At 71.8% G+C, this 112,100-nt stretch carries 108 protein-coding genes and 2 pseudogenes (2 of these 110 only partly in view); 57 read left to right on the top strand and 53 right to left on the bottom strand.

From position 1 onward, the window contains the following. On the top strand, positions 1-189 hold the 3' portion of the coding sequence (locus tag AB0G17_RS12210) for a PRC-barrel domain-containing protein (RefSeq protein ID WP_361379690.1). It extends 168 nt beyond the left edge of the window; the window shows 189 of its 357 coding nt (coding positions 169-357); the start codon falls outside the window, past its left edge; the stop codon is at positions 187-189. 185 nt (positions 190-374) lie between these two features. Here AB0G17_RS12210 and AB0G17_RS12205 read toward each other — a convergent pair whose 3' ends face one another. Beyond that, a complete protein-coding gene (locus AB0G17_RS12205) occupies positions 375-1,193 on the bottom strand; it encodes a SigB/SigF/SigG family RNA polymerase sigma factor (RefSeq protein WP_361379687.1) in 819 nt (272 codons plus the stop codon). A gap of 320 nt (positions 1,194-1,513) precedes the next feature. Here AB0G17_RS12205 and AB0G17_RS12200 point away from each other — a divergent pair, with 320 nt between their 5' ends. Further along, complete coding sequence (locus AB0G17_RS12200; RefSeq protein ID WP_361379684.1) at positions 1,514-3,910, top strand: excinuclease ABC subunit UvrA; 2,397 nt, start codon at positions 1,514-1,516, stop codon at positions 3,908-3,910. On the opposite strand, the gene AB0G17_RS12195 is transcribed toward AB0G17_RS12200, so the two are convergent. Next, positions 3,895-5,001: a glutamate--cysteine ligase gene (locus AB0G17_RS12195; RefSeq protein ID WP_361379681.1), complete on the bottom strand. Its 1,107-nt coding sequence runs from the start codon at positions 4,999-5,001 to the stop codon at positions 3,895-3,897. The genes AB0G17_RS12200 and AB0G17_RS12195 overlap by 16 nt on opposite strands. Positions 5,002-5,281: 280 nt before the next feature. Here AB0G17_RS12195 and AB0G17_RS12190 point away from each other — a divergent pair, with 280 nt between their 5' ends. The 3 genes from AB0G17_RS12190 to AB0G17_RS12180 are packed head-to-tail and all read left to right on the top strand — an operon-like array spanning position 5,282 to position 8,914. Beyond that, positions 5,282-5,824, top strand: coding sequence for a 2Fe-2S iron-sulfur cluster-binding protein (locus AB0G17_RS12190; RefSeq protein ID WP_361379836.1), 543 nt, complete (start codon positions 5,282-5,284; stop codon positions 5,822-5,824). Continuing rightward, positions 5,821-6,807, top strand: a complete 987-nt coding sequence (locus AB0G17_RS12185; RefSeq protein WP_361379678.1) for a xanthine dehydrogenase family protein subunit M — start codon at positions 5,821-5,823, stop codon at positions 6,805-6,807. The genes AB0G17_RS12190 and AB0G17_RS12185 overlap by 4 nt, the downstream gene beginning before the upstream one ends. Positions 6,808-6,826: 19 nt before the next feature. After that, positions 6,827-8,914, top strand: a complete 2,088-nt coding sequence (locus tag AB0G17_RS12180; protein ID WP_361379675.1) for a xanthine dehydrogenase family protein molybdopterin-binding subunit — start codon at positions 6,827-6,829, stop codon at positions 8,912-8,914. A gap of 18 nt (positions 8,915-8,932) precedes the next feature. On the opposite strand, the gene AB0G17_RS12175 is transcribed toward AB0G17_RS12180, so the two are convergent. The 3 genes from AB0G17_RS12175 to AB0G17_RS12165 are packed head-to-tail and all read right to left on the bottom strand — an operon-like array spanning position 8,933 to position 10,883. Then, complete coding sequence (locus AB0G17_RS12175) at positions 8,933-9,130, bottom strand: CDGSH iron-sulfur domain-containing protein (RefSeq protein WP_361379672.1); 198 nt, start codon at positions 9,128-9,130, stop codon at positions 8,933-8,935. Next, positions 9,111-9,764 (bottom strand): HemK2/MTQ2 family protein methyltransferase, encoded by a 654-nt coding sequence (locus AB0G17_RS12170; protein WP_361379669.1) that lies wholly within the window; start codon positions 9,762-9,764, stop codon positions 9,111-9,113. The genes AB0G17_RS12175 and AB0G17_RS12170 overlap by 20 nt, the downstream gene beginning before the upstream one ends. Before the next feature lie 48 nt (positions 9,765-9,812). Next, a complete protein-coding gene (locus AB0G17_RS12165) occupies positions 9,813-10,883 on the bottom strand; it encodes an iron-containing redox enzyme family protein (protein ID WP_361379666.1) in 1,071 nt (356 codons plus the stop codon). A 167-nt stretch (positions 10,884-11,050) separates the two neighbouring features. Between AB0G17_RS12165 and AB0G17_RS12160 the strand changes: the two genes are divergently transcribed. Together AB0G17_RS12160 and AB0G17_RS12155 are read left to right on the top strand one after the other, a co-directional pair. Then, positions 11,051-11,578 (top strand): DUF6328 family protein, encoded by a 528-nt coding sequence (locus tag AB0G17_RS12160; protein WP_361379663.1) that lies wholly within the window; start codon positions 11,051-11,053, stop codon positions 11,576-11,578. A 113-nt stretch (positions 11,579-11,691) separates the two neighbouring features. Beyond that, entirely contained in the window at positions 11,692-13,947 is a 2,256-nt protein-coding gene (locus AB0G17_RS12155) for a SpoIIE family protein phosphatase (protein WP_361379660.1), read from the top strand. A gap of 57 nt (positions 13,948-14,004) precedes the next feature. Here AB0G17_RS12155 and AB0G17_RS12150 read toward each other — a convergent pair whose 3' ends face one another. Together AB0G17_RS12150 and AB0G17_RS12145 are read right to left on the bottom strand one after the other, a co-directional pair. Continuing rightward, positions 14,005-16,941, bottom strand: a complete 2,937-nt coding sequence (locus AB0G17_RS12150) for a HAMP domain-containing protein (RefSeq protein ID WP_361379657.1) — start codon at positions 16,939-16,941, stop codon at positions 14,005-14,007. Positions 16,942-17,099: 158 nt separating this feature from the next. Then, positions 17,100-17,516 (bottom strand): ATP-binding protein, encoded by a 417-nt coding sequence (locus tag AB0G17_RS12145; protein WP_361379654.1) that lies wholly within the window; start codon positions 17,514-17,516, stop codon positions 17,100-17,102. A gap of 293 nt (positions 17,517-17,809) precedes the next feature. On the opposite strand from AB0G17_RS12145, the gene AB0G17_RS12140 reads away from it, so the two are divergent. Further along, on the top strand, positions 17,810-18,610 hold the full coding sequence (locus tag AB0G17_RS12140) for a SigB/SigF/SigG family RNA polymerase sigma factor (protein ID WP_361379833.1): 801 nt from the start codon (positions 17,810-17,812) through the stop codon (positions 18,608-18,610). A 149-nt stretch (positions 18,611-18,759) separates the two neighbouring features. Here AB0G17_RS12140 and AB0G17_RS12135 read toward each other — a convergent pair whose 3' ends face one another. Both AB0G17_RS12135 and AB0G17_RS12130 read right to left on the bottom strand, forming a co-directional pair. Continuing rightward, positions 18,760-19,194: an ATP-binding protein gene (locus AB0G17_RS12135; RefSeq protein WP_361379651.1), complete on the bottom strand. Its 435-nt coding sequence runs from the start codon at positions 19,192-19,194 to the stop codon at positions 18,760-18,762. Between the two features lie 11 nt (positions 19,195-19,205). Then, positions 19,206-19,607, bottom strand: coding sequence for an STAS domain-containing protein (locus AB0G17_RS12130; RefSeq protein WP_361379648.1), 402 nt, complete (start codon positions 19,605-19,607; stop codon positions 19,206-19,208). Between the two features lie 251 nt (positions 19,608-19,858). Here AB0G17_RS12130 and AB0G17_RS12125 point away from each other — a divergent pair, with 251 nt between their 5' ends. Both AB0G17_RS12125 and AB0G17_RS12120 read left to right on the top strand, forming a co-directional pair. Beyond that, complete coding sequence (locus AB0G17_RS12125) at positions 19,859-20,137, top strand: hypothetical protein (RefSeq protein WP_361379645.1); 279 nt, start codon at positions 19,859-19,861, stop codon at positions 20,135-20,137. Positions 20,138-20,342: 205 nt separating this feature from the next. After that, the gene (locus AB0G17_RS12120; protein ID WP_361379642.1) at positions 20,343-22,424 is read left to right on the top strand and encodes a SpoIIE family protein phosphatase; all 2,082 of its coding nucleotides are present in this window, start codon (positions 20,343-20,345) and stop codon (positions 22,422-22,424) included. Between the two features lie 15 nt (positions 22,425-22,439). Here AB0G17_RS12120 and AB0G17_RS12115 read toward each other — a convergent pair whose 3' ends face one another. After that, on the bottom strand, positions 22,440-24,137 hold the full coding sequence (locus AB0G17_RS12115) for a sigma-70 family RNA polymerase sigma factor (RefSeq protein WP_361379639.1): 1,698 nt from the start codon (positions 24,135-24,137) through the stop codon (positions 22,440-22,442). Positions 24,138-24,304: 167 nt separating this feature from the next. Beyond that, complete coding sequence (locus AB0G17_RS12110; protein WP_361379636.1) at positions 24,305-25,171, bottom strand: helix-turn-helix domain-containing protein; 867 nt, start codon at positions 25,169-25,171, stop codon at positions 24,305-24,307. A gap of 86 nt (positions 25,172-25,257) precedes the next feature. Between AB0G17_RS12110 and AB0G17_RS12105 the strand changes: the two genes are divergently transcribed. Next, positions 25,258-26,643, top strand: a complete 1,386-nt coding sequence (locus AB0G17_RS12105; protein WP_361379633.1) for an MFS transporter — start codon at positions 25,258-25,260, stop codon at positions 26,641-26,643. Between the two features lie 140 nt (positions 26,644-26,783). Here the strand turns inward: AB0G17_RS12105 and AB0G17_RS12100 are convergent, their stop codons facing one another. After that, on the bottom strand, positions 26,784-27,506 hold the full coding sequence (locus AB0G17_RS12100) for a hypothetical protein (protein WP_361379630.1): 723 nt from the start codon (positions 27,504-27,506) through the stop codon (positions 26,784-26,786). A gap of 313 nt (positions 27,507-27,819) precedes the next feature. Between AB0G17_RS12100 and AB0G17_RS12095 the strand changes: the two genes are divergently transcribed. Beyond that, complete coding sequence (locus AB0G17_RS12095; protein WP_361379627.1) at positions 27,820-28,203, top strand: peptidoglycan-binding domain-containing protein; 384 nt, start codon at positions 27,820-27,822, stop codon at positions 28,201-28,203. 328 nt (positions 28,204-28,531) lie between these two features. Then, on the top strand, positions 28,532-28,894 hold the full coding sequence (locus tag AB0G17_RS12090; protein ID WP_361379624.1) for an ATP-binding protein: 363 nt from the start codon (positions 28,532-28,534) through the stop codon (positions 28,892-28,894). A 39-nt stretch (positions 28,895-28,933) separates the two neighbouring features. Here the strand turns inward: AB0G17_RS12090 and AB0G17_RS12085 are convergent, their stop codons facing one another. Further along, a complete protein-coding gene (locus tag AB0G17_RS12085; protein WP_361379621.1) occupies positions 28,934-30,184 on the bottom strand; it encodes an MFS transporter in 1,251 nt (416 codons plus the stop codon). Between the two features lie 159 nt (positions 30,185-30,343). Then, positions 30,344-31,213 carry a SigB/SigF/SigG family RNA polymerase sigma factor gene (locus tag AB0G17_RS12080; protein ID WP_361379618.1) on the bottom strand — a complete coding sequence of 290 codons (870 nt, stop codon included), beginning with the start codon at positions 31,211-31,213 and terminating at the stop codon, positions 30,344-30,346. Between the two features lie 147 nt (positions 31,214-31,360). On the opposite strand from AB0G17_RS12080, the gene AB0G17_RS12075 reads away from it, so the two are divergent. Next, positions 31,361-32,680 carry a hypothetical protein gene (locus tag AB0G17_RS12075; protein WP_361379615.1) on the top strand — a complete coding sequence of 440 codons (1,320 nt, stop codon included), beginning with the start codon at positions 31,361-31,363 and terminating at the stop codon, positions 32,678-32,680. Between the two features lie 74 nt (positions 32,681-32,754). Here the strand turns inward: AB0G17_RS12075 and AB0G17_RS12070 are convergent, their stop codons facing one another. Beyond that, a complete protein-coding gene (locus AB0G17_RS12070) occupies positions 32,755-33,729 on the bottom strand; it encodes a DUF1206 domain-containing protein (RefSeq protein WP_361379612.1) in 975 nt (324 codons plus the stop codon). A gap of 43 nt (positions 33,730-33,772) precedes the next feature. On the opposite strand from AB0G17_RS12070, the gene AB0G17_RS12065 reads away from it, so the two are divergent. From AB0G17_RS12065 to AB0G17_RS12040, 6 genes are all read left to right on the top strand, one after another. Next, positions 33,773-33,979 (top strand): DUF1918 domain-containing protein, encoded by a 207-nt coding sequence (locus AB0G17_RS12065; RefSeq protein ID WP_361379609.1) that lies wholly within the window; start codon positions 33,773-33,775, stop codon positions 33,977-33,979. Positions 33,980-34,393: 414 nt separating this feature from the next. Beyond that, positions 34,394-34,921: a hypothetical protein gene (locus AB0G17_RS12060; protein WP_361379606.1), complete on the top strand. Its 528-nt coding sequence runs from the start codon at positions 34,394-34,396 to the stop codon at positions 34,919-34,921. Between the two features lie 66 nt (positions 34,922-34,987). Then, on the top strand, positions 34,988-35,572 hold the full coding sequence (locus AB0G17_RS12055; RefSeq protein ID WP_361379603.1) for a helix-turn-helix domain-containing protein: 585 nt from the start codon (positions 34,988-34,990) through the stop codon (positions 35,570-35,572). Positions 35,573-35,667: 95 nt separating this feature from the next. Next, positions 35,668-36,648: a zinc-binding dehydrogenase gene (locus tag AB0G17_RS12050; protein ID WP_361379600.1), complete on the top strand. Its 981-nt coding sequence runs from the start codon at positions 35,668-35,670 to the stop codon at positions 36,646-36,648. Between the two features lie 114 nt (positions 36,649-36,762). Then, positions 36,763-38,100 carry an MFS transporter gene (locus AB0G17_RS12045; protein WP_361379597.1) on the top strand — a complete coding sequence of 446 codons (1,338 nt, stop codon included), beginning with the start codon at positions 36,763-36,765 and terminating at the stop codon, positions 38,098-38,100. Beyond that, a complete protein-coding gene (locus AB0G17_RS12040; RefSeq protein WP_361379594.1) occupies positions 38,093-38,626 on the top strand; it encodes a GNAT family N-acetyltransferase in 534 nt (177 codons plus the stop codon). The genes AB0G17_RS12045 and AB0G17_RS12040 overlap by 8 nt, the downstream gene beginning before the upstream one ends. Before the next feature lie 38 nt (positions 38,627-38,664). Here the strand turns inward: AB0G17_RS12040 and AB0G17_RS12035 are convergent, their stop codons facing one another. The 4 genes from AB0G17_RS12035 to AB0G17_RS12020 all read right to left on the bottom strand — a co-directional run bounded on the left by AB0G17_RS12035 (position 38,665) and on the right by AB0G17_RS12020 (position 42,836). Beyond that, positions 38,665-39,444 carry a VOC family protein gene (locus AB0G17_RS12035; RefSeq protein ID WP_361379591.1) on the bottom strand — a complete coding sequence of 260 codons (780 nt, stop codon included), beginning with the start codon at positions 39,442-39,444 and terminating at the stop codon, positions 38,665-38,667. 219 nt (positions 39,445-39,663) lie between these two features. Beyond that, a complete protein-coding gene (locus AB0G17_RS12030; RefSeq protein WP_361379588.1) occupies positions 39,664-40,227 on the bottom strand; it encodes a VanZ family protein in 564 nt (187 codons plus the stop codon). 64 nt (positions 40,228-40,291) lie between these two features. After that, complete coding sequence (locus tag AB0G17_RS12025) at positions 40,292-41,173, bottom strand: YegS/Rv2252/BmrU family lipid kinase (RefSeq protein WP_361379585.1); 882 nt, start codon at positions 41,171-41,173, stop codon at positions 40,292-40,294. Positions 41,174-41,237: 64 nt separating this feature from the next. After that, complete coding sequence (locus AB0G17_RS12020; RefSeq protein ID WP_361379583.1) at positions 41,238-42,836, bottom strand: FAD-binding oxidoreductase; 1,599 nt, start codon at positions 42,834-42,836, stop codon at positions 41,238-41,240. Between the two features lie 98 nt (positions 42,837-42,934). Here AB0G17_RS12020 and AB0G17_RS12015 point away from each other — a divergent pair, with 98 nt between their 5' ends. The 5 genes from AB0G17_RS12015 (at position 42,935) to AB0G17_RS11995 (ending at position 47,263) form a co-directional block, all read left to right on the top strand. After that, positions 42,935-43,534, top strand: coding sequence for a TetR/AcrR family transcriptional regulator (locus AB0G17_RS12015; RefSeq protein WP_361379581.1), 600 nt, complete (start codon positions 42,935-42,937; stop codon positions 43,532-43,534). Then, positions 43,531-45,114, top strand: coding sequence for a glycerol-3-phosphate dehydrogenase/oxidase (locus tag AB0G17_RS12010; RefSeq protein WP_361379579.1), 1,584 nt, complete (start codon positions 43,531-43,533; stop codon positions 45,112-45,114). The genes AB0G17_RS12015 and AB0G17_RS12010 overlap by 4 nt, the downstream gene beginning before the upstream one ends. 162 nt (positions 45,115-45,276) lie before the next feature. After that, positions 45,277-46,458, top strand: a complete 1,182-nt coding sequence (locus AB0G17_RS12005; protein ID WP_361379576.1) for a serine hydrolase domain-containing protein — start codon at positions 45,277-45,279, stop codon at positions 46,456-46,458. Between the two features lie 145 nt (positions 46,459-46,603). After that, positions 46,604-46,795 carry a hypothetical protein gene (locus AB0G17_RS12000; protein ID WP_361379573.1) on the top strand — a complete coding sequence of 64 codons (192 nt, stop codon included), beginning with the start codon at positions 46,604-46,606 and terminating at the stop codon, positions 46,793-46,795. Positions 46,796-46,804: 9 nt separating this feature from the next. After that, positions 46,805-47,263 (top strand): cytidine deaminase, encoded by a 459-nt coding sequence (locus AB0G17_RS11995; protein ID WP_361379570.1) that lies wholly within the window; start codon positions 46,805-46,807, stop codon positions 47,261-47,263. A 633-nt stretch (positions 47,264-47,896) separates the two neighbouring features. Here the strand turns inward: AB0G17_RS11995 and AB0G17_RS11990 are convergent. Beyond that, positions 47,897-50,509: a WD40 repeat domain-containing protein gene (locus AB0G17_RS11990; RefSeq protein WP_361379567.1), complete on the bottom strand. Its 2,613-nt coding sequence runs from the start codon at positions 50,507-50,509 to the stop codon at positions 47,897-47,899. Positions 50,510-50,646: 137 nt separating this feature from the next. Here AB0G17_RS11990 and AB0G17_RS11985 point away from each other — a divergent pair, with 137 nt between their 5' ends. After that, positions 50,647-51,189, top strand: coding sequence for a hypothetical protein (locus AB0G17_RS11985; protein WP_361379564.1), 543 nt, complete (start codon positions 50,647-50,649; stop codon positions 51,187-51,189). Positions 51,190-51,250: 61 nt separating this feature from the next. On the opposite strand, the gene AB0G17_RS11980 is transcribed toward AB0G17_RS11985, so the two are convergent. Beyond that, on the bottom strand, positions 51,251-51,706 hold the full coding sequence (locus AB0G17_RS11980) for a hypothetical protein (RefSeq protein ID WP_361379561.1): 456 nt from the start codon (positions 51,704-51,706) through the stop codon (positions 51,251-51,253). 381 nt (positions 51,707-52,087) lie between these two features. Between AB0G17_RS11980 and AB0G17_RS11975 the strand changes: the two genes are divergently transcribed. Continuing rightward, positions 52,088-53,947, top strand: a complete 1,860-nt coding sequence (locus AB0G17_RS11975; RefSeq protein WP_361379558.1) for a M1 family aminopeptidase — start codon at positions 52,088-52,090, stop codon at positions 53,945-53,947. 28 nt (positions 53,948-53,975) lie between these two features. On the opposite strand, the gene AB0G17_RS11970 is transcribed toward AB0G17_RS11975, so the two are convergent. Beyond that, a complete protein-coding gene (locus tag AB0G17_RS11970; protein WP_361379555.1) occupies positions 53,976-55,199 on the bottom strand; it encodes a citrate synthase in 1,224 nt (407 codons plus the stop codon). 102 nt (positions 55,200-55,301) lie between these two features. Between AB0G17_RS11970 and AB0G17_RS11965 the strand changes: the two genes are divergently transcribed. Then, positions 55,302-56,450: a citrate synthase/methylcitrate synthase gene (locus AB0G17_RS11965; RefSeq protein ID WP_361379552.1), complete on the top strand. Its 1,149-nt coding sequence runs from the start codon at positions 55,302-55,304 to the stop codon at positions 56,448-56,450. 148 nt (positions 56,451-56,598) lie between these two features. Here AB0G17_RS11965 and AB0G17_RS11960 read toward each other — a convergent pair whose 3' ends face one another. The 7 genes and pseudogenes from AB0G17_RS11960 to AB0G17_RS11930 all read right to left on the bottom strand — a co-directional run. Beyond that, entirely contained in the window at positions 56,599-57,048 is a 450-nt protein-coding gene (locus AB0G17_RS11960; RefSeq protein ID WP_361379549.1) for a hypothetical protein, read from the bottom strand. Between the two features lie 66 nt (positions 57,049-57,114). Further along, a complete protein-coding gene (locus AB0G17_RS11955; RefSeq protein ID WP_361379546.1) occupies positions 57,115-58,383 on the bottom strand; it encodes a hypothetical protein in 1,269 nt (422 codons plus the stop codon). A 168-nt stretch (positions 58,384-58,551) separates the two neighbouring features. Further along, entirely contained in the window at positions 58,552-59,751 is a 1,200-nt protein-coding gene (locus tag AB0G17_RS11950; RefSeq protein ID WP_361379543.1) for a phospholipase D-like domain-containing protein, read from the bottom strand. 212 nt (positions 59,752-59,963) lie between these two features. Continuing rightward, on the bottom strand, positions 59,964-60,542 hold the full coding sequence (locus tag AB0G17_RS11945; protein ID WP_361379540.1) for a dienelactone hydrolase family protein: 579 nt from the start codon (positions 60,540-60,542) through the stop codon (positions 59,964-59,966). Positions 60,543-60,625: 83 nt separating this feature from the next. Next, positions 60,626-61,456, bottom strand: a complete 831-nt coding sequence (locus AB0G17_RS11940; protein ID WP_361379537.1) for an ATP nucleotide 3'-pyrophosphokinase — start codon at positions 61,454-61,456, stop codon at positions 60,626-60,628. 195 nt (positions 61,457-61,651) lie between these two features. Continuing rightward, the gene (locus AB0G17_RS11935; RefSeq protein WP_361379534.1) at positions 61,652-62,590 is read right to left on the bottom strand and encodes a GDSL-type esterase/lipase family protein; all 939 of its coding nucleotides are present in this window, start codon (positions 62,588-62,590) and stop codon (positions 61,652-61,654) included. A gap of 106 nt (positions 62,591-62,696) precedes the next feature. Then, a pseudogene (locus tag AB0G17_RS11930) lies at positions 62,697-62,879 on the bottom strand (HAD-IA family hydrolase); the annotation flags it as partial. 215 nt (positions 62,880-63,094) lie between these two features. Between AB0G17_RS11930 and AB0G17_RS11925 the strand changes: the two are divergent. Beyond that, positions 63,095-63,220: a hypothetical protein gene (locus AB0G17_RS11925; protein WP_361379531.1), complete on the top strand. Its 126-nt coding sequence runs from the start codon at positions 63,095-63,097 to the stop codon at positions 63,218-63,220. Between the two features lie 105 nt (positions 63,221-63,325). Next, positions 63,326-64,237, top strand: coding sequence for an aminoglycoside phosphotransferase family protein (locus tag AB0G17_RS11920; RefSeq protein WP_361379528.1), 912 nt, complete (start codon positions 63,326-63,328; stop codon positions 64,235-64,237). Between the two features lie 268 nt (positions 64,238-64,505). Here the strand turns inward: AB0G17_RS11920 and AB0G17_RS11915 are convergent, their stop codons facing one another. The 3 genes from AB0G17_RS11915 to AB0G17_RS11905 form a co-directional block, all read right to left on the bottom strand. After that, positions 64,506-64,904 carry a hypothetical protein gene (locus tag AB0G17_RS11915; protein ID WP_361379525.1) on the bottom strand — a complete coding sequence of 133 codons (399 nt, stop codon included), beginning with the start codon at positions 64,902-64,904 and terminating at the stop codon, positions 64,506-64,508. Between the two features lie 121 nt (positions 64,905-65,025). Continuing rightward, entirely contained in the window at positions 65,026-66,282 is a 1,257-nt protein-coding gene (locus AB0G17_RS11910) for a hypothetical protein (RefSeq protein ID WP_361379522.1), read from the bottom strand. A 372-nt stretch (positions 66,283-66,654) separates the two neighbouring features. Continuing rightward, the gene (locus AB0G17_RS11905; protein ID WP_361379519.1) at positions 66,655-67,059 is read right to left on the bottom strand and encodes a DUF4440 domain-containing protein; all 405 of its coding nucleotides are present in this window, start codon (positions 67,057-67,059) and stop codon (positions 66,655-66,657) included. Positions 67,060-67,278: 219 nt separating this feature from the next. Here AB0G17_RS11905 and AB0G17_RS11900 point away from each other — a divergent pair, with 219 nt between their 5' ends. Next, positions 67,279-68,601: a serine hydrolase domain-containing protein gene (locus AB0G17_RS11900; RefSeq protein WP_361379516.1), complete on the top strand. Its 1,323-nt coding sequence runs from the start codon at positions 67,279-67,281 to the stop codon at positions 68,599-68,601. Positions 68,602-68,667: 66 nt separating this feature from the next. Here the strand turns inward: AB0G17_RS11900 and AB0G17_RS11895 are convergent, their stop codons facing one another. From AB0G17_RS11895 to AB0G17_RS11885, 3 genes and pseudogenes are all read right to left on the bottom strand, one after another. Further along, positions 68,668-69,483: a hypothetical protein gene (locus AB0G17_RS11895; RefSeq protein WP_361379513.1), complete on the bottom strand. Its 816-nt coding sequence runs from the start codon at positions 69,481-69,483 to the stop codon at positions 68,668-68,670. Between the two features lie 164 nt (positions 69,484-69,647). After that, positions 69,648-70,096 (bottom strand): annotated as a pseudogene (locus tag AB0G17_RS11890) (hypothetical protein). A gap of 85 nt (positions 70,097-70,181) precedes the next feature. Beyond that, the gene (locus AB0G17_RS11885; RefSeq protein WP_361379510.1) at positions 70,182-70,763 is read right to left on the bottom strand and encodes a WHG domain-containing protein; all 582 of its coding nucleotides are present in this window, start codon (positions 70,761-70,763) and stop codon (positions 70,182-70,184) included. 81 nt (positions 70,764-70,844) lie between these two features. Between AB0G17_RS11885 and AB0G17_RS11880 the strand changes: the two genes are divergently transcribed. From AB0G17_RS11880 to AB0G17_RS11850, 7 genes are all read left to right on the top strand, one after another. Beyond that, positions 70,845-71,339, top strand: coding sequence for an FBP domain-containing protein (locus AB0G17_RS11880; protein WP_361379507.1), 495 nt, complete (start codon positions 70,845-70,847; stop codon positions 71,337-71,339). 365 nt (positions 71,340-71,704) lie between these two features. After that, entirely contained in the window at positions 71,705-72,286 is a 582-nt protein-coding gene (locus AB0G17_RS11875) for a bacilysin biosynthesis protein BacA (RefSeq protein ID WP_361379504.1), read from the top strand. Continuing rightward, entirely contained in the window at positions 72,283-73,551 is a 1,269-nt protein-coding gene (locus AB0G17_RS11870) for a DUF6421 family protein (RefSeq protein WP_361379501.1), read from the top strand. The genes AB0G17_RS11875 and AB0G17_RS11870 overlap by 4 nt, the downstream gene beginning before the upstream one ends. 32 nt (positions 73,552-73,583) lie before the next feature. Then, complete coding sequence (locus AB0G17_RS11865) at positions 73,584-74,057, top strand: nuclear transport factor 2 family protein (protein WP_361379498.1); 474 nt, start codon at positions 73,584-73,586, stop codon at positions 74,055-74,057. After that, positions 74,054-75,016 carry a branched-chain amino acid transaminase gene (locus AB0G17_RS11860; protein ID WP_361379494.1) on the top strand — a complete coding sequence of 321 codons (963 nt, stop codon included), beginning with the start codon at positions 74,054-74,056 and terminating at the stop codon, positions 75,014-75,016. The genes AB0G17_RS11865 and AB0G17_RS11860 overlap by 4 nt, the downstream gene beginning before the upstream one ends. Then, entirely contained in the window at positions 75,013-75,741 is a 729-nt protein-coding gene (locus AB0G17_RS11855) for an AzlC family ABC transporter permease (protein WP_361379491.1), read from the top strand. Before AB0G17_RS11860 ends, AB0G17_RS11855 begins: the two co-directional genes overlap by 4 nt. After that, on the top strand, positions 75,738-76,055 hold the full coding sequence (locus AB0G17_RS11850) for an AzlD domain-containing protein (RefSeq protein ID WP_361379488.1): 318 nt from the start codon (positions 75,738-75,740) through the stop codon (positions 76,053-76,055). Before AB0G17_RS11855 ends, AB0G17_RS11850 begins: the two co-directional genes overlap by 4 nt. Here the strand turns inward: AB0G17_RS11850 and AB0G17_RS11845 are convergent. From AB0G17_RS11845 to AB0G17_RS11825, 5 genes are all read right to left on the bottom strand, one after another. Continuing rightward, a complete protein-coding gene (locus AB0G17_RS11845) occupies positions 76,027-79,320 on the bottom strand; it encodes a BTAD domain-containing putative transcriptional regulator (RefSeq protein WP_361379485.1) in 3,294 nt (1,097 codons plus the stop codon). The genes AB0G17_RS11850 and AB0G17_RS11845 overlap by 29 nt on opposite strands. A 64-nt stretch (positions 79,321-79,384) precedes the next feature. Beyond that, complete coding sequence (locus tag AB0G17_RS11840; protein ID WP_361379482.1) at positions 79,385-79,705, bottom strand: nuclear transport factor 2 family protein; 321 nt, start codon at positions 79,703-79,705, stop codon at positions 79,385-79,387. A 42-nt stretch (positions 79,706-79,747) separates the two neighbouring features. After that, complete coding sequence (locus AB0G17_RS11835; protein ID WP_361379479.1) at positions 79,748-80,173, bottom strand: nuclear transport factor 2 family protein; 426 nt, start codon at positions 80,171-80,173, stop codon at positions 79,748-79,750. 317 nt (positions 80,174-80,490) lie between these two features. Next, a complete protein-coding gene (locus AB0G17_RS11830; protein ID WP_361379476.1) occupies positions 80,491-82,260 on the bottom strand; it encodes a glycoside hydrolase family 6 protein in 1,770 nt (589 codons plus the stop codon). A 73-nt stretch (positions 82,261-82,333) separates the two neighbouring features. Further along, a complete protein-coding gene (locus AB0G17_RS11825) occupies positions 82,334-83,818 on the bottom strand; it encodes a cellulose binding domain-containing protein (protein WP_361379473.1) in 1,485 nt (494 codons plus the stop codon). A 1,118-nt stretch (positions 83,819-84,936) separates the two neighbouring features. Here AB0G17_RS11825 and AB0G17_RS11820 point away from each other — a divergent pair. The 5 genes from AB0G17_RS11820 to AB0G17_RS11800 all read left to right on the top strand — a co-directional run bounded on the left by AB0G17_RS11820 (position 84,937) and on the right by AB0G17_RS11800 (position 88,062). Further along, the gene (locus tag AB0G17_RS11820) at positions 84,937-85,164 is read left to right on the top strand and encodes a DUF5133 domain-containing protein (RefSeq protein WP_067156565.1); all 228 of its coding nucleotides are present in this window, start codon (positions 84,937-84,939) and stop codon (positions 85,162-85,164) included. Beyond that, positions 85,161-86,033, top strand: a complete 873-nt coding sequence (locus tag AB0G17_RS11815; protein WP_361379469.1) for an ANTAR domain-containing protein — start codon at positions 85,161-85,163, stop codon at positions 86,031-86,033. The genes AB0G17_RS11820 and AB0G17_RS11815 overlap by 4 nt, the downstream gene beginning before the upstream one ends. 43 nt (positions 86,034-86,076) lie before the next feature. Further along, entirely contained in the window at positions 86,077-86,727 is a 651-nt protein-coding gene (locus tag AB0G17_RS11810; RefSeq protein WP_361379466.1) for an HAD family hydrolase, read from the top strand. Positions 86,728-86,886: 159 nt separating this feature from the next. Then, positions 86,887-87,306: a response regulator gene (locus tag AB0G17_RS11805; RefSeq protein ID WP_361379463.1), complete on the top strand. Its 420-nt coding sequence runs from the start codon at positions 86,887-86,889 to the stop codon at positions 87,304-87,306. Positions 87,307-87,471: 165 nt separating this feature from the next. Beyond that, on the top strand, positions 87,472-88,062 hold the full coding sequence (locus tag AB0G17_RS11800) for a hypothetical protein (protein ID WP_361379460.1): 591 nt from the start codon (positions 87,472-87,474) through the stop codon (positions 88,060-88,062). A gap of 41 nt (positions 88,063-88,103) precedes the next feature. Here AB0G17_RS11800 and AB0G17_RS11795 read toward each other — a convergent pair whose 3' ends face one another. Further along, entirely contained in the window at positions 88,104-88,460 is a 357-nt protein-coding gene (locus AB0G17_RS11795; RefSeq protein WP_361379457.1) for a helix-turn-helix domain-containing protein, read from the bottom strand. 139 nt (positions 88,461-88,599) lie between these two features. On the opposite strand from AB0G17_RS11795, the gene AB0G17_RS11790 reads away from it, so the two are divergent. Further along, positions 88,600-89,400, top strand: a complete 801-nt coding sequence (locus AB0G17_RS11790) for an ANTAR domain-containing protein (protein ID WP_361379454.1) — start codon at positions 88,600-88,602, stop codon at positions 89,398-89,400. 148 nt (positions 89,401-89,548) lie between these two features. Continuing rightward, entirely contained in the window at positions 89,549-89,764 is a 216-nt protein-coding gene (locus AB0G17_RS11785) for a hypothetical protein (protein ID WP_361379451.1), read from the top strand. A 73-nt stretch (positions 89,765-89,837) separates the two neighbouring features. On the opposite strand, the gene AB0G17_RS11780 is transcribed toward AB0G17_RS11785, so the two are convergent. Next, on the bottom strand, positions 89,838-90,362 hold the full coding sequence (locus AB0G17_RS11780) for a hypothetical protein (protein ID WP_361379830.1): 525 nt from the start codon (positions 90,360-90,362) through the stop codon (positions 89,838-89,840). A 293-nt stretch (positions 90,363-90,655) separates the two neighbouring features. Here AB0G17_RS11780 and AB0G17_RS11775 point away from each other — a divergent pair, with 293 nt between their 5' ends. Continuing rightward, complete coding sequence (locus AB0G17_RS11775; RefSeq protein WP_361379448.1) at positions 90,656-90,889, top strand: WhiB family transcriptional regulator; 234 nt, start codon at positions 90,656-90,658, stop codon at positions 90,887-90,889. 63 nt (positions 90,890-90,952) lie between these two features. On the opposite strand, the gene AB0G17_RS11770 is transcribed toward AB0G17_RS11775, so the two are convergent. The 3 genes from AB0G17_RS11770 to AB0G17_RS11760 all read right to left on the bottom strand — a co-directional run bounded on the left by AB0G17_RS11770 (position 90,953) and on the right by AB0G17_RS11760 (position 92,414). Continuing rightward, positions 90,953-91,327: a VOC family protein gene (locus tag AB0G17_RS11770; protein ID WP_361379445.1), complete on the bottom strand. Its 375-nt coding sequence runs from the start codon at positions 91,325-91,327 to the stop codon at positions 90,953-90,955. A gap of 161 nt (positions 91,328-91,488) precedes the next feature. Continuing rightward, the gene (locus AB0G17_RS11765) at positions 91,489-91,695 is read right to left on the bottom strand and encodes a hypothetical protein (RefSeq protein WP_361379442.1); all 207 of its coding nucleotides are present in this window, start codon (positions 91,693-91,695) and stop codon (positions 91,489-91,491) included. 134 nt (positions 91,696-91,829) lie between these two features. Continuing rightward, entirely contained in the window at positions 91,830-92,414 is a 585-nt protein-coding gene (locus AB0G17_RS11760; RefSeq protein ID WP_361379439.1) for a TetR/AcrR family transcriptional regulator, read from the bottom strand. A 138-nt stretch (positions 92,415-92,552) separates the two neighbouring features. On the opposite strand from AB0G17_RS11760, the gene AB0G17_RS11755 reads away from it, so the two are divergent. From AB0G17_RS11755 to AB0G17_RS11735, 5 genes are all read left to right on the top strand, one after another. Then, positions 92,553-93,401 (top strand): methyltransferase domain-containing protein, encoded by an 849-nt coding sequence (locus tag AB0G17_RS11755; protein ID WP_361379436.1) that lies wholly within the window; start codon positions 92,553-92,555, stop codon positions 93,399-93,401. A gap of 164 nt (positions 93,402-93,565) precedes the next feature. Further along, positions 93,566-94,225 carry a diguanylate cyclase gene (locus AB0G17_RS11750; RefSeq protein WP_361379433.1) on the top strand — a complete coding sequence of 220 codons (660 nt, stop codon included), beginning with the start codon at positions 93,566-93,568 and terminating at the stop codon, positions 94,223-94,225. After that, the gene (locus AB0G17_RS11745) at positions 94,222-95,247 is read left to right on the top strand and encodes an SMP-30/gluconolactonase/LRE family protein (RefSeq protein ID WP_361379430.1); all 1,026 of its coding nucleotides are present in this window, start codon (positions 94,222-94,224) and stop codon (positions 95,245-95,247) included. The genes AB0G17_RS11750 and AB0G17_RS11745 overlap by 4 nt, the downstream gene beginning before the upstream one ends. A gap of 146 nt (positions 95,248-95,393) precedes the next feature. Next, positions 95,394-96,260 (top strand): SDR family NAD(P)-dependent oxidoreductase, encoded by an 867-nt coding sequence (locus AB0G17_RS11740; protein WP_361379427.1) that lies wholly within the window; start codon positions 95,394-95,396, stop codon positions 96,258-96,260. A gap of 59 nt (positions 96,261-96,319) precedes the next feature. Beyond that, positions 96,320-96,688, top strand: coding sequence for a VOC family protein (locus AB0G17_RS11735; RefSeq protein WP_361379424.1), 369 nt, complete (start codon positions 96,320-96,322; stop codon positions 96,686-96,688). Here AB0G17_RS11735 and AB0G17_RS11730 read toward each other — a convergent pair. Then, positions 96,678-97,583, bottom strand: a complete 906-nt coding sequence (locus AB0G17_RS11730; RefSeq protein ID WP_361379421.1) for a LysR family transcriptional regulator — start codon at positions 97,581-97,583, stop codon at positions 96,678-96,680. The two genes, AB0G17_RS11735 and AB0G17_RS11730, sit on opposite strands and share 11 nt — an antisense overlap. A gap of 189 nt (positions 97,584-97,772) precedes the next feature. Here AB0G17_RS11730 and AB0G17_RS11725 point away from each other — a divergent pair, with 189 nt between their 5' ends. The 5 genes from AB0G17_RS11725 (at position 97,773) to AB0G17_RS11705 (ending at position 102,175) form a co-directional block, all read left to right on the top strand. Next, positions 97,773-98,783: a YncE family protein gene (locus AB0G17_RS11725; RefSeq protein WP_361379418.1), complete on the top strand. Its 1,011-nt coding sequence runs from the start codon at positions 97,773-97,775 to the stop codon at positions 98,781-98,783. 186 nt (positions 98,784-98,969) lie between these two features. After that, positions 98,970-99,758, top strand: coding sequence for a class I SAM-dependent methyltransferase (locus AB0G17_RS11720; RefSeq protein WP_361379415.1), 789 nt, complete (start codon positions 98,970-98,972; stop codon positions 99,756-99,758). 94 nt (positions 99,759-99,852) lie between these two features. Beyond that, on the top strand, positions 99,853-100,488 hold the full coding sequence (locus tag AB0G17_RS11715; protein ID WP_361379412.1) for a carbonic anhydrase: 636 nt from the start codon (positions 99,853-99,855) through the stop codon (positions 100,486-100,488). Positions 100,489-100,565: 77 nt separating this feature from the next. Beyond that, positions 100,566-101,336 (top strand): IclR family transcriptional regulator, encoded by a 771-nt coding sequence (locus tag AB0G17_RS11710; RefSeq protein WP_361379409.1) that lies wholly within the window; start codon positions 100,566-100,568, stop codon positions 101,334-101,336. Continuing rightward, positions 101,333-102,175, top strand: coding sequence for an SMP-30/gluconolactonase/LRE family protein (locus AB0G17_RS11705; protein WP_361379406.1), 843 nt, complete (start codon positions 101,333-101,335; stop codon positions 102,173-102,175). The genes AB0G17_RS11710 and AB0G17_RS11705 overlap by 4 nt, the downstream gene beginning before the upstream one ends. 27 nt (positions 102,176-102,202) lie before the next feature. On the opposite strand, the gene AB0G17_RS11700 is transcribed toward AB0G17_RS11705, so the two are convergent. The 7 genes from AB0G17_RS11700 to AB0G17_RS11670 all read right to left on the bottom strand — a co-directional run bounded on the left by AB0G17_RS11700 (position 102,203) and on the right by AB0G17_RS11670 (position 110,663). Next, positions 102,203-103,366, bottom strand: coding sequence for an aldose epimerase family protein (locus tag AB0G17_RS11700; protein ID WP_361379403.1), 1,164 nt, complete (start codon positions 103,364-103,366; stop codon positions 102,203-102,205). A gap of 32 nt (positions 103,367-103,398) precedes the next feature. Continuing rightward, on the bottom strand, positions 103,399-104,634 hold the full coding sequence (gene mmsB / locus AB0G17_RS11695) for a multiple monosaccharide ABC transporter permease (RefSeq protein ID WP_361379400.1): 1,236 nt from the start codon (positions 104,632-104,634) through the stop codon (positions 103,399-103,401). A gap of 6 nt (positions 104,635-104,640) precedes the next feature. Then, positions 104,641-106,176, bottom strand: coding sequence for a multiple monosaccharide ABC transporter ATP-binding protein (mmsA, locus tag AB0G17_RS11690; protein WP_361379827.1), 1,536 nt, complete (start codon positions 106,174-106,176; stop codon positions 104,641-104,643). 32 nt (positions 106,177-106,208) lie between these two features. After that, positions 106,209-107,321 carry a multiple monosaccharide ABC transporter substrate-binding protein gene (gene chvE, locus AB0G17_RS11685; protein WP_361379397.1) on the bottom strand — a complete coding sequence of 371 codons (1,113 nt, stop codon included), beginning with the start codon at positions 107,319-107,321 and terminating at the stop codon, positions 106,209-106,211. Further along, a complete protein-coding gene (locus AB0G17_RS11680; protein ID WP_361379394.1) occupies positions 107,321-108,316 on the bottom strand; it encodes a hypothetical protein in 996 nt (331 codons plus the stop codon). The genes chvE and AB0G17_RS11680 overlap by 1 nt, the downstream gene beginning before the upstream one ends. A gap of 107 nt (positions 108,317-108,423) precedes the next feature. Further along, positions 108,424-109,500, bottom strand: a complete 1,077-nt coding sequence (locus AB0G17_RS11675) for an alcohol dehydrogenase catalytic domain-containing protein (protein ID WP_361379391.1) — start codon at positions 109,498-109,500, stop codon at positions 108,424-108,426. Then, positions 109,497-110,663 carry a mandelate racemase/muconate lactonizing enzyme family protein gene (locus AB0G17_RS11670; protein ID WP_361379388.1) on the bottom strand — a complete coding sequence of 389 codons (1,167 nt, stop codon included), beginning with the start codon at positions 110,661-110,663 and terminating at the stop codon, positions 109,497-109,499. Before AB0G17_RS11670 ends, AB0G17_RS11675 begins: the two co-directional genes overlap by 4 nt. Positions 110,664-110,941: 278 nt before the next feature. Here AB0G17_RS11670 and AB0G17_RS11665 point away from each other — a divergent pair, with 278 nt between their 5' ends. Continuing rightward, on the top strand, positions 110,942-112,100 hold the start of the coding sequence (locus AB0G17_RS11665) for an alpha-L-arabinofuranosidase C-terminal domain-containing protein (protein ID WP_361379385.1). Its footprint extends 1,490 nt past the window's final position; only the first 1,159 of its 2,649 coding nucleotides appear in the window; its start codon is at positions 110,942-110,944; the stop codon falls past the right edge of the window.

Below are 112,100 nucleotides of genomic sequence, written 5' to 3'. Positions count from 1 at the left end.
GGCAAGCACGTGCTGCTGCCCGCCGGTACCGTGACGCAGCTCGACGCGGCCGAGAAGAAGGTCTACGTGAACCGCACGAAGGCCCAGATCAAGGACGCCCCCGAGTTCGACCGGGAGAAGCACCTCGGTGACCCCGGCTACCACGACCAGGTCGGTGGCTACTACAGCGGTCGCCCGCCGGTCGTCTGACGTCCGGTCGTCTGACGTTCGGTCGTCCGAACTCGGCAGCAGGACCACCAGCAGCACCATCGAGCCACCAGTACCACCATCGAGCAAGAGCAGGACATGCCTCAGCGGGGCCGCCCGGGCCACGAAGACCCGGGCGGCCCCGCTGCCTGTGCGCTCACGCGGCGCCTGTGCCGCTCACGTGCCGCTCACGCGGCCTCGCCCCGCGCCGGGCACATCGCCTCCTCGCGGCACATCGCCTCCTCGCGCAGACGCGTGCAGCACTCACGCAGCAGCCGGCACACATGCATCTGGGAGATGCCCAGCTCACGGCCGATGTTCTTCTGCGTCATGCCCTGGAAGTAGCGCAGATAGAGGATCTTCCGCTCCCGGGCCGGGAGTTCGCGCAGGCCCGGCTTGACGGACTCGCGGTCGATCAGCGTGTCGAGCGCCGGGTCCTCGGAGCCGAGGGTGTCGGCCAGCGTGTGGGGGTTCTGAGGGCCGGCCTGTTCGGCGTCCAGGGACATCGCGCGGAAGCTGTCGAGGGCCTCAAGGCCGTCCCGTACGTCCGTCTCGCTCAGGCCGGTGTGATCCGCCAGTTCCCGGACCGACGGTTCGTCGATTCCCGCGCACTGCAGTTCGTGGCGGGCCGTGCGGACGCGGTTGCGGAGTTCCTGGACGCGGCGCGGTACGTGGAGGGTCCACATATGGTCACGGAAGTGACGCTTGATCTCACCGGTGATGGTGGGAACGGCATAGCCGGCGAACGGCGTGCCGACGGAGGGGTCGAAGCCGTCGACGGCTTTGAGCAGGCCGACGGCGGCGACCTGGCGCAGATCCTCCGCGGATTCGCCGCGGTCGTGGAAACGTCCGGCGAGCCGTTCCGACAGGGGAAGCCAGGAATTCACCAACTCTTCGCGCAGTGCTGCCCGTTCGGGCCCGTCCGGCAGTGCGGCGAGCCGTACGAACGCTTCGTCGGTATCCGGTGTGTCGTCATAGGTATGGCGATTGGCGCAGCGAGTGGACATGACTTGCGCTCCTTGGACGGCAAAGGGTTCACCGTCGAAAGGAAAGGGCGCAGGGCCGGGGCGCGGGCCCCCGCCGCCGCCCATTCCGAGGCAGCGTATTTCCACTGGAACGCGCCGTATGCATGCGCCGGAGTGGAATTCGGAGAACTTCGCGCGGTGTGCGGGGGATGACTTTGGGTGCGTGGCCGGGTGAATGCCGGGCCCGTCCGCGCCCGCCGCCGTCACAGGGGGCGACGCGACGCGCCCGAAGCTGGTTGGATCGAGCCTGTACGGTCCCGGCGTAGATCGCTAGGCGGCCCCGTACGGCAGAGGGAGACACGATGAGCACGGCCAAGAACACGGGCGAGCGGTCGTCCGCGCCGCAGGGGGGCGAGAACCATGATCTGCTCCGCGTGTATGGCGCGCGCGTGAACAACCTCAAGGACGTGAGCGTCGAGATCCCCAAGCGCCGGCTGACGGTGTTCACCGGCGTCTCCGGCTCGGGAAAGAGCTCGCTGGTCTTCGACACGATCGCCGCGGAGTCGCAGCGGCTGATCAACGAAACGTACAGCGCCTTCGTGCAGGGCTTCATGCCCACGCTGGCGCGGCCCGAGGTCGACGTCCTCGAAGGGCTGACCACCGCGATCGTGGTCGACCAGCAGCGGATGGGCGCCGACCCCCGCTCCACGGTCGGCACCGCCACCGACGCCAACGCGATGCTGCGCATCCTCTTCAGCAGGCTCGGGCAGCCGCACATCGGCTCGCCCAACGCGTTCGCCTTCAATGTTCCCTCGGTCCGGGCGAGCGGCGCGATCACGGTCGAGCGCGGGGCCGGCAGGACCGAGTCCGTGAAGGCGACCTACAACCGCACCGGCGGTATGTGTACGGGCTGCGAAGGCCGGGGCTCGGTCTCCGACATCGACCTCACCCAGCTCTACGACGACTCCAAGTCGATCGCCGAGGGCGCGTTCACCATCCCCGGCTGGACGTTGGACAGCTTCTGGACCGTGCGGGTGTACGCGGAGTCGGGCATCCTCGACCCGAACAAGCCGATCCGTAAATTCACCAAGAAGGAGATGCGGGACTTCCTCCACGGGAAGCCGACCAAGGTGAAGGTCGAGGGCGTCAACCTCACCTATGAGGGGCTGATCCCGAAGATCCAGAAGTCGATGCTCTCCAAGGACCGGGAGGCGCTGCAACCGCACATCCGGGAGTTCGTGGACCGGGCGGTCACCTTCACCGACTGCCCCGAGTGCGACGGCACCCGGCTGAGCGAGGCGGCCCGGTCGTCGAAGATCGGGGGAGTCGGCATCGCCGACGCCTGCGCGATGCAGATCAGCGACCTGGCCGCATGGGTCCGGGGCCTGGGCGAACCGTCGGTGGCGCCGCTGCTCGCGAACCTGGGCCGGACGCTCGACTCATTTGTGGAGATCGGCCTCGGCTACCTCGCGCTGGAGCGGCCGTCGGGCACCCTGTCGGGCGGCGAGGCGCAGCGCGTCAAGATGATCCGCCACCTCGGCTCGGCCCTCACCGATGTCACGTATGTCTTCGACGAGCCCACCGCCGGGCTGCACCCGCACGACATCCAGCGGATGAACGAGCTGCTGCTGCGGCTGCGCGACAAGGGCAACACGGTGCTCGTGGTGGAGCACAAGCCGCAGACGATCGCGATCGCCGACCACGTCGTGGACCTCGGCCCCGGCGCCGGTACGCACGGCGGCACCGTCTGCTTCGAGGGCACCGTCGAGGGGCTGCGGGCGGGCGACACCGTCACCGGCCGCCACCTCGACGACCGGGCCGCCGTCAAGGAGAAGGTGCGCACACCCAGCGGCACGCTGGAGATCCGGGGCGCGACCGCGCACAACCTGCGCGAGGTCGACGTCGACCTTCCGCTGGGCGTGCTCTGCGTGGTCACCGGCGTGGCGGGCTCCGGCAAGAGCTCCCTCGTCCACGGTTCGATCCCGCGCGGCGCGGGCGTGGTCTCGGTCGACCAGGGAGCGATCAAGGGTTCCCGGCGCAGCAACCCGGCCACGTACACCGGGCTGCTCGACCCGATCCGCAAGGCCTTCGCCAAGGCCAACGGTGTGAAGCCGGCGCTGTTCAGCGCCAACTCCGAGGGCGCGTGCCCCAGTTGCAACGGCGCCGGAGTCATCTACACCGACCTGGCGATGATGGCCGGTGTGGCCACCACCTGTGAGGAGTGCGAGGGGAAGCGGTTCGAGGCGTCGGTCCTCGACCACCACCTCGGCGGCCGCGACATCAGCGAGGTGCTGGCGATGTCGGTGAGCGAGGCCGAGGAGTTCTTCGCGGAGGGCGAGGCGCGCACACCCGCCGCGCACAAGGTCCTCACCCGGCTCTCCGACGTCGGGCTCGGCTATCTCACCCTGGGCCAGCCGCTCACCACGCTGTCCGGCGGCGAGCGGCAGCGGCTCAAGCTGGCCACCCACATGGCCGAGAAGGGCGGCCTCTACGTCCTCGACGAGCCGACCAACGGCCTCCATCTGGCCGATGTGGAGCAGTTGCTCGGCCTGCTCGACCGGCTGGTCGACTCCGGCAAGTCGGTGATCGTCGTCGAGCACCATCCGGCGGTCATGGCGCACGCCGACTGGATCGTCGACCTCGGCCCCGGCGCGGGCCACGACGGCGGCCGGATCGTCTTCGAGGGCACCCCGGCCGACCTCGTCGCCGCCCGCTCCACCCTCACGGGTGAACACCTCGCGGACTACGTGGGGGGCTGAGCGCGGACGCTCTGGCTCGTGACCAGGTCGATCACCGCCGGAATGCCGCCTTCGGTGAAGGCCCGGTGCTGTCGGTCGGCGCCCGTTCCCCGGCGCAGATGGCGCTGCAGCAGGGTGTTCACCTCCAGCCCGTCGCCCGACGCCTCCAGTGCCGGGCCGATGTGCCGGGTGAGCTGGCACAGCACGTCGCCGCAGCTGCGCCGCTGCCCGGCCGGGTCGAGGAGCACCCCGTTCAGCCCTTCCCGGGCCGCGCGCCAGGTCGCGGCCTGGAGCAGTTCGAGCGGGCACTCCGGTACGGGGTCGCCGTCCTTGTGCTCCCGGATGGCGGTGGCAACCAGGGCGCGGATGATCCCGGCGAGCATCACCGCCTCGTCGACCCGCACCTGCACGTCGAGGCAGCGCACCTCGATGGTGGGGTAGCGCTCGGAGAGGCGCGCGTGCCAGTAGAGCTGCCCGCTGTCGCTGACCGCCCCGGCGGCGATGAGGGCTTCCGACCGGCTCTCGTAGTCGTCGAGGTCGGCGAAGCGCGGCGGGGGACCGCTGACGGGCCAGCGGCTGAAGACGAGGGTGCGCCAGCTGGCGAATCCCGTGTCGCGCCCGTGCCACAGCGGTGAGTTGGCCGACATGGCGAGCAGCGTGGGCAGCCAGACGCGGATCCGGTTGAGCACGGCGACGCCGACCTCGCGGTCGGGCACTCCGACGTGCACGTGCATGCCGTTGATCAACTGCTCGTCGACCAGCTGCCCCGCGTTCGTCTGTATGGCCAGATAGCGGGGCCGGGGCGTCACGGGGACGGGGCCCGCGCCGTTGACGGGGGCGGCCCCCACGGCGGCGACCCTGCACCCCACCTGCTCCGCCGCGGTCCCCACCGTGTGCCGAAGGCGCACCAGATGGCCGCCCAGCTCCGCCAGGGTCAGGCAGACCGGGGTCGCGACCTCCACCTGAGCCTGGAGCAGCTCGAGCTGCACCTCCAGCTCCTCGACCGTCGTTTCCGGTCCGGCCAGTGCCCGTACCTCTTCCGAACGGGGCAGGGGCCGGCCGGTCACGGGGTCCACCAGCAAATACTCTTCTTCGACCCCAAAGGTGAGCATGACAGGTGGTTACCCGCCCGCGGCCCGCGCGAATCAGTGTGGGTTTGCGCCAGTCGGCCGGTACGGGACCGGGGTGGCGGTATATGACCGGCGGCCGGAGCAGGGGGACGGGCCGCCGAGATGCCGGAGGGCGTCGGCTGTACGAGGGTGGAGATTCCGCCGATCGTCGGACCGAGGAGCCGTGAGGATGGAAGCAAGCGACGACCCGCGTGAGCACGGCCCCGAGCCCCGCCCCGATCCGGCCGAACGGGGCGGCGCGCTCCCGCCGACGCACTCGCGCATGAGCCTGCGGGTGAACGACGAGGTCCACGTCATCGAGCTCGACCACCGCACCACCCTCCTCGACCTGCTGCGCGAGCACCTCGCCCTCACCGGGTCGAAGAAGGGCTGTGACCAGGGCCAGTGCGGGGCGTGCACGGTGCTCGTCGACGGCAGACGGGTCAACAGCTGTCTGATGCTGGCCGTCGCGCTGGAGGGCTGCGACGTCGTCACTGTGGAGGGCCTGGCCGCGGCGGCGGGCGCGGACGGCGATCTGCACCCCCTGCAACAGGCGTTCCTGGACCGCGACGCGCTCCAGTGCGGATACTGCACGCCGGGGCAGCTCTGCTCGGCCGTCGGCATGCTGCAGGAGGCCGGATCCGGCCAGCCGTCGGTGGTCACCGAGACCGACCGGCCGAGCGACGCCCCGGTGCGGCTGACCGTCGAGGAGATCCGGGAGCGGCTGAGCGGCAACCTGTGCCGCTGCGGCGCGTATCCGCACATCGTGGAGGCGGTCCAGGAAGTGGTCGTACGGGACGTGGCGGCGCGGCAGGTGAGCGCGTGAAGCCCATGGCCTACGTGCGGGCCCACAGCGTCGAGGAGGCCGCCACCGCCCACGCGGGCCGCCCCGAGGCCAGGTACCTGGGCGGCGGCACCAACCTCGTCGATCTGATGAAGCTGGGCGTGGAACGGCCCGATGTGCTCATCGACATCACACGGCTGCCCCTGGACCAGGTGGAGGAGCTGCCCGACGGCGCGCTGCGGATCGGCGCGACCGTGCGCAACAGCGATCTCGCCGCGCATCCGCTGGTCCTCGAACGGTATCCGGTGCTTTCGCAGGCGGTGCTCAGCGGCGCCTCGGGCCAGTTGCGCAATGTGGCCACCACCGCGGGAAACCTCCTTCAGCGCACCCGCTGCGCCTACTTCCAGGACGTGGGGAAGCCGTGCAACAAGCGGGTACCGGGCAGCGGCTGCGGCGCCCTGAACGGCGTCAACCGCGACCATGCGGTGCTCGGCCACTCGGAGCACTGCGTCGCCACCCACCCCTCCGACCTGGCCGTGGCGCTGGCGGCCCTGGACGCCGTGGTCGAGACGGCGAGGCCGAGCGGAGGCCGGACGGTCGAGCTGACCGAATTTTACCGGCTGCCGCAGGACACCCCCGAGCAGGACACCGTCATCCGCCCGGGCGAGCTCATCACCGGTGTGCTGCTGCCGCCCCTGCCCGGCGGCTCGGTCTCGCGCTACCGCAAGGCGCGGGACCGGGCGTCGTATGCCTTCGCGCTCGCCTCCGTCGCCGCCGTGGTCCACCTGGACGGCGGAGTGGTCCGGCACATCGGGCTGGCGTTCGGCGGCCTGGCCCACCGCCCGTGGCGCGCCCGGCGTACGGAGGCCGCGCTGCTGGGCAGCCGGCCCACCCCCGAGGCGCTCGCCCAGGCCGTGGACGCCGAGCTCGCCGCCGCCGTCCCGCTGCGGGACAACGCGTACAAGGTGGCGCTCGCCCGCGACCTCGCCCGCGAGGTGCTCGGCTCGCTGACCGCCCGCACCTGAACACCCGAGAGGAGACCCCGTGGGAGCGACCCCGAGCGCCCTGGGCGCGTCGGTCGAGCGCAGGGAAGGCCGTGCGAAGGTGACCGGCGCCGCGACATACGCGACGGAGTACGCGCCGCCCGGCCGGGTGCACGCCTGGCCGGTGCCCGCCACCGTCGCACGCGGCAAGGTCGTCTCCCTCGACACCTCGGCCGCACTCGCGCTGCCCGGCGTGCTGGCCGTCCTCACCCCGGACTCCGCCGGCCCTCTCGCCGACGCCGACGATCCGACGCTGGCCGTGCTCCAGGACTCCCGGGTGCCGCACCACGGCTGGCCGGTCGCCCTGGCCGTCGCCGAGACCCTGGAGACGGCACGGGCCGCCGCCGGGGCCGTACGCGTGCAGTACGCGAGCGAGCCGCACGACATCACCCTCACCCCGGACCACCCGGAGGCCTACTGCCCCGACGAGGTCAACGGGGGCCACCCCGGGGAGCGCCGGCAGGGGGACCCCGAGGGCGCGTTCGCCGACGCGGCGGTGCGGGTGGACGTGTCGTACGCGGTGCCGCCGCTGCACAACCACCCCATGGAGCCGCACGGGGCGACCGCGATGTGGCAGGACGGTGTGCTGACCGTGTTCGACTCCAGCCAGGGAGGCGACACCGTGCGCGCTGTCCTGGCCAAGCTCTTCTCGCTGCCCGAGGAGCGGGTGAACGTCGTCTGCGAGCACGTCGGCGGCGGCTTCGGCTCCAAAGGCACCCCCCGCCCCCATGTCGTCCTCGCCGCGCTGGCCGCCCGGCACGTCGACCGGCCCGTCCAACTGAGCCTGCCCAGGCGGGAGTTGACGGAACTGGTCGGCCACCGCGCCCCGACCCTGCACCGCGTCCGGCTCGGCGCCCGCCCCGACGGCACCCTCACCTCACTGATCCACGAGGTCACCACGCACACCTCGCGGATCAAGGAGTTCGTCGAGCAGGCGGCGGTTCCCGCCCGCGTCATGTACGCGAGTGGGAGCAGCCGCACGAGCCACCGGGTGGTGGCCCTGGACGTGCCCACCCCGTCCTGGATGCGCGCACCGGGCGAGACACCCGGCATGTACGCCCTGGAGTCCGCGGTCGACGAGCTCGCCTGCACCCTCGGCATGGACCCCATCGACCTGCGGGTGTGCAACGAACCCCCGGTCGAGCCGGACAGCGGGCGCGCGTTCAGCAGCCGCCACCTGGTGGAGTGCCTGCGCGAGGGCGCGGCGCGCTTCGGCTGGGAGGAGCGCGATCCCCGGCCGGGCGTGCGGCGTTCGGGGCCGTGGCTGACCGGCACCGGTGTCGCGGCCGCCACCTATCCGGTGCTGATCTCGCCCAGCCGCGCGACGGTCACCGCCCACCCCGACGGGCTGTACGTCGTACGGATCAACGCCACCGACATCGGCACCGGCGCCCGTACGGTCCTCGCCCAGGTCGCGGCCGGGGCGCTGGGCGTCGGGGTGGAGTCGGTCCGTACGGAGATCGGCAGCACCGGGCTGCCCAGGGCCGCGCTCGCCGGCGGGTCCGCCGGCACGGCGTCCTGGGGCTGGGCCGTGGACGAGGCGTGCCGGTCCCTGGTCCGCCAACTCGCCGAGCTGCGCGGGCCGTTGCCGCCCGGAGGGCTGACGGTGTCCGCCGACACCGAAGGCACGGCCGACGCGGAATCCCCGTACGCGCGGCACGCGTTCGGCGCCCACTTCGCCGAAGCCGCCGTCGACACCGACACGGGCGAGGTGCGGGTGCGCCGACTGCTCGGGGTGTACGCGGCGGGGCGGATCCTCAACGCGCGCACCGCCCGCTCCCAGTTCATCGGCGGCATGGTCATGGGCCTCGGCATGGCCCTCACCGAGGGCGGCGCCGTTGACCCCGCCTCCGGTGCCTTCATCGGCAGCGATCTCGCGGGTTACCACGTGCCCACCCACGCCGACGTGCCCGCGATCGAGGCGCACTGGATCGACGAGGAGGACCCCCACCTCAACCCGATGGGCAGCAAGGGCATCGGGGAGATCGGCATCGTGGGGACGGCGGCCGCGATCGGCAACGCGGTGTACCACGCCACGGGCGTCCGTTTCCGGGAGCTGCCGCTCACCCCGGACCGCGTACACGTATGACGCTCATACGCGTGGCGCTCATACGCGGCGGCGGTGGCTGGTGTCGCACCACGGGTAGGTGCGGCTGCGCCGGCAGGTGCACAGCGCGACCACGCAGCGGTCGGAGATCGCGCTGGTGCCGTCCTCCAGGACGACCTCCACCGGCCCCTCGACGAGGAAGGGCCCCTCGCGCCTCACGCGGATGCGGCGCGGCTTGTCAGACGGGTCGTTCGGCACGGATGACCACCAGTTCTTCCGTCGTCTCGTCGTCCTCGATGAGTCCCCGCGCGTCCAGCCACTCGCGCCGGGCGCGCAGGACGGGTCCGAAGGGGATGAAGCGGCGTGCGACCACCGCCGCCTTCAGCCCCGCGCCGCGCAGCTCCCACAGGCTCGCGTCCGGCCGGCTGAACGCGGAGTGGACCAGCAGCAGCACACCGCCGGGGCGCAGCAGGCGGGGTGCCTCGCGGCAGATGCGGCGCACGTGCAGCCTGCCGTCGTGCCCGGCGTCCCAGGCCCGGGCGGCGCCGTGCCGGGGCGCGGTGTCGGTGAGCGCGGGCACGTAGGGCGGATTGCTCAGGATGAGGTCGTACGTGCGCCCCTCGACCGGCGCCAGCAGGTTTCCGCGCACCACCTCGACCGGCAGGCCGGCGAGCCGCGCGTTGAGGCGTGCGGTGACCACGGCACGCCAGGAGATGTCGACGGCGGTCACCCTGGCTCCGCGCCGGGCGGCGGCGATGGCCAGCGCGCCGGTGCCGGTGCCCACGTCGAGCACCTCGGCGCCCGGCGGCACCGGTTCGTCGTGCAGCGCCTCGGCCAGCAGCGCGGTGTCTGCCTGTGGGGTGTACACGCCAGGTGGGGCCAGAAGAGTCATGTGCGGCGAGTGCCCGGCAATCCGCAAAAAATGCTGCTAAAACCGTGTTTATCGGTCAGAACCCCGGCGCTGCGGGGCGGAGCCGGTGATCTCGGCGGTTTCGTCGTGCGCGGCGCTCTCGCCGTCGTCGAGAGGGGTTCGCAAGGAGGTGCGCCCCACCCGCCAGTGCCCCAGCAGGTCGTCGCCGAAGCGGTCCTCCAAGAACACGGTGGCGTCGACGCCGAACACCACATCGGGCACCAGCTGCGGCTCCTGCTCCAGCAGGCCGCCGATCACCTCGTGCCGTACCACCTGCTCGTGCACCGCGTCGGCCTCCACGTGCTCGGTGTAGAAGAGCTCGGCGGCGGGGCCCGCGCCCGCGCGCTTCATCGCGAGCGCCAGGCGCCGCGAAGCGGGCGACGAGGTGACCTCCAGCGTGGCGAAGTGGCCCACGAGCGCGCCCCGCAGGCTCCGGCGCAGCCCGAGCAGCGACATCAGGTTCACGGTGGCGAGCATCGGCGCCGACGCGGCGTCCAGATAGCGGCCGTACGTGGTGTCGAGGCCGAGGTCGGTCATGAGCTCGGCGAAGAGCCGGGCGTGCACCCGCTCGGCGCGGCCGCCGCCGTACTCGTCGAACTCCACCGCCGCCATCCCCGCCTTGGCCCGGCCCCACAGCCGGGGGAGGACCCAGGCGTGCGGGTCGGCTTCCTTGAGGTGGTAGAGCGAGCGCTGGGCGGCGTACTCGCGCAGCTGCCACAGGTGGCCCTCCTCCTGGAGGTAGTGCGAGACACCGGTGCCGTGGACGGGCTCCACGAGCAGCTCGCCCAAGGCGTCGTCCAGGTCGTGCTCGCGTGCCGCGTCGCGGCGCAGGGCGGCCAGGAAGTGAGCCTCCAGCGCGGCGCGCGCGGTGAGCAGCGCGGGATCCCACTCCACGGCGTCGTCCACCCCGGCGAAGCCCCGGTAGTGCGGCTCGTAGCAGACGTACAGGGCGAGCTGGAGGTCGTCGCCGTAGGGGTCGGCGCCGGCGGCGGCCTCGGTGTCCGGGAGGGCGGTGGCCTCGCCGCGCAGGCGGGCGATCACCGCCGCGGAGAGCTCACCGCGGCCGTCCGGCAGGGCGGGGCCTCGTTGATCGATGGTCATGGCCAGTGGGTACCCGCTGAACGGCGTCCGCAACGGGCGCCCCGGCCGCTCCTCCGGGGCGTGCCCGGCTGATTGCGATCCGTGAGAGCGGGTACCGATGCGTGACCGTTCGCGCACCGCGGGAGCGGACGGCCGCGCCGGGGCGCGGAGAGTGGCTGGAGGGTGTGATGGACAGCGACGACAGCAGGCGGCGTTCCGAGGAGGGGCGTGACCAGTCCCACGACGGGCGCGACGAGACCCCCGAGGCCCGCGCCGACCGCAAGTGGGGCGACCTCATCCAGGAGGTCCGGGTGGCCCAGACGGGCGTGCAGATCCTCTTCGGGTTCCTCCTCACCGTCGCCTTCACCCCGCTCTTCCACCAACTGGGCCACGCGGACAAGGCGATCTACGTCTGTACGGTCGTGCTCGGCTCGGCGACCACTGGCGCCCTGGTGGCTCCGGTCTCCTTCCACCGGCTGCTGGCCGGCCGCCACATCAAACCGACGGCCGTGGCCTGGGCGTCCCGGCTCACCGTCGTCGGGCTCGTGCTGCTCCTGGCCACCATGACGTCCTCGCTCATCCTGGTCCTGCGGGTGGCCTCGCACGCCGGGTACTGGCCGTGGCTGGTCGCGCTGGTGGTGGCCTGGTACCTGGTGTGCTGGTTCGTGCTGCCGCTGTGGGTGCGGCACTGGCACACGGACAAGCAGCGGCGATGAGCGAATGACCGGCCCCGCGCCGGGCACTCGCCCGAGAGCGAAAGGGGCCGCGCGGGTAAAATCCGCAGGAGACACGTTGGCCCGCTCTCCGGCCGTTCGGGACGGGAGTTGCCGTGATCAAGCCGGTGCCGGAAACCTCGGGGACGGCGGGCGCCCAGTCGGCCGCGACCATCGCCGCGCTGTCCGCCGAGGCCGAGCGGCTCCGCGCCGAGCGCGGCCGTCGGCACCTCCTCGACCTGGCCACCGGGGTCCTCGCCGCGCAGCTGGAGGTCGGGCCCGCCCAGGCGCGCGAGCACCTGGAGAAGCTCTCCCAGGTCACCGGCGTGGACCCGGAGGACCTCGCCGCGGACGTGGTGAACGGCGTCGCCGGCGACCCCGAGGCGGTCGACGGGGCGCTGCCCCGGGCCGAGACCCGCAGGGCCCGCCGTGCGGTCGCGGCCGCCGAGACGTACGAGAGCGTCGACGAATCCGCCGCGGCTCTGCTGGACGGCGGCCTCGCGCCGCTGGGCGCCCAGAGCCTGTGGCTGTGGCGCCGTACGGAAACGGGCTGTCTGCGGCTCGCCGGGCATGCGGGAGTCGGCGCCGCCGAGGCGGTGGTGTGGCAGTGGATCCCGCCGGGCGCCCCTGCCATGTTCCATTCGGTCGTGGTGGACGGCAGCCCCTGCTGGCTCGGCTCCGGCGCGCCGCACGGCGAGGAGCTGCCGGGCCCGGGGCACGGGGCGGGCCGGGCCCTGCTGCCGCTCGGCGCCCAGGGGGCGGTCGTCGGGCTGGCCCTCGTCGCCTGGCCCGGGCAGGTGGACTTCGACGAGCGGCTGCGCCGTTCCGTCACCGGACTGATCGAGGTCGCCGGGACGGTGCTCGCCGGGGCCGAGAGCGAGCCGTCCGAGGTGCCCGCGCTGATGGACGTGCTCGACGCCCTCGGCCATCCCGCGATGGTGCTGCGGGGAGCGCCCGAGTCGCCGGCACTCTCGGTCGAGTACACCAACGGGCCAGCCATCCGCAGCCTGGGCGGGTCCGCGCCGCCCGTCGGCCAACCGCTCGCCCTCGCCTTCCCGTTCGTCCACGCCGAGCTGGCCCGGCTGGCCCGGGGTGCCCACGGTTCGGCCCGGCGGCAGAGCGTGCCCCGGCTGCCCCGGATCGCGGGGGAGGTGCCGGCCGCTCCGCTCCTCGACGTACGCGTCCTGCCCGCGGGCACCGGCCGGACCGTGGTGCTCTGGCACGCCAGCAGCGACCCCGAGATGTCCGAGAGCCGGGCCGTCGGCCACCTCGAAGGCGTGGCGCTGTTCCGGGACAGCGTGGTGGGCGACGGCTCGGTGTGGTCGGCGCCCGCCTACCGCATCTTCGGCATCGACCGGGACGCGGCGCCCGTCCCGCTGCTCGCCCTGCGCTCATGGCTGCACCCGGACGACGGCGACGTCCTGACCCAGCTCCTCACCACCCTCACCGAACGCCAGCGGGGCGCGCTCGCCGTGCTGCGGATCATCCGCGGCGACGGCACGCTGCGGCACGTCCGCGTCGCCGCGGAACCACTCGTCGACGACGGGGTGGTCACCGGCATCACGGGCGTCTACCAGGACGTGTCCGCGAGCCGGCGCACCGAGGCCGCGCTGACCGCCACGTTCGACCAGCTCACGGCCGTGCAGAAACAGGCCGCCATCCGCGACGAGGTGGCCCTGCGCCTCCAGCAGGCCATCGTCCCCGAGACACCGGGACTCCAGGAGCTGCCCGGCCTCACGGTCGCGGCCCGCTACCGGCCGGCCGCGCAGGAGTACCGGGTCGGCGGCGACTGGTACGACGCGCTGCCGCTGCCCAGCGGCCGGGTCCTGCTGGCGGTCGGCGACATCGCCGGGCACGGCATCGACGCCGCCACGGGCATGGTCGCCCTGCGCAACGCGCTGCGCGGGCTCGCTTTCAGCGGCCACGCCCCGGGGCGGCTGATGGAGTGGCTGAACGAGGTGACGCTCCGTACGAGCGGCGGCCCCACCGCCACCGCCGTGTGCGCCCTCTACGATCCGGCCGACCGGTCGCTGCGCTGGTCCAGCGCGGGGCACCTGCCGCTGCTGTTGCTGCGCGACGGCCGGGCGCGGCTGCTGGAGGGGCCGCACGACCTGCTGCTCGGCGCGACGCCTGCCGTGACGTATCGGGAGATGCGCACACCCCTGCGCCGGGACGACACCCTGCTGCTCTACACGGACGGTCTGATCGAGCGGCGCCACGACGCACTCGACCAGGGGCTGGACACGCTGGTGGAGCTGGCCGAGCAGCTGAGCGCGTGCGAGGTCGACGAACAGGTGGAGCGGCTGCTCGAAGCGGCGACCGGGGACACGGACGACGACACGAGTGTCGTCGCGATACGGGTGCGGAGCTGAACTGACCCTGTGAGTAAGTTGAGTTGGCGGAACAACCGGGGGTTCCCGCTGTGAGGGTCACTCTCCCTTGAGGTGGGCGCGGATGACCGCCAGCAGGTGGGCCGCGTCGACGGGTTTGGCGACGTACTCGTCGACCCCCGCCGCGAGTGCCTTGGCGCGCTCGCCGGGCATCGCCTTCGCCGTCACCGCGATGATCGGGAGGTTGGCGAAGCGGGGTTGTCGCCGGATCGCCGCGGTGGCCGCGTAGCCGTCCATCCCGGCCATCATCACGTCCATCACCACCAGGTCGACGTCCTCGCGGGCGGTCAGCAGATCGATCCCGGCCTGGCCTCCGGCCGCCGTCAGCACCCGCATGCCGGCGTGTTCGAGGATCTGGGTGAGCGCGAAGACGTTGCGGGCGTCGTCGTCGACCACCAGGACGGTGTGTCCGGACGGTGTGGGCGGTGCCCCCGCCTCCGCCCGTGGTACGGGCCGCTCCCGGGCGTCCCCGTCCGCGCGCCCCCCGGGGTGGTCGTGGAGCGGAAGGTAGAGCGTGAAGGTGCTGCCCCGGCCCACGGCGCTCTCCGCGACGATGACCCCGCCGAGCAGCCGGGCCACCTCGCGGCTGATGGACAGGCCGAGGCCGGTACCCCCGTAGCGCCGGGCGGCGGTGCCGTCGCCCTGCTGGAAGGCGCCGAAGACGCTCTCCAGCCGGTCCTCGGGGATGCCCACCCCGGTGTCGGCGACCCGGAAGGCGAGCGCGGGGCCCGAGGACCGCAGGGTGTGCGGGAGTTCGCCCGTGGTGGCGGTGTGGATGTCGAGCCGGACGCGGCCGGTGTCGGTGAACTTCAGGGCGTTGGAGAGCAGGTTGCGCAGGATCTGGCGCAGCCGGGCCTCATCGGTGGTGAGCTGCTCGGGGAGGCCGGGGGCGGCCACGATCTCGAAGTCCAGGGAGCGTTCGGCGGCCACCGGCCGGAACGTCGCCTCCAGGTAGTCGAGCAGTTGCCGCATCGAGAACGGCTCGGGGCGGATGTCCATCTTCCCGGCCTCGACCTTGGAGAGGTCGAGGATGTCGTTGATGAGCTGGAGCAGGTCCGAGCCCGCGGAGTGGATGACCTCGGCGTAGTCGACCTGCTTGTCCGTCAGGTTCCCCTCCGGGTTCTGCGCGAGCAGCCGGGCCAGGATGAGCAGACTGTTGAGCGGGGTACGCAGCTCGTGGCTCATGTTGGCCAGGAACTGCGACTTGTACATCGACGTCCGGGAGAGCTGCTGGGCACGCACCTCCAGCTCCTGGCGGGCCTGCTCGATCTCCAGGTTCTTGCCCTCGATGTCCCGGTTGCGGTCGGCGAGCAGCGCGGCCTTCTCCTGGAGTTCGGCGTTGGAGCGCTGGAGCTCCTGCTGCTGCTCCTGCAACTCCTGGGAGCGGGTGCGCAGTTCGGCGGTGAGCCGCTGCGACTGCCCGAGCAGCTGGTCGGTGCGTACGCTGGCGATGAGCGAGCTGACGTTGACGCCGACCGTCTCGATGAACTGGTCCAGGAAGTCCCGGTGCAGCTCACTGAAGGGGCGCAGTGCGGCCAGTTCCACGGCGCCGAGCACCTGTTCCTCGACCACCACCGGCAGGATGACCAGCTGGCCGGGGTCGCCGGCACCGGCGCCGGAGGCGATCCTGGCGTAACCGTGCGGGACCCGGTCCACCACGATCGTGCGCCGGCTGCGAGCGGCCTCGCCCACCAGGGACTGGCCGAGGCGGAAGCGGCGCGGCCCGGCGGCGGGGTCGTCGGGGGAGCCGTAGGCGGCGGTCATCACGAGCTCCGTGCCCTGCTCGTCCTCGTGGGTCAGGAAGAAGGCGCCGTACTGCGCCGACACCAGCGGGGGCACCTCGCTCATGATCAGCTCGGCGAGTTCGGGCAGGTTGGCGGTGCCCTGCATCAGCCCGGAGACCCGGGCGAGGTTGGTCTTGAGCCAGTCCTGGGCCTCGTTGGCCCGGGTGGTGGCGCGCAGGGACTCCACCATCGCGTTGATGTTGTCCTTGAGGTCGCCCACCTCGCCCGGCGCGTCGACCGTGATCGAGCGCGTGAGGTCGCCCTCGGCGACCGCGCTGGTCACCTCGGCGATGGCGCGCACCTGCCGGGTGAGGTTCCCGGCCAGCTCGTTGACGTTCTCGGTGAGCCTCTTCCAGGTGCCGGAGACGCCCTCCACCTCCGCCTGGCCGCCGAGCCGCCCCTCGCTGCCCACCTCGCGGGCCACCCGGGTCACCTCGGCGGCGAACGACGACAGCTGGTCGACCATCGTGTTGATGGTCGTCTTGAGCTCCAGGATCTCCCCGCGCGCGTCCACGTCGATCTTGCGGGTGAGGTCGCCGCCCGCCACGGCCGTGGTCACCTGGGCGATGTTGCGCACCTGGCTGGTGAGGTTGTTCGCCATGAAGTTGACGTTGTCGGTGAGGTCCTTCCAGGTGCCCGACACCCCTCGTACGGTGGCCTGGCCGCCGAGTTTGCCCTCGGTGCCCACCTCGCGGGCCACCCGGGTGACCTCCTCGGCGAAGGAGGAGAGCCGGTCGACCATCGTGTTGATGGTTTCCTTCAGCTCCAGGATCTCGCCGCGCGCGTCCACCCGGATCTTCTGGGTGAGGTCGCCGCGCGCCACCGCCGTGGCCACCTGGGCGATCGAGCGCACCTGCGAGGTGAGGTTGTCGGCCATGGTGTTCACACCGGAGGTCAGCTCCAGCCACACCCCCCGCACCCGTGGCTCCCTGGCGTGGCCGCCGAGCAGGCCCTGGCCGCCGACCTCCCGGGCCACCCGGGTGACTTCGGAGGTGACCAGGGACAGCTGCTCCACCATCCCGTTGTAGATGGTGGCGATCTCGCCGAGGAGGCCGCCCGCGTCGTCGGGCAGGCGGGCCGACAGATCCCCGTCCCGTACGGCGGTGAGTCCCGCGAGCAGCCTGCGCAGCGCGTCCTCGGCAGGCTCCGCCGGGGTGTCCGAGGAGCCGTGGCCGGGGGTGCGACCAGACACGTCCATCGCAACCTCGCATCGAGCCGTCGTGGCGCACGGCCCGTGAACGGCTCGCGTGTACGGCGAGCTGGACGGGCCCCTCCACTCTGGCACGGTCGGCCTGCGCCGACATCCCGGGGCGCGGGCCCCTTCACGCGAGGTGCGCGGGTGCAGGCCCGTCAGAGGGCCAGGTCGCCGGGACGGCCCACGGCCATCTCGAACCACACGGTCTTGCCCGCCCCGCGCGGCAGCCAGCCCCAGGCCGAGGAGAGCCGCTGGAGCAGATACAGGCCGTGTCCGGACGACTGGGCGGGGCGGTGTCTGCCGTGCGGGCGTGGACGCAGGGGGCTGTTGTCGCTCACCTGCACCCACAGCTTGCCGTCGATCCGGTCGAGACGGAGCTCGTACGGGGCGTCACCGTGCCGGCACGCGTTGGTGACGACCTCGGAGACCAGCAGCAGCACGTCCTCCAGGGCGGCGCGCCCCTCCGCGCCGCGCGGCCCGAACCACTCGTCGAGGACCTGCCGGGTGAGGTCACGGCACTCCGCAACCACACCCGGCCCGCTCTGGAGGCTGAACCGGCGACTCTCCGTCACGTGTTCCGTGGCATGTCCGCGATTCATACCGGGCGGGTGCCCGGACCACGACGGATGAACCACAATCTGCATCAAACCCCAGACAAACGGGCATGACCTTCTCAGGACGCTCGGACGACGGACCCGCCGCCACCCGGCGGTGCCGGCCCCCGCCCCGTCGAAGGAGCCCCAGCGCCATGTCCACCGCCCGCCAAGACACCATCGGCCAAGGCACCCCCTGCCCCGGCACCACCGGCCCGGAGGCGGTCCGCACGGAACCGCCGCCCCCGGTGCGCCGCCGCGCGCTGGACGGGATGCCCGAGGTGGCCCGGCCCCAGGACCTGAGCACCGACGACGCCCAGTCCCTCTCGGAGGCCATGTTCCGGCGCCTGGCCGAGCTGGACGAGGGCACACCCGAGCACGCGTACGTACGGAACACGCTGGTCGAGCTCAACCTCAGCCTGGTCAAGTTCGCGGCCCGGCGGTTCCGCAACCGCGCCGAGCCGATGGAGGACATCGTCCAGGTCGGTACCATCGGGCTGATCAAGGCGATCAACCGCTTCGACGTGGAGCGGGAGGTGGAGTTCTCCTCCTTCGCGCTGCCCACGATCACCGGTGAGATGAAGCGGTTCTTCCGCGACACCAGCTGGGCGGTCCAGGTGCCCCGCAGGCTCCAGGAGCTGCGCCTGCGGCTGGCCAGGGCCCTGGAGGCACTCGGCCAGGAGCTGGGCCGCCCGCCGACGACGGCGGAGCTGGCCGCCCGCCTCGGGATGAGCGAGGCGGAGGTCGTCGAGGGCGAGCAGGCGGCCAACGCGTACATGGCGCGTTCGCTCGACATCCCGGACGACGACACCGGGAGCGCCGCGGGTCTCATGCGGAGGCTGGGCGAGGAGGAGGGCGCGTTCGACGTCATCGACTCGCTGGAATCCCTCAAACCGCTCATCGCGGGCCTCACGGACCGCGAGCGCACGTTGCTCTCCCTGCGCTTCGGCGAGGAGCTGACACAGGCCGAGATCGGCGCCCGGGTGGGGCTCTCGCAGATGCACGTCTCACGGCTGCTGGCGCAGATCCTGGAACGCCTGCGGACGGGGCTGCTCGAAGACGCCGCCGAATAGGTCGTCCCGAGCCGCCGGACAGGTCGTCCCGAAGAGGTGGTTCCGAGTAGGCCGTTCCCGAACCGGTCGCCGCCGGGCCGTCCCAAGCCGAGTCGGCCAGAAAGGCCTTCAGCGGCTCCGGGTGAGTGACCGTACCCCTACGAGTGGGTTCACCGCGCCCGTGACGGCAGCGCGACCTCCAGCCACACCACCTTGCCCGTCCCCAGCTGCGTCGAGCCCCAGTCCCCGGCGAGCCGGTCGAGCACCATCAGGCCGTGGCCGCCGGGCAGTGAGGGGGCCCGGGGGCTGCGCGCGGGGGCGGTGGGACTGCCGTCGGCCACCTCCACCCGTAGATGGCCGTCGGCATGGCGCAGCACCAGCTCCCGCGGCCCACCCGCGTGCAGACAGGCGTTGGTGACGACCTCGGAGACCAGCAGGAGCACATCGTCCACGCGTTCGCGGTCCTCCTTGTCGGTGGCCGTGGTCCATCCCCAGTCGGCCAGTGCGAGCGCGGTGAAGTCCCGGCAGCGGGTCACCACGCCCTTCGTGCCGAAGAGCTCAAGGCGGCGGATCTGGCTCCGCCCGGCCCCGCTCGTGTCGCACATCGCCTTCTCCGCTACTCGGGCGGGCGCCCCGCGAGTGCCTCGTCCAGGTCGGCATGGATACGGAACACCGCGTCCGCACCCGTGATCTCGAACATCCGGGCGACGGGCGCCTGGAGGGCCGCGAGCTCGATGCCCGCGCCCGCCGTCTGCGAAGCCGCCGCCCGCGCCCGCAACAGCGCGTTCAGCCCGGTCGAGTCGCAGAACCGCAGCCCGGCGCAGTCGACCACGATCCGTTCCGGGGCCGCGGCGATCTGCTCCGTCAGCGCGACGCGCAGCGGCTCCACCGTGTCGTGGTCCAGCTCGCCGGTGAGCGAGAGCACCGCCGCCCCGGCGACCTGCCTCGCCGTCACGGCGAACCGTCTGTCCCCGGCGGTGCCCTCGTCGTGCGAGCCGTCGGTCGTCTGCGGTGCCATGGGTTCACCCGCCTCCTTCGCCACTGCTCGGTGGTGCTCCGCACCGGGCGCCTGCGGGCGCCCGTAAGGAAGAGTGCCCAATGATCGGCGATCTAGTGCGTGGGCGGGGCGTGGACCCGGCCCACCCATCGTGCCCGCCCCGGCCGCCATCCGCGATCGCGCCCGCGGTTTGAGCTGCTGATACGGGGTGACCCGGCAGACAGCGAGAGAAACCGGAGAACGAGAGACCGGAGAACGAGAGAGGGGAACCGATGGGCATCACCGACAGCGCGGCCAGGCTCGCGGCCGAGGCGGACCTGAAGGAACGCGCGACGCACACCACGCACCGGACGACCGAGGCGGCGGCCGGGGTCCAGACGGCCGTCGGCCAGGCGGCCCGCACGGTCCGGGACCACACCCCGGCGCCCGTACGCCGGGCGACGGCCGTGGCGGCGACGGCCGGGCGCGCCCACCCCCGCCGGCTCCTGCTGGCCGGGGCGGCCGTGATGGCGGCCCTGTTCGTCCTGCGGAGCCGACGCGACAAGAAGTGACGGCCGCCGCCGAGCGGCCCGGCACACCGCCTCACACACCGTTCGGCACCCACCGTTCGGCCCAGTCGTCCAGGGCCACGGCCCCCGCCCGGTCGCACGTGCGCCCGTCCGGGCGCAGCATGGAAGGCGGAAAGTCGTGCCGATCGGCCTGGGCCTGGCCAGCGGGCGTGTCCCGCCCAGGGGCGTACGGGTGAGGAGGCCGGTGATGGCTGATGCGCAGTCCTTCCCGGCCCGTAACGGGGCGAGAGATCCCTCGCTGGTGGCCGGTGGTCTGCTGGACGTGCTCGGGGTGGCCGCGGTCGTGCTGGACGCCGAGGGCCGCATCCGGCTGTGGAGTCCGCAGGCCAAGCGGGTGTACGGATACACCGCCGAGGAGGCCCTCGGGCAGCACGCCGCGAAGCTCCTGGTGGAGAAGAAGCACCGCGACGTGGTGCTGGAGCTGTTCGCCCAGGTGATGTCCGGCGAGGGCACCTGGGCGGGGGTGTTTCCCGTCCGGCACAAGGACGGCAGCACGCTGCTGGTGGAGTTCCGCAACGTACGCCTCGAAGCCGACAACGGCCGGATGTTCGCGCTGGGGCTGGCCTCCGAGCAGGCAACGCTGCGCCGGGTGGAGCGCGATCTGGCGCTGTCGCTGCGGCTCGTGGACCAGTCGCCCATCGGCCTGGCGGTCCTCAACACCGACCTGCGGTACGTCCTGGTGAACCCGGCGCTGGAGCGCATCAACGGCGTCCCGGCCGAGGAGCATCTGGGGCGCAGGATCGTCGACGTACTGCCGTTTCTGGACGGGACGACCGTCGAGACGCGGATGCGGGAGGTGATGGCGAGCGGGCAACCGGTGCTCGACGAGTTCACCACCGGCCGCACCGCCGCCGACCCCGAGCGCGATCACGCCTGGCTGGTGTCGGTGTACCGGCTCGACGACCAGGCGGGCCACGTCCTCGGCATCGCGGTGTCCGTCGTCGATGTGACCGAGCAGCACGAGGCGGCCGTCTCCGCCGCCCAGGCCCGGCGCCGGCTGTCGCTGATCGCGGACGCGTCGGTCCGCATCGGTACCACCCTCGACCTGGGGGTCACGGCCCGCGAGCTGGCCGACGTCGCCGTCCCGGAGGTGGCCGACATCGCGGCCGTCGACGTCCTCGACACCGTCCTGGCCGGCCCCCGGCCGGGGGAGGCGGACGGCGGCGCCGTGCGCTTCCGCGCGCTCGCCCTCAACGCCGCCTACCCGACCCCGGCCACCAAGGCCGCCGACCCGGTCGGCGACGTCACCATGTACGGCCCCACCCGGCTGGTCACCCAGTGCGCGCGCACCGGCCGCCCCGTCCTCGTCCCGAAGGTGCGCCCCGAAGACCTGCCGCGCATCGCCCGCAACGAGGACGCCGTCCACCTCCTCGCCGCCGCCGGAGTCCACTCCTACCTGGCCGTCCCCCTCATCGCCCGGGGCCAGGTGCTCGGGGCGCTCGACCTCAAACGGGCCCGCAACCCCGCCCCGTTCAGCAAGGACGACGTCCTGCTCGCCACCGAACTCGCCGCCCGCGCGGCGGTGTCCATCGACAACGCCCGCTGGTACCAGCGCCAGCGCGAGACCGCCCTCACGCTCCAACGCCACCTGTTGCCCCAACGCCCCGTCGCCCCGCCCGGACTCGACATCGCCTACCGCTACCAGCCGGCCGCCGCCGACGACGAGACCGGCGGCGACTGGTTCGATGTCATCGCCCTCAGCGGCGACCGTACGGCCCTCGTCGTCGGCGATGTGATGGGCAGCGGCATCAACGCCGCCGCCACCATGGGCCAACTGCGCGCCACGGCCCGCGCCCTGGCCCGGCTCGACCTGGACCCCGCCACCGTACTGACCCATCTGGACGCCGCCACCGCCGACCTGGGCGATGCGACGGCGACGTGTGTGTACGCGCTCTACGACCCCCACACGCACCTGTGCCACATCGCCGTCGCCGGTCACCCGCCGCCGGTGCACCTGCGGCCCGGCCGGCCGCCCCGGCTCCTGGACCTGCCCACCGGGGCGCCCCTGGGCGTGGGCGGCGTCCCGTTCTCGACCACCGCCGTCACCCTGGACCCGGGCGACGACCTCGTCCTGTACACCGACGGCCTGATCGAGACCCGCGACCAGGACATCGACACCCGCCTGGCGACCCTCACCGATCTGCTGACCGGCCCCAGCCGCCCGCTGGAGGACGCCTGCGACTTCCTGCTCGCCGCCCTGCGCCGCCCCGACACCCACGACGACGTGGCCCTGCTCATCGCCCGAGCCCACGCGCTCGCCGCCCCCTGACCGGGCGCCCGCGCCTCACATCCGCGTGCCGAAGTCCTGGGTCCACCAGGGGCCCCCGGCGCCGTTGTGGATCCCGACCCCCAGCTCCTTGAAGGCGCAGTTGAGGATGTTCGCTCGGTGCCCGGGGCTGTTCATCCAGGAGTTCATGACATCGGCCGGGGTCTGCTGGCCGCGGGCGATGTTCTCGCCGTAGGTGGACCACTGGTAGTCGGCGGCGTGGATGCGCTCGCCCGGGCCCGCCCCGCTCGGGTCGGTGTGGTCGAAGAAACCCTGTGCGGCCATGTTGTCGGAGTGGCGCTGTGCGGCCGTGGCGAGCTGGGAGTTGTCCGTCACGGGACCGCAGCCGTTCCTGGCCCGCTCGGTGTTGACCAGCGCGATCACCTGCTCGGCGGCCGACCCGTGCTTGGCGAGGGAGTTCGGCACGCCGGGGGAGCGGGGTGCGGGAGTCTGGGCGGCGGCGCTGTGCGGGGCCGGGCTGTGCGCGGTCGGCTTCGACGAGGCGGCCGAGCGGCTCGCCGACGGCGATGAACTCGGCTTGGGGGAGGCCGATTTGGTGGTGCGTGAGGGTGTCGGCGCGGTGGCGGTGGCGCCGTCGGGGCTCGCCGCCGTGACAGTGGCGTCGGCCGGGGCGTCCGCGACGGTGTGACCGGGCCCGGCCGGATCGGTCGAGAGGTGGATGACCACGACCAGGCCGCCTATCGCGGTGGCACCCGCCAGCACGGCGGCGGCCCGGCGGCGCCGCCTGGCACGGTCCCGGTCGCGGCGGAGCTCGCCCCGGGTCGCCGCCTCGGCCTGCCCGGCGCGCCCGCCCCGGCCACGGGGCGCCTGCCGGTGGCGGCCGAGCGCCTGCGGTCGTACGGGCTCCGCCGGGCCCGCTTCGGCGTGCGGCACCTCGGCGTACGCCAGGGGCGCGGTACCGGCACCCCGGTGCGCGGCCAGGGCCGCGAACAGACCGGCCGCCGAAGCCACCGGCACCAGGGTGAGCCCCGCCAGCAGGCCCTCGGGCGGCACGAGTCCGCTGCCGAGGCCCGAGCAGGCCGGGCACCCGCGGGTGTGCCGGGTGATGCGCTTGCGCCACAGGGCGGAGGGCACGCCGTCCCAGAGCGAGAGCAGGCCGGTGAGTTCGTGACAGCGCGGGGCGACCGCGAGGGTACGGACCACCTGGCGCGATGCGTCGAGCCGCTCCTTCATGCGCTGGACGCGTACGGCCGTGTGCTGCGGGGACAGTTCGAGCGACGCGGCCACCTCGGCGCGGGTCAGGCAGCCCGCCGTCTCCAGCCACCACAGCGAGAGCAGCCCCCGGTCCTCGGGCTCCAGCCAGCGGGTCGCCTCGGCGGTCTCCCTGCGCTGCCCGGAGAGCCCGAGCCGCAGGATCGTGAGGTCGACGAAGTCGGCGCCGGGATCCGGCAGGTCGCTCGTCTCCGGAAGCGCGCCGCCGTCCGGCCGGGTGCGGGCGCGCTGCCAGTACTGGCGCAGCTGGTTCATGGTGATGGCCACCACCCACGACCGGAAGCTGCCCGGATCCCGCAGGCCCGGCAGGCCGTCGAGCATCCGCAGCACGCTCTCCTGGACCACGTCGTCGACGTCGGCGTGACCGTTCAGCGCCCGCCCGACGATGTTGTACACCAGCGGCAGGCAGGCCGCGACGAGCTCGTCCTGGGCCTGCTGGTCACCGGCTCGCGCCGCCGCGACCGTCGCCGTCCCGTACTCCATGTTCACGCCTCGTCCACTCTCCCGGGCCCCGGTGGTTTCCGGGCTCCAACCGACTGCTTCTCCACCGTGGGAGATCGGCGGGGGACGGGCGGATAACGAAAAGGCGGAAGACTTTTTTCCGTTCGGGTCCCGTCACACGGTGTCACGGCGGAGTTCACTGCCACGCGTCACGCCGTCCGCTGCCCGAGCAGGGCGAGGCCCATGCCGCTGGCCGTGTAGTGGACTTCTCGCCGGTAGCGGTGGCTGGTGACCAGACCGGCGTCGCGCAGTACGGCGAGGTGCTGCGACACCGCGCCGAGGCTGAGGCCCGTACGCGCGGCCAGTTGTGTCGTGGTGGCCGGTGAGCTCGTATCGGCGAGCACCCGGGCGCGGCTGCGGCCGAGCAGCCGGGCCAGGCCCTCGTCGGCGGACCCGCGCCGCTCCCACAGGGTGCCCACGGCGCGCGCGGGGTACAGGACGCAGGGAGGTGTGGCGCCCCGGCCGGGCAGAAGCCGGCAGCGGGTGGCGAACGCGGTGGGCACCAGGGTGATCCCGCCTCCGTCGAGCCCCAGTTCGCCCGGCGGCAGATCCACCGACACCAGGCGGTCCCGGGACCACCGCAGGGTGGGGTGGAGGTGGGCGAAGACCTCCTGGATGCCGTCCTCGGCCAGGTGGCGGGTGCGGTGGACGACATCCGCCTCCAGCACGGCACGGATGTGCGGCCAGTGGGGCTGTACGGCGGCGTGCCACCAGGCGAGCACCGCGTCGCCCACCTCGCGGGGCGCCCCGGCGGCTGCCAGCTCCTCCTCGATCTCGGCGAGCGGGCACCGTGGGGGAGGGGTGTCGAAACCGGCGAGTGCGGTACGCAACGGCTCGATGTGCCGGGCCAGTTCACGGTCCTGGCGCAGGGCCACCGCCTTCTTGATCCACGGCAGATGAACGGCGTGCCGCCCCGGGTCCTCCGAGGCCCGCAGGCTCGCCACCGTCTCCCACAACGGTGATATCGCGAACCGCAGGTTGACCAGATCGTCCACCCCGAACCGCACCGCTCCCATGTCCCGCGCCCCCGATCACCCCACGACGTTTTCGGTCAGACTAAAACAATGGCCCGGCCGCCCCGACGGTGGTGGAGTGCGCGATCATGACGCTCTCCTGCTCCACGGACCCGAACCCGGAAACGGACCCGACGCCGGACACGGACCCGACCCTGGACACCGGCCCGACCCCGGACACGGAACCCGGCCCGACCCCGGGCCCGGACACCACCCCCGCGCGGCCTCGCGCCCTGCTCCGTGACGCCGACTTCCGCAGACTCTGGACCGCCGACACCGTCAGCCAGGCCGGTACGGCCGTCACCGTCCTCGCCCTGCCCCTCATCGCCATCGGCGCCCTCGACGCGACCCCCTTCCAGGCCGGTCTGCTGGTCACGTTCGAGTACCTCGGCTTCCTGCTCCTGGGACTGCCCGCCGGGGCGTGGGTGGACCGGGCGCGCCGCCGCCGGGTGATGGTCGCGGGCGACGTGGGCCGCGCCGTGCTCCTCGCCTCGGTCCCCGTCGCGAGCTCACTGGGCATGCTGGGTCTGCCCCAGCTGTACGTGGTGGCCTTCGGCATGTCCGTGTGCACCGTGTTCTTCGACGTGGCCGCCCAGAGCCACCTTCCCCAACTCGTCGACGGCACCCGGCTGATGGAGGCCAACGTCAAGCTGGAGGCCAGTCGCACACTCACCCAGGCCGCCGGTCCCGGCGCCGGAGGCGCGCTCATCGGCGTGCTGACCGCGCCCCTCGCCGTCGCGGTGGATGCCGTCAGCTACCTCGCCTCCGCGCTCCTCCTCACCCGCGTCCGCCGCCCCGACGCGGCCCCGCCCGCGTCGACGACGCAGCCGAACCTGCGGGCCGAGATCACCCAAGGTCTGCGTTTCCTCTTCACACACCCGACGCTCCGGGCACTCACGCTCACCTCGGCGGTCTCCAACCTCTGCGGCACGATCGGCGCGTCCATGCTCCTCGTGCTGCTCGCGGGCGACCTCGGCCTCTCACCCTTCGTGTGCGGCCTGGTCTTCACCGCGGAGGCGGTCGGCGGCTTCCTCGGCAGTCTGCTCACCACGAGGATCGCCGCCCGCCTCGGCCAGGGACCGGCGATGTGTGTGTCCGTACTGACCAGTGGGGTGCTCTGGCTGCTCGCGCTCCCCTTCTACCAGGCCGACTGGCGCTTCGCGCTCGCCGTCGCGCTCCAGGGCCTCGGCTGGACGGCGTTCATGACCTTCAAGATCACCTCAGTGGCCCTGCGCCAGCACCTCTGCCCGCCACCGCTGCTCGGCCGTATCACGGCGACGTTCCGCTTCGTGGTGTGGGGCTCCATGCCGATCGGCGCACTCCTGGGCGGCGCCCTGGGCGAGCACTTCGGCGCCCGGACGGCGCTGTGGGTGGGAGCGCTGGGCGAACTGCTCGCCGTGCTGCCCGTCTTCCTCGCCACGGTCCGGGGCAGTGGCCGGGCCGGAACCCGTCCCTGCCCGCGCCCGCCCCATTGACGGTGTGCTGCCGCCCGGCCTGGAGGCGGTACAGGGGCATGGGGCTCGGCGGACAGGGTGCTGTCCGCCGGGCTCCATGCGGCTGATGCCGTACGGCGAGAAAGTCATCGGCCCGATCCAACCCCGGCGGATGAGAAGTGTCAGGCCTTCACGGGAACGGTGTCGGCGGTGGGCGTCCCCGCCGCCTCGGGGGCCGTCTGGTCGGTGCGGGCGGTGTAGAAGACGGAACCTTGCTTGCGCTCCCGCTCCAGCTCGCCCTTGGCGACGAGCGCTTCGAGGGTGTTGCGGACGACCTGGGGGCTGGTCGTGCGGTCGGGGTGAGCGGTTGTCAGTTCGGTGAGGATGTCGGCGACGGTGCGCGGCTCCTGGTGTCCGGCGAAGAGGCCGAGGACGACTTCGCGCAGGGTGGGGCCGGAGGTGTCGGCCTTGGCGCGGGAGGCGGTCTTCGCCGGGGCCGTGTTCTTGCGCGGGGTGCGCGCGGGCTTGGCCACGGTCTTGCCCGCGGGCTTGGCTGCGGTCTTGCCCGCGGGCTTGACCTCCGTCTTGACCTCGGTCTTCTTCGACCGGGGGGTGGGCACCTTGGCCGGTGCTGCGGTCTTCGCGGGAGCGGTCTTCGCGGGGACGCGTGCGGTGTCACGCTTGCTCGCGGTGGCGGTCGTGGCGGCCGCCGCGGCGGCGCCGGTGAGGGTGTGGTGCATGGTCTGCAGCAGACCGTGGTCCCGCTCCAGGGCTTCGAGTTGGTCCTTGAGCGTGTCGAGTTCGGCGCGGATGCGCGACTGGTCCTGCTGGTTGGCTTCCAGATCGGCGGTGACCCGCGCCGCGTACTGGTCCTTGAGTGTGGTGGTGTCCGGCTCGTCCGCCATGGGAGTTCGCTTTCCTCGTGCTGGATGGTGCCGCCGGATGCCGGCCCTTGCTGCGGGCACAGCACAGGCGAGTACGCAAAAGATACACACCTCACCCAAACAACCGCAGCCTGTCTGAATCCCCTGCACACTAAAGAGTTGATGAGAGAAACCCCCCGTGTCCTACGACCGGCGCGGTAGGTGTGCCGCGGTGGCCTACCGCGAAAGTTCACCCCGGGATGAAACCGCTGCCTGATGTCCCGTCAACTGCGCCCGCCTACTGTGCGGGTGCCGGAATTCGGACGGGAAGTCGGACGCGGAAACGGGAGACGACATGAATGCTGTCAACGGACGTCGGGTGTCGGTCGCGCTGAGCGCGGTCGCGCTGATGGTGGGGAGCCTGCTCGGCGCGACCGCGGCACAGGCCGAGCCGGGCGTCGCCAACATCGATACGGGCTCGGGGAACAAGGCCGGGATCAAGTGCGTCCAGCGCGCCTTCAACGCGTACGCGGGGACCGAACTGGCCGTGGACGGTGTCTACGGCAAGAGCACCAAGACGGCCGTGGTGAACTTCCAGCGCTTCTGGCACCTTCCCGTCGACGGGATCGTGGGTCCCAGGACCGGCGGCACGATCGAGTTCATGGTGGCCCAGAACAACGGCGGCAACGACGTGTGGCGGAGCAATGGATGCCGGGTGGTGGTCCCGACCACGAACTGACCGGGCCGCGCCGGCGCGGGTGTCGCCGCCGGTGCCGCCGGTCGTGCCGCGTGGGGGTGTGATCGGCATCACGAGCATGGCCCCGCCACCCCTGGGCATCCGCACTCCAGGCCCCGTCGCGTCCCCCGTCGCGACGGGGCCACCCCCGCCCCCGTACCCTGTGCGGTCCGGCCCGGCGGCGGGTGAGGCAGCCCTTCGTGAAAGCGAGGGGGATTGACCGATGGGAACCCTGGGCAAGTGCGCAGGGGGTGAGTGCGGGCGGTTCCGCATGTAGGACGGGGGCAGTGAGGTGAGTGAGGAGACGGCTCCTACATGGAGGACCGGACTCGTGCCGGTCGACGCCGCGGAGGCGCGCAGGCGGGTGAAGGTGCTGCTGGGCGCCGCGCTGGGCAGCTCGCTGTCGACGCAGGACCCGGTGGTCGCGGACGCGCTGCTGGTGACGTCGGAGCTGGTGACGAACGCCCTGCGGCACGCGGGCGGCGTCACCGCGTTCGAGGCGATGGCGGACCGTGTGGGGCTGCGGCTGGTGGTCGAGGACGCGAGCCCCGGGCTGCCCTCGACGAAGGAGCCGAGCGGCGACTTCACCCCCGGCGGCTACGGATGGCCGATGATCTGCCGCCTGGCGACCAGCGTGACCGTCAGCCTGCTGCCCTCCGGAGGCAAGCGCATCCAGGTCTTCCTGCCGCTGTAGTCGCGGCGGCGCGAGGGCACGGGAACCTCCGCGACGGGCTCACGCGGACTTGGTCGCCAGATCCCGCTCGTGCGGCGCCGTACCGTCGCGGTCGCGCCACGGGAGCAGCAGCGGGGTCGCCAGGAGAAGGACACCGGCGACCGCGAGAGCCGTGCGCGGCCCGGCGGCACCGGCCAGCAGACCCCACAGGCCGGTCAGGGCGGCGATCGTGGCGCTGCTGGTGACCGACCACGCGGAGAGCGTGCGGGCGACCCGGTCGTTCTCCGTCCGGGCGAGCCGGTAGGTGGCGAACACCGGGTTGAACACGCCCGAGCAGGCGATCAGCCCGAACTCGACGGCGATGACGAGCATCAGGCCGGGGATTCCGGGCCGGATGAACGCGAGAGCGAACGACCAGCACGCCCGCAGGGTCCCGGCGGCGAGCATCACCTTGCGCTGCCCGAACCGCGTGACGAGCGGGCCGGCCAGCCGCGAGCCGAGGAGCCCGCCGAGGCAGGCCGTGCCGAACGCGAGGCCGTACTGCCAGGGCGCGAAACCGAGGTCACCGAGCATGAGCGCGGCGAGCACCGGCGCGGTGGCCATGATCAGGCCGTTGTTCAGGACCGTGTTGAAGAAGAGCGTGCGCAGTGCCCGGTGGGCCAGGATGTACCGCCACCCTTCCAGCAGGTCACCGGCCCGCGGTCGCGTCGCGCCGGTCCGTACGGGCTGCGGCTCCTTCCCGCCGATCGCGCGGATCCCCGCCGCGGACAGCAGAAAGCTGACGGCGTTGGCCAGCACGGTCGTCACCGGACCGAGAACTCCGATCGCGACGCCGCCGAGGGGCGGGCCGAGCACGGAGGCGGTCCAGGTGGTGGACTCGAAGCGGCTGTTCGCGACGAGCAGGTCCTCCGGCCGTACGAGCGACTTGAGGCAGGCTCCGGCGGCGGCCTTGAAGGTGATGTCGGACGCGGCGACGACCACGGACACCGCCAGGAGCTGGACGAAGCCCAGCAGGCCGAGGGCGTACGCGACGGGGACGCTCAGCAGCGCAGCGAACCGGACGAGGTCCATGGCGACCATCACCGGCCGCTTGCGGCGGAACTCCACCCACGGGCCGAGCGGCATCGCGACCGCCGCGCCCACCGCGAGCCCCGCGGCCGCCAGCGCCGACACCCGGGCGGGCCCGGCGTGCAGGACGATGATCGCGATCAGCGGGAACGCGTCGAACGCCAGCCAGGTGCCGAGCGTACTGGCCCCGTAGGCCGCCCACAGCCACCCGAACCCGCGCCCGAGCGCTCTGCTGCCTGCCATGCCCGGCGTACTCCTCGCTGTCCTGCCCAAAGGCCCGGAACGGCCTCGCTTCGACCAGCGAGATCAAAGCGGGCCGCACCTCTCCGGGTCAAACAGCCGGTCGGTTCCGGCCACGACGCCGAGGCCGTCGGGGCGGTCGCGGGGCGAGGCGGAGGCGCGTCAGGCGGTGTCGGTGGCGACGCCCATGCCGGTCCGGAGCTTGGTGAGGATCCGGCGCAGAATGCGCGAGACCTGCATCTGGGAGACGCCGAGGGTCTCACCGATCTCCGCCTGGGTGCGCTCCTCCACGAAGCGCAGATGCACGACGAGCCGCTCGCGCTCGGTCAGCGTGTCCATGGCGGGCGCGAGGGCCTGGAAGTCCTCCACGAGCTCCATGCCCGGGTCCTCCCAGCCGATGACGTCCGCGAGCGCCGCCTCCCCCTCCTCCTCGTTGCCGGACAGGGCGGCGTCGAGGGACGAGGAGTGGTAGCCGTTGGCGGCCAGCTGGGCCTCCAGGACCTCCTCCTCGCTGATGTCCATCAGCGCCGCCAGCTCCTTGACGGTGGGGGAGCGGTCGAGGCGGCTCTCCAGCTCGGCGCGGGCCTTGCCCAGCTCCGTCCGGCGCTCCTGCAGGCGGCGCGGGACGTGTACGGCCCAGGTGGTGTCGCGGAAGAAGCGCTTCATCTCGCCCACGACGTAAGGCACGGCGAACGTGGCGAACTGCGTCTCGCGCGACAGCTCGAACCGGTCGATGGCCTTGATCAGTCCGATCATGCCCACCTGGACGACGTCCTCGATCTCGTCCGCGTACTGGCGAAAGCGCCGGGCGGCGAAGCGCACCAGCGACATGTTCATCTCGATGAGGGTGTTGCGCGCGTACTGGTAGGCGGGGGTCCCCTCCTCCAACACCGCGAGCTGCTCGAAGAAGAGGCGTGACAACTCCCGGGCGTCACGCGGCGCGAGCTTGTCGGGGCACTCCACCAGTGGCAGTTCCGGGGCCACCTGGCTCCGCTGCCCCACCATGGTGCTGACCTCGACCGTCGTCGTCATGATCTCTCCCTGGATCGACCTGTACAGCTTCCAACGCGTTCCAACGCGAAGAGCGTGTACCCACGAACTCACTTCGCACACGGTCCCGTTCCGAAGCGGCCGAAATGCTGTTGAGAGGTGTGCCCGCCGTCGGAGAGGATCGCGGGCATGTTCTCGCGCAAGCACCGCCGTCCGGAGTCCGCCGAACTCCTCAAGGCGTGGGAATGCCTGGACAACGGTGACATACCCGGCGCCGTGCGGCTGCTCAGGAGCGCCGGGGAGGATCTGCCGCCGGGCGAAGTGGCGCTCGTGGCCGGCCGCGCCGCCAAGGCGGCCGGTTTCGACGACCTCGACCGGGCCGCGAAGGCGGTGGCGGCACGCCCCGACGACGACCGGGCCCTGTACGACTTCGGGTACGCCTGCATCGAGCGCGGCCTCTCCTTCCTCGCCGTACCCGCCCTGCGCGAGGTGCTGACCCGCAACCCAGGCGCCCTGCGGGTGATGCGCGAGCTGGTGGCCGCGTACGAGAGGGAGAACCGGCACGGCGAGGCCGTCGAGCTGCTCGCGCGGCACGAGAGCGGCTTCGCGGACTGGCCCGACCGCTATCTGCTGGTCTTCAACGCCGTCATGGCGGGCGACCTGGCCCTGGCGAACCGCCAGCACGCCCTGCTGCCCGACCCGGAGGACCCGATGTGGCTGCCCGCGCTCCAGCGCCAGCGCCGCACGCTGGAGCGCGCCGCGAGCGCCGGTCCGGTCAGCGCCCTCGACCGCACCGATCTGCGCGGATGGCAGTTCGTCATGGGCGGTACCGTGCTGGGCACGCTCTCGCCGTTCGGTTTCGGCGCCGGGATGAACGGCCGGTACGCCTGGCTGCAGGACTCGTACGACCAGTGCCTCCAGGGGCTGCTGCGGCTGAAGAGCCTGCTCGACGCCGCCGGGGTGCGGCCGCGCTCGGTGTCGCTGCTGCCCGACCGGAGCAGCCGGATCCTCGGCCTGGCCGCCGCCGACGTCCTGGGCCTCCCGGCCGAGCCCTTCGCGCCGGGGCGCGAGGACACCGTGGTGATCGCGTACGACCTGAACGAGCTCGCGGCGGCCGACGAGGGCCCCGAGATCCTCGGGCAGCTGCAGGAGCGGGTCCCGGGGCAGGTCCTCCACGAGCACGCGAGCAGCTGGACCGACCCGCCGGTGATCACCGCCGACAGCGTCGCGCTGCTGCACCAGGCGGTGGTCGCGCCCTGGGACGGGCAGCTGCGTGCGGGCACGGACGGCGAGGCGGAGCGGACCGAGGCCGACGAGCGCCCTGAGGCGCTGATCGCCGCCGAGATCGTCGGCGCCGACCCGTCCGCAGCCGAGGGAGACGGTGAGTCGCCCGCGGACCCGGACGGGCGCTTCACCGAGTTCGTCGCGGCCGTACGGGACACCTGGCTCCAGGGCGAGCGCACGGGGCTGAAGTCGACCGGCCCGGTGCCCAGCAACAAGTTCGCGTGACGCCCGACGGTCATCCGACGCCCCACGCGAGCTTCACGTGCGCGTGACTCCCGGCGCGGGTGCCGCCCAGTCGCTCAGAACTTGCGCCAGCGCGCCATCGCGAAGGAGAACAGCCCGAAGAGCGCGAGCCCCGCTGCCACCGCGACGAGCAGCCAGGGGCCAGCCGGGGTGTGGGCGAAGGAGCGCAGGGTGTCGTCCATGCCCTTGGCCCGGCGCGGGTCGAACCCGGCCGCCGCCCACAGGGCGAAACCGCCGGCCGCGGCGAAGACGGCGCCCCGCGACACCCCGCCGGCCACACCCGTGCAGTCCACGGCCAGGCGGGTACGCCGGGACATCTCGGTGAGCCGCATCCGGTCGTGGTACGCGCGCAGCGCCGCCCGGACCGCGATCCACACCCCGGCCCCGGCCGCGACGACCCCGGCCGCGCCGACCATCCACCGCCCGCCCGGCAGGTCGAGCAGCCGGGCCGTGAGGTCCTGGGAGGTGCGGTCGCTGGAGCCGCCCTCGCTCCGGCGGTCACCGAGCGCGTACGTCGACACGGTGTACGCGACGAAGCCGTAGAAGAGGCAGCGCGCCCCGGAGAGCAGGCGCTTGCGCGCCTTGTGACCGTCGGCTCCGGCGGCGCCGAAGAGCGCCTCGGACAGCCGCCACAGGGCCATGCCGGCCAGCCCGACCGTCAGCGCCCACAGGGCGGGCGTGCCCAGCGGCTGGTGGGCGATCTGCGCCAAGGCCCCGTCCCGGTCGGCCTGCCGGCCGCGATCGCTGCCCGCGGCGACCCGGGCCGCGAGCATCCCCACCAGCAAGTAGATGGCGCCGCGCGCCACGAATCCGGCCCGCGCGGCCCCTTCGACCACCGGCCCCCGAGCCGCCCGCCGCGCCTGGGCCCGCCCAGGCACCGTCACCGAACCCACGTCCACGGCACCTCCCGGAGTGCGGGTGCCCCGGCCCGCCGCGCGCAACCCCGCCGCCGCCCGGACGCGCGCGGCTCGGGCGGTGATGTCCGGCATGGTCAAGAACGCCAGAAGGGGCTTGTCGGGGCATACGGTCATAAAATGCTGTTACCGACCAGTCCGCTTCCGAGGGGAGGCCTCGATGCGAGCGACCGAGGGTGACCAGCTGGTGCAGCACGGCAGGGTCGTGGGCCAGCACGACAGGATGGGCGAGATCGTCCAGGTGCTGGGGGAGAACGGCACACCGCCCTATCGCGTCCGCTTCCCGGACGGCCATGAGTCGATCATGGCGCCGGGTCCCGACTGCGCGGTTCAGCACACGGGGGAGCCGAGAGAGGAGAAGCGGTAGCCGGGGCTTCGGGTGGTGTCCTGAATCGCCCCCGGCAAAGCCCACTTGAAGGATCTTCTCGTACGCCCGTTCCCCCACTCGGGAACCTTTCCGTGGAGGAACATGTCATCCATGGGAAGGTGTCGACCTCCCTGGCGTGACGGGTGGGCGCCAGGGGTGGACGAGAGAAGGGGGCGCGCCGGTGGGCAGGGAGCATGGTGTCGATCCGAGTGGCAGTGGGGCGGAGCCGCTCGCGCCGGACGACCCTCGCCAGACCGGCTCCTCCCCACTCGTCGGAAGGCTCGGTACCGGCGGCATGGGGCGGGGTGTACCTCGGTGTTGCGTCGGGCCGTTACACCGCCGTCAAGTGCACGGCGTGCAGGGCGGACGCGGCGTCCCCCATCGGAGGGAGCGCGCCGGGGGAGGGTCCCCGGCGTGACTGATTCCACCCTCTGGATCTCGTCGTTGACCGCGGGGACGGCCGTGCTCGCCAGCTGGGTCACCAGCCGCGGCACGGCCCGCGCGGCCCAGATCCAGGCCGCCGCCACCGAGCGGACCCAGCGCACCATCCGGATCAGCGAGGCGCGGCGGTCGGCCTATGTGAGCCTGATCGAGCAGGCGCACAAGATGGCGGAGCTGTACTGGACGGTGTCGGACATCCACAAGTCGGGCGGCAGCCGCGCCGAACAGCTGCCCGCCCTGAAGGAGGTGCAGGCCAGCCTCAGGGTGGAGTACGGCAGGCTCCGCCACTTCATATGGGTGATCAACCTGGAGGGCCCGGACAACGTGGCCGCGGCCGCCGAGACCCTCAGGCTCTCGACCCGGCCTCCGCACCGGGCACTTGGCGCGTCCATCGCGGGCGAACCGGACGCCATCGCGCTGTTCGACCAGTGTTACGACCCCTTCTGGGAGTCGGTCCTGGCTTTCGTCTCCGCCGCTCGCACGGCGGTGCACGACCTGTAGGCCCGTCGGTGGTCGCGCGGACCGTCGGCGGTTGTTCTTGAATGGTCGCTCATGTATGTTTTCCTCATGCCCCGACCCCGAGAGTTCGAGCCCGACACCGTCCTGAACGCGGCCATGCTGCGGTTCTGGGAGCGCGGGTACCGGGCCACGTCCGTCGAGGATCTGGTGAAGGCGACCGGAGTCAAGCCGGGCAGCCTCTACCACGCCTTTCCGGGCGGCAAGCACGCCCTGTTCGTGAAGTCGCTGGAGCGATACTCGAAGCTGGTCGTCCCGCAGAAGCTGGGCGAGCTGGAGGCTCCTGGCGCCTCGGTGGCCGAGATCCGCGGCTACTTCGACGGGCTGGTGCGCGATCTCCTCAGCCCCGAGGGCAGGCAGGGCTGTCTGCTCGTCAACACGGCGATCGAGAACGCCGCCGAGGACGACGAGGCGGCGGCGGTCGTCCGCGGTCACCTGGCCCGGCTCGAACGGTGTATGACCCACGCCTTGGAGAACGCCGTCCGCAGGGGGCAGGTACGCGCCTCGCTGGACTGTGCCGGCAGCGCCAAACTGCTGGTCGTCGCCTGCCAGGGGCTGATGGTCGTCGGGAAGGCGAATCCCGACGAGGCGCTCCTGCGGGCCATCGTCGACAACGCCTTCACCGCTCTCGCCTGACAGCGAGGCGTAAGGGGCCGTCATGGGCCACCGTCTGCGGTGGCCCTTTTCTTCGCACCAATAGTTGAATGAATGCTCAAGAATGGAGCTGGGACATGAAGGCCATCGTCATCTCCGCCCACGGCGGCCCCGAGGTGCTCACCCTCACCGAACTGCCCGACCCGGAGCCCGCCGACGGCGAAGTGCTGATCAGGGTCAAGGCGTTCGGGCTCAACCACGCCGAGGCGTACATGCGCAGCGGCGCCTGGGGGAAGGTCGCCGCCGTCCCCGGGATCGAGTGCGCCGGACTGGTGGAGGCAGACCCCTCCGGCCAACTCCCTGCCGGGACCCGGGTGGTGGCGATCCTCGGCGGCATGGGACGCACCCGCAACGGAAGCTACGCGGAGCTGGTGACCGTGCCGGCGACCCATGTGGTGGCCGTGCGCTCGCCGCTGGACTGGGCCGGTCTGGCGGCGGTTCCCGAGGTGTACGCGACGGCGTGGAGCGGCCTGTTCGGCAATCTGGACCTGCGGCCCGGCGAGACCGTCCTGGTGCGGGGAGCGACCTCCTCGCTCGGCCAGGCCGCCGTCAACCTGGCCGTCGACCGCGGCGCGACCGTGCTCGCCACGACCCGGGACGCGCGGCGAGCACCCCTGCTGAAGGAGCTCGGGGCCGCAGACGTGCTCATCGACGACGGTGCGCTGGCCGTCCGGGTCGCGGAGCAGGAGGTGGGCGTCGACGCGGTGTTCGACGTCGTCGGCAACAACGTCCTGCGCGACTCGCTGGCCCTGGTCCGGCCGCGCGGTCGGGTGTGCCAGCTCGGCTTCCTCGGCGGATTCGAGCCGGTGCGCGACTTCGACCCGATCGCGGATCTGCCCAGCGGAGTCCGGCTCAGCTTCTTCGGCAGCGCCTTCGTCCTGGGCACGCCCGCGTTCCCGCTCACCGACGTGCCGTTGGACGAGATCTACGCCAAGGTCGGGGCCGGCGCCCTCCGGGCGCGTCCCACCCGGGTCTTCCGGTTCGACGAGATCGTCGAGGCTCACCGGGCCATGGAGGCCGGAGAAGCCCTCGGAAAGATGGTCGTCACCCTCGACTGACTCCTTTCGAGGCCCCCGTGAGCCGCCGACGGGGCGCGTGCGCACCCCGCCCCCACCCACTGTGACCACGGAAAAGGATGAGACTTGGCGCCTGGCACGTAATACCCTCCCCGGATGCCTCAACTCACCGGTGACGAACCCCTGTCGGGAAAGTCGCGCACGCGGTGGCGCGATCGCGACTTCGGCGTCTTCTGGGCCGCCCAGACCCTCTCCGTCATCGGTGACTCGTTCGCCCTGATCGCCCTGCCGCTGCTGGTGCTGCACGCGACGGGGTCGGTCGCGCAGATGGGGCTGCTGACCGGCGCCGGGGGCGCGGCGGCGGTCGGCGCGGGGGTCTTCGCCGGGGTCGTGGTCGACCGGCTGGACCGCAGGAAGCTGCTGATCGCCTGCGACCTCGCCCGGCTGGTGCTGTACGCGCTGATTCCGCTGGTGTGGGCGTTCGGCCCGCGGATCTGGCTGCTGTACGTGGTCCTTCCGCTGGCCGAGGCCGTCGGGATGCTGTTCTCCGTCACGTACGTCACCGCCGTACGGGCGCTCGTGCCGGGTGACCGCATCACGGAGGCCAACGGCAGGCTCAACGCGACCGCCGCGGCCGCCGGGGTCGTCGGACCGCTGCTCGCGGGCGTGGTGGCGGCCTGGCTGGGCCCGGCGTCGGCCGTCGCCGTGGACGCGGTGAGCTTCGGCGTGTCGGCCGCCTGCCTGAACTTCGTACGGTTCACGGGCCGTACCGACCCGGCCGGTGACGCGGCGCGGGGCACGCGGCGGGAGTCGATGGGCAAGGAGTTCGCCGCCGGGGTGTCGTTCCTGCGGCACCATCCGGTGCTGCGGAGCCTGACCGTCCTGCTGTCGGTCTTCAGCTTTCTCACGCTCGGCCTCAACGACCTGATCATCTATCACCTCAAGCACGACCTCGGCCAGGGCGACGGCGCGGTCGGCACGGTCTTCGCGGTGGGCGCCCTGGGGACGGTCGTGGGCGCGCTCTTCGTCGCCCCGATCCGCCACCGGCTCGGCTTCGGTGCCACCTGGACCGGTGGCGTCGCGGTCTGCGGGCTCGCCCTCGCGGTGATGGGCTCGGTCGGAAGCGTGGCGGGCATCGCGGCCCTGAGCGCCGCGTTCCTCGGCTGCGTCAGCGTGTCGGGGACCTGCTCGATGTCGCTGCGCCAGGAAGTGACCCCGGACCACCTGCTCGGCCGGGTCACCTCGGCCTTCTGGACCATCCACTACTCGGCGGCCCCCGTCGGCGCGGCCGTCCTCACCTGGGCCGCCCAGCGGTACGGCACCGGGTCGGTGTGTCTGGTCGCCGGGGCGTGCTGTGTGCTCACCGCGGTGCTGGCCCTGTTCACCCCAGTCCGGGCGCGCCGCCCCGAACAGGCCGGGGCGGTGGCGGCCGGCGCCGTCCGGGGTGGGTCTGGCCAGGAGTCGGCCCGTAGTGGATCATGCCGGGATGAGTGATCCACTTTCCTCGACGCCGTTCACGGTGGTGCGGTTGGCCGCGTACACGAAGGCGGACCAGAGCGAGATCCTGGGCGAGGGCGACGACCCCTTCGGTGTTGCGGAGGCCGGTCTGACCTGGCTGCCCAAAGAGGACCACTTCGGTGTCCGGCACCAGGGCCGACTGGTGGCGCACGCGGGGCTGCTGCCGCTGCCGGTGTCGACCGGCGGTGTCGACGCACAGGTGATGGGCGTCGGCGGGGTCGCCGTCTCGCCCGCTCTGCGCGGGCACGGCCTGGCGCGGCTGGTCGTGGACGCGGCCCTGGACCACGCGCGCACCAGGGGGCCGCGGCACGCGCTCCTGTTCTGCCGGCCGCAGCTCGTCGCCCTCTACCGGCGGCTCGGCTGGACGCCCCTCCACCGGGACGTGGAAGTGGAACAGCCCGCGGGCCCGGTCGTCATGCCGCTGCGGACCATGTGGATCCCGCTGCATGACGACGAGCCCTGGCCCGAAGGACCGGTGAGGCTGCGCTCCTACCCCATGTGAGATCCGGGGGAGACCCTTGTGAGTGCCGGACAGCAGCGTCAGGTTGTCCGGGGTGCGGGCTTGAGGACGGCGAAGGGGGCGCCGTGCGGGTCGGCGAGCCAGGCGATCCGGCCCACCTCCGGCACGTCCGCCGGAGGCATGAGGACCGAGCCGCCCTTCTCCTGCGCGCGCCCGGCCGTGGCGTCCGCGTCGGCCACCGCGAAGTACGGGATCCACCGCGGCTCCATGCCCCCCTGGGCCGGGGCGAGGCCGCCGAACGAGGCGTCCTGCTGGTCGCCCTCGGAGTGGGACAGCACGGTGTACGTCATGCCGGGCGCCTGCATCTCCTGGGACCGCCAGCCGAACAGCGAGCGGTAGAAGGACAGCGCGGCCGATACGTCCTTGGCATGGAGCTCGGCCCAGCACAGCGCGTCCTCCTGGGACGTCGCCTCCAGCCCCTTCGTGGCGGCGGGCTGCCACACGGAGAACTCGGCGCCGCCGGGGTCGGTGAGGCACGCCATCCGGCCCGCGTCCATGACGTCGAAGGCCTCCACCCGCACGGTCCCGCCGGCCTGCTCGACCGCCTTGGCGGTGGCGTCCGCGTCCGGCGTCTGGAAGTACACCGTCCAGGCCGGGCTCGCGCCCTCCTCGGTGAGCGGGCCCAGGGCGGCGACCGTCTTGCCGTTCTTCTGGAAGAAGCCGTAGCCGCCCGCGTCGGGGCCCGCGGACTGGAAGTCCCACCCGAAGACGCCGGTGTAGAAGTCCGCCGCGGCCGCCGTGTCGGGGCTGCCGAGGTCGAGCCAGTTGGGGGCGCCGGTGACGAAGTCGGTGCTGAGCATGGTTCCGTGCCTGCCTTTCGCGGGTCTGGCCGTGAGGGCGGGGGAGTCCGCGGCCGGGCCGGTGTACTCCCGAGGGCGAACCAGCCCATACGGGATCGTAGTGACAGAGCCGCGCATCGGGCATGCGGAAGGGCGGAACGGGTGACGTCCGGACGGACACGGGCCGGGCCACGCGCGGGCGTGCGGGCCGCGCACCACCGGATGAGGCAGGCCGCGGACTCAGTGACGCGGCGTCGCGCCCCGCCGCTCACCGAAGCGCCACGTCCGTCCTGTCCTGCCGACCTCGCGGCGCCGCCTCTCCCCGAGGTGGTGGAAGCCGCGCCCCAGGCGGCGGCCGAGCAGCAGATAGCCGAGCAGCGCCCCGGACGTGTTGAGCAGCACGTCGTCCACGTCGAACGCGCGCCCCTCGACGAGCGCCCCCTGCGCCAGCTCGATGAAGACCATCACGACGACCGTGTAAAGCAGCACGCGCACCGCCCGCAGCCGTCGGCGCACCAGCACCGGCAGGATCAGCCCGAACGGCACACCAAGCAGCAGGTTGCCGCCGACCTGCCGGCAGGCGGCGAGGAAGGTGTAGTCGTCGGCGTATTCGCGCAGCGAGTGCCCCGGCCGCAGGTTCGAGCCCGCGATGTCACGCGAGGCGGGCGAGGGGGTGAGGGTCAGCTCCGCGAGTACGACGGAGAACGCCACCAGCGCCGCGATCGCCACCACCACGATCAGAATCCGAACGGCCATGACCCGCCTGGCCGTTCGCGCCCGAGCCCGCTCGACTTGAGTGGTCATGCCGTGCGGATTCCCCGTAACGCGGACGGTACGCCCGGCCCCCGCGCCAAGGGGGCGGGTCCGCTCACGCGAGCAGCGTGAGCGCTCCCGGCAGGACGCGGGCGGTGACCGGCAGCACGGCCTCGACCTCGCCGTCCGCCCCGTACGGCAGCGGGCGGTCGGCCTCGATGCGCACTTCGCGGCCGCGCAGGATCTCCACCTGCGGGCGGTGGACATGGCTGCCGTCCTCGAGCTCCCTCATGACGGTGAAGAACAGCCGTCGCGGGGAGTCGTTGAGGATGACCACGTCAAGGAGTCCGTCGTCCACGGCGGCGTCCGGCGCGATGTGCCGACCGAAGCCGTAATAGCCGGAGTTGGCGGCGATGACGGTGTAGCCGCTGCGCTCGTGGACCGTACCGTCGATGGTGACGCGGTAGTGGGCGGTGCGCCAGCCGAGCACCGCGCGCAGGCCGCCCATGTAGTACGAGGCGGCGCCGCGCAGCAGCCGCGAGGCGTTGGCGTGCCGGTTGGCCACCGCGTCGACCCCGGCGTAGACGCTGCCGAGGACGGCGACCTTGTCGTGCACGGCCGATTCCACCTCGATGGCGTCGACCTTCCTGGGGGCGCCGTGCAGCAGGAGTTCGGCCAGCGCGGCGGGCTCGGAGGGGAGCCCGAGTGCGCGGGCGAAGTCGTTGCCGCGCCCGGCCGGCACGATGCCCACCAGGGCGTCGGTGCCGGCCAGGGCGCCCGCCACGCACCCCGCCATGCCGTCGCCGCCGACCCCGAGCACCACGCGGCCCTGCTCGGCGGCCCGGCGGGCCAGCGAACGCGCGTGATCGAGGCCGCGGCTGTACTCGACCTCCAGCTCCGCACCCCCTTCGCGCAGCAGCCGGGCCAGCGGGATCAGGGCGGCGGCGCCCTGTGACCCGCCCGCGGTGGGGTTGACGACGGCCGTGAACTGTCGCATGGCTACGCTCCGATGGGCGACGACGGTGTGCTTTGCGGGCGGGGGACGGACGGGCTGCGCGCGGTCAGGCGCCGGGCAGCGGCGGCAGCAGGATGCCGGGGTTCAGAATGCCTGCCGGGTCGAGCCGGTCCTTGACGGCGTGCAGGACCTCGACGCCGAGCGGGCCGATCTCCCGGGCGTACCAGTCGCGGTGGTCGGTGCCGACGCCGTGGTGGTGGCTGATGGTGCCGCCGGCGGCGAGGATCGCGTCGTTGGCCGCCCGCTTGGCCGGGGCCCAGTGCGCCACCGGGTCCTCGCCCTGGGCGCTGACCACCGTGAAGTAGAGCGAGGCGCCCGCTGGGTAGACGTGCGAGACGTGGCACATCACCAGTGGCGGGGTGCCCGCGTCGTTGAGCGACTGGGTGAGCGCGGTGCGCACGGCCTCGTACAGGGCCGGGATGTCGGACCAGAACGCGGCCGTCTCCAGCGTCTCCGCGAAGGCGCCGGCGTCCAGGAGCGCGTCGCGCAGATAGGGCGCGTTGTAGCGGCCGTGGGCCCAGCCGGTGCCCGGGTCCTCGCCGAGCGGCTCGCCCTGCGCCTCGGTCAGTGCGGCGTCCACACGCGCCTTGCGGTGGGCGACCTCGTCGGCGGTGCCCTCGTACCCGACGATCGCCAGGCAGCCCGCGTCGGAGGAGAGGCCACTGCCGATGGCGTCCGGCTTGGCCAGGCCGATCATGGTCTCGGTCTCGTCGGACAGCCGCAGCACGGTGGGCATCGGGCCGTCCTGGGCGAGCCTGCGCAGGGCCGCGCGGCCCTGGGCGAAGGACGGGAAGCGCCAGCCTTCGTAGACCTTGGCCGCGGCCGTGGGGTGGATCCGTACGGTCACCGAGGTGATGACGCCGAAGGCTCCCTCGGAGCCGAGGACGAGCTGGCGCAGATCCGGTCCGGCGGCCGAGCGCGGGGCCCGGCCCAGGTCCAGGGTGCCGCGCGGAGTGGCCACCTGAAGGGCCGTCACCATGTCGTCGAAGCGCCCGAAGCCCGCGGAGGCCTGGCCGCTGGAGCGGGCGGCCGCGAAGCCACCGACCGTCGCCCACTCGAAGGACTGGGGGAAGTGGCCCAGGGTGTAACCGCGTTCGGCGAGCAGCGCCTCCACCTCGGGGCCGCGCAGACCGGGTTGCAGGGCGGCGGTGCGGGACTCCTCGTCGAGGGCGACCAGGCGGTTCATGCGGCGCAGATCGAGCGCGACGAAGGCGTCGTGGCCCTGGGGGGCGAGTCCGCCGACGACGGAGGTGCCGCCGCCGAAGGGGACAACGGCGACCCGGTGCTCGGTGCAGGCCGCGAGGACGGCCAGGACCTCGTCGTGCCCGTCGGGCAGCACCACGGCGTCCGGCGCGTCGGTGACCTCACCGGCGCGGATGCGCAGCAGGTCGGGGGTGGACTTGCCGCGGGTGTGGCGGACCCGGGTCTCGTCGTCGCCGCGTACGTACGCCTCGCCGACCGCCGCCTCCAGGGCGGCGCGGGCCGCCCCGCTCAGCCGCGAGGGGCCGGGCGCGACGGCCGCGAGGGCCTTCGCCGGGGCGTCCGCCGGGCGCACCCCCAGCAGGTCCCGCAGCAGACCCGTCACTTCTTCGGGCAGTGGCGCCGCCTTGGCCGGATCGCCCCAGCCGCTCCACAGCATGTCCACCGAACCCACCTGATCACCCGCTTCGTCGCGCAGTTGTTCCGGTCCCACGGCGTGGGGGGCGGCTTGCCGTCGCCCGTTCCGTCGTTACACTGTGACAGATGAAGCCCATTCGTCACAACCGTCGGGACGACGAGGCGGTGCTCGACGCCGCCCGGGACTGCGTGCTCGCGGTCGGCGTCCGCCGGACGACCCTCACCGACGTCGCACGCCGCGCCGGGGTCTCCCGCATGACCATCTACCGGCGCTGGCCCGACGTGCGCACCCTGGTGGGCGACGTCATGACACGGGAATGGGTGTCCGTCACCCTCGGCGACACGCCCAGGACGGACACCAGCCGCCCCGTGCGCGAGCAGTTGGTCGACGGGCTCGTGGCCGGGCTGCGCGCCTTCCGGTCGCACCCGCTGCTGTGCAAGATCCTCGACGTCGACCCGGAACTGCTGCTGCCCTACCTCTTCGACCGACGGGGGGCCAGCCAGGACGCGCTGCTCGCCTTCGTCCAGGAGGCGCTGGAGCAGGGGCACGCGGACGGCTCCGTACGCGCCGACCACCCGCTGCGCCAGGCCAGGTCGCTCTTCCTGGTGATCCAGTCCTTCGCGCTCTCGCTGCAGACCATGACCGACGCGGCGGACCCCGAACTCGCCGACGAGGCGTTCTACGACGAGCTCCGGCACATCCTTGAGAGGACCCTCGCCCCATGAGCCGTACCGAACCCAGCCCGGCCTCCTTCTCCCTCACCGCCGCCCGCCGGATCCGCGACCTGGACCGGCTGGCCGCAGGGACGACCGTCGACGTCCTGGTCATCGGCCTCGGCGCGACCGGCGCCGGAGCCGCCCTCGACGCCGCCTCGCGCGGTCTGTCGGTCGCCGCGATCGACGCGCACGACCTGGCGTTCGGCACCTCCCGGTGGAGCTCCAAGCTCATCCACGGCGGACTGCGCTACCTGGCCTCCGGGCAGCTCGGCGTCGCACACGAGAGCGCGGTGGAGCGCGGGGTGCTGATGGAGCGCACCGCCCCCCACCTGGTGCGCGCGCAGCCGTTCGTGCTGCCCCTCACCTCGCTGACCTCCCGGCGCAACGCGGCGCTCGCCCAGGCCGGGCTGCGCGCGGGCGACCTGCTGCGCGTCTCGGCCGGCACCGCACGGCGCACCCTGCCCGGCCCGCGCCGGCTCTCGGCCGTCGAGACCCTGCGGACCGCGCCCGGTCTGCGCCCGCACGGCCTGTACGGCGGGCTGCTCTCCTGGGACGGCCAACTGGCCGACGACGCCCGCCTGGTGACCGCCATCGCCCGCACCGCCGCCGGGCACGGGGCGCGCATCCTCACCCGCACCCGCGCCATGTCCGTCACCGGCTCCGGCGCCCTCGTACGCGACGAGCTGACCGGACAGGAGATCACCATCCGGGCCCGGGCGGTCGTCAACGCCGCCGGCGTCTGGGCGGACCAGCTGGTCGACGGCGTCAAGCTGCGCCCCTCGCGCGGCACCCACCTGGTGCTGCGGGGCAGCACCCTGCCCGGCCTGACCGCCGGACTCCACATCCCCGTACCGGGCGAGACCAGCCGCTTCGTCCTGGTCCTGCCGCAAGGGGACGGCCGGGTGTACGTGGGGCTCACCGACGAGCCCGTCGACGGGCCGGTCCAGGACGAGCCCACGCCCCCCGAGTCCGACATCGGCTTCCTGCTCGACATCCTCAACACGGCCCTGGACACACCGGTCCACCGCGACGACGTGGTGGGCGCCTTCGCCGGGCTGCGGCCGCTGCTCGACGACGCCCCGGACGACGGCTCGGGCAGCCGCACCTCCGACATCTCGCGGCGGCACGCGGTGCTGACGTCGAGCGAGGGCGTGGTGACCATCGTCGGCGGCAAACTGACCACCTACCGGCGGATGGCGCAGGACGCCCTCGACGCGGCGCTGGCCACCCGGGGCATGTCGGCGGCGCCGTGCCGCACCGCACGGCTGCCGCTGGTCGGCGCCGCGTCACCCGCCGAGCTCGCCGCCCTGCCCGTACCGCGCAGGCTGCTCGCCCGGTACGGCACCGAGGCCACCGCCCTGCACACGCTCGGCGAGGCCGATCCCCGGCTGCGCGAACCGGTGGCCGACGGGGTGGAGACCACCCGGGCCGAACTGTGCTGGGCGGTCCGGCACGAGGGCGCCCTCGACGAGTCCGACCTCCTGGACCGCCGCACCCGCGTCGGCCTGGTGCCCGCCGACCGGGCCGCGGCCCTGGAGGCGGCGCGCGAGGCGCTGGACACGGCGGCGCACGAGCCGGCCGGGCCCTGAGACCGGTCCGGTGGATCCTGCCCGGGACGCGGGCGTGGTCCTGGGCCGGTCCTGGGCCGGATGGAGCAGTGTGAAGGCGTGAAGCGGCGGGGCGTCTGATGCTGGGTCAGGGGAGACGGGCGAGCCGTACCCGGCCGCTGCCATGCCTTCAGGAGGCCCCACGTGGTGACACACCTGCCCGGACGCCGTGCCCGACTGCCGCTGGCCGTCGCCGCCCTGCTCGCCGCCGCGTCGGCCGGCGCGCTCGTCCAGCCCGCGCACGCCGGACAGACACCTCCGCCGCCGCGGGACAGGGCGCTGCAACGCGGCCTGGAGCGGATCGTCGGCGCGGTCGGCGGCCCGCCCGGCGCCATCGCCGTACTCCAGAGGGAGGGCCGGGCCGAGGTCTACCGGGCCGGCGTCGCGGACCTCGGGACCGGGCGGCCTCCGCGCCCCACCGACCACATGCGGCTCGCCAGCCTCGCCAAGGCGTACAGCGGGGCCGTGGCCCTGCGGCTGGTCGACCAGGGGCGGCTGACGCTGGACACCACCATCGGCAGACGCCTGCCGGGGCTGCCCGCCGCCTGGCACCAGGTGACACTGCGTCAGCTGCTCAACCACACCAGCGGACTCCCCGACTTCAGCGCCTCCCCCGAATTCCGCGCGATCCTGGGCGAGGACCCCCACCACGTCTTCGACTCGCGCAGGCTCCTCGACTTCGTCGCCGGTGAGCCGCTCGCCTTCCGGCCGGGCTCGCGCTACCAGTACTCCAACTCCGACAACATCGCGGTCGCGCTGATGGCCGAGGCCGCGACGGGCTGCCGTTACGAGGACCTGCTCAAGCGTCTCGTGTACCGGCCGCTGGGCCTGCGGGAGACCAGCCTGCCCCAGGGCTTCCGGCTGCCCGAGCCGTATCTGCACGGCTACGCGGTCACCCCGCCCGCCCCGCCCGAGGACGTCACCGAGCTCTTCGGCGCCTCGGGAGTATGGGCGTCCGGGGCCGTCGTGGCGACCCCGGAGGACCTGGGCCGGTTCATCCGGGGCTACGCGGGAGGAAGCCTCTTCTCCCCGCACACCCGCAAGGAACAGCTGAAGTTCCTCCCCGGCGGCGCGTCCGAACCCGCCGGCCCAGGCGTCAACTCGGCCGGCCTGGCGATCTTCCGCTACGCCACCCGCTGCGGCGTGCTGTACGGCCACACCGGCAACACCGCCGGATACACCCAACTGGCCGCCGCGACACCGGACGGAAAGAAGTCCCTCACGTTCTCGATCACGACCCAGACCAGCAAGACGGTCAAGCCCGCGCTTCTGGCCCAAGTACGCAAGGTCCAGGAGGACTTCGCGTGCGCGCTGCTGCGCCGCTGAGCGGTCGTACGGAACCCCGCGGGCCGCACACCCACCTCCATGGTGCCGGTGCGGGAGCGAGCCCGCCGGGCAGGAGAGCCCCGTTTGCGGGCGGGGCCGAGGGGGTCATGCTGGGAGGGAGCGCGCACCACGATCGGTGGTCCACGTGCCGGTGATCGACACGGCGACTGGCACGGAGGTCACCACCGTCCCCGTGGGCGACGTCCCGGTCGGTGCGGCGGTGGCTCCCGACGGCCGCCGCGCCTACATCACCAACTCCGGGTCGAACTCCCTGACCGCGCTCGACAGGGGCCTGACGCCGTCAAATTCGCGCGCGGCCCGCGTCGTACGTCCGTAACCTGCGGGTATGCAGATCCCGACCCACGAACTGACCGCTGCCGACCGCGAACTCATCGAGTTCGCCCGCGCCATCGTCGACGCGAACACCGACGGCGAGGCCGGCGTCCACACCATGGGCGCCGCCGTCCGCGCGGCCGACGGCACCATGTACGGCGGCATCAACCTCTACCACTTCACCGGCGGCCCCTGCGCGGAACTCGTCGCCCTCGGCAACGCACGCGCCTCCGGTGCCCGGGAGCTCTCGACGATCGTCGCCGTCGGCAACATGGGCCGCGGCGTCGTCGGCCCGTGCGGCAGGGACCGGCAGGTGCTCTTCGACTACCACCCGGACATTCGTGTGATCCTCCCGACGGCGCGGGGTGTCGTCGCCACTGTACGGATCAAGGACCTGATGCCGTTCGTCACGGCGTGGAGCCCCGACGAGGGCTCGAAGACGTACGACGGCGACCAGCCCGGCATGCCGTAGCCGCGCACGCCGAGCCTTTGTCGACGCCCGGCCACCCCGACGGGGGCGCTGACCCACCTACCCCGCGCTACGGCTACGCGGCCCAGAGCGAGCCACGCCGATGACGTGCCGGCAGTACGTCGACGGCGTCGGCGGCTTCAGCCGCGAGCACACCGCGGGCAGAGTTCACCAGCTTGCGGACGGCGTCGACTTGCGTCCGAAGCCGCTGCCGAGCGCGGCGCTCCTCACGTGTGGACTCCCATCTGATCGACCGACCTTTGTTGTGCCGTCCGAAGGAGTAGACCTCCACCCTTCGACGGACCGGGGACGGCCAGGGACGTCTGGCCTCGCGAGCTGCGTCGGCGAGACCGCGCGAGCTGTAGCGGAGATCGTGCAGAACCACGGAATGCCACGGACCCCCCGGTGAGCCGTCGGCTCTTCTCTGGGCGCGTGAGGCGGGAACGTGATGGGCGGTGCGTGCCACGGGACTCCCTGGGTAGCAGCGCCAGGTATCTCCTGGCGAACTACCTGAAGCCCATGGGCCCTGCCGAGCGTGCGTTTCCCATGCGCTCCACCCTATGGCACCGACACATGGCACGGCAGGGCCGTGGCGGTCCGGCGTAGTTGCTCACGCGGGCCGCCGAGCAACCCTCGTCACGCGCAAAGCGCCACCGGAACATACCCAGGCGCATACGCGCGCCAAGTCTCCCGCGAGATCCCGCCGCCCGACACCGCGCACGCCAGCGTCTCCCACTCTCGCAGGGCGAACGGCCAGCGCACCACCGCTGTCGCGCTGCCTTCCACCAACGCGCCGCCGGGGGACGAGGCGAGGGCGACGACGTCGCCGTCGGCGTAGCGCAGGGGGCTGCCGGTGGGGGTGCCCGTCGCCGGGTCCCAGAGCCGTACGGTGCTGTCCTCGGCGCCGGACGCCAGCAGCTCTCGGCCCCAGGTCAGGGATCGTACGGTGTCGGTGTGGCCGTACAGCGTACGCAGGGCGCGGCCGGAATCCGTCGCCCACAAGATGATCCGGCGGTCGTCGCTGCCGCTCGCCAGCATGTGGCCGTCGGGCGAGAACGTCAGCGCCGGGACGTATAGGTGATGGCCCATCAGCTCTACGGGTGGAGACGTGTAGCCCGTGTCTCCTCTCCACAGCAGTACGCGGGTTTCCTCCCCGTCGCCCCTTCCGACCGCCAGCTCGCCGTGGGGGCCCAGCGCCATCGACCTCACCTCGCCCGGCCCGCCGATCCGTACCGGCGGGCCGTTCGCACCGGTCGGCGTCAGGAGCAGCACCGGGCCGTCACGCCAGGCGGCCACGGCCGTGCCGTCCGGGGCCGCGCGTACGTCCACGGCGCCCGGGTGGCGTACCACCACGTGCTGTGCGCCCGTCCGGGGGTCGAGCTCGCGCAGCGCGCCGTCGTCGGTGAGCGCCAGCAGTGTGGTGGGGGAGCGCCAGGCCAGACCCACCACTGCCGGGCCGCCGGTGCTCCATGAGGAGGTGGAGGAGGCGCCCAGGAGGCGGATCCCGCCTTGGCCCGTTCCTACGGCGAGCGTGCCGTCCGGCCCGTACGCGAGCGCCGTGACCTGGCCGTCGAGCGCCGCCAGCGGATGGGACGCGGGGGAGCGACGGCCCGTCACATCCCAGGCCACCAGGCGGTGTTCACGGTTCAGGGCCACCAGTGTCCGGCCGTCCGTGGCCAGATCCTGGACCGCCGAGGTGGGAGGTCCGGTGCGGGTCGCACCCTGGGGCACCGGCGAGCCGCGGAGCACCCAGTCGTGCACTCCGCCCAGCTCGTCGCCCGTGTACACCACCCCTGTGAGCGGATCGGCCACCAGGGCCGTGGCCGTGGGGGCCGCCGCGGTGGAAGGGGAGTGCTTCAGGGCCCGCGTGCTCGCCCAGGCGGCGATCTGCGTGCCGTCCACCGCCAAGGGATGCCGGTCCGGGCCCAGCGCGAGCCGGATCCCGTAGGGCGCCGCGTGGAGTTCCGAGTCCGCCGCCGTCGCGTCGTCGGCAGCCGACACCCGTACCGCCACCACATGCCCGCTCGCCGCCACCGCGGCCACATGTCCATCCTCGTCCACGACGATCGCCGACACGGCCCCGTGCAAGCTGATCAGCGGAAGCGGCAGGGGTGGCCGCCCCGGCACCAACCGCCAGCGGGCGAGCCCGCCGTCCTCGGTGCCGGCCAGCAGCACCCCGGCCGACCCGTCCACCGCGACCGCCCGGACCCGTACGCTCGACGGCAACCGCACGCGCACAACCGCCTGTTCGCCGCCGACGTCCTGCAGCAGAACGTTCCCGGCCTCGTCACCGGACACCAAGTGGCCGGACCTCGTCAGAGTCACCGCCGTCACGGTGTCATCGTGGAGTGCACCCGCGCGGCGCACCTCCCGCCTGGTGAGCGGGTCGACCAGGCGTACGGTCCCGTCCGAGCAGCCCAGGACGACCGCACCCCGCGCCGTGAGCGCCGGGGCCAGCACGTTCGCAACCACACCGCCCAGGTCCGGGACCAGCGAGGCCAACTGGCCCTCGGGGGAGGCCAGGACGTTCACCAACGTCTCGCGCGTGGCCTGGGTGTCCCGCACCCGTACCCCGGCGAGCGCGATGAGGGCGGCGGCGTCGCGCCGCTCACCCGCCGCCGTACGCGCCTGGGCCGCCAGCCGCAGACCCTCGACGGTCCTCTTCGCGTCCTCGGTGATCCGCACCTGCCGGAACAGGACCGACGCCACGACCACCGCGAGCACCAGCCCGAGCACCGTGAACAGCTGGCGCCGGAGCACGACCTTCGTCTGTCTCTCGGCTTCTCTGGTGCGCTCCTCGGTACGGCGCCTGTCCGCTTCCGCGGCTCGCGAGGCCCGTACGAAATCACGCTCGGCCGGGTTGAGCGACCACCGGGCGCCGTCCAGTTCGTCGAGGCCGCGCAGCTGCCCGGGTGGCAGGAGGAACCCGGGATCCCGGCGCTCCTCCAGCCAGCGGCGCGTCTGGGCGGAGATCTCGTCCTGGAGACGCTTCGCCTTGACGTCCTCGGACAGCCACCGCCGCAGGAGCGGCCACTTCTCCAGAAGCACCTCGTGCGCGACTTCCAGCGTCGGCTCGGCCGTCCGCCGCTCGCGGTCGACGATCAGGAGTCTCGCCTCGACGAACGGGCGTACGGCCGCCAGCACCGCGGCCTCGCTGTCGGCCTCGGTGACCAGCTCCGCGGCGGGCGCCCGGTGCCGCGTCGGCCCCCCTGGGGGATGGCGGCCGAACGACGCAGGTTCCTGCTCCAATTGGGCCCCTATGGGCTTATTCGTTCTGCACCGAAAAGCTTGGCGCCTGGTGCGGAGAACCGGTGGACTTGCCGACGGCATTGAGCCGCCTTTACGGGGGTGGCTCAAACCGACGTCACCTTCAGGGGATGAGCCACATGGCCAGGCTTCACAGGACAAGACGCGTGCTGCTCGGGGTTGCCGCCGTGCTGACCGGGGGCGCCCTCGCCCTGTCCGGTGCCGGCACCGCGCAGGCGGCAGCCGGCCGGGCGCCCGCCCGCGTGCAGCCGATGGACGGCGGCACCTGTACCGGCAACTGGCACTACATCGGCAGCCCGGGCAACTTCTCCATGTACGGCAGCTACGCCGGGCAGGTGCAGCAGCTCTGGGATTCTTCCTGTAACAGGCTTCAGGCCCATTGGCAGTGGGCCGACTCGTTCCAGAAGGCCCATCCGTGGTCCACGGTCTGCGTCGCCATGGTCTCGCCCACCAGTGGTGTGGTCGAGCCATATGCGTGCGGCCAGACCGACAGGAAGGACGTCTTCGCCTGGGGGTGGGTGCACGACGCCAACCCGGACGACTGGCGCGCCGAGGCCAATATGTGGACGCCCGACCGCAACTGCTACAACGACGCCTGGGGCACCGACCACTGGTACGGCGGGCAGGACTGGGCCCCGCCCCACACCGGCGGCGGGTGCTGAACCAGCTGTCCGGAGCTACCGGACCGGGGCGCCCGGGTTTTCCCGGGCGCCCCTTCGCGTGTCAGACGGAGGAGTCGTCGAACGGTGCGGACATCACCGACGAGGACTGGCAGTACGAGATGACGCCGGTGCTCACCTTGATCTTGCAGACCTCGAAGTAGGCGGAGCTGATGTAACCGCCCGGCGAGGCGTACGTCGTCCACGACGCGGTGGCCTGGCCCGAGGGAATGGTGCGCATCCGCCACACGATCCGGCCGTTGTCGCCGTTGGTGATCAGGCGGGCCCCGATGGCGTAGCCGTCGCTCGCGGTGTCCTTGAGGCTGATGTTGATGGGGTCCAGGCTGTACGGCCGGATCCGCCAGCCGATGTCCATGTGACCCTCGAACGTCCAGTCCGTCGCGGTCACCGTGTCCGACGTGGTCGGCGTGGCGGCGGCGGCGGGCGTGGCGGCGAGCGGAACCAGCAGGGCGGCCAGCGCCGCCGCCGCGCCGGCGGCCAGGGTGTGCTTGAGACGCAAAGGAATCCCCCCATGGATCGAGCAGTCCGAGGTCAGTCGGACTGAGGTGCGAAGTATGCGGTGATCACTTCAGCGCCAGTTGGCTTGATCTGATGCACACTCAACTCGCGGTCGCGCTCCGCCTATTCCTCCTGGCAGCCGCCCGGAGCCGGCCTGGCGGGGAGGCGACAGTTTTACCCGTCCCTGATGGCATGCCCTGGTCAAATCTGCCAGGCTTTCCGGCAACCGCCGCCCTGGACCGCCCCGGGGAGGCGCGACAGAAATCTCACCGCAGCGATCGCACCAGCGATGCGCGCAGTCCGCGGCTGCCCTCCGGCGCACCCAAGCCGTCGGGCGGCCACCGAGCAGGCCGGAATCCCGGCCTCGTCAAAGGAGTTACGTGTGAGACCGACCCCCCACAAGGCCCTCGCCGCGGGCGCACTCGCCGTCGCCGCGCTGGCCGGTTTCTCGCTGTCCGGCACCGCGGCGGCAGCCGCACCCCAGGCGGCCCCCAAGGCCGCCGCCTGCACCCCCGCCCAGGCCGTCGCCAACGGCGGTTTCGAGAGCGGGACTTCGCCCTGGAGCCAGTCGCAGACCGGCCTGATCACCAGCCGCGCGGGGCAGAGCGCCCACGGCGGAACCACCTACGCCTGGCTGAACGGCGTCGGCAGCACCCACACCGACACCCTCAGCCAGAGCGTCACGATTCCCTCCGGGTGCAGCACTGCCACGCTCACCTTCTGGCTGCACATCGACACCGCCGAGACGACGTCGTCCACCGTCTACGACAAACTGACGGCGAAGATCGGCAGCACGACCCTGGCCACATACTCGAACCTCAACAAGAACACCGGCTACCTCCAGAAGTCGTTCGACGTGTCGTCCTTCGCGGGCCAGACCGTGAACATCGCCTTCACCGGCACCGAGGACTCCAGCCTCCAGACCAGCTTCGTCATCGACGACGTCGCCCTCAACACGTCCGGCGACACGACCCCGCCGGGTGACTCCACCCGTACGCCTGCCTCGCCCTCGTACACCGTCAACCTCAGCAGCAACACGAGCGGCACCGTCTGGACCGGCCACGAGAGCGCGACCTTCACCAACGCCTCCGCCACCCCGCTCAGCGAGGTGTACCTGAGGCTGTGGGACAACTACCACGGCACCTGCTCCGCCATGCCCATCACGGTCACCAACGTCACCGGTGGCACCGCGGGCTCCCTGTCGGTCGGCTGCACCGCCCTGCAGATCGCCCTGCCCACCCCGCTCGCACAGGGCCAGAGCGCCACGATCGGCTTCGACCTCGGCATCACCGTGCCCAGCGGCGCGGACCGCTTCGGCCATGACGGCGCGTTCAACAACATCGGCAACGCCCTGCCCGTCCTCGCGGTCAAGGACGGCTCCGGCTGGCACCTGGACCCGTACACCAACAACGGCGAGTCGTTCTACTCCCTGGCCGCCGACTTCAAGGTGACCCTCGACCACCCGACCTCCCTGCTGGTGCCCGCCACCGGCACCTCGACCGACACCCCCGGCTCCAGCGGCCGTACGGTCACCACCGCCACCGCTTCCAAGGTCCGTGACTTCGCCTGGGCGGCCGGCCCCTTCACCAAGATCTCCGGCACCTCGGCGGCCGGAACCGCGATCAACATCTACTCCGTCTCGGGCATCAGCTCCTCCGACGCCCAGTCGATGCTGAGCACCGCCAAGTCCGCCGTGGACACCCACGCGGCACGCTTCGGCGCCTACCCGTACGGCGAGCTGGACGCGGTGATCGACAACAACTACTGGTTCGGCGGCATGGAGTACCCCGGCTTCGTCCTCGACCTGGTCAGCACCACCGCGCTCACCCACGAGATAGGCCACCAGTGGTTCTACGGGATCGTCGGCGACGACGAGTACACCAGCCCCTGGCTGGACGAGGCGTTCACCGACTACGCCACCGACCTGGCGCTGAACAAGACGGGCAGCGGCTGCTGGAACAGCGTCTCCTGGGCGTCGTCCGCCGAGAAGATCACCAACTCGATGGCCTACTGGGACGCCCACTCCTCGCGCTACTCCACCGTCGTCTACGGCTACGGCAAGTGCGCCCTGCACGACCTGCGGCGCGTCCTCGGTGACACCGTCATGGCCAAGCTCCTGAAGGACTACGCCACTTCGCACTGGTACGGCGTCTCGACGACGGCCGAGTTCAAGGCCGCCGCCCAGGCCGCCACGACCACGGACCTGACGTCGTTCTGGACCCAGCACCGCATCGACGGCTGACACCACCGCCGCAGGTAGCTCTCGCCCGTCACGGCAGCGGCTGTGGCGGGCGAGGGCCCGTGTAGTGGGCGCTGGGGCGCATGCGCAGGGGCTGTTCCTCGTACTCCTCCAGCGCGTGCGCGATCCAGCCCGCCGTACGGGCCACCGCGAACACCGCCTCGCCCGCCTCGGCGGGCATCCCGCAGGCCACGCTGAACACGGCGAGCGCGAGATCGACGTTGGCGTGCAGCTCGGTGTGCCGGGCGGTCGTGGCGATCACGTCATGGGCCGCGGCGAGCGCCTCCTCGGCCTGCGGCAGCCCCGCGAGCAGCGTGAACAGGGCCTGGGCGCGCGGGTCTTCGCGCGGATAGAGGCGGTGGCCGAGGCCGGGCACCCGGCGGCCCGAGCGCAGATGGGCGGCGACCACGGGGGCCGCGCCACCGCGCTCCAGGACCTCGGCGAGCATCTGGTGGGCGAGCCCGCTGGCGGCTCCGTGCAGCGGCCCGTCCAGGGCGCCGAGCCCCGCCGAGACGACCGCGTACGGATGGGCGCGTGCCGAGGCCGCGACCCGGGCCGCGAGTGTGGACGCGGCCAGATCATGGTCGATCAACAGAGCCAGAGCCGTGTCCAGTACGTTGATCGACGCCTCGTCCGGGAGCCTGGGCGTGAGGCGGTGCCACAGCTGCCAGGCGAGCCGCTCGGCGCCCCGGTGCCGCTTGCCCGCCGTCGGCAGCGCTCCGACCAGGGTGGGGATCAGCATCCGGGCGCAGCCGAGCACCGCCGCCGGTTCCAGGTCGAAGCGGAGCGGATCGGCGGCCGAGACGGCGACCGCGGCGGCCCGCAGCCGGTCCATGGTGCCGCTGTGCGCGGGCAGCGCGCCGACCGCCAGCCGCGCCGCGTCGAGGAACTGCTGGGGCGCGGTGAACCGGGCGCCGCGCGGCAGCGTGCCGGTCCACACCCACTCCGCGACCTCCTCGAAGCCGTACGCCCCGGCGAGTTCGACGGCGTCGACCCCCCGGAAGTAGTAGCGGTCCTTGTCGATGAAGGTCAGGTTGGTACGGAAGTTCAGCTCGCCGCCGCGTGCGGCGGGCTCGCGGCGGGCGCTGCGCCGGGCCAGCGCGTCGACCTCCTTGGCGTCGAAGGTCGAGCCCCGCCCGCCGGGCGCCCGCTCGCTGCTCAGCTGGCCGCGGCTGACATACGCGTACACCGTCTCCGGCTTCACGCCGAGCCGTTCCGCCGCCTCGCGGGTGGTGAGTCGCGACTGATCCGTCATGAGGTCACCGTATCCAAGATCGATCAATGTTGATTCAATCAATATTGACAGCCATCTCGTCAATCATAGACAGTCGAATCAACGTTGAGGAAGGAAAAGAACATGCCGACCACCACCACGGCAGTGCCCCGCGGGCTCGCGGGCGTCGTCGTCACGGACACCGCACTCGGAGACGTCCGCGGCCTCGAGGGCTTCTACCACTACCGCCAGTACTCGGCCGTCGAGCTCGCGCAGACCCGCGGCTTCGAGGACGTATGGCACCTGATGTTCCACGGCGAGCTGCCCGATGCCACCGCTCGCGCGGACTTCCGCGCCCGCACCGCGGCCCTGCGCCATCTGCCCCGTGAGGTGAGCGACGCGCTGCCCGGCATCGCCGCGGCGGGCGCCGCCTCCGAACCCCTCGCCGGACTGCGCACCGCTCTCTCGCTGCTCGGCGCCGCCCAGGGATTCCGGCCGCTGTACGACCTCGACGCCGGCCGGCGCCGCGAGGACGCGCTGGCCGCCTGCGCAGCCGTCCCGACCCTGCTGACCGCGCTGTACCGGTTGGGCCAGGGGCTCGACCCCGTCGAGCCGCGCGACGACCTGTCGTACGCCGCCAACTACCTCTACATGATGACCGGTTCAGAGCCCGAGCCCGAGCGCGTCCGGGCGATCGAGAGCTACCTCATCTCGACCGTCGACCACGGCTTCAACGCCTCCACGTTCACCGCGCGCGTCGTCGCCTCCACCGGCGCGGACATGGCCGCGTCCCTGGTCGCGGCGGTCGGGGCGCTCTCCGGCCCGCTGCACGGCGGTGCCCCCAGCCGCGCCCTGGACACCCTCGACGCCATCGGCTCCCCGGACCGCATCGACGGCTGGGTGCGCGAGCGCGTCCTCGCGGGCGACCGGATCATGGGTTTCGGCCACCCCGTCTACCGCACCGAGGACCCGCGTTCGCGGATGCTGCGCGGCATCGCGGAGGGCTTCGGCGGCCCGCTGGTCGCGTTCGCCGTCGAGGTGGAGAGGGAGGTGGAGGCGATCCTCGCCGAGCTGAAGCCCGGCCGGGAGCTGCACACCAACGTGGAGTTCTACGCGGGCGTGGTCATGGAGCTGTGCGGGGTGCCGCGCGAGATGTTCACCCCGACGTTCTGCGCGGCCCGGGTGGTCGGCTGGAGCGCCAACATCCTGGAGCAGGCGGAGGACTCGAAGATCATCCGCCCGGCGGCCCGCTATGTGGGCCCGCCCCCGCCGCAGCCCGTACCCGCGCTCTGAGAGGCGGTGTCCCGCCCCTTCGGGGTTGCGGCGCGGCGGCACTCCTGCCGACGCCGGGCCGGGCCGGGGCTGCGGCCGGGCGCGAGCAGGAGTGCCGCGTGACGCTGCGGAAGCGTGACCGGCCGTACAGCCGGCCGACGGACCGGCGTCAGCGCCAGATCGTCTGGACCGAGTCGAACTGGACCCAGGTGATCGGGTTGCCCGAGTTGGCACCGAAAATGGTCACGGAACCGGCGGTGTTCACCTCGAAGCGGCAGGAGTTGATGCCCTGGCTGTTGTTGCGGGGCGCGGTGGCGCGGATGTACGAGGTGGGCCGGGCCATGGCGGTGGGCAGGGTCGCGACCTTGGTGTCGGCGGCGAAGTTGCCGGTGATGATGCCGCGGGCCTGCAGGAACGTGGTGCCCGCGATGGTGACGATGCGGACCTGCGGGGTCGAGCCCGTCTGCGCGGTGATGCCCGGCTCCAGGACCAGGTCGGCCCACTCGCCGGCCTCCACGCCGGCGGCGGCCGCGGGGGAGGCGGTGGCGAGGTTGGCGACCGCGGCGGCGGCGGGCAGGGCGAAGGCGGCACCGAGGATGCTGCGGCGGTTGTAGGACATGGTGATGGGGCTCCTTGACGAGGCCTTGTGCGAAATGACGGAGAAGTCTGCGAGGGGGGGGCGGGGTCAGCGCCAGACGGCGCTGAAGCTGTCGAGCTGGGCCCAGGTGATGGCGTTGGTGTCGCGTCCGCCGAACAGCCGCAGCACGCGGTCGGTGCCGGCCTCGACCCGGGCGACGCAGTAGCCGCCGCTGTTGTTGCGCGGGACGTTGCTGCGGGCCTCCACGCTGGGAGTCAGCGTGTCGGGCAGCGTGCCGATGACCGCGTCGCCGTCGAAGGTGCCCTTGACCCCGCCGCTGAGCTGCAGCGTGGTGGTGCCGGCGACGCTGATGAGCCGGCCCTGGGGCGGGTTCTGGTCGGCGGTGACGCCCGAGGCGAGGGCGATCGGCTGCCAGTCGGTGATCACCTTGACGCCGTCGACCTCGGGGGTGTCGGGGAGCGTCACGATGGTGCAGGTGCGCGGCCCGGGGTCCTCGCAGGCGAAGCCGAAGTGGAGGTTGGTGACGCCGTTGCGCACGTCCACGTGGAGACCCTCGGGCTCACGCCACTCAAGGCCCGGGGCGGCGGTGATGAAGTGGTGGTCCAGGACGTTCCCGGTGGCCCACTCCATCGCCGTGATGTAGGTGTTGCCCGGCGGAGGGTTCCTGGTGGCGGTGCTGGACTCGCCGTTGAGCAGGTACAGCACGCCCTTGTGGGAGGCGTAACCCTGGAACACGCCCAGGTCCGTGGGGAGCGTGATGCGCTGGAGCGGCTCGAAGACGCCCGCCGAGGCCTTGGCCAGGTCGTACCGCTCGACGTGCGTCCCGCCGTCGTAGAACCGCACCACGAGCTCGTTGGCGCTGCGATCGATGGTGGGCGTGGCGAAGAGCGCGCCCGGCGTGGGCCGGTACGGCTTGGTGTGCAGCGAGGAGCCGTAGTCCAGGACCGTCCCCGACCGGAAGTCGAAGTTGGTGATGGCGGTGCCGAAGCCCTCGTTGTGGCTGTTGGGCTGCGACGCCGTCTCGGTCCACAGCCGGATGACGCCGTCCCGGTTCTCGACACCGAGGTTGACGCCGTGGCCGAAGCCCCGCAGGTACATGTACCCGACGATTGCGCCCGACCGGTTGAGGCGGGTCACGCACATGTCGCCGTGCTTGTTGCGGGTGTCGTAGTCGACCGGCGCGGACTCACCGCTGAGGGTCAGGCCGCCCTGCATCAGCTGGAGCACGAAGAGGTCGCCCGACACCGGCTCGGTGCTGAACGACTGCATCACGGTGCTGTTCTTGAGCGGACGCCGGTGCAGCAGCTTGCCGACCGGTCCCGCGAGGTCTATCTGTCCTTCAATGGTGACGCTCAACGACGCCGCTCCTTCATGCACGTTTCGGTGCTGCCGTGATCGGAACGGCGACAGTTTCGCACGAGCGTTCCCGTGACGGGAGTGGTGGTGCGCCGATGAAGGCCCGAGCCTCGCTCGGCGCACCCGCAAGCCCGACATGTCACGAAAGGCCGTGGCCTCCGGCCGGTGTCAGCCGGTCAGGGTGGCCTTGGCGCGCATCGCGAGGAAGTTGCTCCGGTAGGCGTCGTGGGTCGCGGCGCCCTCGACGCGCAGCAGCGCCTCGTCGTTCTCCCGGAGGGAGGAGACGTCGAGGTTGTGGGACCCGGTGAAGGTCCACTCGGTGTCCGGGTGCCCCGCGTAGTTGCCTTCGACCAGCAGGTACTTGGAGTGTACGAACAGGTCGTCCGCGTCGCTGTCCGGCGTGCCGTTGTCGAGGTGGAGCTTGTAGGGCTTGATTCGCGCGTGGTTGCCGAGGGCCGCCAGCTGGCTCGTCTCGTTGTAGACGACCTCGATCCAGCAGTCCTGGTCGGCCAGCTGCCTCAGCTTGTTCGCCACCTCGGCACGCGTGAAGGAGTAGGCGGCGACGCGCACGACCGTCTTGTGGGAGGCGGAGCCGACCGTCGGGTTGCCCGTGCACGACACGTTGTTCAGCACGTCGACCATGAGGTCACCGGTCTGCTGCGGGAAGAAGTAGTACTTCTCGCCCCCGGCCGTGGTGCCCTGCCGGTAGTAGTCGGCGTTGCGCTTCTCGGCGGCGAGGTCGTTGAAGTACGCCGTGTACGCGGTGTAGAGGTCGGTGTTCCCCACCGAGGTGTAGGCGTTGTTCCAGAAGCGGGAGGTGTTCGCCGCGGTCTGGTTGGCGGACGTCTGGATCACCACGTCCTCGGCAACGCCGGGGTCTCCCACCCGGGAGAAGAGGAAGAACTTGTTGTGGTTGATGTGGTTCTTGCTCGGGTCGAGCGTCGTGTCCGCGATGCAGGCCCGGTCCTTCGGGCACACGTGCACCCAGGACGGCTGGGTCATGTCCTTGCCGAGGGCGGCCACGAGCTGGGTGGCGGCCGTGGAGGTGGAGTACGAGTAGTCCAGGACGACCCGGACCTGCACGCCCCGGTCGTGGGCACGCGTCAGCGCGTCGCTGTAGCCGGTGTCGGTCAGGGCGTACATGGCGGCGCGCAGCGTACGCCCGCTCTGGGTGTTGTCGATCGCCCCGATGATGTGGTCCTTGATGGCGTTCTGCTCGGCCACGGTGCCCTGCGGGTCATTGAAGACCGCGCCCGTCGTGGGCATCGGCGCCGGGTCGGCCACGGCGGCCGGGGACGGGACGAGCAGCGCCGCCAGGAGGGACCCGGCGAGCAACGCCGCGGCACATATGCGTCTGATGTCTCTCACTCCTCGACAAAAGGTCACGAAGGTCGCTCGCAAAGATCGTTCCTGTGGCGAGCAGGGGCACGATAGCCCGCCGCACCCGGTCCCTTGACGGCGCCCGACGGAACCGGTTGCCTCGCACGCCTTGTGTCGTGCGTCATGCGCGACACGGGCCAGCCATGGCCGTACGGACCTTCGAACCGCTGACGCACCCACCGGCTCACCGGCCCGTGTTCTCAGCCGACATCGTCGAGGAAGGCGAGCGCGCGCCGCGTGAGCAGCGCGCCCGCCTCCTCGGTGTACGAGGGCAGGCTGCTGTCGGCGAACAGGTGCTGCTTGCCGGGGTAGAGGAACAACTCGGCGTCCGGCGCCGACGCGACCAGGGCCCGGGCCGCGTCGATGTCGCCCTCGTCCACGAAGTACGCGTCCCCGTCCATCCCGTGGACCTGGACGGGCACCCCCTGCGGCCACGCGGCACCGAACTCCGTGACGGGGACGCAGGAGTGGAACAGCAGCGCGCCCCGTGCGCCGGGCCGGGTCTGCGCGAGGGACTGCGCCGGCAGTACGCCCAGGGAGAAGCCCGCGTAGACCAGTGCCTCGGGCAGCCCTTCGGCGGCCGCCCGCCCCCGCGCGACGATCGAGCCGAAACCCGTCTCCTGTGCGTGGGCCGCACCGTCCTCCAGGTCGTCGAAGACCCGTCCCTCGTACAGATCCGGGACGTGGACGGTGTGGCCCGCCGCCCTCAGCGACTCCGCGAACGCGCGTACGCCGGGGGTCAGGCCCTGGGCGTGATGGAAGAGCAGTACCTCGGCCATGTCGCTCCTTTCGTGCACGGAAACCCTGGTGGCTCCACGGCAGCGAGTATGGCCGGAGGCACTGACATTCACGGTGGGCCAGGTCAGCCGACGGGCTGGGGCCGCAGGGACGGCCGGGGCACCCGGGGTGTGAGAGGCGCGGGAGCGGTGAGGCGGTCGGCTCCCGGCGGCACGGGGACCGCGGCGAAGATCGCGTCCTGCTGGGCCTGGAGCTCCCGGGCCCGCTCGGGCGACGTGCCGGGCAGTCGCTGCTCCTCGTACAGCTTGTGCGTGGCCTCCTGGGCGTACTTGCTCGCCGGGGTGTGGAACTGCACCTCGAAGAGGTGCTCCGAACGGGGAGCCCGCCATCCGGAGTTGATGGCCTTGTAGCCCTTGGCACGGCCCCAGGTGTTGGACCACTTGGTGGTGTCGTTGCCCCAGTCGGACAACACGGAGGCAGCCCTCGTGACGCCCTCGGTGTAGTGGCCCTCGGGCCACTGGAGGGTGTAACGCACGGAGTCGCTGATACCGGCCAGCGCGTCGTTCACCTGCTGCCCCGGGTGTTCCAGCAACGAGGTGGCGACCTTGCGCTTGAGTGAGTCCGCCGACTTGAGGCGGTGGTCGAACCCGATGAGCTCGGCGCCGCTGAGCAGCGCGGCCGTCCTCACCTGGGGGCTGATGGAACGCTCCGCCTGCTTGGCCCGGTCGATGAAGGCGTCGACCTCGGCGTTGTCGGCGGCGTTGAGCGACAGCCCGTCGCCCGTCCAACCGCCCTTGTCCAGCGGCTCTTTGAATACGGGGGCGTTGACCGCACGGGCGGTTCCCGCACGATCGTCCACGGGGGCGGCGGTCACGCTCTGGACCACGCCCACGCTCAGCGTCGCGGCCAGTGCGGCGGCGGTGGCGGCCCGCGAGACGGTACGACTGATGTTCATCGGTGCCCGGTGTTCCTCTCTCGGCGACAGCCGTCCGTCGCCCGGGGGAGCCCGGGGCGACGGACGGTCTCTGACGAGAGGCCCAACAGGAGGAAGCGGCGCCGAGTTGTCCCCTGGGCCCCGGCCGGGTGAATGCTGTCCTGATCACACTGAAGAACGACGTGATCGCGCCGGAGCGCGCCGCGTCCGCCGGGCTCAGCAGCCGAGCGTGGTCAGATGCTGGTAGAGCGCCTCGTGCCCGTCGCCGGCCGGGTGCAGACCGTCGACGAGCAGATCGGTCTTCTCGTACAGCGGCTCCCACATGTCGAGGAAGTCGACGTGGTTCTCCTGGCACCAGGTCCGCATGGACGCGCGCAGGGCCATCGCCCGGTCCCGGGTGAAGCGCAGGCCCCCGTAGTCGCGGGTGCGGTCTTCGTCGAGCCACGCAGGCCCCACGACGACGAGGCGCGCGTTGTGGCGTAGGGCGGTGTCGGCCAGCGAGCCGAGGCTGTCCGCGAGGTCCGTCAGGCCGTCGCGAGCGGGCCGCGGGTCCGAGAGGGACACGGCGGAGTCGTTGATGCCGGCGGCGACGAGGAGGGTGTCCGGCAGGCGGGGGGCCAGCAGCGCGGGCGTCTGCTCGCTGACCTGCCGCAGGGTGCTGCCCGGGATGGCCAGGTTGAACACCCGGTGGTCGGCCTCGTTCGCGGCGATGTGGGTCGCCGCGAGTCGGGCCGCCCATCCTCCCCGCGGGTCGCAGCGCCCGTACGCGATGCTGTCGCCCACGATCACGATGCGCGCCGCCGGGCGCAGCGGCTTCGCGTCCAGGTAGGCCCAGGCGCTCTCCCCGGAGGAGAGGAGGACCCGCCGCCTAACGTAGTCGTCGACTTCGTAGGCGTCGGCCGCCGCGAGGTCCTCGTCGGTGAGGCGCAGTACGGCTCCCTCGACCACGGCGCCGTATTGGCGCTCCAGCGTCAGGTGCACGTCCAGGCCGCTGGTGGCGATCACGGACTCGTCGGTGATCGCCAGCGGCCGGGTCGTGTAGCCGGAGAGCGAGGCCGCGGAAGTCGGCACGGCCTGGCCGAAGAGAGCGGTCTGGACCCGCTCGTCCATCAGCGTGCCGAAGGAGAAGAGGGCGTGGGGGCGTGGGGCGGTCACTTTGGGGTGCGGGCCTTTCTTGATGGGTTGATCAACATCACCCTAACGGCCACGCCCCACCACGGGCTCAACGCTCCCGCCCCCCTCAGCCCCTCAACGGCGCTGCTCAGGGCGAGAGCGAAGGTTCGCCTGCCAGGTGTGCCTCTATACAGGCGATGGTGCGCGCGTTGTCCTCGAAGAGGTGCCCGTGCATGCCCGCTTCCTGGGCGGCCTCGATGTTGGGCGCGAAGTCGTCGATGAAGAGGCAGTCCTGCGGGCGCACCTCCAGGCGGGCGCACGTCACCTCGAACGACGCAGCGCGATTCCATCGGGATCCCCTTCGTCCGTCGTTCCCTCACGTGACCCGTCCGCCACCCTCGGCCTTGGCCCCTGGACCGGGTCAAGCGACCCCGCGGCTTGTGACAGTCCTGTTGAGAGCGGAACCTGCGCTCCCGCGCCGCGATCGAACGCCTCGGCGCGGTCCTCGACGGCGTACACCGAGCCCACTCACGAGGCCTGGACGGCATGGTCCGCGATACGGCCTTCTACTCGATCCTCGACGAGGAGTGGCCCCAGGTGCGGGAACGGCTTGAGGAGAGGGTTGGTGTGCGACCGACGGCGACGGGCATGCGCTCGCTCGTTCCGGCGTGAGGGAACACGTGTCAGGGAACAGGTGCCAAGGAACAGGTGCCAAGGAACAGGCGTCCGCGAAAACGGTTTGACGGGCGTTGTCGTCCAGCGGTCGGATGGTGGCCCATGAGCACAGGGCAGCCGCACCCCACCATGCACCCCGGCACGCACCCCATCGACGACGCACTTGTACGGCGGTTGGTCGCCGGGCAGTTCCCCCAATGGGCGGGGCTGCCCGTGGTGCGGTTTCCGTCCGGTGGGACGGTCAACGCCATGTACCGGCTGGGCGACAGCATGGTCGTACGGCTGCCCCTGGTCCAAGGCGGAGCCGCCGACGTCCTGATGGAGCGGGAGTGGCTGCCCCGTCTCGCGTCGTTGCTGCCCACCGCCATCCCGGAGGTGCTCGGGGCCGGGGAGCCGGCCGAGGGGTATCCCTGGGCGTGGTCGGTGTACCGGTGGGTGGCGGGGGAGAACCCCGAGGCGGGGGCGCTGAGCGAGCCCGCGCTGCTGGCCGAGGAGCTGGCCGTGTTCGTGGGGGCGATGCGGAGCATCACCCTGCCCGGGGCCCCGGTGGCCCACCGCGGCGGGCCGGTCGCCTCGCTCGACGAGTCGACCCGGGCGGCGATCGAGGAACTGCGCCGGATCCCGCAGGAAGGCGTCGACTGCGGTGCCGCGCTCGCCGTGTGGGAGGACGCCCTGCGGGCCCCGGTGTGGGACGGGCCGCCGGTGTGGCTGCACGCCGATCTGATGCCGGGCAATCTGCTCGTGGACGGTGGCAGGTTGACCTCGGTCATCGACTTCGGGTGCATGGGAGTGGGCGATCCGGCCTGCGACCTCTTCCCGGCCTGGAATCTGCTGCCCGCCGATGCGCGGGCGGTGTTCCGCGACGCGCTCGGCGTGGACGAGGCGATGTGGATCCGGGGCCGGGGGCGGACGCTCTCGCAGGCGCTGATCGCGCTGCCCTACTACCGGAAGTCCAACCCGGCGATGGCGCACAACGCCCGGCACGTCATCCGGGCGGTGCTGAGCGAGGACTGAGCACCTCATCACCACGACCGCCCGGCGGTTGGGCGCCTCGCCCTGCCGATGGCCCCGCCGTTCAACTGCGCGGCACAGAAGACGTTTTGGCGGCAGCCCCGCGCCGGTGCGCGAGGCGGTCGCCATACACCGCCCCGGCTCTTCGGCGGCAGCAACTCGGTCGCCGCCGATGGGGTGCGCATGGTCGGCGTCGGAGGTGTGCGAAACCGCCTCGCGGCAGGGCCTCCGGCCGGGGTGGGGCGGCCCGTCCTGCCCCACCCCGCTTCCGTCAGCGCAGCACCGACGAGAAGTTGTCGAGCTGGATCCAGGTCACCGGGTCCGAGGCCTGCGGGCCGTAGACCATGACGCGGCCCGCCGTGTCCGCCTCGACGCGGGTGGCGTTGACGCCGAGGTGGTTGTTGCGCGGACACACACCGCGGGTCGTCTTCGGCGGACGTATGGTCGCCGGGAGGGTGCCCAGCTGCGAGTCGCCGGAGAAGTTGCAGGTGACCACGCCGCGCAGCTGGAGGAACTCGGTGCCCGCGATGCTCACCACCCGCGCCTCGGCGGGCGTGCCCGCGCCCGCGGAGACGCCCGAGGCCAGGGCGATCGCCGTCCAGTCCACGACGACCTGGACTCCGGTCGTGGCCGCGGCGGCGGGCGAGGCGGTGAGCAGCGGCACACCCACGGCCGCGGTGGGTACCGCGAGGGCCGTGGCGAGCAGGGAGCGGCATGGCTGGTGGTGCGCGAGGGCATGGTCGATCCTCCGGATCGCGAGAGGTGGGGAGGGTGTCCGAGGTGCGGCGCCGTCATCGCCAGGCGGCCGAGACGCAGTCGAGGTCGATCCACGAGATGGCGTTGTCCGCGGTGGCGCCGAACGCCCACAATTCGCCGAGCTTGTTCGCCTCGACCCGGCACACCCCCACCCCGTAGTACATGTTGCGCGGGGTGTTCTGCCGTACGGGCCGGGTGGGGAAGAGCCGCTGCGGCAGCGTCGCGATGAGGGCGTCGGCGGTGAGCTTGCAGGTGAGCGTGCCGCGCAGCTGGAGGTACGTGGTGTCGGCGAGGGCGACCAGCCGCCCGCGCGGAGCCTCGGCGCCCGCCGTGACCCCGGCGGCGAGAGTGAGGGGCTCCCAGTCGGAGAGCACCTTCACACCGTCGACCGCCGGCCGCGTCGGGTACCAGCCGATGGTGACGTTGCGCCGCCCGGTGGTGCCGGGAACGGTGTCGCTGAAGCCGAACAGCAGCCGGGTCTCACCGGTCTGGGGGTCGACCTCGACGGCCAGCCCCTCCGGCTCGCGCCGCTCGAGACCGTCGGCGCCGGTGACCACCTGCGAGTCGATCTTCGTCTTGGTGTCCAGGGAGTACGAGGTGATGTACGCGGTCCCCGGGTAGGTGGTGACCGGGTCCTTCTTCCACTGGTAGACGTACAGGACGCCGTTGAGGGCGGTGTACCCCTGGAAGGTGAGTCCCGATTCCGCGCCCGCCGGGAGCTCGAAGGTGCTGCCCACCTCCACCCACTCGCCCTGGGCCGCCTTGGCCAGGTCGTAGCGGGTGAAGCAGCGGACGGTGTCCTTGAAGTAGACGATCGTCAGGGTGTTGTTGGCGAGGTCCACCGACGGGCCGGTGCTCCGTCCGCCCGGCGGGCAGAACTTCTTGGAAGCGGGCACGTCGGCCTGGTCGAGGGTGGCCCCGTCGACGAAGGCGAACCGCGTGACGGCCGTACCGAAGGCGTTGCTGACACCGTCGTTGGGGGAGACCGGGCCGACCTCGGTCCACAGATAGGTGTCGGTCCCGACCGGCTCGGCGCCCATCGAGATGCCGTGCCCGAAGCCCGTGAGGTACATGCTGCCCGTCAGCCGGCCGGTGTTCCGGTCGATGCGGTTGAGGTACATGTTCCCGAGCGGCGTCTTGGCGGCGCTCTCCATCTGGAGCACGAAGACGTGCCCGTTGACCGGGTCCGTGGCGATCGCCTGCGGAGCGGGATTCTTCGTCAACGGGACGGTCTGGATGAGCTTGCCCGTCACCCCGGACAGGTTGATCCCGTTTATGTCGGTAATGGCCATGGATTCCCCTTCTGTGGGGCGCGATCCGGCCCCACCGACCGAGATCGTACGCACAGGCCACACCGGACATTCACCAGAGCGGCCGCGCTGCCCCACGACCTACGACAGCGCGCGCCGCCCCGGCGGGGACCGGGCCGCTCCGGCCGGTCACCCGGTCATCTCCTGGCGGGCGTCAGCGAGGCCCGCCCTTCCTGCCCTTGCCGGTCTTGTCCGGCTCCCCGCGCCGGTTGGTGAGCTCACCCACCCCCTGGCGGCACCCGGTGACCCAGCGGGCGTCGCAGGTGAAGACCACCGCAAAGGACCATTGCCCCGGCGACCGTCCCTCCGGCACCGAGCAGCCGGTCGGCCTTCGACCGCTGGTCAGGGGAGCTGCTACACGTCGTCCCAGGCCATCGAGCTCATCTTCCAGCCGTCGGGTGTACGGACGAACTGGGTGGTCTTGTGGCCGGTGCCCTCGAACCACTCGCCCTTGTGGAAGCCGGACTTGCGGTACTCGCTGAACCGGTGCGCGACCGAACCGAAGATCTCGGTCCGCTCGGCCACCTCCCACTCGGAGAACTCCGTCAGCGTGCCGTCGGTGAGCATCTTCTCCCGGGGTTCGATGAACGCGTCGAGGTCGTAGACCACGGGGTTGCCCCCGACATTGCTGATGATCATCCCCTGCGGGATGAACACCTCCCGGATGACGTCGACGTTCGGCCGCGTCCCGCCGGTGTTGGTGAACGCACCGAGGAACGTACGTATCAACTCGTCGAGCTCGGATGTGACGTCGGGCATGGCTGTCCCTCCCACGGGTGAACGCTTGGAGCTTGATCGTCGCCCAATGCCGGTGTGTCGGCAAGGCTCGCGCGGCAGAACCGGAGGACCGGCTCCGGTCGCGGTGAAGCCCTCCACGATCCGGCCCGAGGCCTTCCCGGCCTATACGATCTCGGGCGTACGAGTGCTACCAAGGCTGGGGCACAGCCCAAGTCGCAGGGGAACAGGGGTACTTCTCATATGGCTGGAATCACGATCGCGCGTTCGCTGACCACGCTCGCGGCCACCGTGGTACTCACGGCCGGGAGCGCTGTGGGCGCTGTGGGCGCGTCCGCCGCGCCGGGCCCGGCCGAGCCGGACGCGACGGGGGTGCGCGCCGCTCTGCAGCGCGTCGTGGACGCGGGGGCACCGGGCGTGTTCGCGGTGATCCGCGACCACGGCAGCGCCGAACGAGGCCGGACACTGACCGTCGGCAAGGCCGACCTCGGCGGCACGCCCATGAACGCGGGCTGGCGCTTCCGCGTGGGCAGCAACTCCAAGATGTTCACCTCGGTCCTGATCATGCGCCTCGCCGAGCAGGGCCGCATCGACCTGGACAAGCCGCTGCGCGAGTACCTGCCCGCCGGGACGCTTCCGGAGAGCTGGTCGATCACCGCACGCCAGGTCCTGGAGCACCGCGCCGGGGTGTACGACCACACCAACGACCTCCTCGAACAGAGCGGCGAGGAGACCACCGCGGCCTTCGAGAAGCGCATCCGCGACAACGTCTACGAGCCCAAGGACCTCGTGGCGATGTCGGTGAAGCACGGTCTGCAGTACACCCCGGGCACGGCCTACGCGTACTCGAACACCGACTTCGTGCTGATGGGCCTCGCCGCCGAACACCTCACCGGCCGCCCCTACGCCCAACTGCTGCGCGAGCAGATCTTCGAGCCGCTGAAGCTGCGTCAGACCACCTTCACCGTGCCCGAGAAGACCATCGCAGGTCCGCACATCACCGGCTATCTCACCAACGACGACCGCGGCAAGCCGCTCCTCGACTCGACCGAGCAGACCGCGTCCTGGGTCTGGAGCGCGGGAGGCGTGGTCTCCTCCGCCCGCGACCTCGACCGTTTCATGACCGCCCTGCTCGCCGGAGACCGGGGCGGGCTGGTGTCCGACGAGTCACTGCGTCAGATGACGAGCGTGCTGCCCACCCCCACGGCGAAGATCAGTTACGGCCTGGGGGTCAGGGAGATCGCGCTCTCCTGCGGCAAGGTGCTCGGCCACGGCGGAATCGTCCAGGGCTACCAGACGCAGACGTTCTCCACCCGGGACGGGAAGCGCACGGTCGTCCTCTTCGCGAACGCCTCCAACAACGGCGCGGTCACGAGCGGCTTGACGAACACGCTGGAGCCCGCGTTCTGCGGCAGGGCACCCGCGGCCGCGTCGCCGCGCCGCTCGATCACCGGAAACGGAAACGGGAACGGGAACGGGAACGGGAACGGGAGCGGCAACGGCAACACGAACGCGGACACGAACGGCGGTCGCTGGATCCCGACCGTCGAGGACACCCGCATCTGACGGTGACTCATGTGTGAACCGGGTGCCCGCCTCCGGTGACGGCGGCGGGCGCCAGGTGACGCGTGCTCAGGCCGCCGGGAGCTCGTCGTACGTCTTGAAGGTGTAGTACGCCGTGTACGCGATGCTGCTTTCGCCCGTCTTGGCGGGCAGGCCGAAGTGGTGGTTCACCACGTGGGTGAGCGGGCCGCAGTCGACGGCGGCCGGGACGGTCAGGGTCCGGTCGTACGCGCTGAAGCGGACCAGCGGCGGGTTCTTCGACAGCCAGGTACTGGGGCCGTCCTTCTGGAGGTGGAGCGCGACGGGGTGGGCGTCGGTGCCGATGGCGCACCGCTCGCCGAGCAGCGGCGAGACGAACCGGAACTTCATGTCCAGGGCGCCCTTGTCGGTGCCGGTGCCCAGGAAGTCGGCGTAACCGCCGTACTCGGGCTGGATGGCCAGGCCGAGGAGCGGGTTGCGGCCGGCCGGGTCCGCGGTCCGGCCCAGCAGACCGCCGGGCACCGGGGTCGCCTCGGCCTTCAGCGTCCCGAAGACCTGCCCGAACGTGCCGTCCGGCAGCGGTCCCTCGGCGTGCGTCAACGTGATCGGCTTCATGTCCGGGACCGTGATCCCGCCGAGCTTGAAGTGCGAGTAGCCCACGGTCACTTCACACCGCCACTTGTTCCGGTCGACGCCGGCGGGGAGGTCGGTCGGGCAGTCTCTGTAGTCGACGTGCGAGAACACGTCCGAGGCGGGGTCGGTGGGCTCGCCGGTGCCCTGGGCGAGGGCGGGGGTCTGCGCGGCCGTGGCGAGGAGGGCGACGGCGGCGGCGACGGTCCCGACTCCCGCTGCGGCGCGCCCCGTTCGACGGCTGCGGATCCGGGGCTTCGACTTGTTCGTCTTCATACGCCGATCCTGGCGGCCGACCTGCCGTCGATCATCGGGGACGACCCTGAGGCGGCCCGGGGTGGCCCCTGAGGAGCCGTCAGGGGCTGCGCGGCGGTCTCGCCAGGGCTCGGCCAGGGACACGTGTCCACCGCCTCCGATATCCGCATATCGCAGCCTCCGGCTCAAGCCACGCCGCCCCCGAACGCCCCGTCGGCGGTGAAAGCCAGCGCGGCGAAGCGTTCTCCGATGTGGCGGTGGGTGGCCGCGTCCGGGTGGAGCTGGTCGGGGAGCGGCAGTTGGAGGGCGTCGGCCTCGCCGTAGAGGGCGCGGCCGTCGAGGTAGTACAGGTGCGGGTCCTCGGCCGCCCGCTGCTCCACGATCCTGGCCAGCTCCTCCCGGACGACGCCCAGCGTCAGCTTCCCGCTCGCGCGCTCCGCCGGATCGCCCTGACCAGCCGTACGCCGGAGGGCTGCGACTCGGCCATGGCCAGCTGGCCGTCCGTGTTCTGGGCGCGGGCCCGGGCCGGGAGCCGGTGCGGCAGCACACCGTGTTCGGTGCGCTCCACGTCGAGGGCGCCGCGCAGGAGGTCGGCGGTGACGGGTGTGGTGATCCAGTCGTCCTGGGTGTGCATGGCCCCTACTTGGTCTTCTTGGTGTTCGGAGCGGCTTGGTTCGGAGTCCGTGGCTGAGGCGGCGGTGTCTGGGTGCGGGGCGGGGCTACGGCGCGGGGTCGGGCGCGGGCCAGTTCCGCAGCAGGGCGTCCAGGGCGTCCAGGATCCGCGTCCAGGTCTCCTGTGTGTCGGGGGCGCTGTGGCTGAAGCCGCCGCCGAGCTCCAGGGTGATGTAGCCGTGGAAGACGCTGCCCAGCAGCCGGACCGCGTGCGTCTGGTCGGGCTCGCTCAGGTCGTAGCCGCGCAGGATGGCCCGGGTCATCTCGGCGTGTCTGCCGCCCGCGCTGGCCGCCGCCGCTTCCGGAGTGAGCCTCAGCTGGGCGGCGGCGTAGCGGCCGGGGTGTTCGCGTGCGTAGTCGCGGTAGACGTTCGCCAGAGCGGCCAGGGCGTCCTTGCCCGCGCGCCCGGCCAGCGCGGCGGCGCCCCTGTCGGCGAGCTCCTCCAGGGCCAGCAGGGCGATCCGCGTCTTGAGGTCCTGGGAGTTCTTGACGTGCGAATACAGGCTCGCGACCTTGACGTCGAACTGCCGGGCCAGCGCCGAGACGGTCACCTGCTCGAAGCCGACCTCGTCGGCCAGTTCCGCACCGGCCCGGGTCAGCCGTTCCGTACTCAGCCCTACGCGCCCCATGGTCTCCCTCTCATCCGCCCCCCCTCGCCTGAACCGATTATGCTTTTGCCTAACACCTTTAGGCAAACTAGCCTCACCCTTATGAAGCAGCTGACTGAGACAGAGATCCGTGCCGCGTTCGTGAACTGCACCAAGGGCGAGGCGAAGCGCCTGGCCGTGCCGCGTGACCTGGCCGACCATCCCTGGGGCGACCTGGACTACTTCGGCTGGCGAGATCCCCAGGCCCCGGGCCGGGCCTATCTGGTCACCGAGCTGGCGGGCACTGTCAGCGCCCTGGTGCTCCGGAGCCCCGGCCACACCTCCGGGCAGGCCCGTCGCAGCATGTGCTCGATATGCCTGACCACCCACGACGGCGGTGTCTCCCTGATGGTCGCCCCGAAGGCGGGCAAGGCGGGGCAGCAGGGGAACTCGGTGGGCGTCTACATCTGTAGCGACCTCGCGTGTTCGCTGTACGTACGGGGCATGCGGGACGCGGGCGCGGGCGCGCGGCTCCACGAGACGATCACCCTGGAGGAGAAGATCCAGCGGACCGTGGCGAACATCGCCGCGTTCACCGCGAAGGTGACGGCGGCCTGACTGGGCCGTCGGCTTCAGGCCGCCCCGGATGGGGCTGACGGCGTCCGGGGCGCGGGTGCTGCACCGGCGTGCGCCGCCGAGCGGGACGCGGAATGACGCGATGCGTACGGCAGCGGACCGGATGTGTGGATGAAAGAGACAGGATTGTCACCCTCCCCGACGGCATTTGTCGCCGGATTTCCGGAACGTTGAACGAGCGGAAGTGGCCACAGTGTGGGAAATCAGTCGGTGTGAGTCCGGCGCTGTGGCCGCTGCGGGGCGGGCCCGCTTAGGATCACCGACGCGGGCCGTGCACCGACGCACAGCCCGCGTGCTGCCCCCCGAGGGCGGCAGGAGATCCGCGGGGGAAAGCGTGGGGAGTGGGAATGGTGACGCGCGAGCGCGTATGCGTCAATTCTTTATCGCCTTCGCCCATCGGCGAGATACGGCATCTGCACACCCTGGGCCCGACCGGCACCAACCTGGAGGCCGCGGCCCATGAGTGGTTCCGGCGGCAAGGGCTTGAGGGCGAGGGGCGGGTGACCCTCCACGCGACCCTCGAATACGCGATGGAGACCGTGCCCAGAAACGGTGAACACGCCCTTGTCGCCTGCGCCGTCTACCCGGAGCTGCACACGCTCGTCTTCGGCAACTTATGGGTTTGCCGCATGGTGGACTCCTTCGTGTGGCCCACCCACGAAATGGTGCTCGCCGTCGCGCCGGGCACGCACGCGGAGCCGCGCACCGTGGCCACCCACCCCGCGCCCGCCGGCCTCGTACCACCGTCCGGCGAGCGGCAGTTGGTGACCAGCAACGCGCAGGCGGCCATCGACTGCGCCGACGGCAAGGCCGAGGGGTGCGTCACCACCGTCGTCGCGGCGAAGGCCCACGGCCTGCGCGTGCTGCGCAGCTTCGGCGAGGTCCCGATGGTCTACACCGTGCACCATGTGCGGGAGGCCGCTCCGTGACCGGAAGGCCCCCCACGCACCGCCTCCAGGACGACATGCTCGGCGAGGCGGAACGGCTCGGCCAAGGACTCCTGCCGCGCATCGACGCCTTCCGCGCCCGCCAGCGCGACGACGGCGCGGTCGTGGACCCGGGCGAGGCTGACCGGCGCGGCCTCCTGACCATCAAGGACGAGGCGGTCCGCTGGTTCGCCGGGCACGGCAGGGCGGGCCAGGCCGACGCGCTGGCCGCCGACATCGAGGGCTGGCTGGCCGCCGGACTCGACACGCCACCGCACTTCGGCCGTAGCCGCGACGCGCTCACCGCCCCGGCCGACGGCGCCTGGGCGGCGTTCCTCGCCCCCGTACAGACCACCAACAGCGTCCCGCCGGTCGGCAGGCGACTGGAGTTCTTCCTCGTCCGCCGCAAGGAGCCCGACGCACTGCCCGAGCTGGCCGTGCGCTATCCGCACCCCAAGAACAACTGCCAGGCCACCGTGCTGCTCGCGGGCAGCGAAGGGCTGGCCAAGGGCAACTGCATCGTCTTCTTCCCGGAGAATGTCGCGGCCCACGACAAGGTGGCCGAACAGGCTTACGCGATCTTCTTCTTCAGTAAATTCCGCAGGATTCACGAGACGTACGCGGTGCCCTCCGCGCGGGCCGTACTCACCCCGGATTCCCTGCCGCGCGCCTCGACCGGAATGGATCCCGAGGTGTGTTACCAGGCGCGTTCCCTCTGGGGATATCTGCACGACTACTTCCACCACCAGGGGCAGTGGCCGCTCGACCGGCACATCAAACTCAAGATGAACTGGTTCATCGGCCTCCTGGAAGAGCTGAAGGTCGACGCCAAGACCGTGCTCGCCTGCCACGACGACGCCGTCCCGTACGCCGACGAACAGATCGCGATGATCCTTCTGGAGCGGATGTTCCGCTATCCGCTCGACGCCCGCGCGGTCCGCAACTTCGACGCCGGCACCGGCGTGTTCCTCTACTCGTGGCTGCGCGAACGCCGCGCCCTCGCCGACCACGGCGGCCGGCTCTCGCTCTCGTACGACCGCGTCCTCGACGGACTGCGCGAGCTGGTGGAGACGATCGAAGCCATGGAAGCGGCGGTCACCACGCCCGAGGAGTACCGCGCGGCGGCCAGGGAACTGGTACGAACTCATCTGCGCGAGGGCGCCGAAGGCGACCGCTACGCGTTCACGGACGATCAGCGGACGCTCGTGCGCGCACGGGGCCGTCTGGCATCCCTGCCACCCCTGCACTTCGCGCCGGCCGAGGTGTGAGCAAGCCATCGAGAGCTGAGGAGACGAGCGACATGGACACCGACGCCACGGGGGACGAGGGCCGCGCGGACGGCCGGGCGCTGGACCGGGCCGCCATGGAGGCCGCGGTGCGGCTGTATTTCGAGGCGTGCAACAAGGTCGACCGCGACCTGTTCGCCCAGTGCCTCTCCGAGCACGTCGTGCACTACCTGGCCGCGGGCATGTCCGGCCCTATCGAGGGCATCGACCCCGTCGTGGAGCGCTGGGGCGCCGATGTGCGCGCCAATGACTCCCACTGGGCGGTGGACGCCGTCTACGCCGACCCGCACCGCCGCACCGCCATCTGCGAGTGGACCGCCTTCAAGCCGCGCCTGGGCAAGGTGCTGCGCGGAGCGGAGGTCTACCGTTTCGACGCCTCGGGCCTGATCGACGAGGTCCGCATCTACTACGCGTCCCGGCGCGACGACACCGTCCCCGTCAACGAACTGGAGGGCTTCCCCTACGCGGAACGGGGGTTCGCCACATGAGCGACGCGAACCACGCGAGCGGTGTGCGCGCGCCCGCCGACCCGCCCCTGGACGACCGGGACGGCGCCATCTGGCTCGACGGACAGCTCGTGCCGTGGCGCGAGGCCCGGCTGCACGTCCTCAGCCACGGACTGCACTACGGCGGCAGCGTCTTCGAGGGCGAGCGCGTCTACGGCGGCCGGGTCTTCAAGCTGCGCCAGCACAGCCTCCGCCTGGTCGCCTCGGCCCGGGAGATGGGTTTCGTGCTCCCCTGGAACGCCGACGAACTGGACGCCGCCACCCGCGAGGTGGTGGCTGTCGCGGGCCTCACCGAGGGCTATGTCCGCCCGGTCGCCTGGCGCGGCAGCGACACCCTGCGCCTGGTCGCACCGGGCAACTCGGTCCACGTGGCGATCGCGGCCTGGCCCTGGCCGCGGATCTTCGCCTCCGGGCCGCGCGGCATCCGGCTGCGCACCTCGCGCTGGCGGCGCCCCGCGCCCGACACCGCGCCGGTCCGCGCCAAGACCGCGGCCCTGTACGCCCTCGGCTCCCTCGCCGGACAGGAGGCGGAGGCGGCGGGCCGCGACGACGCGCTGCTCCTCGACCACCGGGGCCGGCTCGCCGAGGCTACCGGCGCCAATCTCTTCCTGGTGATCGACGGCGCCCTGCACACCCCGCCGCCGGAATGCGTACTGGACGGCATCACCCGCCGTACCGTCGTCGCGCTCGCCCGCGAGCTCGGCCTCAAGGTCGTCGAGCGCCACCTGGACCCGGCCGAACTGGCCCGCGCCGACGAGGTGTTCCTGACCGGCACGGCGTATGAGGTCCAGCCGGTCACCGCCGTCGACGCCCTGGAGTACCCGGTCGGCGACGTCACGACCGCGCTGGTGCGGGCATACGCGCACACGGTGCGCGACGAGGGGACCGGCCCGGCCCCGGCGAGCGGGCCCGCCCCGGCCGGAGCGAGCGAGCGCGGATGACCGGCACCGAATCCGAACCCGTCCGCCCGGCTCCGCCCGGCGGACGGCGCGCGGCCTGGGCCGCGGGCGCCCGAGCGGCGGTGCCGTTCACCGTGGCGATCTTCGCGTTCGGCATCTCCTTCGGCGTCCTCGCCAAGGGCGCGGGCTTCGGGGCGCTCGGCGCGACCTCGATGTCCGGCCTGGTCTTCGTGGGCTCCTCGCAGTTCGCCGCCGTCTCCGTGATCGCCAACGGCGGTGGCTGGGCGGCCGCGGCCGTGGCGGGCACCTTGCTGAACCTGCGCTACCTGGTGATGGGCTTCGCCATCCTGCCCGCGCTGCGCGGCGGCCGGGCCCGCCGCGCGGTCGAGTCCCAGCTGGTCATCGAGGAGTCCTGGGCCATCGCGAGCGACGCGGACGGACGCTTCGACCGGACACGGCTGCTCTCCTCGGGCGTGGTGCTCTGGCTCGGCTGGTTGCTGGGCACGCTGCTGGGGGCGATCGGCCCCTTCAAGGCGGTGGACGTCCTCAACTACGGCCTGGACGCCGTCTCGCCGGTCCTGTTCTTCCTGCTGCTCGCGCCCCACCTGGGCACCGCCCGCAAGCGGACGGCCGCCCTCACCGCGGCCCTGTGCGCGGCGGCCCTCACCGCGGCCGGACTCCCCGACGCTGCCATCGCGGTCGCCTGTCTGATCGCCGTCGTCTGGACGGTGAAGCCCATGACCCGCTCTGCGAAGGGGGCCCGGTGAGCAACGACCCGTGGATCGTCGTCGGCGCCCTGGTGGTGACCACGTTCCTCATCAAGGGCGCCGGTTCGCTGGTGATGGGCGACCGTGAACTGCCCGCCTGGTTCCCCCGGTTCGTGGAGTACCTCACGCCCGCGCTGCTCGCCGTCCTGGTCGTCACGCAGCTCGTGGGCTCGGCGGGCGCGCACGGCATGACCTTCGACGCCCGGCTCGCCGGGTTCGCGGGGGCCCTGGTCGCCTGGCGGCTCAAGGCGCCGGTGCCGCTCGTCGTCCTGGTGGCCGCGGTGATCACGGCGGGGGTACGGGCGCTGGGCTGAGGTCGTCGCCCGCGTCCCGCACGGCGGCGGCCACCTCCAGGGCCCGCGCCAGGCCGGGCTCGTGTCCGGCGGCCCGGTGCATGCGCAGGGCCCGCTCGACGGCCTGCGCCGCCTTGGTGCGGTGGCCCAGCGCCAGGTGCACCCGGGCGAGTTCGGTCCGCGCCTCGCCCTCGACGAGCCTGAGCCCGGCCTGCCCGGCGGTGCTCAGCGCCCGCCGGGTGTACGCGAGGGCCTCACGGTTCTCGCCCAGGTGCCGCTGCGCCGCCGCCAGGCCCACGCAGGCCGCCGCGTCCGCCCGCAGACAGCCCGTCGCCCGGGCCGCCTCCAGGGCGCGGCGGTGGTGGTCCAGGGCGCCGGGCGCGTCGTCCAGGTGCAGCAGCACGGTACCGATGGTGTTCAGCGCGTCCGGCTCGACCAGGCGGCGGTGCGTGCGGTGGGTGATGCTCAGCGCGTCCATCGCGTACTTGAGCGCGAGCCGGGGGTCCCCGTTGTCGCGGCACACCGCCGCGAGCGTGTTGAGCGCCCCCTCCGCCGCGTACGTGGACAGCAGCCTGCCGTGTGCGGCCAGCGCCCGGGTGAGCAGGCGCTGGGCCTCCTCCAGGGCGCCCAGCGCGTGGTGGACGGCGCCGAGGCCCCACAGGGCCAGCATCACGGTGTGTTCGTCGCCCGACGCCTCGGCGCGCTCCCGGGCCTCGGTGAAGTACGGTCGTGCCGCGTCCAGTTGGCCCCGGTCCAGGCGGATGGAGCCGAGCAGGAACAGCGCCCACGCCTCCCCGGCGGGCTCCCCTCCTTCGCGGTAGAGGGCCAGGGTGTGCTCGGCGTGGCGCCAGGCTTGGTCGAGGGCGCCCAGTTCGCGGTGCGAGGCGGCGAGCCCGAGCACGGCCCCGGCCCGCTCCACGGGCAGCCCAGCCCGCGCGAACAGGGAGTCGGCGCGGGCGCTGTGCCGCAGCGCCTCCTCGTGCCGGGCCAGCTCCCACAGGACGTAACACAGGCTCCAGTGCATCACCGCGCGCGCGTGGTCGTCGTGCTCGGCCTCGGCGGCGCGCAGACCGGTCTCCGCGGCGCGCAGCCAGTCGGTGCGCTGGCCGTGTTCCATCAGGTGGCCGTGGGTGGCCAGGGCGGACCTCCACGCGAAGGCGCGCGGCCCGTGCCCCAGGGCGTGCTGTGCGCAGGCCAGCAGGGCGGCCCGCTCGTCCTCCAGCCAGGACAGCGCGGCGGCGGGGTTCCTGAAGGTCAGGGGCGCGGTGGGGGAGCCGTCCGGCTCGGGCGGGGCGGCCGCGTACCAGGAGTAGAAGGTGCCGTAGAGCAGATGGCCTGCCTGCTCGGCGGTCGCCAGGTACCAGGTGAGCAGTCGGTCCAGGGCCTCCTCGCGTACGGCGGTGTCGTCCTGCGCCCGGGCCTGCTCGCGGGCGAACAGGCGTACCAGGGCGTGCAGATGGAAGCGGCCCGGCCGGTGCGTCTCCAGCAGGCTGCGGGAGACCAGCTGGTCCAGCAGCCGGGCCGTGGCGGCCAGTGGGGCCCCGGCCAGCGCGGCGGCGGCCGGGGTGGAGACCTCGTCGCCGGGGGTGAGGGCGAGCAGCCGCAGAAGCTGCTGTTCCGGTGCGGGCAGGGAGCGGTAGGACAGCGCGAGGGCGCTGCGTACGCCGGTGTGCTGCTCCTGGTCGAGCGCGAGGTCGTCCAGGCGGTCCTCGCCGCGCAGCGTCTGGACGACTTCCGCGAGGGGCAGGTGCTGGTCGCCGATGAGGTGGGCCGCGACGATCCGTACGGCCAGCGGCAGACCGCCGCACAGGCGGACGGCTTCGGCGGCGGCCTCGGGCTCGCCGCGTACCCGGTCGGGGCCGATGACGCGGGCGAGCAGGGCGAGTGCCTCCTCCTCGTTGAAGACGGCGATGTTCACCCGGTGGGCGTCGTGGAACGCGGTCAGGCCCCGCAGGTCGTGGCGGCTGGTGACGACGACGAAGCAGGTCGGTGAGCCGGGCAGCAGCGGGCGCACCTGTTCGAGGCCGGCCGCGTCGTCAAGGAGGATCAGCATCCGCTTGCCCGCCAGGAGCGAGCGGTACAGCGCGGCCTTCTCGTCGGTGTTCTCCGGCAGGTGCCCGGCGCCGACCCCGAGGGCCCGCAGGAGCTGGCCCAGGGCGTCGTCGGCGGAGGTCGGGGGCGCGTCGGCGTGGCCGCGCAGATTCGCGTACAGCTGCCCGTCGGGGAAGCGGTCGGCGGCCCGGTGCATCCAGTGCACGGCGAGGGCGGTCTTGCCGACGCCCGCCATGCCGGAGAGCGAGGAGATCACCAGGGTCTGTCCCGGGCCCGTGGCGTACTGGGAGAGCAGAGCGTCGAGTTCGCGCAGATAGCCGGCGCGGCCGGTGAAGCTGCCCACATCGGGCGGCAGCTGGCGGGGGACCGGGAGCGCGGCGGGCGGAGGAGCGGGCTCGGGGGCGGGCTCGGCGGCGGCCAGGCCGGGGTCGCCCACCAGGACGCGCTGGTGGAGCTCCTTGAGCGGGCGGCCCGGCTCGATGCCCACCTCGTCGTCGAGGAGCTGGTAGTAGTCGCGGTAGGAGGCCAGCGCGTCGGCCTGGCGGCCCGAGCGGTACAGCGCCAGCATCAGCTGGCAGCGCAGCCGCTCGCGCAGCGGGAACTCGGACACCAGCGTGGTCAGTTCGGGCACCGACTCGTCGTAGCGGCCCAGCTCGACGAGCGCGTCCAGACGGTCCTCCCGGGCCACCAGGCGCAGCTCTTCCAGACGGTCGGCCTCGGCCAGCGCGAAGCTGCGGTCGCTGACGCCTTCGAGCGCGGGGCCGGTCCACAGGGCCAGCGCCCGGTCGAGCAGGGCGACCGCGGCCTCGGGGTCGTCGTCGGCCGCTGCCTTGCGGGCCTGGTCGGTCAGGTGCACGAAGCGCAGGGCGTCGACCTGCTCGTCGGCCACCTGCAGGGTGTAGCTGGTGTTGCTGCGGGCGCCCGCGCTGAGCAGGATCTCGAAGCCCGAGGTGGCGCGCCGGCCCGGTTCCAGGATGCGCCGCAGATGCATGACATGGGTGCGCAGGGCGCTGATCGCGCCCTCCGGGGCGTCGCCCTCCCACAGGAGTTCGGAGAGCCGGGAGGTGCTGACCGGCCGGCCCCGGGCGAGCGCGAGGACCGCGAGGAGTGCGCGCTGCTGCGGCCCGAGGCCGATGTGACGGCCCCGGACCTCCACACTCACCGGGCCCAGGAGGCGGATGCGCACCGACTCCTTCGGCGCCGGTTCCGCCCCGGGCCCCGAGGTGCGGCTCACACCATGCCTCTGCTTCCTGTTCCCGCTGCCCGTTCTTCGTACCTCGGTCTCGGCGTCGGGACGCTCAGCCGGGGCCGGTGACGAAGCCCCGGATGACCGGGCCGGAGACGGAGAACTCCCACGCGGTGTCGATGTCCCCCCAGATGTCGTTGTGGAAACGCGCCGTCACCGACAGACCGTCGTGCGACTCCCGTACCACCTCCATCCGGGCGTGGGAGGAGAACAGCTCGCGCTCCACCCAGGCGGCGGTATCGCGCTCGGTGCCGACGTCGACGACCGTGGCGTCCTTGGCGAGGACGGTCCACAGGGCCTGCTGGTCCTGGGCGTTGACCGCGTCGACGAAAGCCCGTACGAGCGGGTGGGAGGGCATGCCGGGGGGAGTCATCTCTCGTGCCTCTCTGCGGGGTGGGGGGCGGCGGGCGGAGGCTCAGCTGTCGGTCACGGCCCGGTGGAGGGCGTGGGTGTCCTCGAAGAGGTGGTAGCGGGCGATCTGCCCGTCCACGACCGTGACGTGGGCGGCGAACGGGGTCACGAGGGGCTTGCGGGTGGCCTTCACGGTGTCCCGGAGATGGCCGATGATCACCCCCTGTTCACCGTCGACCACGATGTGCGTCACCGTGAACTCCTCGGGCTTCAGGTACTCGTGGAGGGTCGTGAAGAACGTCATGACTCCCTCCCGCCCGCTCCGGAGGCCCGACCACGGCACCGCCGAGGATCCCGGAGCGTCGAATTCCGCCGACTCGGCGAACACCTGCACCGCCCCGTCCAGATCCCGCTCCGAGAGCCGGGCCAGATAGGCGTCGATCGCAGCTCGGGTGGCCTTCGCGGCGCCCTCGGTGGGCTGCGTGGACATCTCTCACCAACTCCTCGTCCGTGCTGTTCTCCGTCGTGAGGCTCCAGTGTGGTGCGCCTGTGGCGGCGAGCGTAAGTCGCTCGCTGTTTTCCGGCCATGCAGGCAGGGGCGCCCGGCGGGCCCGGGCACCACGAAGCGCCGGGTGGCGGCCCATGCCACCACCCGGCGCCTCACGTACGACCCGACGCCGGAGCGCCCGCGCCGGTCACACGCGGGCGGACCGCCCACGGCCTCGCCGGGGCCCGCCGCTCGGGTGAACCGCGGCGGACGGCGAGGAGTCGGGTCACTCGCCGCCCGCCACGAGCCTGCGCGGCGGCTTACAGCGCCGGGTACGCGTTCTTCATGAGCTCCTGGAACTGGGCGGAGAACCAGCGGCCGGAGAGCGGCGCGTTCGGCAGCGCGCCCGAGAGGTGGTTGTTGTTGCGGGGATTGCCCGTGTACGTCGGGTCGCACATCCGGTCGAAACCCTTGCCCTCGTCGTTGGGGATCGCGCTGCTGGAGCCGTCGGACTCACCCGGCGGCTTCATCCACACGTACGCGTCGATCCCGGCGGCCGGGGCGGCCTGCGGGCGCTCGCCCAGACCCGCGCCCGACTGGTTGCACCAGTTGCCGACGTGGATGCGGCGGTCGTAGCGTCCGCCTTCCACATAGGTGTCGACATCGGTCTTCGGGCCGGGGCCGGTGGGCCTGGCGGTGCCGCCCCACCCGTTGCGCGAGGTGTCGATCAGCATGCCGATCCCGGGGGAGAAGCCGACCGAGACCAGCTTGGCACGGAACGCCTGGGCGTAGGAGAGCTCGTCGACGTACCGGTTCCAGTCCACCCACTTGGACTGGCGGACCGAGACGCCGTTGACGGAGTCGTCGATGGTGAAGTTGTTCTCCTTCAGTGCGCTGTAGTTGGCCGTGTTGGTGATGAAGCCGTGCACGTCGGCGGGTGTGGCACCCTCGGACGTGGCCGCCAGCTTGAACTCGTCGGCGGCGGCACCGAAGTTGTCGTCCCAGCCGATCCAGCCGTGGTGCCCGGCGTCGACGTAGTTGTAGACGTTGGGAACGGCGCCCAGCTTGTGCAGCGCGTATCCGACGCCCTTGACGTAGTTGCCGTTGGCCAGCATGGTGTCGCACTGCGGGGTCGCCGTGGCGCGGCCTCCGGTGTTGGTGACGAGGTTGGGCAGCGAGTCGATCTCGACGGCGGTGACGATCCGCAGACCGGCGTACTTGGCGTCGGAGAGGATCGCGGCGATCGGGTCGATGAACTGGGTCTTGTACTTGTCGATCTCGGTGGGGCCGAGTTCCCCGTTGGACGCGAGCGCGGAGCAGTCGCGGCCCGGCAGGTCGTAGACGACCAGCTGGACCACCATCTCGCCGCTGCCCTTCTGCTTGAGGGCCTCGTCGAGGTGGGCGCGCAGACCCATGCCCCCGTTCGCCCCGGCGATGGTGGCGATCCGGTCGAGCCAGATCCCGGTGGGCTGGTTGGAGACCCGGGTGCCACCGGGCTCGGCGGCCGCATGCGCGGACCACTCGGGGTTCACATACACCTTGGCGCCTGCGTACGGGTTGTCCACGCGGTTGCCGGGCGGGGGAGTGGTGGGCGGAGTGGTCGGCGGGGTGGTCGGTGGGTCGGTGGGAACGTCGCCGCCGTTGCAGGCCACGCCGTTGAGGGTGAACGACGTGGGCAGGGCGTTGGTGCCGCTGTAGGAGGCGTTGAAGCCGAAGTTGGCCGAGCCGCCGGTCGCCAGCGTGCCGTTGTAACTCTCGTTGGCGGCGGTGACCGCCGCCCCGGACTGCGCCACCTTCGCGTTCCAGCCCTGGGTGACCTGCTGGTTCCCGGCGAAGGTCCACTTCACGTTCCAACTGCTCACGGCCGGGCCGTTGTTGGTGACGGTGACGGAGGTGGTGAAGCCCGTGGACCACTGGTTCTGGACCTGATAGGCGACGGTGCAGGCGGACGCCGCCGACGCGGTGCCCGCGGTACCGACGATACCGGCGGTGCCGGTGGCGGCTCCGGCGAGAACACCGGCGGCCAGCAGCGCCGTGCGCTTTCGGGAGGACGTTCGCTCTCTGGAGGATCGGACGGGTATGCGGCTCATGGTGTGGCCCATGTCCTTTCGATGGATGGAGCGATGGGGATGGGGCAGTGCGGATCGGTTGGTGGAGCGGGGATCAGTTGACGGAGCGCAGGTGGTCGCGCAGGCCGCTGCCGTACGCGGTGGGGGTCCCGTCGTACGCGCTGATCAGGGAGGGTCCCGTAGAGCAGTCCCAGGTGTTCCAGGTCCAGCCCAGATAGGAGATCCCCCGGTCGTCGAACCACTTCACGGCGCGGTCGACGAAGGAGTGCCCGCAGGTGTTCTCGCCCAGCTCGCCCACGACCAGCGGGACCCGGGCGGCTACGGGCGCGAGGGTGGAGTCCCAGCACGACTCGCTCGCACAGCTGTTGAAGTTGTAGCCGTGGTAGGCGGCGGCCAGGTTGCCCGCCGGGTCGGCGGGAGCGTGGGCGAGCCACTGGCTGAGGTCGTTGGCGTAGGCGATGCCGCCCGCCAGGACGAGGTTGTGGGCGCCCGCCCCGCGTACCGCGTCCAGCAGGTCCTGCATCCCGGCGACCTCATAGCCGATGCCGGGGCAGCTCCCGCCGTCCCGCCAGCAGCTCCACGCCTGGTCGGCGGTGGAGGTGGCCCGGTCCGGATACGGCTCGTTGAACAGGTCGAAGGCCACGGCCGGGTCGCTCTTGAAGGCGGTGGCGACCGAGGACCAGAACGCGGGTGCGTACTGGGCGTCGGGCATCGGTTTCTGACAGCTCGCGTGCACGTCGGAGCAGCCGGACGAGTTGCCGGTGTACTGCCCGTACGACCAGTGGAGTTCGACGATCGGTGTCATGCCGTGGGCCTCGACACGGTGGACGAGATCCTGGACGGCGGTGATGTAACGGGCGCCCGCGTATTCGGGTTTGATGTTGGAGAGGCCCAGCCAGCACTCCTCGTTGAGCGGGATGCGCACGGCTCCCGCGTGCCAGTCGGCGATGGCGGCCACCGAGGCGTCGTCCACCGGGCCGTCGAAGAAGCCGCGCCCCTGGACGCACATGAACTCGCCGCCGGACCGGTTGACGCCGAGCAGCCTGCGGGTGGCGCCGCCCGCGTCGACCAGCTTGTTCCCGGAGGCGTGGAGCACGGGCGCGCCGGTGCTGGCAGTTGGTGAGGGGGAGGTGGGGGTGGGTGTCGGTGTGGGGTCGCCGCCGCCCGTGGTGGCGCACGGGGCGCCGTTGAGGGTGAACGCGCCCGGGGGCGTGTTGGCGCCGGTGAAGGAGGCGAGGAAGCCGATGGTGGCGCTCGCGCCGTGGGCGAGCGAACCGTTCCAGCTCTCGTTGGCGGCGGTGACGGTGCCGCCGGACTGGGACCACTTGGCGTTCCAGCCCTGGGTCACCTTCTGGTTGCCGGTGAACGCGAAGCCCAGACTCCAACCGGACAGTACTGACGCGTTGTTGGTGACCGTGACCGAACCCTGGAAGCCGCCGCCCCACTCGTTGGTGACGGAGTACGCCACCGAGCAGGACGGCTCGGCGCCGGATGCCGTGACGCGGGGGACGACCACGGCGCTCGCGAGCACGAGCGCCGCCGCGGCGATGGGTACGGCCAAGTGCGGGGGGTGTCGCATGAGCGGATCCTTCACGGCCGGGACGCCGGCAGATGTCCGGCGTTCGACGGATGGAAGCGCTCCCACTGGTGGGGCATCACCGTAGGGGCTCGGGTGTCGCATGGCAAGGGAGACGGACTTTTACGTGGCGGTCACGCGTCGGTAGCTTCCGCACGGCAGTAACTTGCCGGAAAGTGCAGCCAGTTCCTGGGCGCGCGCATGCCTCGCTGCCGCCTCCCCCTTCGGTCGCGGTGACCCCCACGCTGGAGCCGCGTATGAGAGGCGCACCCGGACACCTGCGTCGGGTACGTCGCGTACGTCGTATACGGAGCTCACGCCCCAAGCCCCCTCCGCGGCGCTGCCACGTACAACGCGAGATCCCCAACTGCCCTAGAACAGCGAACGAGTTGGGGCCCTGAGGAGTCGAGTGACTTCGACTCTTCAAACATCTTGACCGCGAGCCCGTCCAACTCCATGCTGGGAGCGCTCCCACTGGGTCAAGACTTGTGCACAACTCGTACGAGGAGAGGAGGGGGCATTCCCGCGACCGCTACCTACTGAGGGGTAGCGGCACCCGCCTGCGGCGGCACGCGGTCGGCGCCGCCGGCGCAGGTGGTGCACATACCCGACTGGGTCGAGTCGATCGCCGCCGACAAGCGGGCCGGATGTTCGCCACCGCGTCGCCCTCCCCGACGGGCTCACCCTGGACGGCCAGGGGCGCCCCTTGATCGCCACCCACGCGGCGGGACAGATCTGGCGCGTCGAGGGCGAGAGCCTCTGCACCGTGGAGTCGGGCCTGTACCTCTCCACTCAGATCACCTACGGACACGGCGCCCCGGGGGTTCTCGGCGGGCAAGCTCTACCGTCGGGCGTCAACGGACAGATCTACGAAGTCCCCGCCGGTGCCGAGCCGGATCAGTCGGCCGGGCCCCGGCGGTGCGCTGACCCACTCCTGACGCCGTCGGCATCAGCTGTCGCCCGGGACCGCGCGCCGTCGCGGCGACGGTCCGCTGCGGGGCCGACGGCAACGTCACGCCCCTGCCCATGTGACACGAACGACCGTTGGAGGGGCGTGTACGGGCGGGAAGCCGGGGCAATCGGACACGTATCGTGACCGTATCGAGTGGAGGGGTTTCCTCATGTTGATGGCTCACCCGGCAGTGCTGCGTGATCTGCTCGCCGAATACGACGCGCTGTGCGCGCTGAACGCCGCCGAAGGCGGCGAAGCCACTCGCCGGCGACTTGAGGATGTCTCCTACACCCTGTGTGTGGCGACGGGTACGCGGGACGTCGACGCCGCTGTGATCGCCGCACGCCACCGGCTGCCCGGCGCGCGTACCTTCGACGACTCCGTGCTGAGCGCGTGACCGGGGTCCCGGAAGGAAACGGCGCGGCTCAGGAGGTGGCGCGGTTGCGCGAGGAGGTCCGCAATCTGCGGGCCCAGGTCCGCAGCCGACCCCTGATCTCGCACGCCCAGGGCATCCTGCAGGAGCGCTACCGGCTGCCGGACGCCGAGAGTGCCTTCGCGCTGCTGCGCCAGTCCTCCCAGCGTTTCAACGTCAAGCTGCGCGTGCTGGCCGAAGCGGTGGTGCGTACGCAGAGACCGGACGATCGCGAGGACCTGTGGTTCCCGGGGCGGGGGCACCGAAGACCGCCGCTGCTCGACGCGGTCGGTGTGGACGACCCCGGCGGAGTCAACCGGGGCGCGGTGCTCCGTGCGGTCCTGTCGCAGGCCCTGGCCATCACGGGCACGGACATGGGCAACGTGCAGATCATCGACCGCGCCGCCAATGGGCTGCGCATGGAACACCACACCGGTCTGAGCGAGCAGTTCGTCGAGTTCTTCGCCTTCGTCGGCGAGGACGGCACGTCATGTGCGAAGGCCGCCAAGGAAGTGGCGTTGACCACCGTTCACGATGTCGCCACCGACGAGGTGTTCACCGACGCGGCACGTCACACCATCCTGCGGGCGGGCAGCCGAGCCTGCCACAGCGTTCCGCTGGTCAGTGAGTCGGGCACCTGTCTGGGAATGGTCTCCGCGCACCTCGAACGTCCCACGAAGGATCTGCACCCGGCCCAGGTGAAGGCCCTCGCCGCCACCGGCCACCAGGTCGGTCGCTGGCTCGACTGGCACGAACACACCGTGGTTCGCGACGCGTTGGAGCATCTGCACGCCCAGGGCCGGTCGAGAGACACGGATATGGATACGGATACAGGTACGGGCACGGGTTCGTGATCGGCGTGCACGGGTGCCCGGCGGGCGCCTCTATGCTGCGGAGATGATCAAGCCGATTGAACTCGTGATATTCGACTGCGACGGTGTGCTGGTCGACAGCGAACGCATCGCCGTACGCGTGCAGGTGACCCTGGGCGCCGAGCTGGGGTGGCCGCTCACCGAGGATGAGGTCATCGACCGTTTCATCGGGCGCTCCAACGCCTCGATAGGCGAGCAGATCGCCGCCCGGCTGGGTGACGAGGCCGCCGTCGTCTGGTGGGAGCGGTTCGAGCAGCTGCACCGTGAGGCGGTGGACGCGGCGCTGCTGCCCGTCGACGGGCTGCCCGAGGCACTCGACGCGCTCACCCTGCCGACCTGCGTCGCCTCCAGCGGCTCCCACGACAAGATGCGCCACACCCTCGGCCGCACGGGCCTGTACGAACGCTTCGCGGGACGCATCTACAGCGCCACCGAAGTCGCGCGCGGCAAGCCGGCCCCGGACCTGTTCCTGCACGCGGCCCGGCAGATGGGCGTCGATCCGGCGGCGTGTGTGGTGGTCGAGGACAGCCGTCCCGGCGTCGAGGCCGCCCGCGCCGCCGGCATGCGCGCCTTCGGCTACGCGGGCGGGCTGACTCCGGCCGAGCGGCTCGAAGGGCCGGACACCGTCGTCTTCCACGACATGCGCAAACTGCCGTATCTCCTCGCCGAACAGTGATCGGCGGGGCACTGGTGAGGAACCGGGACCAGCTGGCCCCAGGCCGGTGAAAGTGGCTATGCTCCGGTTTCGGAGTGGTCAGGAAGCGGCTGCCCCTCTCATCGCCGTGCAGCCGATCAGTGGGAGCCACCTGTGTCCGTACCATCTCCGTCGTCCCGCATGCCCGGAAGCGATGCACCGCCGGGGCCGGAGGGGGCGCTTCTGCTGGTCGACGACCACGAGGACAACCTGTTCGCCCTGGAACACGCCCTCACCCCGCTCGGCCGCCCGATCCTGCGGGCCACCAGCGGCGAACAGGCCCTCAAGACGGTGTTGCGCGAGCCCGTCGCCACGGTGGTGATGGACGTGGTGATGCCGCACATCGACGGCCTGCAGACCCTGGCCTACCTCCACCGCCTGGACCAGACCCGCGACCTGCCCGTGCTCCTTGTCACCGGCACCAGCCGCGACAACCAGCTGGCCCAGCTCGCGTACAAACTCGGCGCCGCCGGGATCCTCCTCAAACCCCTTGACCCGTGGGCCCTGTGCTGCCACGTCCGTACCCTCGCCGACCTCTACACCCGTACGCCCGTGGCATGACGGCCCGTCAGTCAAGGGCGAACGGCAGCCCGGCCGCCAGTTCGCCGAGTCAAAGAGCGTGAGAAGAGATCCACACAAGCAAGGTAGTGCGGTGCCGGAACGGCGAACAAGCCTGAACGGGGGGTGTGGTGACCCGCCTTCGACCGCGCGGGGGAGGATCGCCTCATGACGATGATCAGGACGGCCGGGATACGGTCCGCGATGCTGCCGGTGCCGGTGCCGGTGGCGGTGCTGGCCGTGCTGGCGGCGGGGTGCGGCACGGAGCGGGCGGGGAACAGCGCCGGTGCGGACCGGCCCTCGCGGGCTGGTGCGGCCACGCCGAGCACGCCGGTGGACTTTCCCTGCCCGGGCGAGAGTGCCACGTCGGCGCCCCCGACGGCCGCGGCCACTACGAGCCCGGCCGTGCCGCCCACCGACCACTACGCCGAGAACCACGGCTTCATGGTGCCGTTCCCGCTGCACGGCCGGCACCGCTGCGAGGGGCTCTCGGCTGTCGCGCGCGTCGAGAAGGCGCTCGAACCGCTGCGCCGGCGCGGTGACTTCGCCCCCGAGAATACCCGAGGCGCACTCACCGGCCTCGGCTACTCGGCCGGGCAGGTGCGGTCGTACCAGAACGGCCCCACCGGAGTCGGATTTTTGATCGACACGTACCCGCTGTGCGTGGAGGGCACGATGAATCGCGACTCGACCAGGGCGGAGGCGTTCGGCGGCCACCCGGACCACTCCGGCTGCGACCGTCCCAGCGGCGGCCACTGACCGGACGACCGCCGTAGTCGAACGCGGCGGCTGAGGCGGCCTCAGGCCCCTTCGGGACGCGCGCGGGCGCTGCTGAGCAGGTCGGCGCGGAGGGCCTCGTCCTGGGCGAGCAGGGCGAGGAGGGAGGCGACGGTGAGGCCTGCCTCCGCCTCGGCGGGGTGGCGCAGGACCTTGCCGGGCTCGATCCGGTAGGTGTTGCTGCGCCCCGCGCGCGTGTGCGAGAGGAACCCGGCCTGCTCCAGATCGGAAATGATCTTCTGGACGGCGCGTTCCGTGAGTCTGCAGTGCGCGGCGATGTCGCGGATCCGCGCGCTCTGGTTCTCGGCGATCACCGCGAGCACGCGCGCGTGGCTGGTGATGAACGTCCATCCTGTGTGCGGTTCCGGCACTCCACCCATGGGTGGATCGTACGCCCTTTGGTTCGCGTATAGAAACAGGCGAATTTCACTTCATGTATCTCTTGACGTGTCTCCCGTTGGGAGGCGACTCTGTGGACGGAGGAAGGGCCCGGGGCCCAAGACACAGCGGGAGATGGCCATGGCGCAGCCGTCACACACTGCGGAGCCCGGCAGCACGGGTTCGGCCGGCACCTGCCTGGGGGGCGCACGCCCCATCGGCACACGCCGCCTGTCCGGGCTGTCGGTCCGCTGTCGGCGCGACGGCGACCGGACGGTGGTGAGCGTCAGTGGAGAGCTCGACCTGGCGCTCGACTTGACGGTGGACCAACAGCTCCAACACGCACTGCAGTTGGCCTCTTCGTGTTCCGAGCACTCCGACGAGGGCGTCGGCCTGGGACTCGGCGGCGTCGGCCGCTGTGACTGCTCCACCGTGCACATCTGGCTGACCATCGGCGAGCCGTCCCCGAGCGCGCCGGGAAGCGCCGCCCCGGTCGCGGCCGGACCTGACGGCGCGGCGGCCCCCAGGGACCACACGGCCCCCACGGACAAAACGGACCGCACGGACCATGCGAGCCATGCCGACCAAGCGGATCACGCCGATCCCGAGGCGGACGCGGGTCTCGAACTCGGCCAGCTGCGGCGTGCGATGGAGAGCCGGGGCACCATCGACCTGGCGCGGGGCATCCTCATGGCCGCTTTCGGCGTCAGCCCGGAGGACGCCTGGAGCGCGCTGGTCATGACCTCCCAGAACACCAACACCAAGCTGTATCGCGTCGCCCAGCAGGTCGTCGACTCCGCCGGAGGCGCGCCCTTGCCCCAGCCGGTCCGACGGCAGCTGTCGGCAGCCATGGCCAAGCTCTCCACCGCCGACAGCGCACCAGGAGCGGCGCAGAGCACCGGCCCGGCGGACGCCGGCCTCGCGGGCAGCGAGGCTCCGTAGCTCGCGGCTGCCGACGATCTGGTATGCGTTCCGAGGTTTTCACCCCAACAGGTGAGGTACTCCGACAGGGCGTTTTCTTCGTACGGAGGACGTAGGCGCCGGACAGGTTGGGACCATCAGCCGCCGGCGCCGCCGTCGTCCTCCGCCCGTGCCGCCGCTCATGTCCGGTGCCGCTGCTGATGCCCGGAGCCTCTCCGTCGTCGCCCGCCTCGCGGCCCCCGAGTCGGGTGCGCACAGCAGGCGGAGGCGGAGCACGGCAGGAAGACTGCGCCGTCTCATCCACTCGATCCTGGACGGCAACGACAGCGATCCGCGCGACGACGCGACGATGCTGCTCATCGAGTGGTGGCCGCCGGAGGTATAGCCCGCGGTTCAGGGCCACAAGGTTCAAGGTCACAAGGTCTCGGCTGCGAGGCTCAGGGGCCACGTCGAGACGCTCAGAGTGTCCCTCGGGCGGGCAGTTCCTCGCCGCAGCGGGCGCAGTAGCGGGCGTCCGTCTCCCCGGACATCCGCCCGCACGCCGGGCAGACGCGGTCCAGCGAGCAGGGAGCTTCACCGCCTTCACTGGCTCCGCTGCTGCCTCCGGCGCCGCCGGCATCGGCCGTGCCTTCGGCGTCAACGGTACGGAAGCCGATCCGCAGCCCGGGGCGCCGCTGGTGGACGGAGAGGTACACCAGGCCGTTCGGCCCCGCGAGCAGCCCTCGTCGTGCCGTCCTCGGCAGCCATGCCACGGCCCCGGGCTCCAGTGCCCGCCGCTCCACCCCGTTGTCGAGCAGTCCGTCCCCGTCGACCACGACCAGCAGCACGTCGAGTTCGGACTCGACGTGCTCGGCCACGGCCGCGCCCGCGGACAGCCGCACCAAGTTGGCGTCGAGCTGTCTGCCCCGCTCGGCCAGCCGCCACAGCGCGCCCCCTTGCCCCTCTTCGGCCGCGGCGACGGCTTCATGAAGGGCTACGAGCACTCGGGAGGTCTCGACTGGGGCGTGCAACGGTGTCTCCTGACGGCGCTGGCGGACGCTGACGGGTCTGGACGAGGCACCGTACCGGATCCGGGGCAGCTGGTGGGCCGCCCTGCCCGCATTGCGGTAGCAGGGATTCCGCTTTCCGTCCCGGGCGTCCCTCACATGATTCCCGGGTGCCCCTCACCTGAGTCCCGGATGTCCCTCACATGAGTGGTGTCATGAGTGGCGGCTGTTTGGCCATGGTGCCCAAGGGCACTCGCGGCTGCATGGAGTGGCTCAAGGATCAGGAATGGATGCGCGAAGCCGCCTGCGTCGGCATCGACCCGGAACTGTTCTTCCCCATCGGGCACACCGGCCCGGCGGTCGAGGACCGTGCGGCCGCCCAACGCGTCTGCCGGAGCTGCCCCGTAGCCCGGCAGTGCCTCTCGTACGCGTTGGAGTCGGGGCAGGTCACAGGAGTGTGGGGCGGCCTGACGGAGGAGGAGCGGGCGCGGATGCGGCGCGGTGCGCGGCGGGCCCGGCGGTGACGCCGTGGCCCGGCGAGTGAAGGGTCGCACCCCTGTCGGTGCTCGCACCCCTGCCGGGCAGGGTCACTCCTGGCAGAGACAGAAGGGGTGGCCCGCGGGGTCGGCGTAGACGCGGAAGCCGCGTTCGCCGTCGCGGTCGTCCAGGTCGAGCGGGGTGGCTCCCAGAGCCAGCACCTGCTGTTCGGCCGCGTCCATGTCCCGGACGTGGAAGTCCAGATGCATCTGCTGCGAGTTGTCGTCGGCGCGCGGCCACTTGGGCGGGGTGTGCCCTGGGGCGAGTTGGAACGCGATGCGGTGGCCGCCGGGGACGCGGAGGTCGTACCACTCCTCGTCGCTGTCCTTGGTCACCTCTCCGCCGAGGACCGCCGCGTAGAACTCCGCGAGCGCCTGCGGGTCGGGGCAGTCCACGGCCACGAGACAGTAGGTTGCGATGGGCATACCGGTTTCCTCCTCGGTCAGGGGTGACCTACCGGTACCCCCTATCCCGTGGGGTACGCGGGCGGGAACGGCATACGAGTGACGGGACGGGCCGACACCCGGCCGCCTCCACGGGCCGGCCGCCGACCCCCCACGGGTCAGCGGCTGGTCGCGGCTTCGGGTCAGTGGCCGGTCGCCTCTTCCTGGGCTTCCTCGTTCGGGGTGAGCGCGTCTCCGGCCTCACCGTCATGAGGGTCTTTCCGCGTGCGGCCCGGATCGCGGGTCTCCGCGTCCTCGAACTCCTTGAGGGCTTCGCCGAGCGCGGTGTCGGGGTCCGGCTCCGAGGGCCGGTCGTCGGGAGAGTGCTTACCGGGCTGCTGACGGGTCATGGTTGCTCCCTGTGGGGTGGGGGCCGGGCCGGTACAGCTGTGTGTACGTGGGCGATTCCGGCCGGTGTGTCACGCGGTTACCCCACTCCACCCCACGAATGCGTCAAGGGCACCCTGGACCCACCGGCCAGGCTCTAGCCTCCCATCAACGCCCCCACCAGGCGCCTCATCTGGGCCCGTGGGTCGGGTGTGCCCGGCCAACTGGTGAGCAGGAGGTGGTGGGCGGCGCCGACCACGGCCAGTGCCGTCCCTTCCGGGTCGACGGTGTCCGCCACCCGGCCGAGCCGGCTTTCGGCGAGCAGATACCCCGCGATGGCGTCCTGGATGGCCGCGAAACCGGGGGCCCCCGCTTCCAGCGCCTCCCGGATGCGCAGCGCGGCCGCCGGGCGCGTCATGGCCACCCCTGCGACGGTGGGGCCGCCCGAGTCCAGCAGGGCGAAGGCGACGGCCTGGAGGTTTTCCGTCACGGAGCCCTGGCCGACGAGCCCCGCGAGGCCCTCGGCCTTCGTGGCCGTACGGGCGAACCGGTCCAGACAGAGCTCCGCGACGAACTCGTCGAGCCCCGCGAAGTGGGCATGGAGCAGCCCCTTGGCGCACCCCGCCTCGGTGGTGACGGCACGGCTCGTCAGCGCGCCGGGCCCGCCTTTTTCGAGCACCCGCTCGGCGGCCGCGAACAGCCGCTCCCGAACATCTGGCGTCGCCACTCCGCGCGGTGACATGGGCCCTCTCCCGTACTGCTGCCGTGGTTGCCGGGCACGTTCCCCGTCCTGTGGATCTTAGCGGGGGTTGTCAGTATGGGCGCGCGCCCATACTGTTTGGGCGCACGCCCATTCTTAGTCGCTACGCAGGAGGTACCCGTGCTGAACGTCGTCAACACCGAGCAGGAGCAGGCCTGGAACGGGCCCGAGGGCGCCTACTGGGCCCGCAACCAGGACCGCTGGAACGCGGTGAACGAAGGCTTCAACGAGCCGCTGCTCGACGCCGCCGCCGTCACCGAGGAGTGCCAGGTCCTCGACATCGGCTGCGGCTCCGGCCAGACCACGCGTCTCGCCGCGCTCAGGGCGTTCCGCGGGCACGCGCTCGGCCTCGACCTCTCCCACCCGATGCTCGCCTCGGCGCGCACCCGGGCGGAGCGTGAGGGGCTGTCCAACATCACCCACGAGCAGGGCGACGCCGAGGTCCACCCCTTCGAGCCGGCCGCCTACGACTCGGCGCTCAGCCGTTACGGGGTGATGTTCTTCAGCGACCCCGTCGCCGCCTTCGGCAACATCGGGCGCGCGCTTCGACCCGGCGGACGCCTGGCGTTCGTGTGCCCGGCGGCCGCCGAGCGCAATGAGTGGGTCGGGGCGCTCTCGGCCCTGGGCGGCCTGCTGCCCCTCGGTGATCTGACGCGGCCGGGCCTGCCGGGGATGTTCTCGCTGGCCGACCCGGCCCGTATCCGCCAAGTCCTCACGGCGGCCGGGTTCACCGGCGTCACCGTCACCGAGGCCCAGGCGTACGGGAGGTGGGGGAGCGCGGCCGAGGACGCGGCGGGGTTCCTGCTCGGCACGGGACCCGGCAGCCATCTGATGGGACAGGTGGACGCCGCGACCGGGGCCCGCGCCCGCCGGACGCTGGAGGAGTGGCTGCGCGCCCACGAGGCGCCCGACGGCACGGTGCGGCTGCTCAGCACGTCGTGGCTGGTGACGGCGGACCGTCCGGCCTGAATCCGGCGGTCGGAGGTCCCCCGTGTTTTCGCCGGGCGCGGCCGGGCACCTGGGAGGAGGCTGGTCCCGTACGAGGAAGATCACGTCCCGTACAAGGAAGATCACGAGGAAGATCACGACGGAGTCCTACGAGGCCTACGGGTCCTCCGACGAGAAGGGATGCCATGCCGACTCCCACCGCACCCGCCCCGGCCGCCCGCTTGGCGCGTACCTGGATCCACTGGCGCCGGGGGCGCGATCTCCCGGTCACCTCGGCCGCACACGGAGTCGAGGACGCCAACCGGCGGTTCCTGCTGTATGGGGTGCTGCCCCTGTGGGTCGTGCCAGGCGTCGCCGACTGGTGGATGCACCGGCGTACCCGGATCGAGGAGACGTCGGGCGCCCGCGAGTCGGCGGTGCACGCGCTGATGATGACCGAGGCGGGCGTCCCGGTCGCCGTGGGGCTGCTGGCGAAGATCAACCCGCTGGTCCTGTCCGTCATGGGCGGCGCCGCCGTCGCGCACGGGGCCACCGCGCTGTACGACGTGAGCTTCGCGACCGGACGGCGCGAGGTCCGGCCGGTCGAGCAGCACATCCACAGTTTCCTGGAGGTCCTCCCGCTGACCGCGATGGCCTTCGTCGCCTGTCTGCACCCCGAGGCCGTCCGCGCGACCCTGCGGGGCGGCCCGGGCCCCGACGACTGGAAACTGCTGCCGAAGGAGAGGCCGCTTCCCGCGCGCTATCTGGCCGCCCTGGCCGCGACCATCAGCGTGGGTGTGGCGCTTCCGTACGCCGAGGAGATGAAGCGCTGCCTGCGGGCCCGCCGCACCCGGCGCGCCGCGTGAGGCGCGGCAAGGCGGCGGCGGCCTCCCGCCCGGCGCCCGGCGCGTTATCGCCGCTGCACCTGGTCGAGTTGGACGGCACGGGCCCCGAGGACGTGGTCTTCGACAGCTCCGGACGCCTGTTGACCGGTGTGGCGGACGGACGCATCCTGCGGATCACGCTTCCCGGGCCGGACAGGCCCGGTAGCCCCGCCGAAGTGGTGGAGGTAGGACGTACGGGCGGGCGTCCCCTCGGCCTCGAAGTCCTGTCTGACGGGCGTCTGTTGGTGTGCGACGCGCAGCGCGGCCTGCTCCGCCTCGACCCGGACGGCGAGAGGGGCGGCGAGACAGGCGGCAAGGCGGGCGTCGAGGTGCTGGCCGACTCGGTGGCCGGAGCGCCCCTGCGGTTCTGCAGCAACACGGTGGCCGCCTCGGACGGCACGGTCTACTTCACGGTCTCCAGTGGCCGTCACGGCCTCGACGACTGGCTGTCCGACATCGTGGAGCACCAGCCCACCGGCCTGCTGGTGCGCCTGGCGCCCGGCGAGGACCCCGAAGTGCTGCTCGACGGGCTCCAGTTCGCGAACGGGGTGGTGCTCGCGCCCGACGAGTCGTTCGTGACGGTGGCCGAGACCGGCGCGCGGCGGCTGACCCGGCTGTGGCTGACCGGACCCGCCGCGGGCCGCCACGACACGCTCACCGACGACCTGCCGGGCTTCCCCGACAACATGTCCCGCAGCCCCGGCGGCGGATTCTGGGTCGCGCTCGCCGGGCCGCGCACACCGCCGCTGGAGTGGCTGCACCGGGCCGCACCCGGGGTGCGCCGGGCGGTGGCGGGCGCGGTCCGCCGACTGCCGCCCCCGCCGGCCCTCGGCGGTGCCCGGGTGGTGGAGGTCGACTCGTACGGCCGGGTGGTTCGCGAACTGCGGGGGCGCGGGTACCGGATGGTGACCGGCGTGGCCCAGTACGGGAGCCGGCTGGCCCTGGGCAGCCTCCGGGAGGGCGCCGTGGCCTGGTGCGACCTCCGCGAGCCGACCCCGGCCTGAGTCGGGCCGGGGGCGGGGCGGCATCGAGTAACGGTATGGGCCTTACAGAGGCGAGACGGTCCGTCTTGACTGGGGCCCCGCGACAGGTGCATAGTTGGCGCATCAAGCGAGACGCAGCGTCTCGCCAAAGGGGAGGGGTGCCGCATATGCGCACGTCAGGTAGGAAGACAGACCGCGTTTGGTTCATCACGGGCGCCAGCCGCGGCCTCGGTCGCGCCTACGCCGAGGCGGCGCTGGCCGCGGGCGACCGCGTCGCGGCCGCGGCGCGCAGCACCGGGCCGCTGGAGGAGCTGGCCGCCGCGCACCCCGGGCGGGTCCTGCCGCTCACGGTGGACGTGACCGACCGGGACGCGGCGTTCGGCGCCGTCGCCGAGGCGGTGGCGCACTTCGGTCGGCTCGACATCGTCGTCAACAACGCGGGGATGCTGTCGATGGGCATGGTCGAGGAGTTCACCGAGGCCGAGGCCCGTGCCCAGATGGACATCAACTTCTTCGGCGCGATGTGGGTGAGCCAGGCGGTGATGCCCACGCTGCGGGAGCAGGGCTTCGGGCACATCGTCCAGATCTCCAGCATCGGCGGGCTGGCCGGCTTCCCCAGCACGGGGCTCTACAGCGCCAGCAAGTTCGCGCTGGAGGGTATGAGCGAAGCACTGGCCATGGAAGCGGCCGGATTCGGGGTGAAGGTGAGCATCGTCCAGCCCGGCGGTTACTGGACCGACCTCTACACCGCGATGCACAGCACGACCGCCATCGAGGCGTATGCCCCGCTGCGGGCGGAGCTGGAGAAGCAGTTCGCCGAGGGCTCGGTCGACAGTGCCCCGAACCTCGCCGCCGAGGCACTGCTCAAGCTCGTCGACAGCGACGAGCCGCCCCTGCGGCTGCTGCTGGGGAGCATGGTCTATGACCTCGCGTTCGACATCGCACGCAAGCGCATGGACACCTGGGCCGCCTGGGAGGACGTCAGCCGTGCCGCCGAGCACGCCATACCGGCGGGAGCCGAGACGGGGCAGTGAGCTGATCCTCATTAGGGTGTGCGGTGCGAACGTCCACCGATCGGCCCGGAGTTGTTGCCATGCCCTTGCAGATGAAGTTGACCGCGATCACGCTGGACTGCCCGGATCCGCTCGCCCTGGCGGCGTTCTACCAGGAGGCCACCGGCCTCGAACCGCACCCGAAGTCGGACGCCGAGTTCGCCGGTCTCAACAGGGCGGACGGGCTCTTCATCGGCTTTCAGCGGGTGGACGACTACCGGGCCCCGAGCTGGCCCGACCAGACCGTGCCCCAGCAGCTGCACATCGACTTCGAGGTCGACGACCTCGACGAGGCCGAGGCGCGGCTGCTGGAGCTGGGCGCGGGCAAGCCGGACCACCAGCCGGGCGGGGAGAGGTGGCGGGTCCTCACCGATCCGGCCGGGCATGCCTTCTGCCTGGTCACAGGTTGATTGGCGGGGTCGGAGCCAGCACCGCCGCCGCCAAGTGGTCGCGGAACCAACGATGGCCCGGGTCCGTCGAGTTGCGGGGATGCCAGGCCATGCCGAGCTTGAGGGGTGCGAGGTCCAACGGTACGGGGAAGGTACGCAGCCCCAGTGCGGCGGTGGTGTGGGGGAGCCAGTCGGCCAGCGTGAGCGCGACGAGGTCGGTGCTCCGGGCGAGCATCATCGCGCTCGTATGGCTGGGCACCACGACCGCGATCCGGCGCCGCAGCCCGCGTTCCGCGAGCGCGCTGTCGATGGGGCCCAGGCGTTTGCCGAGCCGGGAGATGCCGATGTGGTCGGCCGCGGCGAAACGGCGTGCGGTGATCCGTCCGTCGAACAGGGAATGCCCGCTGCGGGCGATGCCCACCAGGGGCACCTCGGTGAGGTGCCGGGTGCGGATCTCCGGGTCCAGGTGTGCGAGGACGCCCAGTTCCACGTCCACCACGCCCTGCCGCAGCGCCGGCCCGTCCTCGATCGCCTCCGGCAGGAAGACCACGTCCACGTGCGGAGCCTCGGCGTGGATCCGTTCGGTCAAGGTCCCGGCCAGTCCCGTCAGGAGCAGGTCGGTGGCCTGCACGGTGAAGGTGCGCTGAAGGTGTACGGCGTCGAAACCCGCCCCGGGCCGCAGGACGTTGTCGCAGCCGCGCAGCAACGCGGCCACCTCGTCGCGGAGTTCCAGGGCGCGCGGGGTCGGCACCATCCCCTGTCCCGCGCGGACCAGGAGCGGGTCACCGACGGCACGCCGCAGCCGGGCCAGCGTACGGCTGGCGGCCGCGGGTGACGTACCGAGCCGCTCCGCGGCGCGGGTCACGCTGTTCTCCTGGAGCAGAGCGTCCAGGGCTCGCAGCAGGTTCAGATCCAATGATGCTCCTGAGCTGCATATTTACGTCTGAGGCAATGATTGGGTGCTCATTTTTGCATGGTTGAGGGGCCCTTCCGTGGCCAGAGTGGAGAAGTCCGCGAAACACATCGCGTGACATCCGCTTCACCTTCTTAGGAGCTCTCAGTGCAGCAGTCCCCCCGTGCCGGTCGAGACGGCGATGTTCTGGCCGTGGTCAGTCAGAGCGGTCCCACGGTCTCGTTCTTCGACGCCGTCTCCGACCGGCACCTCGACACCGTCGACATCCTCGCCGAGCCCCACGAGGTGTGCTTCGACCCGACGCAGCGCCTGCTGTGGTGCACCACCACGTACCACTCGGGCTACTACCACGCCAACGGCGGCCGACGCACGGAGCTGACCGTCATCGACGCCGACACACGCCGTATCGTCGAGATCGTCGACCTCGCTCCGGAACATGGCCCGCACGGGCTGGCGTTGGACACCGCACGCCGTCGTCTGTACGTCAGTGTGGAGGGCTCGGCGGACCGGCCCGGCGGCGTCGTGGTGATCGACACGGAGACCCGCCGGCCCCTGGGCAGGATCGACACGGACGCGCCCGGCCCGCACTGGTTCGCCATCGACCCTTCGGGGCGCACGGGATACGCCACCAACAAGGAAGCGCCGTTCGTCTCGGTCGTCGACCTGGAACGGGGCGTCCTCACCGCGAAGGTCGAGGTGCCGGGCAGCGAGGGACTCGCCGTATCCGCCGACGGCGGGTACGCCTATGTCGCCTCGCCGTACGCTGGTTCCTTCCTCGCCGCCACCGAGAACCGTCCGGACACGGGAATCAAGGTCATCGACGCCCGTACGGCATCCGTCGTCGACACGTTGCCCACGGACGGCCTCGTCCTGCCGGTGCACCTCACCTCGACGGGCAGGCTGCTCGTGGGTGAACTGCGCATGGAGTCCGACCCGGTGTCCCAGCTCGGCCGCCAGGCGCCGGGCCGCCTCACGGCCTTCTCCGCCGAGACCCGTAAGCCGTTGGGGTCACTGGAGGTGGGACTCTTCCCGCTGACCATCACGTCGTCGCCCGACGGCCGGATCGCGTATGTGTCCTGCGTCGTCTCATCCACCGTACACATCGTCGATCTGGAGACGTTGCGGGAGCTGAGCCGGTTGGACATCGCCAAGGCCGGCGAGCCCGGAGCGCATGGTCTGGCGTACATCCCCCGCGCGGACTGAGACCGCGCCGAGGCTCGGGCCGGCTTCTGTCGTCCTTCCGACGGAGACGGCACTCAGGGAGGAGCCGCCGGTTCGGTCGTGCGAGGGATGAGTCCCCACTCGGCGCTGCTTACAGTCATTTCCGTGGATCCCGTGGATTCCGTGGATTCCGTTGAGTCCGTTGATTCTGCTTACGGAAGGGCTGGTATGCCTGAGAAGAAAGTCACGTCGGTTCTGGTCAACAGGTCGAGTGTCTCGCATAAGATCCGTTACGCGATCGCCCATCCGAGTCGTATCGCCCCGCACGTGAAACGTACGGCGCGAGACACGTGGTTGCGGCTGAAGCACCCCGACCACGTCGACTACTACCGTGCCGTGATGGCCTCAGACGCGGCCCGCAGCCCGGAGGCGGCCGTGGGCAGCAAGTCGCACGACCGCTGGCTGGCTCTGGGCAAGATGCAGTTCGACTACCTGCTGGAACACGGACTGAGTCCGGACCGGCGCATGCTGGACATCGGCTGCGGGAACCTGCGGGCCGGCTGGCGGTTCATCGAATATCTGGACGCGGGCCACTACTACGGCATAGACATATCCCCCGACATCCTCATCGCGGCGAAGGAGACCGTGGCGTCCCGGAAACTCCAGGGGAAACTGCCCCACCTGACGATCACGCAGAACCTGACCTTCGATTTCCTGCCGGATTCTCATTTCGACGTGGTTCATGCCCACAGTGTCTTCTCGCATTCACCCGTCGAGGTCATCGAGGAGTGCTTCGCGCACGTGGGCCGCATCCTTCGGCCGGACGGGTTCTTCGACTTCACCTTCGACCGTACGGAGGGCGCCGAACACCAGGTGCTGCGCGAGGACTTCTACTACAGCACCTCCACGCTCGTCGCGCTCGCCGAACGGCACGGCCTGGCCGCGCGCTTCATGGACGACTGGGAGACGCGCAAGCACGGCCAGTCCAAGATCCGCGTGGCTCACCGGGCTCCCTGACGGCGCTGTCGCGGGAGGAACGTCAACTTACGCGCACGGTGCGGCTCCCGGCCCGTACGGCGCCGTCGCCGCGCGCCTCGTAGAGTCTGCCGACATGGCATCCACTCCCGTCTCTCCCGCCGAAGCGCTCGATGTCCTGCTCGCCGGGAACCGGCGCTTCGTGGCCGGGGCGCCACAGCATCCGAACCAGGACGCCGCACGGCGCGCCGAGCTCGCCCCGGCGCAGAAGCCCTTCGCAGTGCTGCTGGGCTGCTCCGACTCGCGGCTGGCCGCCGAGATCATCTTCGACCAGGGTCTCGGCGACCTGTTCGTGGTCCGCACCGCGGGACACGTCCTGGGCCCGGAGGTCCTGGGCAGCATCGAGTACGGCACGAGCGTGCTCGACTGCCGCCTCGTCGTGGTCCTCGGGCACGACTCCTGCGGCGCCGTCGCGGCCGCCCGCGCCGCCGTCGAGGACGGGCTGCCCGCCGCGGGGTACGTCCGGGACGTCGTCGAGCGCGTCACCCCGAGCGTGCTCGCCGCCCGCGCCGCCGGTCTCACCTCGGACAGCGACCTGATCGACGCACACATACTGCACACCGTGGACCTGCTCCTGGACCGCTCCCGCGTACTCGCCGACCAGGTCGCCGCCGCCCACACCGGCGTCGTCGGCCTCGCCTACCAGCTCGCCGAGGGCAGCGCCCGCCTCGTCACCGCGCACGGCATCCACCCCGCGCCCATTGCCCCCTGAACCACCCTGTCGCTAGCCTGTGTTCGTCATTCCGGTCGTTGATCGGAGTTTCGAACACGGAGGGTGGGTGGCGGGCCATGGGGCGACTCGTGCCGGCGGTGGCCAGGGCACTGGACGTGCTGGAACTCTTCCTGGAGAGCGAGGCACCGCTCTCCGCGCCGGACGTCATGCGCAGACTGGGGCTTCCACGGACGACGGTCCACGAGCTGGTCACCACACTGGCCGCCCGCTCCTACCTGGTGGCGACGCCCGAGCAGCCGGGACGCTACCGGCTCGGCGTCCGTACGTACCAGCTCGGCAGCCGGTACGCCGAGCAGCTGGACCTCGCCGCCGAGGGGCGGCAGGTGGCCCGCGAGGTCGCCGAGACCTGCGACGAGACCGTCCACGTGGCCATCCTCGAGGACACCGATGTCATCTACATCGCCAAGGTCGACTCCACCCACGCGGTGCGCATGGTCTCGGCGGCCGGCCGCCGGCTGCCCGCGCACTGCACCTCCGTCGGCAAGATGCTGCTCGCCTCGCTCCCGGAGGCCGAGCTCGACGCCAGGATCGCGGACGGCGAGCTCGTCGCCATGACTCCCGACAGCATCACCGACCCCGCCGCGCTGCACACCGCGCTCGCCGAGATACGGGCCAGGGGGACCGCGTTCGAGCACCGCGAATCCAACCCGGACGTGAGCTGCGTGGCCGCCCCCGTACGGGACAGTGCGGGCCGGGTCGTCGCCGCGCTGTCCATCTCCGTACCGATGATCAGGTGGAGCGAGGCACGCGAGGCGGAGCTCGCCGAGCTGGCGCTGAAGGGCGCGGGCGACCTGTCCGTGCGGCTCGGCCACCGGGTTGCGCGATGAAGCCGGACGTGGCGGTGCCGGCCCGCGCCGAGCTGGGGGAGGGGCCCACCTGGGACCCGGCGAGCGGGCGGCTGATCTGGGTCGACATCCTGTCGTCGCGGATCCACACGTACGAGCCGGACAACGGCCGGCGTACGGTCATGGCGACAGAGCAGCACGTCGGCGCCGCGAAGCCGCGGGCGGGAGGCGGCCTCGTCGTCAACCTCCGTGACGGCATCGGGCTCTACGGCCCGGACGGCGCCTTCTCCTGGCTGCTGCGCGACCCCGTCCCCGGACGGCGCGGCAACGACGCGGCGGTCGCGCCGGACGGCGCCCTGTGGGTGGGCACCATGCGCTACGACGAGGCGACCGGCGGCGGCTCCCTCACCCGCGTCGCGGGCGACGGCACGGCCACCCCGCAGCCCGGCCCCGTCTCGGTCAGCAATGGCACCGGCTGGAGCCCGGACGGCCGCCTCATGTACTACGTCGACAGCCCCACCCGACGCATCGATGTCTTTGACTTCGATGGACACGGCGCCCACGACAGGCGCCCGTTCGCCGTCATCGACGAGGGGGACGGCTTCCCCGACGGGCTCACCGTCGATGCGGAAGGCGGTGTCTGGGTGGCCCTGTGGGACGGAGCCGCGGTGCGCCGCTACGACCCGGACGGCACGCTCAGCCTGGTCGTCGAGCTGCCGGTGCGCCGCCCCACCGCCTGCGCCTTCGGCGGCCCGGACCTCACCGACCTGTACGTCACCTCGGCGCGGGTCGGACTGAGCCGGCCGCACCCGCTCTCCGGGGCGCTCCTGGTGCTGCCCGGCACGGGACGCGGAATCCCGGGCACCGCCTTCGCCGGCTGAGCGAAGGCGGTACCCGGGCTCCTGGGCTCAGCGGGTCGAGAAGGCGTGCACGGTCGACGTCCGGTACGTCTGGCCCGGGCGCAGCACCGTGGACGGGAATTCGGGGTGGTTGGGCGAGTCCGGGAAGTGCTGGGATTCCAGGCAGAGGGCGTCGCCCTGGCGGTAGATGTGGCCCGATGTGCCGACCAGGGTGCCGTCCAGGAAGTTGCCGCTGTAGAACTGCATGCCCGGCTCGGTGGTGTACATCTTCATCACCCGCCCGGAGCGCGGCTCGGCGAGCGTGAGCGCGTACTCGGGATGCGACGTCCGCCCCTTGTCCAGGACCCAGTTGTGGTCGAATCCCTTGGCGTAGAGCAGCTGTTGGTGGCTCGTGCGGATGTCCCGGCCGATCGGCTTCGTACGCCGGAAGTCCAACGGGGTCCCGGACACCCGGGCCAGTTCGCCGGTCGGGATGAGGCCCGCGTCGACCGGGGTGTAGCGGGCGGCGGCCAGTTCGAGGGTGTGGTCGTAGACCGGGCCGCTGCCCTCGCCCGCCAGATTGAAGTAGGTGTGGCTGGTGAGGTTGACGACGGTCGCCCGGTCGGTGGTCGCCGAGTAGTCGATGCGCCACTCGCCGCGCGCCGTGAGGGTGTAGGTGACCTGGACCTTCAGGGTGCCGGGGTAGCCCATCTCGCCGTCCGGTGAGATGCGGGAGAGCACGAGCCCGGTGCCGGAGCGACCGGCGAAGGGCTCGACGTGCCACATCTGCTTGTCGAATCCCTTGGTGCCGCCGTGCAGGCTGTTCACACCGTCGTTGAGCGGCAGTTGGTAGGTGTGCCCGTCGAGGGTGAACTTGCCCGCCCCGATGCGGTTGCCGAAGCGGCCGATGAGACCGCCGAAGTACGGGGACTTGGCGACGTAGTCCGCGAGGTTGTCGAAGCCGAGCGCGATGTTGGCCCGGTGGCCGTGCCGGTCGGGCACGTCGAGGCGGTGCACGAGCCCGCCGTAGGAGAGGACCTCCAGGCGGATCCCGCCGTTGGCGACGGCCCACAGGTGTACGGGGGTGCCGTCGGCCAGGGTGCCGAACAGCGTCTTGGTGGGGGTGCGGCCCGGCGCGGCGTGCGCCGGTGCGGCGTGGGCCGTGCCCACGCTCGTCGCTGCCACGCCCGCGGCGAGGCCCGCCGCCATGACCGTACGTCTGCTGGTGTTCATGTCCACTGCTCCTGAGGGAAGGTGATGGTGTGTCATGAGCCGACCTTGCGTTTGTTCCAGACGTCGAAGCCCACCGCGGCCAGCAGGACGAAGCCCTTGATGACCTGCTGGTAGTCGGTGCCGACGCCGACCAGCGACATACCGTTGTTGAGGACGCCGAGCACCAGGCCGCCGATGATCGCGCCCAGCACCGTGCCGACGCCGCCGCTCATCGAGGCGCCGCCGATGAAGGCGGCCGCGATGGCCTCCAGTTCGAAGTTGACGCCCGCGTTGGGGGTGCCCGCGTTCAGGCGCGCCGCGAAGACGACACCGGCCAGGGCGGCGAGGATCCCCATGTTGACGAAGACCAGGAAGGTGACCCGCTTGTCCTTGACGCCGGAGAGCTTCGCCGCCGCCTGGTTGCCGCCGAGCGCGTACACATGGCGTCCCACGACCGCGTTGCGCATCACGAAGCCGAGCCCGATGAGCAGGGCGGCCAGCAGGAGCAGCACCACAGGTACGCCCCGGTAGCTGGCCAGGGTGAAGGTGAAGGCGAGGACCGCGGCGGCCATTGCCACGCACTTGGCCAGGAACAGGCCGCGCGGGAGCACATCGAGTTCGTACGCCTGCTCACGCCGCCGGGAGCGCACCTCCTGGATCAGGACGACCGTGATCAGGGTCAGCCCCAGCAGGAGGGTGAGGTTGTGGTAGTTGGTGTCGGGTCCGACCTCCGGAAGGTATCCGGTGGAGATCTTCTGGAAGCCCTCGGGGAACGGGCCGAGCGAGCGGGATCCGAGCAGGATCTGGGTGCCGCCCCGGAAGAGCAGCATCCCGGCGAGCGTGACGATGAAGGACGGGATGCCGACGTACGCGATCCAGAACCCCTGCCAGGCGCCCGCGACCGCGCCGATGGCGAGCGCGACGGCCAGGGCGAGCACCCAGGGCACATGGTGCTCCACCATCATCACGGCGCACGCCGCCGAGACGAAGGCCGCCAGTGAGCCCACCGACAGGTCGATGTGGCCGGCGATGATGACGATCACCATGCCGATGGCGAGAACGAGGATGTAGCTGTTCTGGAGCACCAGGTTGGTGACGTTGTTCGGCTTGAGCAGGACGCCGTCGGTCCATATCTGGAACAGCACGACGATCAGTCCGAGCGCGACCAGCATCCCGTACTGGCGCATGTTGCGTCGGGCCGCGTCCAGGAGCAGCGCCCCGGTGGGGGAGCGAGGGGGCTCGGGAGTCCTCGGGGTGCTCGGTGCGGCGTCGGTGGTGACCGGACCCATTTTCGGCTACCTCTTGTTCGTGGTCATGTCGTGCGTGGTCATGAGGCGCATCAGTACTTCCTGGGTCGCGTCCGCCCGGGCGGCCTCGCCGGTGAGCCGGCCGGCCGCCATCGTGTAGATGCGGTCGCACATGCCGAGGAGTTCGGGCAGTTCGGAGGAGATGAAGACGACGGCCTTGCCCTGGGCGGCGAGCTGGTCGATGACGGTGTAGATCTCGTACTTGGCGCCCACGTCGATGCCGCGCGTGGGCTCGTCGAGGATCAGCACATCGGGACCCGCGAAGATCCACTTGCTGAGGACGACCTTCTGCTGGTTGCCGCCGGACAGCCGCCCGACCGGCTCGAAGACGGTCGGCGCCTTGATGCCCATGGAGGTGCGGTACGACTCGGCGACCCGCCGCTCCTCGTGCTCGTCGACGATCCCGCGCCGGGACACCTTGTCGAGGGCGCCCAGGGTGATGTTGCGGCTGATGGTGTCGATGAGGTTGAGGCCGTAGTGCTTGCGGTCCTCCGTGACGTACGCGATGCCGTGGCCGACCGCCTCGGGGACGGTCTTCGTACGGATCTCGCGGCCGTCCTTCCATACCGTGCCGCTGATGCCCCGGCCGTAGGAGCGGCCGAAGACGCTCATGGCCAGTTCGGTGCGGCCCGCCCCCATCAGCCCGGCGACGCCCACGATCTCGCCCCGCCGCACATGCAGCGTGACGTCGTCGACGACCTTGCGCTGCTGGTCGATGGGGTGGTGCACGGTCCAGTCCCGCACCTCCAGGGCGGGGTGGGCACCCGGATCGCCGTCGTAGGGGGTGCGCGGCGGGAAGCGGTGGTCGAGGTCGCGGCCGACCATGGACCGGATGATGCGCTCCTCGGTGGTGTCCGGGGCCTTCACATCGAGGGTCTCGATGGTTCTGCCGTCCCTCAGGACGGTGACCGAGTCGGCGACCGCCGCGATCTCGTTGAGCTTGTGCGAGATGATGATCGAGGCGATCCCCTGGGCCTTGAGCTCCAGGATCAGGTCGAGGAGATGGGCGCTGTCCTCGTCGTTGAGCGCGGCGGTCGGCTCGTCCAGGATCAGCAGCCGGACCTCCTTGGAGAGGGCCTTGGCGATCTCCACGAGCTGCTGCTTGCCGACCCCGATGTCCGCCACCCGGGTCTGCGGATGGTCGCGCAGGCCCACCCTCTTCATCAGCCGCGCCGCGTGCTTGAGCGTCTCGCCCCAGCTCACGATGCCCCGGGTGGCGTGCTCGTTGCCGAGGAAGATGTTCTCGGCGATGGAGAGGTAGGGGACGAGCGCCAGCTCCTGGTGGATGATGACGATGCCGCGCGCCTCACTGGCCCTCATGTCCTTGAACGCGCAGGGCTCCCCCTGGAAGAGGATGTCGCCCTCGTAGCTGCCGTGCGGGTGTACGCCGCTGAGCACCTTCATCAGGGTGGACTTGCCCGCGCCGTTCTCACCGCAGATGGCGTGCACCTCACCGGGCGCCACGGTGAGGGACACGTCCGAGAGTGCCCGGACGCCCGGGAACGTCTTGACGATGGAGCGCATCTCCAGGATGGGCGCCGCCGTGTCCGGGTTGCTCACTTCAGGTCACTCGCCTTGATGTAGCCCGAGTCGACCAGCGTGGCCTGGTAGTTGGACTTGTCGACACTGACCGGGTTGAGCAGGAAGGCCGGCACGACCTTCTTCTCGTTGTCGTACGTCTTGGTGTCGTTGACCTGAGGCGTCTTGCCGGTGAGCACCGCGTCGGCCATCTGCACGGCCTGCTTGGCCAGGGCGCGGGTGTCCTTGTAGACGGTCTGGGCCTGGTCGCCCGCGATGATGGACTTCACGGACGCCACCTCGGCGTCCTGCCCGGTGACCACCGGGTACGGCTTGGCGGCGGTTCCGTAGCCGCCGGAGCGCAGTGCGGACAGGATGCCGATCGAGATCCCGTCGTACGGCGAGAGGACGGCGTCGACGTGCTCGGTGGAGTACGACTTCGTCAGGAGGTCGTCCATGCGCTTCTGCGCGGTGGCGCCGTCCCAGCGAAGCGTGGTCACCTGGTTGAGCCGGGTCTGACCGCTGCGGACGACGAGCTGCTTCTTGTCGATGTAGGGCTGAAGCGTCTTGAGGGCGCCCTGGAAGAAGTAGCGGGTGTTGTTGTCGTCCGGCGATCCGGCGAACAGCTCGATGTTGAAGGGGCCCTGCTTGCCGCCCTTGAGGCCCAGCTTGTCGACGATGTACGTGGCCTGGAGCACGCCCACCTTCTCGTTGTCGAACGACGCGTAGTAGTCGACGTTCGGCGAGCCGAGGATGAGACGGTCGTAGGAGATCACCTTGATGTGCTGGTCGGCGGCCTGCTTGAGGACGTCGCTGAGCGCGCGTCCGTCGATGGCCGCGATCACCAGGGCGTCCACTCCCTTGGTGATCATGTTCTCGACCTGGGCGACCTGCTGGTCGACGCTGTCCTCGCCGTACTGGAGGTCGGTCTTGTAGCCGAGCGCGCGGAACTGCTGGGCCATGTTGTTTCCGTCGGCGATCCAGCGCTCCGACGACTTGGTCGGCATCGCTATGCCGATCGTGGCTCCCTTGCCGCCCTTGGGCGTCGCCTTGCCACCGCCCTCGCTGTCCTGCCCGCAGGCAGTGAGGGCGAGGACGAGGGATCCGGCGAGGAGGGCGAGTGCGACTGGTCGGTTGCGGCGCATGATCATCAGTCCTTCGGGTTCGCGGGGAAGCGGTGCAGGGGGCCGGGGAGGCGGGAGCCGAGCGGGGACATGCCGCCGTCGGCGCCGAGGCGGGCGAGCAGATCGAGGACGAGCCGGCCCCGGCGCACCCGCTCGCGGGCGGTTTCCAGGGCGGTGTCGCGCAGATGGGCGCCGTAGGGGTAGATGCCGGGCGCGCGGGAGAGGCCGAACTTGAGGTAGAGCGGGGCGGCGCGGAGGATCAGCTCGGCCGCCTCGTACATCCGCACATAGCCGCCGAGGTCGTCGGGCGCCTCGATGTAGAGGTCCAGGGGGACCCTCGACACCCGCCGGATCTCGGTGAAGTGAGCAGACGTCAGATCGGACGGCACGTTGACGGAGTCGGCGCCCAGCTGCTCGTACACCGCCACCGAAGCCGGGTTGACCGGGCCGATCAGCGCGGAGACCTTCAGGGTGGTGTTGGCGGGCAGCAGGCCCTGCTCGCGCATCCGGTGCAGGCTCCACAGCACGCCCTCGTCGGCCACGAGCAGGCAGCGCACACCCAACTCGGCGGCGCGCAGGGCGTCTTCGACGCATCCGGCGAGCGCGTCATGGCCACGGGCGCGCAGCCCCGCGCCGCCCGAGTCGGTACGGACGGAGGCCCCGGCGTCCCAGGTGCCGCGCGGCCCCGTGAACAGGCAGAGCTCGATGTCACGCTCGGCGCAGCCCTCCACCATCTCGGTGATCTCGGCGTCGGAGAGCATCCACACGCCGCTGCCCTGGCTGACGCGGTGGACGGGCACGTCGAGGCGGGACGACTCCTTCAGTACGACGGCGAGCGCCTCCGGGCCCTCGACGGAGGGGAGCTCGGTACGCCAGGTGCCTCCGTCGGGGAACGTGTGCGGGGAGAGGTCGGCGGGGTTGCCGCGAGGCGCGGCCAGACCCAGTGTCGCCAGGGCCGGTTCACCGGGTCGGCGAGGGCCCTCGGGGTCGGGGAAGGGGGTGGTGGCTGGTGCGTCGGTCACAGGCGGGTTCCTTGTACGGGAGGTCAAGAGACTGTGGTGTTCGATATGTCGAACGAGGTTCGGGTCATAGGGTGTGCGCAGGTACCGCTGCGGCCGGGCGCGAGGCCTCAGGGGCGCAGCAGCACCTTTCCGGTCTTCGGGTCACCGCCTCCGACCAGCGCGAGGGCGTCGGTGTACCGCTCCAGCGGGAACTCGTGCGTGATGAGCCGGGCCGGGTCGATGAGGCCCGTGCTGTAGGCCCGTACGGCGAACGACCAGGCGGCGGACGGGGCGCCGAAGACGCTCCGCACGGTGAGCTGGCTCACCGAGAGGTGCACCGGGTCGATGCCCACCGCGCCTTGCGCGAACATCCCGGTGAGGACGACCCGGCCCCCACGCCGGGCCAGGAGACAGGCGTCGGCGGCGGTGGTGCGGGCCCCGGCCGTCTCGACGACGAGGTCGTAGCGGCCGTGCGCCTCGGAGGAGAGGTCGGGCGTACGGGCCTCGGTCGCGCCCATGCGGCAGGCCAGCTCGGCCCGTTCGAGCCGCGGGTCGACGACGGCCAGCTCGCCGGGGGTGGTGGCGGCCAGGAACTGGACCGCGAGCAGCCCGAGCGTTCCCGCGCCGACCACCGCGATCCGTTCGCCCGGCTCCGGCGCGGCCGCCCGGACGGCCGCGGCGACCACCGCGGCCGGCTCCAGCAGGGCCGCGCCGCGCAGGTCCGCGTCGTCCGGCAGCAGGTGCAGCAGCCGGGCGGGCACCACGAGGTGGTCGGCGAAGGCGCCGGGACGGGTGAAGCCGGTCTCCGCGTACGCGGCGGAGCACAGGGAGGTGTCCCCGGCCCGGCACCGCTCGCAGGTCCCGCAGTAGCGAAAGCCCTCGGCCACCGCCTTGCGCCCCACCAGTGCGGGCTCGACGCCGGGCCCGGCCGCCACGACGGTCCCGGACCACTCGTGGCCGGGCGTGACGGGGTAGTGCACATAGCCGGGGGCGCGGTGGCCGTCGTACACCTCGCGGTCGCTCATGCAGATCCCGGCGGCGGCGACCTCGACGAGCACCTCGCCGGAGCCGGGCCGCGGGCGCGGCCCGGTGACCAGGTGGTGGATGCCGGGCGCGTCGACGATGATCGCGCGGCTGGTCGCCCGGGCGCCCACGCCCTCCGTCTTGCGCCCGCCGCCCGGGTCCTCGGTCGCGCGGCCGGTCATCCCGCTCCTCCCGAGGCCTTGGGGGCGCGCTTCTCCCAGCCCTCCGCCCACAGGTCGAACCGGGCCTGCTGCTGGGGGAACTCGGCGGCCGCGTCCACATCGAGCTCCACGCCGAGCCCCGGGGCCTGCGGGAGCTCGAAGTAGCCGTCGACGACCTGGGGGGCGCCCTTGACGACCTTCTTGATCTCCGCGTCCGCGAAGTCGTTGAAGTGCTCCAGGATCTTGAAGTTCGGGGTGCAGCCCGCCACCTGGAGGCTGGCCGCGGTGAGCACCGGGCCGCCCACGTTGTGCGGCGCGACCAGCACGTAGTGCGCCTCGGCGGTCGCGGCGAGCTTGCGGGTCTCCAGGATGCCGCCGATGTGGCCCACGTCGGGCTGGATGATGTCGACGGCCTGCGACTCGAAGAGCTCCCTGAACTCGATGCGGTCGTGGATGCGTTCGCCGGTCGCGACCGGGATGTCCACCTTGGCGGCGACCTTCTCCAGCGCCTTGAGGTTCTCCGGCGGCACCGGCTCCTCCAGCCAGGCGGGCTTGAACGGCGCGAGATCGCGGGCCAGGCGCACGGCCGTGGACGGCGAGAAGCGCCCGTGCATCTCCAGCATCAGCTCCGTGTCGGGGCCGATCGCGTCCCGTACGGCCTCGATCAGCGACACGGCGTACCGGGTCTGCTGGTGGTCGAGCTCGAAGTGGCCGGTGCCGAACGGGTCGATCTTCAGCGCCCGGTAGCCGCGCTCGACGACCGCACGGGCCGCCTTGTGGTAGGCCTCCGGGGTGCGCTCGGTCGTGTACCAGCCGTTGGCGTACGCCTTGACCCGGTCCGTCACCTTGCCGCCGAGCAGCTGCCAGACGGGGACGCCGAGCGCCTTGCCCTTGATGTCCCAGCACGCCATCTCGATGACCGCGATGCCGGACATCACGATCTCGCCGGCGCGCCCGTAGTCGCCGTACTTCATCCGGCGCACGAGGTCCTCGACCGCGAACGGGTCCGAGCCGGCGATGTGGTTGGCCTCGGCCTCGCGCAGATATCCGAGGAGCGCGTCGGTGTGGCCGAGCATGCGGGTCTCGCCCACTCCGGTGAGGCCCTCGTCGGTGTGGACCTGGACGTATGTGAGGTTGCGCCAGGGGGTCCCGACGACGTGCGTGGTGATTCCGGTGATTCGCAAGGCAGTTGCTCCCGATGCTGCGGCCAGGACGTTCGATATTTCGTCACACGTTCGAAATGTTGGCGTGACGGTAATGACGTGCGGTCGCGGGTGTCAATGGGTCGCGCGGGAACCGTTCCGGAGTCAGTGGTGCTCACCGCCCTGTGGAACGGTCGCGGGCCGCCTCGGGTGTTGACGCGGGGGCCGGAGAAGCGGAATGCTCCCGGCGGCACAGCAGTGACGAAATGCAGAACACTGTCCGAAATCTCGAACCCGCACCGAGAGTCGAGGAGTTCAGCATGACCCCACGCACCCCCACCGGGCCGACGGAGGAACCCGGGTCGACGGAGCGACCTGACTCCGGGCCCAGCCGCAGAGCCATCGTCAGCGCGCTCGGCGCACTGCCGCTGGCCGGGGCGATCGGCCCCGCGTTCGCGGCCTCCCCGGCGTGGGCCGCCGGCGCGCACCCCGCCGCCGACGCGCACCCCGCCGCCGTCGCGATCCCCGCGCCCGTCGCCCACTGGGCCTTCGACGAGACGGCCGGAACCAGCGCCGCCGACAGCGCCGCCGGCCGCACGCTCACCCTCAACGCGGGCGCTCGCTGGGGCGCGGCGAAGTCGGGAGCGTCCAGCCTCGACGTGTCAGCGGGCGGCAACGCCACCGCTCCGGGGCCCGTGGTCGACACCACCAAGAGCTTCAGCGTCTCCGCCTGGGTCCGGCTCACCGCTACCAACGGATACCAGACCTACGTGTCCGTCGACGGCGCCCAGGTCAGCGGCTTCTTCCTGCAACTGCGCGACGACACCGGCGCGTTCGCCTTCACCCGGCTGCCCTCCGACACCTCCTCCGCGAACGGCGCCGCCGCCGTGGCCGGTGCCTCCTTCGCCCCGGTGACCGGCACGTGGTACCACCTGCTCGGGGTTGACGACGTGGCCGCCGGGACCGTCCGGCTGTACGTCAACGGCGTCCTGGAGGGTGAGGCCCCCTACACCGGCGGCTGGCGCGCGGGCGGCGCGACCGCCGTCGGCCGCGGCCTGTTCGCGGGCGCGGAAGTCGACCAGGCACATGGCCTCATCGACGAGGTCCAGGTCTTCGACACCGCCCTCACCGCCGAGCAGGCCGCGGCCCTCGCAGGTGTGCCGGTGGACTCCACGCGACCGCTGCTGACCATCGACACCACCCGGCCGGGCCCCGTGGTCAGCCCGGAACTCGGGGGGATCTTCTTCGAGGACATCAACCACAGCGGCGAGGGCGGCCTCTACGCCGAACTCGTCAACAACCGCAGTTTCATGGCCGCGGCCACGCCGCTGCACTGGTCCACCGTAGGCACCGCCACCTTCGCCGTGGACCCCGGACAGCCGCTCAACCAGGCCCTCACCCAGTCGCTGCGCGTCACCGCCACCGCCGCCGGGGACGGCGTCGCGAACGAGGGCTTCTGGGGCATCCCGGTCCGCCCCG

It is taken from the genome of Streptomyces sp. NPDC023838 (genome assembly GCF_040639555.1).
GTDB lineage: Bacteria > Actinomycetota > Actinomycetes > Streptomycetales > Streptomycetaceae > Streptomyces.
This window is presented reverse-complemented; position numbering and strand designations above follow the sequence as displayed.

Coding starts and splice junctions, on each gene's coding strand:
- AB0G17_RS12040 (WP_361379594.1), top strand. CDS start 38,093: ATGAGTGATCCACTTTCCTCGACGCCGTTCACGGTGGTGCGGTTGGCC.
- AB0G17_RS11735 (WP_361379424.1), top strand. CDS start 96,320: ATGCCCTTGCAGATGAAGTTGACCGCGATCACGCTGGACTGCCCGGAT.
- AB0G17_RS12170 (WP_361379669.1), bottom strand. CDS start 9,764: ATGACTCTTCTGGCCCCACCTGGCGTGTACACCCCACAGGCAGACACC.
- AB0G17_RS11795 (WP_361379457.1), bottom strand. CDS start 88,460: ATGGGTGGAGTGCCGGAACCGCACACAGGATGGACGTTCATCACCAGC.
- AB0G17_RS11805 (WP_361379463.1), top strand. CDS start 86,887: ATGCCCGGAAGCGATGCACCGCCGGGGCCGGAGGGGGCGCTTCTGCTG.
- AB0G17_RS12115 (WP_361379639.1), bottom strand. CDS start 24,137: ATGGAGTACGGGACGGCGACGGTCGCGGCGGCGCGAGCCGGTGACCAG.
- AB0G17_RS11970 (WP_361379555.1), bottom strand. CDS start 55,199: ATGACGGATCAGTCGCGACTCACCACCCGCGAGGCGGCGGAACGGCTC.
- AB0G17_RS11775 (WP_361379448.1), top strand. CDS start 90,656: ATGCGCGAAGCCGCCTGCGTCGGCATCGACCCGGAACTGTTCTTCCCC.
- AB0G17_RS12030 (WP_361379588.1), bottom strand. CDS start 40,227: ATGACCACTCAAGTCGAGCGGGCTCGGGCGCGAACGGCCAGGCGGGTC.
- AB0G17_RS12205 (WP_361379687.1), bottom strand. CDS start 1,193: ATGTCCACTCGCTGCGCCAATCGCCATACCTATGACGACACACCGGAT.
- AB0G17_RS12095 (WP_361379627.1), top strand. CDS start 27,820: ATGAATGCTGTCAACGGACGTCGGGTGTCGGTCGCGCTGAGCGCGGTC.
- AB0G17_RS12130 (WP_361379648.1), bottom strand. CDS start 19,607: ATGGCACCGCAGACGACCGACGGCTCGCACGACGAGGGCACCGCCGGG.
- AB0G17_RS11855 (WP_361379491.1), top strand. CDS start 75,013: ATGACCGGCACCGAATCCGAACCCGTCCGCCCGGCTCCGCCCGGCGGA.
- AB0G17_RS11940 (WP_361379537.1), bottom strand. CDS start 61,456: ATGAACATCAGTCGTACCGTCTCGCGGGCCGCCACCGCCGCCGCACTG.
- AB0G17_RS12080 (WP_361379618.1), bottom strand. CDS start 31,213: ATGACGACGACGGTCGAGGTCAGCACCATGGTGGGGCAGCGGAGCCAG.
- AB0G17_RS12015 (WP_361379581.1), top strand. CDS start 42,935: ATGAAGCCCATTCGTCACAACCGTCGGGACGACGAGGCGGTGCTCGAC.
- AB0G17_RS12135 (WP_361379651.1), bottom strand. CDS start 19,194: ATGTGCGACACGAGCGGGGCCGGGCGGAGCCAGATCCGCCGCCTTGAG.
- AB0G17_RS12190 (WP_361379836.1), top strand. CDS start 5,282: ATGAGCCTGCGGGTGAACGACGAGGTCCACGTCATCGAGCTCGACCAC.
- AB0G17_RS11865 (WP_361379498.1), top strand. CDS start 73,584: ATGGACACCGACGCCACGGGGGACGAGGGCCGCGCGGACGGCCGGGCG.
- AB0G17_RS11920 (WP_361379528.1), top strand. CDS start 63,326: ATGAGCACAGGGCAGCCGCACCCCACCATGCACCCCGGCACGCACCCC.
- mmsA (WP_361379827.1), bottom strand. CDS start 106,176: ATGCGCTCCATCGTCAAGACGTTCCCGGGCGTCCGGGCACTCTCGGAC.
- AB0G17_RS11960 (WP_361379549.1), bottom strand. CDS start 57,048: ATGTCCTACAACCGCCGCAGCATCCTCGGTGCCGCCTTCGCCCTGCCC.
- AB0G17_RS11945 (WP_361379540.1), bottom strand. CDS start 60,542: ATGGCCGAGGTACTGCTCTTCCATCACGCCCAGGGCCTGACCCCCGGC.
- AB0G17_RS11910 (WP_361379522.1), bottom strand. CDS start 66,282: ATGGCCATTACCGACATAAACGGGATCAACCTGTCCGGGGTGACGGGC.
- AB0G17_RS11925 (WP_361379531.1), top strand. CDS start 63,095: ATGGTCCGCGATACGGCCTTCTACTCGATCCTCGACGAGGAGTGGCCC.
- AB0G17_RS11820 (WP_067156565.1), top strand. CDS start 84,937: ATGTTGATGGCTCACCCGGCAGTGCTGCGTGATCTGCTCGCCGAATAC.
- AB0G17_RS12045 (WP_361379597.1), top strand. CDS start 36,763: ATGCCTCAACTCACCGGTGACGAACCCCTGTCGGGAAAGTCGCGCACG.
- AB0G17_RS12140 (WP_361379833.1), top strand. CDS start 17,810: ATGCCCGAGGTGGCCCGGCCCCAGGACCTGAGCACCGACGACGCCCAG.
- AB0G17_RS11985 (WP_361379564.1), top strand. CDS start 50,647: ATGGCCAGGCTTCACAGGACAAGACGCGTGCTGCTCGGGGTTGCCGCC.
- AB0G17_RS11880 (WP_361379507.1), top strand. CDS start 70,845: ATGAAGCAGCTGACTGAGACAGAGATCCGTGCCGCGTTCGTGAACTGC.
- AB0G17_RS12010 (WP_361379579.1), top strand. CDS start 43,531: ATGAGCCGTACCGAACCCAGCCCGGCCTCCTTCTCCCTCACCGCCGCC.
- AB0G17_RS11675 (WP_361379391.1), bottom strand. CDS start 109,500: ATGACCGGCCGCGCGACCGAGGACCCGGGCGGCGGGCGCAAGACGGAG.
- AB0G17_RS11965 (WP_361379552.1), top strand. CDS start 55,302: ATGCCGACCACCACCACGGCAGTGCCCCGCGGGCTCGCGGGCGTCGTC.
- AB0G17_RS12035 (WP_361379591.1), bottom strand. CDS start 39,444: ATGCTCAGCACCGACTTCGTCACCGGCGCCCCCAACTGGCTCGACCTC.
- AB0G17_RS11750 (WP_361379433.1), top strand. CDS start 93,566: ATGCCGACTCCCACCGCACCCGCCCCGGCCGCCCGCTTGGCGCGTACC.
- AB0G17_RS12200 (WP_361379684.1), top strand. CDS start 1,514: ATGAGCACGGCCAAGAACACGGGCGAGCGGTCGTCCGCGCCGCAGGGG.
- AB0G17_RS12195 (WP_361379681.1), bottom strand. CDS start 5,001: ATGCTCACCTTTGGGGTCGAAGAAGAGTATTTGCTGGTGGACCCCGTG.
- AB0G17_RS11705 (WP_361379406.1), top strand. CDS start 101,333: ATGAAGCCGGACGTGGCGGTGCCGGCCCGCGCCGAGCTGGGGGAGGGG.
- AB0G17_RS11825 (WP_361379473.1), bottom strand. CDS start 83,818: ATGCGACACCCCCCGCACTTGGCCGTACCCATCGCCGCGGCGGCGCTC.
- mmsB (WP_361379400.1), bottom strand. CDS start 104,634: ATGGGTCCGGTCACCACCGACGCCGCACCGAGCACCCCGAGGACTCCC.
- AB0G17_RS11835 (WP_361379479.1), bottom strand. CDS start 80,173: ATGTCCACGCAGCCCACCGAGGGCGCCGCGAAGGCCACCCGAGCTGCG.
- AB0G17_RS12100 (WP_361379630.1), bottom strand. CDS start 27,506: ATGGCGGACGAGCCGGACACCACCACACTCAAGGACCAGTACGCGGCG.
- AB0G17_RS11760 (WP_361379439.1), bottom strand. CDS start 92,414: ATGTCACCGCGCGGAGTGGCGACGCCAGATGTTCGGGAGCGGCTGTTC.
- AB0G17_RS11790 (WP_361379454.1), top strand. CDS start 88,600: ATGGCGCAGCCGTCACACACTGCGGAGCCCGGCAGCACGGGTTCGGCC.
- AB0G17_RS11860 (WP_361379494.1), top strand. CDS start 74,054: ATGAGCGACGCGAACCACGCGAGCGGTGTGCGCGCGCCCGCCGACCCG.
- AB0G17_RS12120 (WP_361379642.1), top strand. CDS start 20,343: ATGGCTGATGCGCAGTCCTTCCCGGCCCGTAACGGGGCGAGAGATCCC.
- AB0G17_RS12070 (WP_361379612.1), bottom strand. CDS start 33,729: ATGACCGTATGCCCCGACAAGCCCCTTCTGGCGTTCTTGACCATGCCG.
- AB0G17_RS12125 (WP_361379645.1), top strand. CDS start 19,859: ATGGGCATCACCGACAGCGCGGCCAGGCTCGCGGCCGAGGCGGACCTG.
- AB0G17_RS12085 (WP_361379621.1), bottom strand. CDS start 30,184: ATGGCAGGCAGCAGAGCGCTCGGGCGCGGGTTCGGGTGGCTGTGGGCG.
- AB0G17_RS11995 (WP_361379570.1), top strand. CDS start 46,805: ATGCAGATCCCGACCCACGAACTGACCGCTGCCGACCGCGAACTCATC.
- AB0G17_RS11875 (WP_361379504.1), top strand. CDS start 71,705: ATGGTGACGCGCGAGCGCGTATGCGTCAATTCTTTATCGCCTTCGCCC.
- AB0G17_RS11720 (WP_361379415.1), top strand. CDS start 98,970: ATGCCTGAGAAGAAAGTCACGTCGGTTCTGGTCAACAGGTCGAGTGTC.
- AB0G17_RS12055 (WP_361379603.1), top strand. CDS start 34,988: ATGCCCCGACCCCGAGAGTTCGAGCCCGACACCGTCCTGAACGCGGCC.
- AB0G17_RS11840 (WP_361379482.1), bottom strand. CDS start 79,705: ATGACTCCCCCCGGCATGCCCTCCCACCCGCTCGTACGGGCTTTCGTC.
- AB0G17_RS12025 (WP_361379585.1), bottom strand. CDS start 41,173: ATGCGACAGTTCACGGCCGTCGTCAACCCCACCGCGGGCGGGTCACAG.
- AB0G17_RS12110 (WP_361379636.1), bottom strand. CDS start 25,171: ATGGGAGCGGTGCGGTTCGGGGTGGACGATCTGGTCAACCTGCGGTTC.
- AB0G17_RS11905 (WP_361379519.1), bottom strand. CDS start 67,059: ATGCCCGACGTCACATCCGAGCTCGACGAGTTGATACGTACGTTCCTC.
- AB0G17_RS12160 (WP_361379663.1), top strand. CDS start 11,051: ATGGACAGCGACGACAGCAGGCGGCGTTCCGAGGAGGGGCGTGACCAG.
- AB0G17_RS12075 (WP_361379615.1), top strand. CDS start 31,361: ATGTTCTCGCGCAAGCACCGCCGTCCGGAGTCCGCCGAACTCCTCAAG.
- AB0G17_RS11710 (WP_361379409.1), top strand. CDS start 100,566: ATGGGGCGACTCGTGCCGGCGGTGGCCAGGGCACTGGACGTGCTGGAA.
- AB0G17_RS11900 (WP_361379516.1), top strand. CDS start 67,279: ATGGCTGGAATCACGATCGCGCGTTCGCTGACCACGCTCGCGGCCACC.
- AB0G17_RS11895 (WP_361379513.1), bottom strand. CDS start 69,483: ATGAAGACGAACAAGTCGAAGCCCCGGATCCGCAGCCGTCGAACGGGG.
- AB0G17_RS11810 (WP_361379466.1), top strand. CDS start 86,077: ATGATCAAGCCGATTGAACTCGTGATATTCGACTGCGACGGTGTGCTG.
- AB0G17_RS11740 (WP_361379427.1), top strand. CDS start 95,394: ATGCGCACGTCAGGTAGGAAGACAGACCGCGTTTGGTTCATCACGGGC.
- AB0G17_RS12065 (WP_361379609.1), top strand. CDS start 33,773: ATGCGAGCGACCGAGGGTGACCAGCTGGTGCAGCACGGCAGGGTCGTG.
- AB0G17_RS11715 (WP_361379412.1), top strand. CDS start 99,853: ATGGCATCCACTCCCGTCTCTCCCGCCGAAGCGCTCGATGTCCTGCTC.
- chvE (WP_361379397.1), bottom strand. CDS start 107,321: ATGATCATGCGCCGCAACCGACCAGTCGCACTCGCCCTCCTCGCCGGA.
- AB0G17_RS12165 (WP_361379666.1), bottom strand. CDS start 10,883: ATGACCATCGATCAACGAGGCCCCGCCCTGCCGGACGGCCGCGGTGAG.
- AB0G17_RS11885 (WP_361379510.1), bottom strand. CDS start 70,763: ATGGGGCGCGTAGGGCTGAGTACGGAACGGCTGACCCGGGCCGGTGCG.
- AB0G17_RS11830 (WP_361379476.1), bottom strand. CDS start 82,260: ATGAGCCGCATACCCGTCCGATCCTCCAGAGAGCGAACGTCCTCCCGA.
- AB0G17_RS11765 (WP_361379442.1), bottom strand. CDS start 91,695: ATGACCCGTCAGCAGCCCGGTAAGCACTCTCCCGACGACCGGCCCTCG.
- AB0G17_RS11770 (WP_361379445.1), bottom strand. CDS start 91,327: ATGCCCATCGCAACCTACTGTCTCGTGGCCGTGGACTGCCCCGACCCG.
- AB0G17_RS11700 (WP_361379403.1), bottom strand. CDS start 103,366: ATGAACACCAGCAGACGTACGGTCATGGCGGCGGGCCTCGCCGCGGGC.
- AB0G17_RS11800 (WP_361379460.1), top strand. CDS start 87,472: ATGACGATGATCAGGACGGCCGGGATACGGTCCGCGATGCTGCCGGTG.
- AB0G17_RS12050 (WP_361379600.1), top strand. CDS start 35,668: ATGAAGGCCATCGTCATCTCCGCCCACGGCGGCCCCGAGGTGCTCACC.
- AB0G17_RS12105 (WP_361379633.1), top strand. CDS start 25,258: ATGACGCTCTCCTGCTCCACGGACCCGAACCCGGAAACGGACCCGACG.